Here is a 114336-nt window from a genome sequence, read left to right on the forward strand (position 1 = left end):
ACCGCCGCCGCCGCGAATGGCGGTCGCGCCGCCCCCGCCGCCGCGTCCGGCCGCACCGCCGCCACGACCGCCTGCACCGCCGCCAGCGGCGAAAAAGTGTCCGCCCAACCAGCCCAAGTGCTAGCGGACAGGGCGCAAATCCCGAAAAAGGCCTTTCGCGGGCGGTAAAAGCCCCGAAAGGCCCTTATTTCCTTGCTTCTGGCCGAAATGGCGCTATATAGCGCGCCATCTCACACGGAAGCATGGCTCGCAAGGCCGTCCGGTGGCAGCCGGGGCGACATCGCTCCGTTTTGCTCACACGCTTCCGGAGGAACCAACCGGAGAATTAGAACGATGGCACTACCCGATTTCACTATGCGTCAGCTGCTCGAAGCTGGCGTGCACTTTGGTCACCAGTCTCACCGCTGGAATCCGAAAATGGCTCCGTTCATTTTCGGCACCCGTAACAACATCCACATCGTCGACCTCGCCCAGACCGTGCCGTTGCTGCACACGGCCCTTCAGGCCGTCAGTGACACCGTCGCCAAGGGCGGCCGCATCCTGTTCGTCGGCACCAAGCGCCAGGCGCAGGATGGCGTTGCCGATGCGGCCAAGCGCTGCGCGCAGTATTTCGTCAATTCGCGCTGGCTCGGCGGCACGCTGACCAACTGGAAGACGATCTCGGCCTCGATCAAGCGCCTGCGTCACCTCGACGAAGTGCTGGCCAGCGGCGACGCCAGTTCCTACACCAAGAAGGAGCGCCTGACGCTCCAGCGCGAGCGCGACAAGCTCGACCGCTCGCTCGGTGGCATCAAGGACATGGGCGGTCTGCCCGACATGATCTTCGTGATCGACACCAACAAGGAAGACATCGCGATCCAGGAAGCCCAGCGGCTCAACATCCCGGTCGCCGCGATCGTCGATACCAATTCGGATCCGAAGGGCATCACCTATGTGGTGCCCGGCAATGACGACGCCGGTCGCGCGATCTCGCTCTATTGCGACCTGATCGCGCGTGCCGCAATCGACGGCATCGGACGCGCCCAGGGCGATTCCGGCATCGACGTCGGTGCTTCGGTTCGTCCGGTCGCCGAAGAGCTGCCCTCGACGGCTGGCTTCCAGGGCCTTGCCGGTCCGCGCGGCACCGCCGACGACCTCAAGAAGCTCCCGGGCGTGTCGGGCGCGATCGAGAAGAAGTTCAACGACCTCGGCATCTTCCACTTCTGGCAGCTGGCTGAGCTCGACCACGACACCGCACACACGATCGGCGAAGAAGTCGGTCTGCCGAGCCGCGCGGATGCATGGGTGGCCAAGGCCAAGGCGCTGACCGCGGAAGCGGAATAGTCAAAACGGCGATGGGTTGGCCGGACCGGATCCGGCCACCATTTCATTCAGTTGACGCGAATTCCTGAGATGGACCGCGGCGGGGCAATTGGAGCCACGCCGCGGCAAACCGGCAGGCAAGAAGGATTTTCAACGATGGCAACGATCACTGCTGCGATGGTCAAGGATCTGCGCGAGTCCACCGGCGCAGGCATGATGGACTGTAAGGCCGCGCTGACCGAGAACGACGGCAACATGGAAGCTGCGCAGGATTGGCTGCGCAAGAAGGGCCTGTCCAAGGCCGCCAAGAAGTCGGGCCGCGTCGCGGCCGAAGGCCTCATCGGCGCGCTCACCAAGGGCAACAAGGGCGTCGTGGTCGAGGTCAACTCTGAGACCGATTTCGTCGCGCGTAACGGCCAGTTCCAGGGCCTGGTCAAGATGGTCGCCCAGGTCGCTTTCGACGCCGGCGCCGATGTCGAGAAGATCAAGGCCGCCAAGGTCGGCGACCTCACGGTGGAAGCCGCGATCAACGACGCGATCGCGACCATCGGCGAGAACATGACGCTGCGCCGCGCGGCTTCGCTCGAAGTGAGCCAGGGCGTGGTGTCGAGCTACGTCCACGGTGCGGTCGTCGACGGTGCCGGCAAGATGGGCGTGATCGTGGCGCTGGAATCGCCCGGCAAGGCCGACGAGCTCGCAGCGCTCGGCCGCCAGATCGCGATGCATGTCGCCGCCGCCAACCCGCTTGCGCTGGACCCGTCCGGTCTCGATCCGGCCGTCGTCAAGCGCGAGAAGGACGTGCTCGCCGACAAATATCGCCAGCAGGGCAAGCCCGAGAACGTGATCGAGAAGATCGTCGAGTCCGGCCTGAAGACCTACTACAAGGAAGTGTGCCTGCTCGAGCAGGCCTTCATCCACGACACCGGCAAGTCAGTGGCGCAGGCGGTGAAGGAAGCCGAGGGCAAGGTCGGCGGCGCCGTGAAGATCGCGGGCTTCGTGCGCTATGCTCTCGGTGAGGGAATCGAGAAGCAGGAATCGGACTTCGCGGCTGAGGTCGCGGCGGCCAGCGGCAAGAAGTAAGCGCCGGAACGTTCCTTCCGGCGTGCCGCCGGAAGCGGCGCCCGGACGAGGAAAGTGCTCATGACTGATCCGGTCTATCGTCGCGTCGTGATCAAGCTATCCGGCGAATATCTCGCAGGACAGCAGGGGTTTGGCATCGATCAGCCGACCATGGACCGGGTTGCGGATGATCTGATCGCGGCCCGCCAGCTCGGATGCGAGGTGGCGGTCGTGATCGGCGGCGGCAATATTTTCCGCGGCGTCGAGGTCTCCTCGCGCGGCGTCTCCCGCACGACCGGCGACACCATGGGCATGCTTGCCACCATGATGAACTGCCTCGCGCTGGAAGCCACCATCGAGCGCAAGGGCGCGCCGGCGCGGACGCTGTCGGCGTTTGTCATGCCCGAGATTTCCGAGCTGTTCACGCGCACCGCGGCGCACAAATACCTCGCCGAGGGTCGAATCATCGTGCTCGGTGGTGGCACCGGCAATCCGTACTTCACCACGGACACGACGGCCGTGCTGCGCGCCGCAGAAATCGGCGCCGAGGCGGTGCTGAAGGCCACCAATGTCGACGGGGTTTACTCGGCCGACCCGAAGAAGGACCCGTCGGCCAAGCGGTTCGACCGGCTGACGCATTCGCAGGCTATCGAAGGCGGCTACAAGGTGATGGATGCGACCGCCTTCGCACTTGCCCGCGAGACGTCGCTGCCTATCATCGTATTTTCGATCGCGGAGCCCGGTTCGATCGGCGCGATTCTGCGCGGCATCGGCCACGGGACTGTTGTCGCCGGCTGACGGGCTCGTCTTGGTGCCCCGAAGGAGGGGTGCGGTGAGGTCGCCGGACTATTGAAGGAGAAGCGTGATGGCCACGGGTAATTTCGACCTCAACGAAGTGAAGCGCCGCATGCAGGGCGCGGTCGCATCCCTCAAGCACGAACTCGGTGGCCTGCGCACGGGCCGTGCATCGGCCTCGATGCTCGATCCGGTGCAGGTCGACGCCTATGGCAGTCACATGCCCCTCAATCAGCTCGCCACCGTCAGCGTGCCCGAGCCGCGCCTGATCTCGGTGCAGGTCTGGGACAAGTCGATGGTCAAGGCCGTCGAAAAGGCGATCGTCGATTCCAACCTCGGCCTGTCGCCGGCAACCGAAGGCCAGGTGCTGCGCCTGCGCATCCCTGAACTCAACGAGGAGCGCCGCAAGGAGCTCGTCAAGGTCGCGCACAAATATGCCGAGGCCGCCAAGGTCGCCGCGCGTCACGTCCGCCGCGACGGCCTCGATGTCCTCAAGAAGCTCGAGAAGAATCACGAGATGTCGGAGGACGACCAGAAGCGTCACGCCGACGAGGTGCAGAAGGCCACCGACGGCACCATCACCGAGATCGACCAGCTGCTGGCCGCCAAGGAAAAAGAAATCCTCACCGTTTAAGGCCTTTTTCGATGTCCAACGCCGCCGCGCCCGCAACGGACGGACCTGATCGGTCCGATGTGCCTGCGCATGTCGCCATCATCATGGATGGCAACGGGCGTTGGGCGGCCGCGCGCGGTCTGCCGCGGGCCGAGGGCCATCGCCGCGGCGTCGAAGCGCTGCGGCGTGTGGTGCGGGCCTCACACGAGCTCGGCATCCGCTATCTCACCATCTTCTCGTTCTCGTCCGAGAACTGGTCGCGCCCGGCAAGCGAGATCGGCGATCTCTTCGGTCTGCTCCGCCGCTTCATCCGCAACGATCTCGCCAGCCTGCATCGCGACGGCGTCAAGGTGCGCATCATCGGCGAGCGCGCCGGGCTCGAGGGCGACATCTGCGCGCTCCTCAACGAGGCCGAGGAGTTGACGCGCGACAACACGCGCCTCACGCTCGTTGTCGCCTTCAATTACGGCTCGCGGCAGGAGATCGCGAAGGCCGCGCAGAAACTCGCCCGCGAAGTCGCCGACGGCACGCGCGATCCCAAAACGATCGACGCCGACGCACTCGGCGCCCATCTCGATGCGCCCGACATTCCCGATCCAGATCTCATCATCCGCACCAGCGGCGAGCAGCGCCTCTCCAACTTCCTGATGTGGCAGGCCGCCTATAGCGAGCTCATCTTCGTGCCGGTCCATTGGCCGGATTTCGACAAGGCGGCGCTCGAAAGCGCGGTCGCCGAATTCGCCAGGCGCGAGCGCCGTTTCGGCGGCCTGGTCGCGAAATCAGCCTCGTGAGCGAACCCGAGGCCGCACCGGCGGGCACGACGCCGGCCCCGAGCAATCTGGTGATGCGAGTTCTCGCTGCGCTGGTGCTGGCGCCGATCACGCTCGCGCTCGCCTATGCCGGCGGCTGGCTGTGGGCGCTGCTCGTCACCCTGGTGTCGATCGGGCTGTTCACGGAATGGCTGACGGTGGTGGGCGCAGGCTCGACCGCGCTGACCGGGGCAGGGACCATCGTCATTGCCATGATGGGCTTGTGCGTTGCCGCCGGCGCGCTCAAGACAGCCGTCATTGTCGGCTTTATCGGCGGCGCGATCGTGACGCTGATCGCGCGCGGCAAGTTCGTCTGGGCCGCGAGCGGATTTGCCTATGCATCCGCGGCGCTGCTGGCCTCGATCCTGGTGCGGAAGGATCTCGTGCACGGCTTCGCCGCGCTGATGTTCGTGCTGCTCGTGGTATGGGCGACCGATATCGGCGGCTATTTTGCCGGCCGTGGTATCGGCGGGCCGAAGCTTTGGCCGCGCGTCAGCCCGAAGAAGACCTGGGCCGGCGCGTTCGGCGGCTTTGCGGCGAGCCTTGCCGTTGCGGGCGGCTTCGCGGCCTTCGGCATCGGAAAGGCGGTTCCACTGCTCGCCGTCAGTGCCGTCCTGTCGGTGGTCTCGCAGGCAGGCGACCTGTTTGAATCCGCTGTGAAAAGACGCTTCGGCGTCAAGGATTCCAGTCACTTAATTCCCGGCCATGGCGGGCTATTGGACCGTCTGGACGGCTTTGTCGCCGCCATCCTGGTGGCATGGATTATCGGCTTCCTCCGCCATGGTGTGCATAGCGCCGGAAGCGGTCTTATGGTTTGGTGAGGATATGAGCGCAGTCCCATTGCGTAATAACAAGCTTGCTGCGACCGACATCCGCAGCGTCACGGTCCTCGGCGCCACCGGCTCGATCGGCGACAGCACGATGGATCTGCTGCGCGCTTCGCCCGAGCGCTATCGCGTCGAGGCGCTGACGGCGAACAGCAATGTCGAAGCGCTTGCAAAACTCGCGAAGGAATTTTCCGCGCGCTTCGTCGCGATCGCGGACAGCACCAAGCTTGCCGACCTGAAGTCTGCTCTTGCGGGCACGAGCACGGAATGCGGCGCCGGCGAAAGCGCGGTGATCGAAGCAGGCGCGCGCCCGGCCGATTGGGTGATGGCCGCGGTGAGCGGCGCGGCGGGATTGAAGCCGGCGCTGGCTGCGGTCGATCGTGGCGCGCATGTCGCGCTCGCCAACAAGGAATGCCTGGTCTGCGCCGGTGATTTCTTCATGCAGCGCGCGGCGAAAGCCGGCGCATGCATTCTGCCTGCTGATTCCGAGCACAATGCGCTGTTTCAGGCGCTGGCATCGGGCAATCGCGACGAGCTGGTCCGCGTCATCATCACGGCATCGGGCGGCCCGTTCCGGACCTGGAAACCCGCCGACATCGAGAAGGCGACGCTCGAGCAGGCCCTGAAGCATCCGAACTGGAGCATGGGCCAGAAGATCACGATCGACTCCGCCTCGATGATGAACAAGGGCCTCGAGGTGATCGAGGCGTCCTATCTGTTCGCGCTTTCGCCCGACGAGATCGACGTGCTGGTGCATCCGCAGTCGATCATCCACGGCATGGTCGAGTTTTCGGACCGCTCGGTGATGGCCCAGCTCGGCTCGCCCGACATGCGCACGCCGATCGCCCACTGCCTTGGCTGGCCCGACCGGATCAAGGGACCGGCGGCCAAGCTCGATCTGGCCAAGATCGGCCAGTTGACCTTCGAGGCTCCCGACTTCGAGCGGTTCCCCGGGCTTCGCCTGGCTTTCGAGTCGCTCCGGACCGGGAAGGGGGCGACCACCGTCTACAACGCCGCCAACGAGGTCGCGGTCGCGGCCTTCATCGCCGGCAAGATCCGCTTTGGTGCCATCGCCCGCCTGGTCGAGGCGACGCTGGAGGACTGGATCCGGAGCGGGAACCAGGGCCCCATGACGTCAGCGGATGATGCAATAAACGTTGACCATGTTGCGCGAAATAAAGCTGCCGCCCTATTGCCTCAAATTGCCTTAAAGGCATCCTAGACAGTTCGGGGCCAGGGCCTTGCGGCGCTGGATGAGGGAATTCGATGATCGACTTTTTTACCCATAGTTTCAATACGTTGAGCCATGGGCTCCTCGGCTACGTCGTTCCCTTCCTCTTCGTCCTGACCATCGTCGTGTTCTTCCATGAGCTCGGCCATTTCCTGGTCGCGCGCTGGGCGGGCGTTCGGGTGCTAACCTTCTCGCTCGGGTTCGGACCTGAGCTGGTGGGTTTCAACGATCGCCACGGCACGCGCTGGAAGATCTCGGCAATCCCGCTTGGCGGCTACGTCAAGTTCTTCGGGGACGAGAGCGAGGCCTCGACGCCGTCGGCCGCGACGCTGGAGGCGATGACGGCGGAGGAGCGCGCCGGCAGCTTCCACCACAAGAAGGTCGGCCCGCGCGCCGCCATCGTCGCCGCCGGACCTATCGCCAATTTCATTCTCGGCGCCCTGATTTTCGCAGGCATGGCCCTGTATTACGGCAAGCCGAGCACGATCGCCCGCGTGGACGGCGTCGTCGCCGACGGTGCCGCGGCCGCCGCCGGCTTCAAGATCGGCGACGTCGTCGTGCAGATCGACGGCAAGCCGATCGAGAGCTTTGCCGATATGCAACGGATCGTGGCGACGAGCGCAGGTTCAGCCCTGGCTTTCGAGGTGAAGCGGGACGGCGGGCTGGTGTCCCTGACCGCGACCCCGGCGCTGCTCGAGCGCAAGGATCCGTTTGGCAACAGTCACAAGGTCGGCGTGCTCGGTGTCGAACACAAATCGCAGGCCGGTGAGGCCTCGACCTCGCCGGTCGGTGTCGGCGAGGCGCTCAAGATCGGGGTCGAGCAGGTCTGGTTCATCATCACCAGCACCTTCAAGTTCCTGGGCTCGCTGTTCATCGGGCAGGGCAATCCGAACGAGGTCAGCGGCGTCCTCGGCATCGCCAAGATGTCGGGACAGGCGGCCAGCGCCGGGTTCCAGTTCGTGATCAATCTGTGCGCGGTGCTGTCGGTTTCGATCGGCCTGCTGAACCTGTTCCCAATTCCGCTGCTCGATGGCGGTCACCTTCTGTTCTACTCGGCCGAGATCGTCCGCGGCCGTCCGCTGTCCGAGCGGACTCAGGAGATGGGGTTCCGAATCGGGCTCGGTCTGGTGCTGATGCTGATGGTGTTTGCCACCTACAACGACATCCTGCGGATGGCCGCTTCCTGATCGGGGCTTTTTTGTGGCGTTGCTGTTGAGCAACGTCTTGGAATGAAATTGAAATTACCCTGTCAGCTGCCGTTTGCGATGTCGGGGAAATTGGCTACAAGCGGCTAGAACTTGGGGAATCTCCCAGACCGGCTTTGGGGTTGGGTCTGGTAAGTTGATAAGGGCGCGTTGCGCATGAAGTTTGGACTGCGACTCCGGGGGGGCTTGCTCGCAACCCTGATCTTGTTCGGCGCGCCGGTGGTTGCCCCGGTTGGGGCTGTTTTGGTGTCTTCGTCTGCGCTCGCTCAGACCGTGCAGTCGATTTCCGTCGAAGGAAATCGCCGCGTCGAGGTGGAGACGATTCGCTCCTATTTCAAGCCGGGCCCCGGGGGGCGCCTCGATCAGGGCGCCATCGATGATGGCCTCAAGGCGCTGATCGAGACCGGCCTGTTCCAGGACGTGAAGATCAACCGTGGCGCTGGCGGCCAGCTCGTCGTCTCCGTTGTGGAAAACCCGGTGATCGGACGCATCGCGTTCGAGGGCAACAAGAAGATCAAGGACGAGCAGCTCACCGCCGAAGTGCAGTCCAAGGCCCGCGGTACCTTCTCCCGCGCCATGGTGCAGTCGGACACGCTGCGAATCGCCGAAATCTATCGCCGCTCCGGCCGCTATGACGTGACCGTCACGCCCGAGATCATCGAGCAACCGAACAACCGGGTCGATCTCGTCTTCACGATCAACGAAGGCGCCAAGACCGGCGTCAAGTCGATCGAATTCGTCGGCAACAACGCGTTCTCCTCCTACCGCCTGCGCGACGTCATCAAGACGCGCGAAACCAATCTGCTGAGCTTCCTCGGCAGCGGCGACGTGTACGACCCCGATCGCGTCGAGGCCGACCGCGACCTGATTCGCCGCTACTACCTGAAGAACGGCTTCGCCGACGTTCAGGTCGTCGCCGCGCTCACCGAATACGATCCGGAGAAGAAGGGCTTCAACGTCACCTTCAAGATCGAGGAAGGCCAGCAGTACCGCGTCGGCACCGTCGATTTCCGCTCCACCATCCCGAACTTCGACCCAACCACGTTGCGCTCTTTTTCGCGCGTCAATGTCGGTTCGCTCTACAATGTCGAATCGGTCGAGAAGTCGGTCGAGGAGATGCAGATCGAGGCCTCGCGCCGCGGCTACGCCTTCGCGGTGGTGCGTCCGGCCGGCGATCGCAATTTCGATGCGCACACCGTCGCCGTCGTGTTCAACATCGATGAAGGTCCGCGCACCTACATCGAGCGCATCAACATTCGGGGCAACACCCGTACTCGTGACTACGTGATCCGCCGCGAGTTCGACATCTCCGAGGGCGATGCCTACAACCGTGCGCTGGTCGACCGCGCCGAGCGCCGCCTGAAGAACCTCGACTACTTCAAGACCGTGAAGATCACGACCGAGCCGGGCTCGTCCAGCGACCGCGTGGTCCTGGTCGTCGATCTCGAAGAGAAGTCGACCGGCGACTTCTCGGTCTCGGGCGGTTACTCCACGACGGACGGTGCGCTGGCCGAAGTCTCGGTCTCCGAGCGCAACCTGCTCGGCCGCGGCCTGTTCGCCAAGGCGTCGGTCACCTACGGCCAGTATGCCCGCGGCTACTCGCTCTCGTTCGTCGAGCCCTATCTGCTCGACTATCGCGTCGCGCTGGGCCTCGACCTCTATCAGCGCCAGCAGCTGTCCAACAGCTACATCTCCTACGGCACCAAGACGCTCGGCTTCTCGCCGCGTCTCGGCTTCGCCTTGCGCGAGGATCTGTCGCTGCAGCTGCGCTACTCGATCTACCGGCAGGAAATCACGCTGCCGTCCTATCTGGCGAACTGTAACAACGTCCCGACCTCGGGCGCGTTCAACCCGAGCCCGGCCTATGCTGCCCTCAACGGCATTGATCTGAGCTCGACCAACGGCCTCGGTTGCTACAGCGACGGCGAGGCCTCGCTGCCGGTCCGCAAGGAGCTTGCGAACGGCAAGACGCTGACCTCGGCGCTCGGCTACACGCTGACCTACAACACGCTCGACAACAACAAGAACCCGACCGACGGTCTGCTGGTCGACTTCCGGCAGGACTTCGCCGGCGTCGGCGGCGACGTCTCCTATCTGAAGACCGCCCTCGACGCGAAGTACTACCAGTCGCTGGTGTCGGACCTGGTCGGCCTCGTCCATCTCCAGGGCGGTGTCCTGAACAAGATCGGCAGCAAAGATCTGCGCATGCTCGATCACTTCCAGATGGGTCCGAACCTCGTTCGCGGCTTTGCGCCGAACGGCATCGGCCCGCGCGACATCAACCCGTACGACACGCAGGACGCGCTCGGCGGCACCAAGTATTGGGGCGCCTCGCTCGAATTGCAGATGCCGTTCTGGTTCCTGCCGAAGGAAGTCGGTCTGAAGGGCGCGGTCTACGCCGATGCCGGCGGTCTGTACGACTACCAGGGCCCGACGACCTGGACGCTGACGGGCGAAACCACGACGACCAAGAACTCGAATTGTATCGCGTCGACGATCAATCCGAACACCGCCGGAACCTGTACTGGCCTCGTCTACGACGACAGCAAGGTTATCCGGTCGTCGGTTGGTGTCGGCTTGATCTGGGCCTCACCGTTCGGTCCGCTGCGCTTCGACTACGCAGTGCCGCTCACCAAGGGCAAGTACGACCGTACGCAGGAATTCCGGTTCGGCGGCGGCACCTCGTTCTAATTCGATCAGCAGGGCTTGAGCCGGCCGCTTGGGGAATTCCTCCAGGAATTCCTTGGGGCCGGCCGCCAAAAAGATCGTGCTCAATCCGTGAGATAAGGCATGATGCGGCCTGACCGCTTCATGCCGAAGCCGGACCGCGACGGGGTGGAATGGCGCAGCCGACCTTCTTCAAGAAACCGCCTGCTACGGCGCTGGCCGATATCGCCACGCTGACAAAGGCGCAACTGGTCGACCCGAGCAGGGGCGGTCATGTCATCACGGGTCTCGCTTCGCTGGACGAAGCCGGTCCGATGCATCTGGCGTTCTTCGACAACCTCAAATACGCCGATGAGCTCAAGGCGACCAAGGCTGGCGCCTGTCTGGTGAGCCCGCGATTCGAGGCGCAGGTGCCCGCGCATACGGCCGTGCTGCGGGTGGCGCAGCCGTTCCGGGCCTTCGTCAGGATCGCCCGGGAATGGCACGCGGACGCATTGCGCCCAAAGTCCTGGTTCGGCAACGACGGCATCGCGCCATCGGCCATCATCGACCCGTCGGCACGGCTGGAGGACGACGTCATCGTCGAGCCGCTGACCGTCATCGGTCCTGACGTGGAGATCGGCAGTGGCACTGTGATCGGGGCGGGCGTGGTCCTAGGTCCAGGCGTCAAGATCGGCCGGGATTGCAATGTGGGCGCACGTACGGCCATCCAGTGCGCGCTGATCGGCAACAACGTGCTGATCTACCCCGGCTGCTCGATCGGCCAGGACGGCTATGGCTTCATCTTCTTCGGCCCCGAGGGCCATTTGAAAGTGCCCCAGACCGGTCGTGTGCTGATCCAGAACAATGTGGAAGTCGGCGCCGGCACCACCATCGATCGCGGCTCCCTGCGCGACACCGTGATCGGGGAGGGCACGAAAATCGACAATCAGGTCCAGATCGGCCACAATGTGACCATCGGCCGGAATTGCCTCCTGGCGGCCCAGATCGGGCTCGCGGGCAGCTTGACCATCGGCGACAACGTGGCGCTGGGAGCGAAGGTTGGTATCAACAATCACCTCAAGATCGGCGATGGAGCCCAGGTGACCGCCATGAGCGCGGTCAAGGACGACATCCCCCCGGGGGGGCGTTGGGGCGGGCATTTCGCCAAGCCGACCAAACAATGGTTCAAGGAGATCATCGCGGTGGAGCGTCTGGTACGCGACAGCAAGACCGATCCGAAGGATGAGGGACGGGAATGACGGAGGAATCACCGATCAAGTTTGCGCTGGTGGATATCAATGCGATCCTCCAGACCCTGCCGCATCGGTTTCCGATGCTGCTGATCGACCGGGTGATCAACATCCGCGCCGATTACAGCGGCATCGGCATCAAGAACGTCACCTTCAACGAGCCGGCCTTCCAGGGGCATTTCCCGGAGCGTCCGGTCTATCCTGGTGTCATGATGATCGAGGCGATGGCGCAGACCGCAGGCGTGATCGGCATCAAGTCGGTCGAGGGCACCGAGAAGCCGCGCGCGGTGTATTTCCTCACCATCGACAAGTGCAAGTTTCGCAAGCCCGTGCTTCCAGGCGACACCATCGAGTATCACATGCGTTCGCTCGGCCGCCGCAAGGCGATGTGGTGGTTTCACGGTGACGCCAAGGTCAACGGCCAGGTCGTCGCCGAGGCCGACGTCGGAGCCATGTTGACCGATTGAGAACGGCGGGTCGCCCGTTCAAGTGTTGGATGAAGTGATTGATGCGAGCAGCGCGGCCTGTTCAGCCGGCGTCTGAAACATGCCGAGATCATACGTCACTGGACAGATCGGGCGCAGTCGCGCTAACCAGCGGAAAGCCGAGCAAGTTCAACACATAGTCAGACCTTGTTGATAAGTAAGATCGCTTGATGAGTAAGATCGACCCCACCGCGCGGGTGGAAGACGGCGCCGTGATCGGCGAGGGCACCGAGATCGGGCCCTTTTGCATCATCGGCCGCAACGCCCGGATCGGGACCAATTGCAAGCTGATCGGACAGGTCACCGTCATCGGCCACACCTCGATCGGCGACGGCTGCGTGATCTCGCCGTTCGCGGTGCTTGGCGGCGCGCCGCAGGACCTCAGCTACAAGGGCGAGCCGACCACGCTCGACATCGGTTCTGGCAACACCATCCGCGAAGGTGCGACGATGAACGTCGGCACCGTCAAGGGCGGCGGCAAGACGCGCGTCGGCAATGACGGCTACTTCATGAACAACAGCCATGTCGGCCATGACTGCGTGGTCGGCAACAACGCGATCTTCGCGACCTCAGCGACGCTCGGCGGCCATTGCGAGATCGGCGACGCCGTCTATATCGGCGGCCTGTCCGCGGTGCATCAGTTCACCCGTATCGGCAACTACGTGATGGTCGGCGGCCTCTCGGGCGTGCGCGACGATATCATCCCGTATGGGCTCGCCAACGGCCAATATGCGGTGCTGGAGAGCCTTAACCTGATCGGCATGAAGCGGCGCAAGTTCACCAAGCAGCGGCTTGTGACGGTGCGCGCGTTCTACCAGAAGCTCTTCCACGGCCCCGGCACGTTTGCCGAGCGGCTGGAGTCGGTGCTGCCGCTTGCAAGCGAAGATCCCGCGATCGCCGAGATCCTCGGCTTCATCGGCAAGGGCAAGCGCCCACTCTGTCTTCCGACCATCGAGAAGTGATTTTGGGATGGCCGCGGGCATGACATCGGCGGCTTCAGAGGTTTCATCGCCAGTCGGCGTGGTCGCAGGCGGAGGCGCCATGCCGTTCGCGGTCGCCGACTCGCTCGCTGCGCGCGGCATCACGCCGGTGCTGTTTCCTCTCCGGGGGGCCTGCGACCCGGTGCAGGTGGAGAAATTCCGCCATCGCTGGATCTCAGTCGGACAGCTTGGCCGCGCCATGCGGCTGTTCCGCGAGGAGGGGTGCCGCGACCTGATCTTCATCGGCACCTTGGTGCGGCCCTCGCTCACGGAGATCCGCTTCGACATCAAGACGCTGCGACTGCTCGGTAACGTCATCCGCGCCTTCCGTGGCGGCGACGATCATCTGCTGTCCGGCGTCGGGCGGATCCTGGAGCAGGACGGCTTTCGCATGGTCGGCATCAAGGACGTCGCGCCCGACCTCCTGATGCCAGAGGGCTGCATCAGCCGCGCCTGGCCGGCGGATAATGCCAAGAGCGACATAGAGCGCGGTCGCGCAGTGCTCACAGCGCTCGGGCCGTTCGATATCGGGCAGGCCGCGGTCGTGATCGACGGCCATGTCGTGGCGGTCGAGGACATCGAGGGCACCGATGCGCTGCTGGCGCGCGTGGCGCGCCTGCGCGAAGAGGGCCGCATCCGCGCGGCCACGGGGCGTGGCGTGCTGGTGAAGGCGCCGAAGAGCAACCAGGATCTGCGCTTCGACCTGCCGACGATCGGCCCGCGCACGATCGAGGGTGTCGCCAAGGCCGGCCTTGCCGGTGTCGCTGTGATCGCCGGCAACACCATCGCTGCCGAGCCGCAGGCGATGATCGCGCTTGCCGACGCCAAATATCTCTTCGTTGTTGGTCTGCCGGCGTGATGCAGGTTCGCGATCCCAAGCGGAAGATTTTTCTGATCGCGACGGAGGAGTCCGGCGACCGGCTCGGCTCGGCCCTGATGAAGGTGCTGCGCCAGCGGCTTGGCGATGGCGTGGAGTTCGAGGGCGTCGGCGGCCTCACCATGGCGCGTGAAGGGCTCGAGACGCTATTTCCCATCGAGGAACTGTCGATCGTCGGCCTTGCCGCCGTGGTGCAGCAGCTGCCAAAAATCCTGCGGCTGATCCGCGAGACCGCGGACGCCGTGACCGAGGCTGCGCCCGACGCGCTCGTCATCATCGACAGTCCTGATTTTACCCATCGGGTTGCCCGCCGTGTGCGCGCGAAGAATCCCTCAATCCCCGTGATCGACTATGTCTCGCCCTCGGTCTGGGCTTGGCGGCCGGGGCGGGCGCGCGCCATGCTCGGCTATGTCGATCATGTGCTCGGCCTGCTGCCGTTCGAGCCGGAGGAATATCGCAAGCTCGGTGGGCCGCCCTGCAGCTATGTCGGCCACCCCCTGACCGAGCAATTGGGCTCGCTGCGGCCGAACATGGAGGAGCAGAAGCGCCGCGCCGGCGAGCCGCCGGTGCTGCTGGTTCTGCCCGGCAGCCGCCGCAGCGAGATCCGGCATCATCTCGACGTGTTCGGCGCGGCCATCGGCCAATTGCAGTCCAGCGGCGTCGCATTCGAATTGATGCTGCCGACCATGCCGCATCTCGAAGCCACCATTCGCGCGGGCGTCGCGAATTGGCCCGTCAAGCCGCGGATCGCGGTCGGCGAAACCGAAAAGCGCGCCGCGTTCCGGATCGCGCGCGCGGCGTTGGCAAAATCCGGCACGGTGACGCTGGAGCTGGCACTGTCAGGCATCCCGATGGTGACGGCTTATCGCGTCGGTGCGATGGAAGCTTTCATCCTGCGCCGCGCGATCCAGGTATCTTCGGTGATCCTTGCCAATCTCGTGATCGGCAAGGATGTGATCCCCGAATTTCTGCAGGAAGACTGCACGCCTTCGAGGCTCGCCGGCGCACTGTCCGAAGTGCTGACCGACTCCCCGATGCGTCGGCAGCAGGTCGAAGCCTTTGCGCAGCTCGATACCATCATGTCGACCGGCGACAAATCGCCGAGTGTGCTCGCCGCCGATATCGTTCTCGCGACGATGCGGAAGGGGCGGTAGACAGCGGTCTTGTAGGGTGGGCAAAGCGAAAGCGTGGCCACGCACTGTTTGTGACCGAGAGAGATGGTGGGCACGGCGCAAGGGCGCCTTTGCCCACCCTACCAAACTACGGATACTTCCCGTGCCGTTAGGCTAAGCCACCATCGACCCGAAAACACTGGCAGCTGATGCGTTGGCTCGCATTTGAGGCGAGGAACAGCGCCATGTCAGCGATATCGTCGGGCGTCACCGCATCAGGGATGGCCTGGCGCGTGCGCATCTCGGTGATCTGCCGCTCGTCCGGATACCATAGCTTGCGCTGCCGCTCGGTGATGACCATCCCCGGTGCGATGGCGTTGACGCGGATACGGTCCGGACCGAACTTGCGGCCAAGCGAATTGGTGAAGCCGACGATCGCCGCCTTGGCTCCGGCGTAGACCGGCAGCCCTGGTGCGCCGCGCATCCAGGCGATCGAGGACATGTTGATGATCGAACCGCCGCCGCGCGCCTGCATCTGCGGCACCACGGCTTGCGCGGCAAAGAAGACGTGCTTGAAATTGACACCGATCATCCAGTCGAAGTCCGTCGGCGTCACGTCTGAGAGCACCTGGCGCTGGTCATTGGCGGCGTTGTTGACGAGAACCGCAGCATCGCCAAGCGATGCGTGGACCTTCGCCAGCGCGGCGCGCAGCGCGTCGATATCAAGGAGGTCGCAGGGCACGAACAGCGGCGCTGTGCCTGACTTCTTGGCCACCTCCTGCGCCAGCGCTTCGCCGGCCTGCGTGTCGATGTCGAGGAAAGCGACGCGGGAGCCCTGGGCAGCGAATGCGTGCACGAAAGCGGCGCCGATGCCGCTGGCGCCGCCGGTAATCACCACCACGCGATTGGCGAGGCCGGCATAGGTCGTCTGGGTCATGCGATCAGTCGCTCCGTCTCAGGGTCGAACAGGCAAATGCGCCTGATATCAAGGGCAAAGGAAGCGGTGGTACCCGGCGTCGGGCGGATGTCCGGCGAGATGCGCGCCTGGGCGGGCTCTCCGCCCAGCCGCAGCAGGACGATGGTCTCGGCGCCCGTGGGCTCGACGAGCTCGACCGGTGCGGTGACGATGACGGGCGGCCCCACGGCTCCGGAGAACACGCGGTCGCCCTCAGCGATGCATTCGGGCCTGATTCCGAGCACCACGTCGCGGCCGACATAGGAGGCCGCCGCGTCATAGCCCTGCAGGCGGAGACGGACCTCGTCCGGCCGGCCTGAACCGATCACCACGACAGGTCCGTTGCTATCTGCCTCGAGCCGGGCCGGCATCGTGTTCATCGGCGGCGAGCCCATGAAGCGGGCGACGAAGAGATTGGCGGGATAGCGGTAGACGGTGTCGGGGTCGGCGAATTGCTGCACCACGCCGCGATGCATCACGGCAATGCGGGTCGCCATTGTCATCGCCTCGATCTGGTCGTGGGTGACATAGACGATGGTGGCGCCGATGCGCTGGTGCAGCCGCTTGATCTCCATGCGCATCTCGACGCGCAGCTTGGCATCGAGATTGGAGAGCGGCTCGTCGAACAGGAAGAGCAGGGGATCGCGTACCAGCGCGCGTCCCATCGCCACGCGCTGGCGCTGGCCGCCTGACAATTGCGACGGCTTGCGACCGAGCAGCGGCTCGATCTGGAGCAGTCGGGCGACGTTCGCCAGCGCCTTCTCCTGCTCGGCTTTGGCGACGCCGCGGCATTCCATGCCGAAGGTGATGTTCTGACGCACCGTCATCGAGGGATAGAGCGCATAGGATTGGAACACCATGGCGATGTCGCGGTCCTTTGGCGGGACGTCATTGACGATCCGCCCTCCGATCTCGATGGTGCCGTCGCTGGCGCGATCGAGCCCGGCGACGATGTTGAGCAGCGTGGACTTGCCGCAGCCGGACGGCCCAACCAGCACGGTGAATTCGCCGCTCTCGATGTCGAGGTCGATGCCCTTGAGCACCTCGAGATTGGCGTAGCGCTTGGACAGGGCGCGAATGCTCAGTGCTGCCATGACATATCCATCATTTCACGGCCCCGGCAGTGAGGCCGCGTACAAAATACCTGCCGCCGAAGAGATAGATCAGCAGAGTGGGCAGGGCGGCGATGATCACCGCGGCGCTCTGCACACCTTGCTTGGGGATATCTGCGACAGGGGTAGACAGTGCGATGAGCGCGGCCGTCACGGGCTGCTGCTGGCCGGTCGTGAAGGTCACGCCGTAGAGGAATTCGTTCCAGATATGGGTGAACTGCCAGATCACGGTGACGATCAGGATGGGTGCCGAGAGCGGCAGGATGATACGCCAGAAGATGCGAAAGAAGCCGGCGCCATCGATGCGTGCGGCTCGGATCAGCTCGTGCGGAATGGCGACATAATAGTTTCGGCAGAACAGCACCGTGAAGGAGAGCCCCTGGATCGTGTGGATCAGCACGAGACCCGACAGCGTGTTGATGAGCCCGATGTCCCGCAACACGATGGTCCAGGGCAAGAGGCGCATCTGCTGGGGCAGGAAGAGGCCGAGGGTGACGATGCCGTAGATCCAGTTATCACCGCGAAAACGCCAGAGCGATACGGCGTAACCGGCGACAGCGCCGAGCAGGGTCGAGAAGATCGTCGCCGGGATCGTGATGAGTGCTGAGTTCAACATGTACGGCCGGATGCCGGCGCAGGTCTCGGCGACGCAGAAGCCGCTCCACGCCATGGCGTAATTGCCAAAGGCCCAGTTTTGCGGCCAGCCGATCATCGAGCTCTGCGCGATCTCCTCATTGGTCCGCAGCGAGTTCAGGACGACGACGACCAACGGCGCAAGGTAGCCGGCCGCGAACAAGGTCACGATCAGATAGATCAGAGCGCGGCTTGGGGTGAAGCTTCGGTCACGCATGTGCCGCCCGCCGTTGCCGGACATAGCGCCACGCCGCATAGGGCAGCAGCACTGCAAGAAGGATGAGCAACATCAGCACTGCCGCCGCCGCGCCCCGCCCGAGCTGGCTGCGCTGGAACATCAAATCGTAAACGACAAGGGCCGGCAGCTGGGTCGCGATTCCCGGCCCGCCATTGGTGAGTGCGCGGACGAGGTCGAATGCCGAGATCGCAAACTGCAACTGGACGACGATGACCGTGACGGTGATCGGCCAAAGCGTCGGCAGAATGACGCGCCAATAGGTTCGAACAGGCCCGGCACCGTCGATCTGTGCCGCCTTGATGATATCGGAATCGACGGAGCGGAGGCCGGCCAGGAAGAGGGCCATGGCAAAGCCGGACGACTGCCAGATCGCGGCGATGACAATGGTCCAGATCGCCATGTCGCGGTTGACCAGCCAGTCGAAGTGGAAGGAGGTCCAGCCGAGATCATGGGCAAGCTTCTCGATGCCGATGCCGGGATTGAGCAGCCAGCTCCACACCGTGCCGGTCACGACGAAGGACACGGCGAGGGGATACAAGAAGATGGTCCGCAGCACGTTCTCGCCGCGAATGCGCTGATCGAGCAGGATCGCAAGCAGGAGACCGGTCGTCAAACTGAGCAGCACGAAAGCGATGCCGAACAGCAGCAGATTGTCGAAGGCGATCTGCCAATTTCGCGACGCCAGGACCGAATTGTAGTTGCGCAAACCGACCCAGCCCGTCACGGGAATAAGGGTGGAGGGCGTGAACGAAATCCAGATGGTCCAGATCGAAAACGAGATGAGGTGCGCTGCTGATAACAGCAGCGGCACCCAGATCATCAGAAATTCGGGCAGCCGGCGCACCATCTCGGAGGTCGCCGACCGGCCCGGCCGTGTTGCTGTCGAGGCGATTTCGGTCAACGTGCGCCCTCGACGGCCTCGGCGAGGCGGCTGACGGCCTCGTCCGGCTTGATCGTCTTGTTCTTCACATATTCGGTGATGACGTCGATTATCGCGGCGGTCAGGCCGTTTTCCTGGGCCATGTTGTGGGCGAGGCTGAGGACGGCCTGATTGTTGCCCATGGCATTCTTCAGTGCGGCCGCGGTTGTCCGTTGACCGTCCGACCAGCCTGCGCCGGTCAAATCGACATCGGTGCGCACGGGGATCGATCCCGTGATCTGCGAATACATGGTCTGGATCGCCGGATCCATCACGAGCTGCGCCATCAACATCTGGCCGGCCTGGAGATCGGCCTCCTTGCGCTGCCAGAAGATGAAGGCATCGGCATTCAACAGGAAGACAGGCTTGCCGTTGTCACTGGGGCCGGGGGTGATGACGTAGTCGTCAAACTTGAAGCCGGCGTTTTTCAAGACGCCCTGCGCCCAGCCGCCCATGATCAGCATGCCCATGTCGCCGTCGACGAAGCGCTTCAAATTGGTGGCATAGGGTTGGACGCCGACATTGGGGTCACACCAGTCGGAGATCTTGCGCGTCTGCGCGAAGGCTGCCTTCATCTCGGGGCCCTCCAGCGCCTTCTTGTCGAGATTCATGCAGGCGGCGCGGTATGCCGTCGGGCTGATGCCGGCCAGGGAGGCCTCGAATTTCTGCCCGTCGTCGGCGCGGGTGCCGCCATTGGCGATGGGGTAGGCCATTCCGGCCGACTTCATTTTCTCGGCAAGGTCGTTGAAGTCAGCCCAGGTGACGGGGACCTTGTCAGCCTTGGCCTTGTCCATCCCGCGCTTGGAGAGAAACAGCATATTTGTGCTGTAGATCTGCAACGGCAGCGCGATCCACTTTCCGGCCGGCTTGTGCAATTTTGCAAGATCCGGCGCAACGACCTTCTCGTAGCCGGCCGCCGCGACCACGGCGTCGAGATCAACGGTCGGAGCAATCTTCGACCAGGCGGCAATCTCGGGGCCCTTGAGCTGCGAACAGGCCGGCGGATCGCCGGCGATGATCTGCGCACGCAGCTTGTTCATCATGTCCGTGGTGAAGCCGGGGACGGGTGAGTGCTGCCAGACGCCGCCTTTCTCCTCGAATTTCTTGCCGAGTGCGGTGATGGCGGCTCCATCGCTGCCGGCGGACCATTGCGAGATTGCGGTGAGGCGCGGCTTGACTGCGCCCTGTGCGCGGGCAAAGGCAGGCAGCGCGAGTGCGGCAGCAGATCCAGCGAGCAGACGGCGCCTTGTTGTTGTGATCGGCATGGCTAGTTCCTCCCGGGTGTGAAGTTTTTGCGCCGTTTTGGCGCGGTTGTTGGCGTGCGCGAGCCGCACGCGGCTTAGGTCATCTCAGGCGGCCTCCGTCGATGCGGCGGCCATGCCGCCGGATCTCGCCAGGCAGAACGCGGCGAAGGCGAGGGCGGCCTGCGGATCGTTGCCGGTCGAAGGCGGCACAAAGGCGAGCGACACCTGCGCCAGCTTCCGGCCGCCGAGCAGGCTGGAATCGATGCCGTCGCTCACGGCTTTTCGATCGTCTTCCGCAAGAAGCGATGGCCAGCCGCTGACGACAACGCCGCGGCATGGTTTGACGTTCAAGGTGTTGCCGATGGCGAGACCGAGCCGGAACAGCCGCTGGCGCAATTCCTGCCGCAGCCGCGTCGTGAGGGGGACCGTTGTCACCCAGTCAGAGCCAAGCTGGAGCAATTCTGCTTCGGTCATGCGCAGCAGTTCGGCCAGCGCCGGCAACGACGTGTAGGCTTCGACGCAGCCATGATGTCCGCAGCGACAACGCGGGCCGTCGGTTCCAAAAACCATGTGGCCGAGCTCGACCGGCTCGAGTGCGTCGTCCTCACTGGGATCACCGATCCAGGCGCCCGCGACACCCTGGCCGACGAAGACGAACAGATGCGCGTCGGCGAACGGATAGTTTTCGTTGCGGCAGCGATGAAAGGCGGCGTGCGCGACCACCGAATTAGTGAAAGTCACCGGCACGCCCGCAAACAGCTCGGCGAGCATGTCGCCGATCTGTTCGATGTCACAGGGAATGATGGGGTTGCCGAACTCGCTGAGGCGGCCGAGGCCCGGAACGGTCACGCCGACCTGTGCGAGCCTGATGCGGCGGCGGCGCGTCCAGTCGCGCAGCAGGTGCAGGGCTTCGCGGAACACCCGGCCCATGGTTTCGACGGTCGGCTTTCGCGGCAGCGGCACACGCTCGATGTAATGCAGCTCGCCCGACAAATTGCCAACGCCGACGCTGAGCCATTCTCCGGTGAGCTCGAGTGCAGCCAGCGCCACCGTGCGATCGAGCGAGACGAGACCGGTCGGGCCGCCGACGTAAGGAGCAGGGCGCCTGACTTCCTCGATCAGGCCTTCAGCCTTGAGGTCGAACAGGATGCGCGACAGGCTTGCTTCGGACAGCCGCACGGCTCTCGCCAGCGGCGGCCGGAACGAGCCGCCGGACTGGAGCAAATGAGTCAAAATGGCGGCGCGCGTCTGCCGCCGACTTCTCGGCTGCTCCGGCATTTCCATCCCTGTCGTCATTCTTACTTAGAGTAAGAATTTGCCTACGGAGCGTTTCAACTGTCAAGCGCTCGTCGGCGCGATGCGTCGACTTGTTGTTGTGCGGGGCAACACGTAGGGTGAGCACAAACAAAAACGGCGCCATCGCGAGATGGCGCCGCTTCGAAAGCCGTATCGACGAAGACTTACTTGCGATCCTTGATCGCGACGTAGTCGCGGCGGGTGACGCCGGTGTAGAGCTGGCGCGGACGGCCGATCTTCTGCTGCGGATCCTCGATCATCTCGCTCCACTGGCTGATCCAGCCGACGGTGCGGGCGACGGCGAACAGCACGGTGAACATGGAGACCGGGAAGCCCATCGCCTTCAGCGTGATGCCCGAATAGAAGTCGACGTTCGGGTACAGCTTGCGGTCGATGAAGTACTGATCGCTCAGCGCAATCTTCTCGAGCTCGAGCGCCACCTTCAGCATCGGATCGTCGCCATGGCCGGTCTCCTTGAGCACGGCGTGACACATCTTCTGCATGATCTTGGCGCGCGGATCGTAGTTCTTGTAGACGCGGTGACCGAAGCCCATCAGACGGACCTCGGAGTTCTTGTCCTTCACCTTGGCGATGAACTCGGGGATCTTGTCGACGCTGCCAATCTCGGCGAGCATCGCAAGCGCGGCTTCATTGGCGCCGCCATGCGCCGGACCCCAGAGGCAGGCGATGCCGGCGGCAATGCAGGCGAACGGGTTGGCGCCGGAAGAGCCGGCGATACGCACCGTCGAAGTCGAGGCGTTCTGCTCGTGGTCGGCGTGCAGGATGAAGATCTTGTCGAGCGCGTCAGCGAGCACCGGGTTGATCTTGTACTCCTCGCACGGCACCGCGAAGCACATGTGCAGGAAATTCTCGGCGAACTTCAGCGAGTTCTTCGGATACATGAAGGGCTGGCCGATGGTGTACTTGTAGGCCATCGCCGCCAGCGTCGGGATCTTCGCGATCATGCGCATGGAAGCGATCATGCGCTGCTTGGGATCGTTGATGTCGGTCGAGTCGTGGTAGAACGCGGCGAGCGCGCCGACCGAGGCCACCATGACTGCCATCGGATGGGCGTCGCGGCGGAAGCCCTGGAAGAAGCGGGCCATCTGCTCGTGCACCATCGTGTGATGGATCACGCGATCGTCGAAATCCTTCTTCTGCGCGGCGGTCGGCAGGTTTCCGTAGAGCAGCAGGTAACAGGTCTCGAGGAAATCGCCGTTCTCGGCGAGCTGCTCGATCGGATAGCCGCGGTATTCCAGCACGCCCGCATCACCGTCGATATAGGTGATCTTGGACTGGCAGCTCGCGGTCGAGGTGAAGCCGGGATCGTAGGTGAATAGGCCGGACTGGCCGTACAGCTTGCCGATATCGATGACATCAGGTCCGACGCTGCCGCTGTGAATCGGAAGATCGTAATTCTTGTTTCCGACCGTCAGCGTGGCGGTCTTTGGGCTTTCTTTGGCGTCCATCAGAGGTCCCCGATGTGTGGTGAAACGGGCCGGAGCCGGAGGCCCCCAAGGAGAAGATGGGGCAGGCCGGATGTTCCAGAATGTACGGGGAGATGGGTATATTATTGCTGTGTGCGCTGCAAGATCATGGCAGCCATGGCCTACTTACGTCGTAGATTGGTCCTTAAGCCGGTCCAGGCTTTCCTGGCGTCCCAGCACGTCCAAAACCTCAAATATTCCAGGCGACGTGGTGCGGCCGGTCAATGCTGCTCGCAGCGGCTGGGCGACCGCGCCGAGCTTGAGACTATTTTCCTCGGCGAAGGCGCGCAGCGCAGCTTCGGTGACAGCGCCGCTCCAGGTCTCGACTTTCTCCAGCGCGGAATGAAGCTGGCCGATCAGCTTGCGGTTCTCGGGCGTCAGCAGGGCTGCCGCCTTCGGGTCGAGCTGCAACGGCCGGTCGGCGAAGATGAAAGAGGCGCCGTCGATCAGCTCGATCAGCGTCTTGGCGCGCTCCTTCAGGGATGGCATGGCCTTGAGCAGCTGGGCGCGCGTGGCGTCGTTTAATTTGGCCTTAATCTCGTCGCGCGCGGGCACGACGTGGTCGAGCACGTCCTCGAACATCCTCACGAGCGATTGATCGTCGGCGTGGCGGATGTAATGGCCGTTGAGGTTCTCCAACTTGGCGAAGTCGAAGCGGGCGGCGGCGCGGCCGACATTGGCGAGGTCGAACGCCGCGATCATCTCCTCGGTCGAGAAGATCTCCTGATCGCCATGGCTCCAGCCGAGCCGGACGAGGTAATTCCGGAGCGCGGCCGGGAGGTATCCCATGGCGCGGTAGGCATCGACGCCGAGCGCGCCGTGGCGCTTGGAGAGTTTTGAGCCATCCGGTCCGTGGATCAGCGGGATGTGGGACATGTTCGGGAGCGCCCAGCCCATCGCATCGTAGATCTGCTTCTGGCGGGCGGCGTTGATGAGGTGGTCGTCGCCGCGGATGACATGGGTGACGCCCATGTCGTGGTCATCCACGACCACGGCGAGCATGTAGGTCGGGTTGCCATCGCCGCGCAGCAGGACGAGGTCGTCGAGGTTCTCGTTCTGCCAGACCACACGACCCTGGACCTGGTCCTCGATCACGGTCTCGCCGGTCTGCGGCGCGCGCAGGCGGATGGTCGGCTTGACGTCAGCAGGCGCGGTGGCCGGATCGCGGTCGCGCCACATGCCGTCATAGAGGCGGGTGCGTCCTTCCGCGCGCGCCTTCTCGCGCATGGCGGCGAGCTCCTCGGCGGTGGCGTAGCAGCGATAGGCCTTGCCGTCGGTGAGCAACTGCTCGGCGATCTCGCGGTGGCGGGCCGCGCGGCTGAACTGGTAGATCACGTCGCCATCCCAGCCGAGCTCCAGCCATTTCAGCCCGTCCAGGATCGCGCCGATCGCAGCCTCAGTGGAGCGCTCCCGGTCGGTGTCCTCGATCCGGAGCAGCATCTTGCCGCCGTGCTTCTTCGCAAAGAGCCAGTTGAACAGCGCCGTGCGGGCGCCTCCGATATGGAGGAAGCCGGTCGGGGAGGGAGCAAAGCGGGTAACGACGGAATCGGTCATTCTTGGCAGGGCCTATGCATTGGAGGCGGTGGTATATAACAGGACCAGAGCATAACTAAAGCCCGACAGCGGACGCCTTAAGGCCTTGGCTCAGCCAAGCGAATTTGGCAGAAGGACCGCTGATTTCCCTACAGGATTTTCGTAATGACAGAACCGGTGGCGACTGAGGTTGGGCGCGATTTCATTCGTGACATCATCCAGGCCGACCTCGATCAGGCCAAGTACAAGGAGATCGTGACCCGGTTCCCGCCGGAGCCGAACGGTTACCTGCATATCGGCCACGCCAAGTCGATCGCGCTGAATTTCGGCATCGCCCAGGAATTTCCGGGCCGCTGCCATCTGCGCTTCGACGACACCAATCCGGTCAAGGAAGAGCAGGAATATATCGATTCCATCCAGGCCGACGTGCACTGGCTCGGCTACGATTGGGGCAAGAACCTGTTCTATGCCTCTGATTATTTCGACCGCCTGTACGAATGGGCGGAGAAGCTGATCCGCGACGGGCTCGCTTATGTCGACGACCAGTCCCAGGAGGAGATTCGCCTCGCGCGCGGCACGCTGACCGAACCCGGCAAGAACTCGCCGTTCCGCGACCGCTCGGTGGACGAGAATCTCGACCTGTTCCGCCGCATGAAGGCCGGCGAATTCCCGAACGGCGCGCGCGTGCTGCGGGCGAAGATCGACATGTCCTCGGGCAACATCAATCTGCGCGACCCCGTGCTCTATCGCATCCTGCATGCGCATCATCCGCGGACTGGGACGAAGTGGAGTATCTATCCGAGCTACGACTACGCCCACGGCCAGTCGGACGCGATCGAAGGCATCACGCACTCGATCTGCACGCTGGAGTTCGAGGACCACCGGCCGCTCTACGATTGGTTCATCGAGAAGTTGCCGGTGCCGTCCACGCCGCACCAGTACGAAATGGCGCGGCTCAATCTGACCTACACGCTGCTGTCCAAGCGTGTCCTGACCCAGCTCGTCCGCGACGGCCATGTCGCCGGCTGGGACGATCCGCGCATGCCGACCATGGCGGGGATGCGCCGCCGCGGCGTGCCGCCGGCGGCCTTGCGCGAATTCATCAAGCGCATCGGCGTGGCCAAGGCCAACAGCGTGGTCGATGTCGGCATGCTCGAGTTCTGCATCCGTGAGGAGCTGAACCGCACGTCGCAGCGGCGCATGGCGGTGTTGAAGCCGCTCAAGGTCGTGATCGAGAACTATCCGGAAGGGCAGACCGAGGAGCTCGAGGCGATCAACCATCCGGATGATCCCTCGGCAGGCACGCGAAAAATCACGTTCGGCCGTGAGCTCTATATCGAGCAGGACGACTTCATGGAGAGCCCGCCGAAGAAGTTTTTCCGCCTGTCGCCCGGCAATGAGGTGCGGCTGCGCTACGCTTATTTCGTCAAGTGCACCGGCGTGATCAAGAACGACAAGGGCGAAGTGGTGGAGCTGCGCTGCACTTACGATCCCGCGACCAAGGGCGGCAACGCGCCTGACGGCCGCAAGGTCAAGGCGACCATGCACTGGCTGCCGGCGGCCAATTCTGTGCCCGCGGAGATCCGCATCTACAACCAGCTGTTCGCCAATCCGAGCCCGGACGCCTCGAACTTCGCGGCCGATCTCAATCCGAACTCGCTGGAGATCCTGTCCGACGCGCGGATCGAAGCCTCGGTTGCCGCGAGCAATTCGACCGAGCCGATGCAGTTCGAGCGCCAGGGCTATTTCGTGCGCGACAAGGACTCGACGCCCGGCAAGCCGGTGTTCTCGCGCACCATCGGCCTGCGCGATACCTTCGCGAAAGAAGTGGCCAAAGGCTGACGCAAAGGGCTGACGGGCACATGAGCAGCGAGGCCGACGCCATCGTTTCCGCCATCATCGCGAAATGGTGCGCCGGGTTCGCGACGCTCGATGCGGCTGCGCTGTCGGCGCTGTATTCGAAGAACGCATTCTTCTTCGGCTCCAACCCAAGGCTCTATCGGGGCAGGGATGGCGTCACCGATTATTTCAACGGCCTGCCGCGCTGGCGCAAGCCGGGCGCGGCATTTTCCGAGGTGCAGGCGGCGCAGGTCGGTCCCGATCTGATCAATATGGGCGCGACCATCACGTTCAACTTCGCAGGTGAGCGCCCGGATCTCGTCGTCAAGATGAGTTGGGTCATCATCCGCCAGGACGGTGACTGGAAGATCGTCAATCACCACGCCTCGGCCAAGGCGCCGCTGATCTGACAGGCGCGCCGTCACACGGTATCGTCATTCCGGGGAGAGCAACGAACGCGCTCCCTCTGCGTTGGGTGGGTCCAACGAGGATCCCACCATGCAGAACATCGCAGAGCATATGGAAGTCATCGGCGCAGACGGCGTCCATATCGGAACGGTCGACAAGGTCGAGGGCAACCGCATCAAGCTGACCAAGAAGGATAGTGGTGAGGGCAGTCACAAGGGGCACCACCATTTCATCGACAAGGGCCTTGTCGCCGGTGTCGAAGGCAACAAGGTCCGCCTGTCGGCCAAGGCGGACGTCGCGGTGACAATGGAAGAGGAAAAGTAGGGGCGCGGCCCCTTCGTTCCTGATCCGTACCGCTATTCGGCGACCTGCACGTTCCGGTAGCCTCTGCACCCGTCGCGTATCGCAGGGGTTGTCAAGGGAATGGCGGAGCCGGGCCGGCCGCAGCGTCTGTCGCAAGGCATTGCCGGGACTTGGCCGACAGGCCGGGCCGCGTCGGCCGGAGGCTTTGTGCCGGCAGGGTCGGGCGTCTGGCCCGGGGTTGTCGGGACGCTGCGCGAATGGGCCAAGGCCGAGGCTGGTGCGGGGCGGCTGTTTCCCTGGGTGCCCATCGCCTTCGGCTGCGGCATCGCGCTCTATTTTACCGCCGATCACGAGCCGGTGCTGTGGGTCACGGTTGCGACGGCGGCCGCGCTCACGCTCGGCGCGGCCCTGTTGCGGAGGAGCCGGTGGTTTGCGCCCGCGATCATGATCGCGGCGGTCGCGGCCGGTTTTGCGGCGGCGACGTGGAAGACGGCGCGCATCGCCCACACTGTGCTCGCAAAGCCGCTTTATTCCGTGTCGCTGTCGGGCTTCGTCGAGACCCGCGACATCCGCGAACGCACTGACCGCTTCGTGCTGCGCGTCACGGCGATGGAGGCGCAGCGCAGCGACGTGAAGCTGGAGCGCGTCCGCCTCTCCGTGCGCAAGGGAACCGCCCCCGACGTCGGCAGCTTCGTGCAGCTGAAAGCGCGGCTGATGCCACCGCTGTCGCCATTGCGGCCGGGCAGCTACGATTTCTCGCGCGACATGTTCTTCCAGGGCATCGGTGCGTCCGGCTTTGCGATGGGAGCAATCACGACTGTGACGCCGCCCGTGCCGGGCGGATTGCAGCTACGCTACGCCGCGGTCATGCAAGGCCTGCGCGATGCGATCGACGCGCGCATCCGCGCCACGCTCGACGGCGACAACCGCGCCATCGCGACCGCGCTGCTCACCGGCCGCCGCGATGCGATCACCACGCCCGTCAATGACGCGATGTTCATCTCGGGGCTCGGTCACGTCCTCTCGATTTCAGGCTATCACATGGCCGTCGTCGCGGGTGTCGTCTTCTTCGCGGTCCGCGCGCTGCTCGCGCTCGTCCCGGGACTGACCGTGGGGTTTCCCATCAAGAAATGGTCGGCCGCCGCTGCGCTGGCTGCGTCGGCGTTCTATCTGCTGCTCTCGGGCGCCGAAGTCGCGACACAAAGATCGTTCTTCATGACCGCGGTGGTGCTGATTGCTGTCATCGTCGATCGCCGCGCGATCACGTTCCGCACCCTGGCCGTGGCGGCGCTGATCGTGCTCGCAGTCGCGCCGGAAGCGCTGGTGCATCCAAGCTTTCAAATGTCGTTCGCCGCAACGCTCGGGCTCGTCGCGCTGGTGCAGGTCGGCATGCCGAGCCTGTTTGCCTCGCCCGATCATTCGGCGACCGCGCGCATCGCGCTGTGGGGCGGCCGCGAGATCGCGATGTTGTTCATGGCCTCGATGATCGCGGGGCTTGCGACGACGCCTTACGCCGCCTTCCATTTCCACCGTGTTACGCCTTACGGCGTGCTTGCCAATCTCGGCGCGATGCCGGTGGTCTCGGCGCTGGTGATGCCGGCAGGGCTATTGGGATTGCTCGCGGCTCCCTTCGGGCTGGACGGAGTGTTCTGGTGGTTGATGGGGATCGGCATCGACTGGATGATTTTGGTCACGCGCTGGGTCGCTGCGTTACCGGGCGCGGTCGGCCACGTCGCGGCCTTCGGCACGGCGCCGCTGATCGTTGCGAGCTTGGGCCTGGTCCTGATGGGTCTGCTGCGCACGCCGCTGCGATGGTCGGGAGCATTCGTGCTGGTGGCGGCGACCATCTGGGGTCTTTCCATCAGGCAACCCGACATTCTCATCGCCGGTGACGGTCAGAACGTCGCGGTGCGAGGCAGGGACGGGCAGCTGCATCTGATCAGGACGAAGAAGGACAATTTCCTGCTGAAGGAGTGGCTCGCGGCTGACGCTGATCCGCGCGATGCGGCGAGTGGCTCGCTCGGTGACGGCGTGTCGTGTGACGACGCCGGCTGCGTGACGCCGCTTGCTGACGGCCGCATGATCGCCCTGGCGCTGCGCATCGACGCGCTGGCCGATGATTGCAGCCGCGCGGCACTGGTGGTGACCGCAAGGCCCGCGCCGCCGGATTGTACCGCGATGGTGGTCGACCGGCCGCGTCTGGTGAGCCAGGGTGCGCTGGCGCTGACACCCCGCGGCGACGGTTTTGCGATTCAGTCGGTGAGGGCGAGGGGCGCAAACCGCCCCTGGTCGCCGGCGGCGGCCGGCGATGGCGATTTCGAACTGACCCTCGTGCCGCGGTCGGCAGCTCCGCGCTTCAAGGACGCAACACCGTCGGAGGCCGACCTTCAGGCCGAGGATTAGAACCGATGGTTCAACCGATCGGCAGGCGCGGAGGCGTCGGACTGATATCGGAAATCACTTGCGGCTTATGCTCGCGCTCACCGAACGGCTGGGTCACCGGCAGCTGCAGCACGGTTGCGCGCTGGCCTTCGACGAGTTGGGTCACCAGCACATATTTGCCATCGGGAAATTCGATCGCGTCGTGATGACGATCGGGAATGTGCGGATCGACCTTGCCGAACTTGCCGACGCGCGAATTGATGGTGCGCGTCCAGATCCACCTGTTGTCGTAACGGACGTTGTCGGCGAAGGCGAGCTCCGTTCCCGGCAGCAGGCAGACCGCGACCGACATGTCGGCTTCGGAGGCGAAGCCGCGCGTCGAGGTGCCGCGGAAGGTTGTCGTGACAATCGTCTCGCCGACTTCTGCGGGACGCGTCGCGACGGCATGCAGGCTATAGTCACACATCGGGTGCTCCTCATCAGCGATAGAGCACCGCGCCTCTTCTGAGGCGCAGGCCTCTATCAGAGTGGAAGCTTGCAATCATATGCGATGTTGGGGGCAAATCTGCGGCTCAGATCCGCGGCTTGCAATCACAATATCTTTCCCGCGCCGATGAGGAACAAAGCCTGCTCCTGTGCATTCGGGAGACTTCGCTCTCAGCGTCCTGATGGTGCCGACCAGCCCGAATACGGCCAGGCCGACTGCGCCTGCTGCTTGACGGCGTTGCGGGCATTGCGGAATTGCTCACTCGTCGTGGCCTGTGGCGCCTTGCGAACGCGATGCTGCGGCTGCGCAGCGATGGCCTGCGACCCTGATGCCGCGATCAGCGCCATCGCGACGGTGCTCAGAATGATTTTGCGCATGGCGGTCTCCTCGGTCTTCGTTGTGGCGTGCCGGGGATGTAGCGCCGAAGAGGGGGCCGGATAATCTGTGCAGAACCTGAAGGACTATCCAGCCGGAGCGGACAATCGTCCGCTCCAATCTTAAGGGCGTGCTCGCCAGGTGCGAGCGCGGGACGAGTTCAGTATTTCCGGTACAGCCCGATCAGCTTGCCCTGGATCTTGACCCGGTTGGGCGGCAGGATCCGGACCTCGTAAGCGGCGTTTGCCGGCTCGAGCGCGATTGAAGCGCCACGGCGGCGGAAGCGCTTGAGCGTCGCTTCCTCGTCGTCGATCAGGGCCACCACGATATCGCCGGTGTCGCAGCTCTCGTTGCGCTGGATCAGCGCCATGTCGCCATCGAGAATGCCGGCGTCGACCATGGAATCACCGCGCACTTCGAGCGCGTAGTGCTCGCCCGCGCCGAGCATGTCGGGCGGGACACTGATGGTGTGGCTGCGCGTCTGCAAGGCCTCTATCGGCGTACCGGCCGCGATCCGGCCCATTACAGGAACCGCGACAGGACGCTCGCCCTCGTCGGCGGGCGGGCTCGAGGTCGTGCGCACCTTGCCGAGATTGCCCTCGATGACGCTCGGCGTGAAGCCGCGGCGGCTTCCGGCGGCCGCCTGGAGCTCAGGCAGCTTGATCACCTCGATTGCGCGGGCGCGGTTGGGCAGGCGGCGGATGAAGCCGCGCTCCTCGAGCGCGGTGATCAGGCGATGGATGCCCGACTTCGAGCGCAGATCGAGCGCATCCTTCATCTCGTCGAAGGAGGGCGGCACGCCGCTCTCCTTCAATCGCTCGCTGATGAACCGCAGGAGCTCGTATTGTTTGCGCGTTAACATCTCGACCAAAATCCCCCTGACGATGTCGTTCGATTCCGAGACGCTGAATTCAGCAATAAGCCGCCACACGCTCGAAACAAATCATGAACGGACACTATATGTTCGATACATGTTCCGCAACTGCTTAATTTACCGTGAACGCGGCAAAGCTCGCGGAACGGTTGCGAACGACGCGCTCACGCGGGCAGTCGCAACACCTCGCAAGGCGTGCCGGCTTCGGCCTTCGGCGCGAACGGGGCGCGCACGAGAAGTGCCTGTGCCGCAGCGAGATTCGCAAGCAGTGAGGAATCCTGGTGATTGACGGGAAGAGCGACGAGCGTGCCGTCATCCCGCGTCTCCAGACGCGCACGCAAATAATCCTCGCGCTGGTCATTGGCGCTGACGTCGCGGCCGAGCACGGCGCGTTCGCGGCGATGATGAATCACTGAACGGCCCGACATCGCGCGAATCAGCGGCACCAGGAACAGGAAGCCGCAGACATAGGATGACACGGGATTGCCGGGCAGGCCGATCACGCGCATCGGCCCGAGCTGCCCGTTCATCATCGGCTTGCCCGGCCGCATCGCGATCTTCCAGAACGCCATCGAGATACCTTCGTTCGTCAGCGCCTGCTGCACCAGATCGTGGTCGCCGACAGACGCTCCGCCGGTCGTGATCAGGATGTCGGCACCGGATTCGCGCGCGCGGCGGATGCCCGATGTGGTGGCGGCAAGCGTGTCGGCGGCAACGCCGAGATCGATGGTGTCGGCCCCCTCGCTGCGGGCGAGGGCGTGCAGGGCGTAGCCGTTGGAATAGACGATCTGGCCGTGGCCGGGCGTCGAGCCCGGCATCACCAGCTCGTCGCCGGTCGCGAGAATCGCGACCTTCGGACGGCGGCGGACGGCAAGCTGCGGGTGGTTCATGCCGGCGGCGAGCGCAAGGTCGCGCTCGGTCAGGCGCGTACCCTTGTGCAGGAGCACCTCACCCTCGCGGAAGTCGATCCCGGCGGGGCGGATGTGCCGCCCGGTGACGGCGGCTTCCTTGATCGTGATGCGCTTGCCGTCCGCGATGGTGTCCTCCTGGATCACGACCGCATCCGCGCCGGCGGGAACGACGCCGCCGGTGAAGATCCGTACGGCATCGCCAGCGCCGACTGTTCCAGCAAACGGGCGGCCGGCTGCGACCTCGCCGATGACCGTGAGCTGTGCATCAACCTTCGCCGCATCGGCCGCGCGGACGGCATAGCCATCCATCGCCGACATGGCCTCGGGCGGCTGCGTCCGCCGCGCGGCAACGTCGCGCGCGAGCACGCGATGGAACGCCTGATCCAGTGCGATCATTTCCTCTGCCAAAGGCTCTGCACCGGCGAGCACGGCGGCAAGCGCATCGGAAACCGGCATCAGGGCCACGGCGTACTCCCGCAACAAGATCGAAGGACTCGGTCGGCGAGGTTTTAGCCGAGCGGAGAGGCCGAGGCAAAAGGGGGTATATTGCCGCGAAGCTTACGCTTCGGGCCGGGCTGGTGTCCGCGACGTGATCCGGAAGGCGCGGCAGACCGACACGAGGACAGGCAGCCTGCGCGCAGCGTTACGACCGCGTAATGGGATTTGCCCTTGCCGCGTTTCCGTCTTCAGCGACGTCGGGAGCCTTGGGGCCTTGATCCTTGTCGGGCATAGGATCGGCTTGGGCCTTCAAGTCGGCCGCCTTGCTCATCAGCTTGGCGGAAAGCTCGGAATCCGAGGTAGTCTTGGCGAATTTGACCAGCAGGGAGGCCTGCTTGGTGAGGTAGGTTTTGCCCAACACGATGATATTTCCGTCCGTAGAATTCCCAACGGACTCATGAGTCCGGAAGCGGGCATTCGTTCCCGGAACTCTGTACAAAATTGCACAAAGGGCTTTGGTTCCTCGCTTCCGGTCGAAATTGTTCCGGAATTTGCCGCCGGATCAGATCCCCAGCGCCTTCAGCGCAAGGCCGACGTCGTGGGGTGAGGTCACATGGACCGCGGTCAGGCCGCGGGCGCGCGCGCCTTCGATGTTCTCGGCAAGGTCATCGAAGAACACGATCCGGCTGGCCGGCACGCCCATCGCGGCGACGACATGGTCGAACGCTTCCGCATCCGGTTTGCGCAGGCCGATGCTGGACGAAAGGTACAGCTCGCGGAAATGGCGGAGCACGTCGGCATATTCCTTCGAGAAATAGTCCACGTGTGGCCGGTTGGTGTTGGAGAAGGCGTAGACCGGCATCTGCTTTGCCGCGCGCGGGAGCAGGTCCGCGATACCGGGCATCTCGCCGGCGAAAATCGCGTTCCACCCCTCGAGGAACTGGGCATCCGAAATGGAGATTCCGAGCGATGAGCGCAGCGAGGCGAAATAGTCCTCGTCGCTGATCCTGCCGACCTCGTGCAGGCGGTAGGCCTCGTCGCGCACATAGCGCCCGACGATGGCTTCGGGCTTGCAGCCGGCATGTCCCGCCCAGCAGGCGATCGCCTTGGAGAAATCGATGTCGAGCACGACGCGCCCGAGATCGAACAGAAGCGCATCCGCGCTGCCGGGACAGAGCGAGGTCATTGCAGCCTTTCGGGTCAGTATCGATAGGGTTCGTGGTCGAACAGCGGGAACGCGCTGAACACGCTCGGCGCGTTGGTTGCGGTGGCCGGGTGCAGGCAGGATTTGTTGACCTCGGCGAAGGAGGTGGCACCTAACAGACCGAGGCAGCGCAGCACCTCGTCCTCCAGCAGTTCCAGCATCCGCGTCACGCCGGCCTCGCCGGCTGCCGCCAGCGCCCAGCATTGCAGCCGGCCGATGCCGACGAGGTCGGCGCCCGCCGCGATCGCCTTGACGATATCGGTGCCGCGGCAAAAGCCGCCATCGACCATGATCTTGGCGCGGCCCTTCACGGCGTCGACGATCTCCGGCAGCACATGCATGGCACCGCGGCCGTGATCAAGCTGGCGGCCGCCATGGTTGGAGACATAGATCCACTCGACGCCGTGATCGACCGCGATCTGCGCGTCCTCGGCAGTTGCGATGCCCTTGATGATCAGCGGGATCTTGAACTTGTCCTTGATCATCTTCACGGTCCGCCACTCCAGACCCTTCTGGTAATCGCCGCCGGTGGCCCGCAGGCGGCTCTCGCGAACGTAGCGTTTGGCGATGTCGCGCTCACGACGGCTGTAATGGGCGGTGTCGACGGTCAGGCAGAAAGCGGCATAATTGGCTTTTTGCGCACGGCTGACGATTTCGGCGACGAATGCGTCATCGCCACGGACGTAGAGCTGGAACATGCGCAGCGCATCGGGCGCGGCTTCGGCAGTCTTTTCCAGGCCGGGCTCGGAGACGGAGCTGAGCATGTGCGATGCGCCAAAAGTACCGGCGGCGCGCGCGACGCTGGCTGCGCCAAAGGGATCGAAGATCTCCAGCGCGCCGACCGGGGCGAGCACGACAGGCAGCCGCATCTTGCGGCCGAACTGCTCGACCGAGCCGCTGACCTGGCGGACGTCGCGCAGCACACGCGGGCGGAACGCGATCTCGTCGAGCGCCATGCGGTTGCGGCGCATCGTGGTCTCGGTCTCGGCGGCGCCGACGATGTAGTCCCAGGCGTTCTGGTTGAGGTTGGAACGCGCCTTCCGGATGAATTCGTGCAGGTTCTGGAACGGCTCGTCGCTGGCGCCGAGTTCGACGTTCCGTTCCGGCCGGAGTGCTTCGTTCATTGTTATCCTCCCGAGAATTTGAAGCCTTATTCAATCGCCTATCCCGTCCGGCTCTCCAAAACCATCCTAAAATCGCATAGCTGCGAGGCGCCGTCCGGCCGACTGATTCCCGCCGGGAGCGGGGGCGGTCTTGCCAACGTTGCCAAATGTTTAGGTTCAGGCGAAGGGATTTTTGCCGCGTACCCGCCGGCGTGGCAGGCCGGCCTTGAAGAAACCAGAATGATATTGTGAGAACCGGGCTGGATCGCCACTTGCATGGCGGCTGCCAAGCCTCAAAAGAACCGCTAAGCGAAAAGGCCACCCATTCCATGCGGAAAACCCTGCTCTTCCCACTGGGCGCGCTCACCGGAGCATGCCTGACCCTCCTCGTATCAGGTCCGCAGGGCGGACTATGGGCGGCACGGGCGGCGGCAGGCGCGGATGGTGCGTACTCCCAGCTCAATCTGTTCGGGGAAGTTTTCGAGCGGGTGAAGGCGAGCTATGTCGAGAAGCCCGACAATGCCAAGCTGATCGAAGGTGCGATCACGGGCATGGTGACCTCGCTCGATCCGCATTCGCGCTACATGAACGACAAGGCCTGGACCGAGATGCAGGAGACCACCTCCGGCGAGTTCGGCGGCCTCGGCATCGAGGTCACGATGGAAGAGGGCCTGGTCAAGGTCGTCTCGCCGATCGACGACACGCCGGCGTCCAAGGCCGGCATCATGTCCGGCGACCTCGTCAGCAAGATTGACGGTGAGAACGTGCAGGGCATGACGCTCGAGCAGGCCGTCAACAAGATGAAGGGCCCGGTCGACACCAAGACCAAGCTCACCATCATCCGCAAGGGCGCCGATGCTCCGATGGATGTCGCGATCACGCGCGAGATCATCCATGTCCGCCCGGTCCGCTTCCACGTCGAGAACGGCGACGTCGGCTACATCCGCGTCACCTCGTTCAACGAGCAGACCACCGACGGCCTGAAGAAGGCAATCGCCTCGATCTCCAAGGACATCCCGCAAGACAAGCTCGTTGGCTATGTGATGGATCTGCGCAACAATCCGGGTGGTCTGCTCGACCAGGCCGTGTCGGTGTCGAGCGCGTTCCTGCAACGCGGCGAGGTCGTCTCGACCCGCGGCCGCAATCCGGAAGAGACCCAGCGCTTCACCGCGCATGGCGGCGACCTCACAAAGGGCAAGCCGCTTGTGGTGCTGGTCAATGGTGGCTCGGCTTCGGCGTCGGAAATCGTGGCCGGCGCGCTGCATGACCACAAGCGCGCGACGATCATCGGCACCCGCTCGTTCGGCAAGGGCTCGGTGCAGACCATCATCCCGCTTGGTGCCGGCAACGGCGCGCTGGCGCTGACCACCGCGCGCTACTACACGCCGTCGGGTCGCTCGATCCAGGCCCAGGGTATCGCGCCCGACATCGAGATCCTCCAGGACGTTCCGGCCGAGCTGAAAGGCCGCGTCGACACCATCGCGGAATCGCAGATGCGCGGTCATCTGCAGGCCGCCGACGGTACCGAGCAGACCGGATCGCAATCCTACGTCCCGCCGGAAGAGAAGGACGACAAGGCCCTGCATGCGGCCTACGACTTCCTGCACGGCGTCACGGTGAATGCGGCGGCCGCCAAGCCCGCTCCGAAAGCGACAGTGCCGAACTAACCGCTGCGACTTCAGGACATCCAGACATCGCCCGGGAGTGGATCGCCACTGCCGGGCGAATTCGTTTTGGACGTCGTCTCAGCTCGGATTCATTGCGGCAAAGGCCGTATTGTCGCGGCTTTGCGTGCGACCAAGCGCCGGGTGCGATTGCGGCGTCCGCTGTGGGGATACTAGCCAGCCTCGCGGCGGCGGCCTTCCCGACCTTCGCGCTGGGCGAGCCGGCTGCGATGGAGCGCGAACAGCTCCAACATCTTGTCGGCCGGCTTTGCGGCGCTGAACAGATAACCCTGCATCTCGGTACAGCCGAGCGTGCGCAGCAACCGCTGCTGTTCCTCGGTCTCGACGCCTTCGGCCGTGGTCGCCATGCGGCGGGCGCTGGCGAGATTGACCACGGCCTGCACGATGCTGGCGGAGCCGTCGGGACCTGCGATGTCGTTGACGAAGCAGCGGTCGATCTTGATCTTGTCGAACGGGAAGCGATGCAGATAACTCAGCGAGGAGTAGCCGGTGCCGAAATCGTCGAGCGCAATGCGGACGCCGATGGCACGGAGCTGGTGCAGGATCGCAAGCGCGGTGTCGTCGTCGCGGATCAACACGGCCTCGGTGATTTCGAGCTCGAGCCGGCTCGCCGGCAGATTGGAGGCGGCGAGCGCCGCCATGATCTTCAGCGCCAGCGTGCCGCTCTTGAACTGAACCGGCGAGACGTTGACCGCAAGGCGAATGTCGTCGGGCCAGGTGGCCGCGTCGCGGCAGGCGGTCGACAGCACCCATTCGCCGATCTCGTTGATCAGCCCGGTATCCTCGGCAATCGGGATGAATTCTGCCGGCGAGACCATGCCGCGCTCGGGGTGGCGCCAACGCACCAGCGCTTCGCAGCCGGTGATCCGGTCGTCCTTCAGGCTGAGGCAGGGTTGATAATAGACCTCGAGGCCGCCGTCGCGCCTGCCCTGGGCGATGGCGTGGCGCAGGTCGATTTCGAGCTGGCGCCGCTCGCGTACCTTGGCGTCCATCTCGGGCTCGAAGAAGCGATAGGTGCGGCGCCCGGCGGATTTGGCCGCGTACATCGCCATGTCAGCGTTCTTCAGAATCTGATCGAGCGCGTTGCCGTGTCCGGGCGCCAGTGCAATGCCGATGCTGGCATCGGTGGTGAGGTGATGGCCCATGCAATCGAACGGTGCGCGGATCGCGGCGAAGACCCGGGCAACGAGCTCGCTGACCTGGTCCTGCCTGGTCACCGCGCTCTGCACGATGGCGAATTCGTCGCCGCCGAGACGAGCGACGAAATCGGTCGGGCCGGCGCAGCGGCGCAGGCTCTCCGCCACCGACTTCAACAGCTCGTCGCCGACGAGATGGCCGAGCGCGTCATTGACGCCCTTGAACTCGTCGATGTCGATGTAATGCACGGCAAGCTCTTCACCGTGAGCCATGCTGGCTAGCTCCTCGCGCAAATGTTCGTGGAACTTGGCGCGGTTGGGCAGGTCGGTCAGCGCGTCGTAGTGGGCGAGGTGGGTGATACGCGCCTCGGTGCGGCGCCGCTCGGTGATGTCCTCATGGGTCGCGACCCAGCCGCCATCGTCGAGAGGCTCGTTGACGATCTGGATCGATCGGCCGTCGCTGGTGTCGACCACCATGGAGTTGCGCACGTGGATGTCGCGCAGCACGCGCGCGACATACTGGTCCACGTCACCCGTGAACGAGCCCGTCGCCTTGCGGTGCGCGATGATGTCGCGGAAGCTGTAGCCGGGTCTGACGATGTCGGCCGACAGGCCGTACATCTCGATGTAGCGCTGGTTGCAGATCACGAGCCGCCGCTCGGCATCGAACAGCAGCAGACCCTGGGTCATGTTGTTGACGGCGCGATCGAGGCGCTGCTTCTCCAGCGTCAACCGCTCCCGGGACAGGCGGTGCTGCTCCAGGAGCTTGCGCACGATCGCGGTCAGCACGCCCGCAATCGCAAGCACGGACGCGCCGGCGACCGAAATCAGGATTCCGATTTGCTCGCGCCAGTCGGCGAGCGCCGCCGCGCGCGTTGTCGTCGCCATCATCAGAATCGGGAAATGGGGCAAAGCACGCGCCGAGGCCAGCCGGTCCTCGCCGTCGATCGGGCTCACGATACGCCCGGCGAAGTGGTCGAGCGTGAAGATCTTCTGCTGCTCGAACGACCCGTTCCTGAAATTGCGTCCCATCATGTCGCTGGAATCGGGATAGCGGGCCAGCAGCGTGCCGTCCCGATGCAGCATCGAGATCGTCGCGCCTTCGCCGAGCATGACGGTCTCGAAGAACTTCTCGAAATTGGCCGGCTCGATGCCGCGCCCGACGGCACCCATGAATTCGCCGTGCGGTCCCATGATCCTGCGCACGATCAGGATGGTCCAAGCGCCGGAGATGCGGCTGTGAACCGGTTCGATCAGTACGTCGGGCGCCTGCGGATCGTATCGGAAGGTGCGGAAGTAGGCGCGGTCGGCGACGTTGACCTTCGGAGCGGGCCATGTCGTCGAGGAATTGATCACATTGCCGTCGGCGTCGATGATGTTGACGCCGCCCATGTACGGAAGCGCCTCGATCTTCGAGCGCAGCATCCGGTGCACGTCCTCGCCGGAGAGGCGCTTGCGGAAGTCCGCTGCGGTCGTGATTCCGTTCACGCGCACGTGGTCGACGAAATCCTTCTGAATGACCGCGAAATCCTGCAGTTGCTGATCGAAATGATGGGCGAGCAGCAGCACGGTGTTTTCCAGCTCGCGGCTGGAGTTGCGCAGCGCGCGCTCGCGGAAATTCTGCGCCATCAATACCGCGCCGACGGCGATTGCCGCGATCAGCAATGTGCCGCCGACCACGAGCCAGCGGATCGGTCCGCTGCGCACGAAAGCCTGGTCGAAGAGGCGGCTGCCGTATTTTGTCATCATGTTGTTCGTCGCCGTCCACACGTCAGGGTCAATTCTTGATCCCGTGACATCCGTCGGTTTACGGGATCGATGTGGAGGCGACGTTAGGAAGCGCGGTTAACGCGACATGAACCGTAATGCGCAAATGCAATCGATGCGCATGACGAGAACCATGCAGCTTTTGCCGGCCATGGTCGGGATGAGGGTCAGTTCTTGCCGATCGCGGTGAAATCAACCAACGCTTAACCATCTAACCTGCTGACGATCCTCGATGCCACATTGGCACGCGAATTGCGAACTCAGCTCCGCAACGATGCGAGGGAGAACACGATCATGAAAAAGACTTTGAAGAACTTCTGGATCGACGAATCCGGTGCGACCGCGATCGAATATGGCCTGATTGCGGCCGGTATCGCGCTGGCCATCATCACCGTCGTGAACGGCCTGGGTAGCAAGCTCAACACCAAGTTCGGATCGATCAGCACGGCGCTGAAATAACCACCGATCAGGCGCGGTAATGGCCCGACTTGCCGCCCAGCTTTTCGACGAGATGGATGCCCTCGATGCGCACGCCGCGCTCGACCGCCTTGATCATGTCGTAGATGGTGAGGCAGGCCACCGTAACGGCCGTGAGGGCTTCCATCTCGACGCCGGTTGGGCCGGTCACCTTGACGCTGGCACGGACCACGCAGCCCGGCAGCTTCGCGTCAGGCTCAATGTCGACCGTGACCTTCGACAGCGCCAGCGGATGACAGAGCGGGATCAGCTCCGAGGTCCGTTTCGCTGCCATGATTCCGGCGATGCGCGCGGTGCCGAGCACATCGCCCTTCTTGGCGTTGCCTGACACGATCAGGTCGAGCGTTGCCTTCTCCATGACGACACGGCCTTCGGCGACGGCAAGCCGCTCGGTGGCAGCCTTGTCCGAGACATCGACCATCCGCGCCTCGCCGGAGGCGCCGATATGGGTGAGGGCAGGGCTGGCCTTCGCCTTTGCGGGCTTCGCCTTGGATGGCTTGCGCACCATGTCAGCGCGTGTCCGTGGCGCGGGCCTTGGTCTCGCGCGTGAGCAGCGTACGCGTGGCAGCCGCGACGTCGGCCTGGCGCATCAGGCTCTCGCCGACCAGGAAGGTCGACATGCCGACGCGCTCGAGCCGCGACAGGTCTGCGGGCGTGAAGATGCCGCTCTCGCCGACCATCAGCCGCCCCCGCGGGATCAGAGGCGCCAGCATCTCGCTGGTCGCCAGCGTCGTCTCGAAGGTGCGCAGATTCCGGTTATTGACCCCGATCATCGGTGAACGCAGCTTCAGCGCCCGATCGAGCTCGGCACGGTCGTGGATCTCGATCAGCACATCCATGCCGTAGGCGATCGCGGCGTCTTCGAGATCCTTGGCGGTCGCATCATCGAGCGCCGCCATGATGATGAGGATGCAGTCGGCGCCGTGCGCGCGCGCCTCGACCACCTGATAGGTGTCGAACAGAAAATCCTTGCGCAGCACAGGCAACGAGGTCGCCGCGCGTGCCGCAACCATGAAGTCGAGATGGCCCTGGAACGAGGGCGTGTCGGTCAGCACGGACAGGCAGGCCGCGCCGCCCGCCTCATAGGCCTTGGCAAGCAGGGGCGGATCGAAATCGGGGCGGATCAGACCCTTGGAGGGCGAGGCCTTCTTCACCTCGGCGATCAGCGCATAATCGCCATTGGCGTGCTTGGCCCTGATCGCGCGCACGAAGCCGCGCGGCGCGTCCTGCGCGCTGGCTTGTGCCTCGACCGCCGAGAGCGGCTGCGCGCGCTTGGCCGCCGCGATCTCCTCGCGCTTGTAGGCCTCGATCTTGGTCAGGATATCGGACATGACAGGCTCAGCTGTTCGAGACCGCGATCAGATGTTTCAGTCGCGCGTTCGCAGCGCCGCTATCGAGCGATTTTGCGCCGATCGCGACGCCTTCCCTCAGGTCCTTGGCGCGGCCGGCGACGACGAGCGCCGCGGCGGCGTTGATCAGCGCGACGTCGCGATAGGGGCTCGGCTTGCCGTCGAGCACGCTTTGCAGCGCCATCGCATTGGCGTCGGCATCACCGCCCTTGAGTGCGCCGGGATCGCATCGCGGCAGGCCGACGTCCTCGGGCGTTACCTCGAAATTCCGGATCTCGCCATTGTGGAGCGCCGAGACGAAGGTCGGGCCGGTGAGGGTGATCTCGTCAAGGCCATCGGAGCCGTGCACCACCCAGGCGGATTCGGAGCCGAGATTCTTCAGCACCTGCGCCAGCGGCTGCACCCATTGCCTGGAGAATACGCCTACCATCTGCCGCTTCACGCCGGCCGGGTTGGACAGGGGCCCAAGCAGATTGAAGATCGTGCGGGTGGCGAGCTCGACCCGGGTCGGGCCGACGTTCTTCATGGCCGGATGATGGGCCGGTGCGAACATGAAGCCGATGCCGCATTCGCGCACGCAGCGGCCGACCTGCTCGGGCTTGAGATCGATCTTCACGCCGAGCGAGGCCAGCACGTCTGCAGCGCCCGAGCGCGACGAGAGCGCGCGGTTGCCGTGCTTGGCGACGGGCAGACCGGTGCCGGAGACGATGAACGAGGCACAGGTCGAGACATTGACCGAGCCGGAGCCGTCGCCGCCGGTGCCGACGATATCGACGGCGTCCGCGGGCGCATCGACCGTGAGCATCTTCGAGCGCATCGCCGTGACCGCGCCGGTGATTTCCTCCACCGTCTCGCCGCGCACACGCAGCGCCATCAAGAGGCCGCCCATCTGCGAGGGGGTGGCCTCGCCGGACATCACGGCATCGAAGGCGGATGCGGCTTCCTCACGCGACAGGCTGGCACCGGTCGCAACTTTTCCAATGATCGATTTCAGGTCGTCCATCGCGTGCTTTCAACTCACTGGTTCGCGCCGGTCACTTGCGCGAAGGCGGCCTGATTAATGGTGGTCCCGATGTCGGTTTCAAGCTTGTTGACGTAGGAGGCGACCTGCTCGTCGGTCAGCGACTTGTCGACGCTCTCCTTCAGCTTCTTGACGGCGTCGGAGGCGGTGTCGACCGCGGGATCGACGATGTCGGTGACGCGGAAGACGATGACTTCGGTGCCGCCGGTCACCGGCGCCTGGCCGACACCGTCCTTGGCGGCGCGGAAGGCGGCCGCAACGATGTTGGCGGGCACGCCGGCCGGGGAGTCGTCGCGCTTGAAGCCGCTGGCGGTCTCGACCTTGGCATTGATCGCAGCGGCCTCGTCAGCGAGCTTGCCGCCCTGTTCGAGCTTTTGCACCAGTTCGGTCGCCTTCGCCTTCAGCTTGGTGGCGATCTGCTCCTGGCGCCAGCGCGCCTCGACCTGGTCGCGGACCTCATCGAGATTGCGGTCGCGCGACGGCGTGATGGCGAGCACGTCGTACCAGACATAGCCGCCCTTGAACGAGATTGGGTCGTTGTCGACGCCGACATCGCTGTTGAAGGCCTGCGACACCACGTCGAGACCCTGCGGAATGTTGGTAACGGTCTGCCCGTTCGGCGCGCGGCCGGAGCGGTCGACGGCATCGATGGTCACGGCCGTGAGCCCGAGCTTCTGTGCGGCATCGGCGACGCTGGTGCCGGCACCGCGTTCGTCCTCCATCTTGTCACGGAGCTCGCCGACCTTGGTGCGCGCGCGCTCGGTCGCGATCGATCGCTTCACGTCGGCGGCAAACTTGGCGTAGTCGGCCTCGGCGCCGGGCTCGATCTTGTCGACCTTGACGATCGAAACGCCAATCGGGCCCTGGATCGGCTGGCTGATTTCGCCAACGGGAAGCGCGAAGGCGGCATTGCCGACGGCGGGTTCGAGCGAGGATTTCGTCACCAGCCCGAGATCGACGTCGGAGGCAGTCAAACCGCGCTCTTTGCCGAGATCTTCAAAGGACAGCCCGCCGACCAGACGCTCGCGCGCGGCCTGCGCCTCGGCGGCGTTCGGAAACACAATCTGCTTGATCTGGCGCTTCTCCGGTGTGGAGAGTTGGTTCTTGCGCTGATCGAACAGTTTCTTCGCGTCGTCGTCGGAGACGTCGCTCCACTTGGCGATGTCCTCCGGCGAGATCACGGCGAAGACGATCTTGCGGAATTCGGGTGCGCGGAACTGGACCTTGTGATCCTCGAAATAGGCGGCGAGCGCCTCGGGCGAGGGGGGATCTATGGTGCCGGCCTGCGCCGTATCGAGCCTGACGAACTCGATCGAGCGCTGCTCGTTCTGGAAGCGCGTCGCCACGTCGAGCATGGTCTTCGGCGGTTCGAGGCCGGCGCCGATCGTGCCGGTGATCTGCCGGCGCAGCGCCACCTTGCGCTGCTCGGCCACGTAGCGCTGCTCAGTGTAGCCGAAATTGCGGATCAGCCCCTGGAAGCGGTTCGCATCGAACTTACCGTCGACGCCTTTGAAGTTCGGGTCGTTCATGATGATCTGGCGGATCTGCTCGTCGGACTGGCCGAGCCCGAGCTGACGCGCGTTCTCGTCGAGGGCAGCTTCGGCAATCGTCTGCTGGAGCACCTGGCGGTCAAGGCCGAACGCGCGCGCCTGGTCCGGCGTGAGGGGCCGGCCAAACTGGCGGCCGATCTGCTGGAGGCGGTCGGTGTAGATCTGGCGGAACTCGTTCAGCGAAATCTCGGTGTGGCCGACCTTGGCCAGCGTGGACTGCCCGAAGCCCCGGAAGATGTCGGCGATGCCCCAAATGCCGAAGCTGATGATCAACACGCCCATCACGACGGCCATGATGGTCTTGCCGACCCAGTTTGATGAGGCCTTGCGCATTCCTCGAAGCATTTGGTCCAACTTGTTTGATAAGGAGGGGAACGGGAGCGCGTCTTAATGCAGATTCCGCAAAAGCGCGTCACCAAATTGATATGCCATCATAAAGTGGTGGCTTTCGCCCCGCAACCTCAGGTCAGACCGCTTCGCGAAGCTGCGGTCAAGGGGCCGAAAGCGTTTTCCAGCGAAGCGGTCCCCCGGTTCGCGTCGAGAAAACGCGTCAAAACAAGAATCTGGAACTGCCGCGATAGCTCTGCTAGCGCATGGACAAGACCTCATTCTGCTGGAAAATGACATGACCATCCGCCCCCTGATCGCCGGCAACTGGAAAATGAATGGCCTGAAAGCCCAGGCCGCCGAATTCGACGCCATGCTCAATGGCGCGGCAGAGGTATCAGGCAAGGCCGATCTGCTGGTCTGCCCGCCGGCGACCCTGATCGCGGGCTTTGCCGAGAAAGCGCGTGGCAAGACCGTCGCCGTCGGGGCCCAGGACTGCCATCCCAAGGCCTCCGGCGCCCATACCGGCGATATTGCGGCTGAAATGCTGACTGACGCAGGCGCAAGCGCCATCATCGTTGGCCATTCCGAGCGTCGCGCCGACCATGGCGAGGGCGATGCCCTTGTCAGGCAGAAGGCGGAAGCCGCCTGGCGAGCCGGGGCGGTCGCGATCGTCTGCATTGGCGAGACGCAGGCCCAGCGCGACGCTGGCCAGACCCTGGATATCGTCCGTGGCCAGCTCGACGGCTCGCTGCCGGATGGCTCCACGGCCGCCAATCTGGTCGTGGCCTATGAGCCGGTCTGGGCGATCGGCACGGGCCTCACCCCCACGGCCAAGGATGTCGAGCAAATTCATGGCTTTATCCGGGAATTCCTGACCTCCAGGTTCAAGGACGAGGGGGCGAAGATGCGGATCCTCTACGGCGGCTCGGTCAAGCCGTCGAACGCAGCCGAGCTGATGGCGGTCAAAAACGTCAATGGCGCGCTGGTTGGCGGCGCCAGCCTGAAAGCGGCCGATTTCCTTGCGATCGCGAAAGGCTGCCCCTAGCTAAGCCAAAGCTTTGATCCGGGGGCGATCGGGGGTGGCAATGCCCCTTCCGATCGTGTAACACCGCGCAACTTCAGGAAAACCCGCGAAGCGCGATCGGCCGCCGTCAGGCGCCGCCCGCTTGTGACGGAAGGATAGCATGCAGACCGTTGTCATCGTCATCCACCTCATGATCGTCGCCGTCATGATCGGCGCCGTGCTGCTCCAGAAGTCGGAAGGCGGCGGCCTCGGCATGGGCGGCGGCGCGGGCTTCATGTCGAGCCGCGGCACCGCGAATCTACTGTCGCGAACCACCGCGGTCCTCGCGGCGGGCTTCTTCCTCACCAGCCTGTTCCTGTCCTGGTATGCCGGTTACAACCGCGCGCCGACCTCGATCATCGGCCAGCCCGCGTCGCAGACCCAGCCGGGCGGCGCCAACCCGATCACCGCGCCGACCTCGGGCGGTATTCTGGACACGCTGAAGAAGGCGGACGAGCAGCAGCAGGCTCCGGCGGCACCGAGCGGCCCGCAGGTGCCTCGCTCACAATAAAGCAGGGGGGCCATGCAGGACGATGGCTACCGTCCTGCTTCAAAGATCCCCATCAAGGCTCTGTCACCATTCTTAGTTTTGGCTCACCCACAGGCCCGCAGATTCTTTGGGGCTGAATACGAATCGCTTTGGCGAATCGGATTCGAGGGATTAGAGGTTAGGTCCCATGGCGCGGTACATATTCATCACCGGCGGCGTGGTTTCTTCGCTCGGCAAGGGTCTGGCTTCAGCGGCACTCGGTGCCCTGCTGCAGGCCCGGGGCTACAAGGTCCGCCTCCGCAAGCTCGACCCCTATCTCAACCTCGATCCCGGAACGATGTCGCCGTATCAGCACGGCGAAGTGTTCGTGACCGATGACGGCGCGGAGACCGATCTCGATCTCGGTCACTACGAGCGCTTCACCGGACGGCCTGCGACCAAGCAAGACAACATCACGACGGGGCGCATCTACCAGGACATCATCTCGAAGGAACGCCGCGGCGATTACCTCGGCGCGACCATTCAGGTGGTGCCGCACGTCACGAACGCCATCAAGGAGTTCGTGCTGTCGGGCAATGACGATTACGACTTCGTGCTGGTCGAGATCGGCGGCACTGTCGGCGACATCGAGGGGCTGCCGTTCTTCGAAGCGATCCGCCAGCTCAAGAACGAGCTGCCGCGCGATCACGCCGTCTACATCCATCTGACGCTGCTGCCCTACATCCCGAGCGCCGGCGAATTGAAGACCAAGCCGACGCAGCATTCGGTGAAGGAGCTGCGCTCGATCGGCATCCAGCCGGACATCCTGCTGTGCCGTACCGATCGCGAGATCCCGAAGGAGGAGCGGCGCAAGCTCGGCCTGTTCTGCAACGTGCGCGAAAGCGCCGTGATCGAGGCGCGCGACGTCGACAACATCTACGCCGTCCCTGAGGCCTACCACAACGCCGGCCTCGACGACGAAGTCTTGGCCGCCTTTGGCATCGGCTCGCGGATTCCGCCGGTGCTGCAGAGCTGGCAGAAGATCAACGAGCGCGTCCGCAACCCCGAAGGCAATGTCACAATCGCCATCGTCGGCAAGTACACCGGCATGAAGGATGCGTACAAGTCGCTGATCGAGGCGCTCTCGCATGGCGGCATCGCCAACAAGGTGAAGGTCAATCTTGACTGGATCGAGAGCGAGATCTTCGAGAAGGAAGATCCGGCGCCGTTCCTCGAGCACGTCAACGGCATTCTGGTGCCCGGCGGCTTCGGCCAGCGCGGTGCCGAAGGCAAGATCAAGGCGGCGCAGTTCGCGCGCGAGCGTGACGTGCCGTATTTCGGCATCTGCTTCGGCATGCAGATGGCCGTCATCGAGGCGGCGCGAAATCTCGTCGGCATCGAGGACGCCAACTCCACCGAGTTCGGTCCGACCAAGGAACCCTTGGTCGGCCTGATGACGGAATGGCTGCGCGGCAACGAACTCGAGAAGCGCTCGCAGGCCGGCGATCTCGGCGGCACGATGCGCCTGGGCGCCTATCCCGCCGCGTTGAGCCGCGGCAGCCGCGTCTCGCAGGTCTATGGCGGCGCGACCGAGATTTCCGAGCGCCACCGCCATCGCTACGAGGTCAACACCGCCTACAAGGACCGCCTCGAGCAGCATGGCTTGAAATTCTCCGGCCTCTCGCCCGACGGCGTGCTGCCTGAGATCGTCGAGTACGAGGATCACCCCTGGTTCATCGGCGTCCAGTTCCACCCCGAGCTGAAGTCGCGGCCGTTCGAGCCGCACCCGCTGTTCGCTTCGTTCATCGAGGCGGCCGCGAAGCAGAGCCGGTTGGTGTAACCGGCTCGTTACGCGGCGGTGCGGACGCGCTCTCAAAGCGTCTGTTCGAGTGCGAGACGTGCGGATTGCTCCGGCGCCGGCGATCCCGCAATCAGCGTCATCTGCGGCCGGCGCGTCAGCTTGTAGACGGCGGCCGGCGGCATGTTGAGGAAGGCCCGGTCCACCAGCGTTGCGCGCAGGCCGAGGCGGTCGAGCACCGGCCGCGGGATCGGGCAGCTCATGCCATAGGTGAACTGGTAGAACGCGCCGCCGGGGCGGACATAGCTGAATGCGCCGCTCACGATCGAGATGACCTTGCGCGTCGACATGTTGAGCAGCGGCAGCCCGCTCACGACCGCGCCGACGGGTGCGCCGTCATAGAGGCGCTCCGTCGCCAGCCGCGCCGCATCCATCCACAGCACGCGCGCGCCGGGAAAGCGCATCTGCAGGAGCTTCATGAAATCCGAGCCGTATTCGATCAGCGTGAGATCCTGCTGCCTGACGCCGCGCTTCAGGAGCTTGTAGGTGAATGCGCCGGTGCCGGGCCCGAGTTCGAGGATCGGGCCGGTCTTCTCGGTGATCTCACGCGTGATGAGATCGGCGAGCGCCGCGCCCGATGGCGCGATGGCGCCGACCTGGCGCGGCGAGGACATCCAGGACAGGAAGAAGGAGAGGAAATCGTTGGGCATGCGCACTCCGGCATTTCGTTGGCGCCTCGAAGTTCAGAGGTGAGGCGGAGACACTGTCGGCGGAGTGCATTGCGACAGCATTGCGCTGTGAGCAGCGAAAGCGGATTGGTTCAACTTTGCCGATGTGGTGGCAGCGTCATTCTGAAGCAGGTGCCGCCATCCGCGCCGTCAGTGACCGCGACCTGGCCGCCATGCAGCAGCACGATCTCGCGCACCATGTTGAGGCCAAGGCCAGCGCCGCGATCGAGCGGCGTGAGCCGATAGAACGGCTCGAAGATCTGCTCGCGTTGGTCTTGTGGAATGCCGGCGCCTTCGTCGGTGACCTCGATGCAGGCAGGCCTGCTCACGTGAATGCCGATCGTGCCGCGGCGCGGGCCGTGCTGGATCGCATTCTGTACGAGATTGGTCAGCGCCCGCTCCAGCGCGGCTGCGTCACCGATCGTCTCGACCGGGGTCGCGGGCGCATCGAGCGCAAGCTCGTAGCCGGCGGCAATGGCCAGCGGTGCGAGGTCGGCGGCCGCGCTTTGCGCAATCGCAACGAGGTCGACGCGTGTGAACGGATGGCCGCAGCGGTCGAGCCGCTGGATGTCGAGCAATTGCTCGGCGAGCGTCGCCAGCCGCGCCGCATCCTCCAGCAGCCGGGTCTTGTCTGGACCGGAGGGCAACGATTCCAGCCGCGTGTTCAGGATCGCGATCGGCGTGCGCAGCTCGTGCGCGGCATCTGCGACGAAACGCTTGTGCCTGATATAGCCCTGGTCGAGCCGCGCCAGCGCGTCGTTGACCGCGGTGACCAGCGGCACGACTTCCAGTGGAATCCGCTCCACTGACAGGCGCGCCCCCCGCTGATGAATGTCGATGCGACGCGCCTGGTCCGCGGTCGCATCTAACGCCCGGAAGGCGCGCTGCACGATCATCGGTGTCGCGATGAAGGTCGCCGTACCCATCACCAGCAGGCCGGGCAGGGCGATGCCGAGAAACGCCAGCGAGGTCATCAACAGCGCCTTGGCACCGGTCAACCGTCCTTGCGTCGCCGTGATGATCTGCACATTGCCGGCATCGGTGTTAACGCGCTTGAGCCGCGCTGCCGGCTTGCGCGGATCGTCCTCGAACATCTGCCAGCCGAGGCGCGCCTGGCTGATCTGGTCGAGCCCGTTGCCGATGGCCGCGAATTCCGCCGGCACAGCGCCTTCGGTCAGCGAATGTCCTTGCCGGTCGCGGACCAGGAACCAGAGGTCCGGTGTCTCGGCGCGCAACTGTGTCAGATCGCGCGTCGACCGCAGGGTCATGCCGCCGCCTGCGTCGCGTGCAAGCGCGCGCTGCACGACATCGATGACACGGTCTTCGTCGCGCTCCGCCAGCACGAAGCCTGAGGCGCACAGTGCACCGACGACCACGCCGACCAGTGCCAGCAGCAGGGCTGCCTGAAGCGCGAGCAGGCGCCAGCTCAATCGCGAGCGCAGGCAATAGGGATCGTCGTGCTTGCTCATGTCAGCTTCTTCAGGAGATAGCCGACGCCGCGAATACCGTGGATCTCGACGCCAGCATCGGCTTCGGCAAGCTTGCGGCGCAGCCGCGAGACATGCGTGTCCAGCGCGTTGGATTGAATCTCGTCGTCGAAAGTGTAGACGGCCTCCTCGAGTGCCGAGCGCAGCACCGTGCGGCCGATCCGGCGGATCAGGGCTTCGAGCACCAGCAGCTCGCGACGCGGCAGCTCGAACGGCTGGCCGTCGATGCTGGCCTCGCGATGACCGGTGTCGAAAACGATACGGCCGGCGCGGATGACGTCCGGCGACAGGCCCGCGGGCCGCCGCAGCACCGCGCGCAAGCGCGCCAGCAGTTCCTCGACCGCGAACGGCTTGGCGAGATAGTCGTCGGCGCCGCTGTCGAGCCCGGCGATGCGGTCGGCGAGCTCGCCGCGAGCGGTCAGGACGATGATCGGCACGCCGTCGGCACGCGCCCGCAGCTTCGGAATCAGCGTGAGGCCGTCGCCGTCGGGAAGCTGGCGGTCGAGCAGGACGGCGGCATGAACCTCGGCGGAGATTGCTTCTTCCGCGTCCGCAAGCGTGGGGGCGTGATCCACCACCATGTCGTAGCGCTTCAGCGCCGACGAAAGGGCGCCAGCCATCTCGACTTCATCCTCGACAAGCAAGATCCGCATGTAACAGGCCCCAACTGAGACTGAGCCATTCTAGCGGCCCGATCATTGCGGCAGCATTGCGGGAACAGGGCGCGGCGCGTTGCCGGGTCCTGTCCAGCCATGCGCGAAACGCCGCGGAGGGTGGCCGGGCAGGGCTCAAGACAGCTTCGTGGCCGATCGCTATAACCGCTCGACCTGTTCAGGGAGGAGACGAGAATGATCTACGAAATGCGCCAGTATCGCTGCGTGCCGGGCCGCCTGCCGGCGCTGCTGAAGCGCTTTGACACGATCACGCTGAAGATCTGGGAGAAGCATGGCATCCGCCAGGCCGGGTTCTTCACCACGCTGATCGGCGAGTCCAACCAGGAGCTGACCTATTTCCTGGCCTGGGAGTCGCTCGCCGAACGCGAGAAGAAATGGGGTGCGTTTGCGGCCGATCCGGAATGGCTGGAAGCGCGCGCCAAGACGGAGGCAGACGGCCAGATCGTTGCCAACATCGTCAGCCAGATTCTGGCTCCAACGGCGTTCTCGTCGGTCAAGTAGCTGTCGTTCCGGACAGGAGGCTGCGGCGCAACCCTGATATTCGAAGGTTAGGACCGAATGGGGTTGATCCCACCCATTCGGCCGCTATGGTCGCGCCGAAACAGGGATTTTGTGTCTTGAGCACCAGTCAATCTGCAGCGCCGGTCGTCACCGTCGGGTCGGTCAAGTTCGGCAATGATCTGCCGATCTCGATCATTGCCGGGCCGTGCCAGCTCGAAAGCCGTGAGCACGCGCTGGAGGTGGCCTCCGCGCTGAAGGAGATCGCCACGCGGCTCAAGATCGGCCTCGTCTACAAGACCTCCTTCGACAAGGCCAACCGCACCAGCGCGTCTGCCGCGCGCGGCCTTGGCCTGGCGCAATCGCTGCCGATCTTCGCCGAGATCCGTTCCTCGCTCGGCTTGCCGGTGCTGACCGACGTGCACGATGCCGCGCAATGCGCCGAGGTGGCGCAGGCCGTCGACGTCCTGCAGATCCCGGCCTTCCTGTGCCGGCAGACCGATCTGCTGCTGGCCGCAGCCGCAACCGGCAAGGTCGTCAACGTCAAGAAGGGGCAGTTCCTAGCGCCCTGGGACATGGCGAATGTCGTTGCCAAGATTACCAGCGCCGGCAATCCCAACGTGCTCGTCACCGAACGTGGCGCCTCCTTCGGTTACAACACGCTGGTCTCGGACATGCGTTCGCTGCCGATCATGGCGCGCACCACCGGCGCGCCCGTGATCTTCGACGCCACCCATTCGGTGCAGCAGCCGGGCGGGAAGGGAGCTTCCTCCGGCGGCGAGCGCGAGTTCGTTCCGGTGCTGGCGCGCGCGGCCGTCGCGGTCGGCGTCGCCGGTCTGTTTATCGAGACGCATCCCGATCCGGATCGCGCGCCCTCGGACGGGCCCAACATGGTGCCACTGCATCAGTTCGAAGGGCTTCTTCGTACCCTGATGGCATTCGACGCGGTGGCCAAGAGTCACGCGCATTGATGCACGAGCCACTCGCCAGGCCGTCGTCCGACCTGAAGTTTCCGCCTGCGATCAACATTATCGCGCTCGCCAGCTTCTCTGCCGCGTTGTCGACACGGGCACTTGATCCGGTGCTGCCGCATATTGCGGAAGAATTTTCGATCAGCATCACGACGGCGGCGAGCATCGCGGCCGGCTATGCGCTGATCTACGCGCTGATCCAGCCGATCGTCGGTGCGGCAGCCGATCTGTTCGGCAAGGCACGGCTGATGACGTTGTGCCTGGCGATGCTGGGCGCAGCCTGCATTCTGGGCGCGCTCTCGACCTCATTCGCGGGCCTGTTCGCAAGCCGCATGCTCGCCGGCATCGCCTCGGGTGGCGTATTCCCGGTCGCGCTTGGCCTGACCGCTGACCTGGTCGCGCCGACGAAGCGGCAGGTGGCGATCGGACGCACGCTGGCGGGTTCGATGACGGGCAACCTGTTAGGTGCGACCGCCTCGGGCATCATCGGCGATCTCGTCGGCTGGCGTGGCGTGCTGGTGATCATCGGTGCGCTCGGGCTGATCGCGGCTGTTGCGGTCGCGGCGGGCTTTCGCGGCGCCGCCCTGACGGCACCGCCGAAGAGCGATCTGAAGACGTTGCGGCAGGGCTATCGCACCATCCTCGCCAATCCGAACGCGCGCTATTGCTATTCTGCCGTGTTCGTCGAGGGCTGCTGCGTTTTCGGCCTGTTTCCCTTCATCGCCGCGCTGCTGTTCGATCTCGGCGAGACCTCGCTGTCGATTGCGGGCATCGTCATCGCGGGCTTCGCCGTCGGCGGGCTGTTCTACACATTCACGGTCTCGCGCTTCCTGCCGCGACTGGGCGTCAAGGGGATGATGATCGCAGGCGCGAGCCTCGTCGCGCTCCAGCTCGCAGCGCTCGCCCTTGGCCCTGGCTGGAAGGTCCAGTTCGCCATCATGCTGCTGATGGGCTGGGGCTTTTACATGATCCATGGCTGCCTGCAGGTGTTCGCCAGCGAGCTGTCGGTCGAGGCGCGGGCGACAGCGATGTCGCTGCATTCGTTCTTTTTCTTCATGGGCCAGACCGTGGGTCCGCTGGCCTACGGGTTCGGGCTGGCGCATACCGGCAAGGCGCCAACCCTGGCCGCGAGCGCCGTGCTCATGGTGCTGCTGGGCCTCGCCTGCGCCGCACTCCTAAGGCCCCGGGCACCGTCCGACGCGCGAGCCTGAGGACAGTATGTCGCGACCAATCTCCGTATTTTCCCGGAAGCGGACGGTGGCTCAATCCTTTCAATCTTAAACCAAATCTCACTCTTCGCTCCATAGACTGCCGCCCAAACCGCCAGCCGGCGGCAACATCTGTTGGATCAGTCGATGCAAAAACAGCGTTCGGTCGCCCGCATTCTCGGGGCGGTGGTTGGATCTCTCGGTCTCATCCTTGTCGTCATCTGCGCCTACGCCCTGAAGCTCGCGGTGACACGCTATGTCGACAGCAACCGCATCGTCTCGCTGACGATTGCCAGCCGCGACCTGACCAACACGCTGGTGATCTTTCGCTTGGAGCGCGGCGATACGCTGAGCTATCTGTCCTCGGCCGCTTCAGCGCCCGACAGCGTCATGAGCAGCCTCGCCGAGCAGCGCGCCACGGTGCAGAAGAATTACGCGCAGGCCTTGCAGAGCCTCGCCGCCGTCGATGCGCCCGGTCTTACCGAGAGGCTCGACAAGCTCCGCACCATCTGGACCCAGCTCGAAGAGCTGCGCCCGCGCGCGATCACGGCATTGAAGCAGGAGAAGGGCGCACGTGAAGCCAGCCTGACGCCGGCCTGGGCCAAGATCAGCGACGCCTTCATGGATGCGATCGGCGACGTCACCGCCCATGTCGACAATGCAATGGCGCTGATCGATCCCGTGGTCGATCGCCTGCTGATCGCCAAGCAGGCCTCCTGGCAGGCCCGCGCCAATGTCGGCCAGACCATCCTCGTGCAGTTCTCCTCGATCCTCGCCAACAAGACGTGGACTGCGGCCGACGGCGTTGCCTTCGCCGATCTGCGCGGCCGCATCCAGCAGTCCTGGCTGGTGGTGCGTGACCTCGGTCTGAACGTGGCTTCGCCCGAGTTGTTGCAGGCGATCCGGACCGCCGAGCCGGAAATCTCCGGCGCGCTCAGCGACGAGCGCAATGCCATTGCGACCAGGCTGCTCGCGGGTGAGCCCGCCGGCGTCGTCGGCATCGACTTCCGCGATCGCCAGCTTGTCGGCGCCAACAATGTCGTCATCGTCACGCAGACCGCGCTCGCCAACATGATCGCGCGGGCCGAGGAGGGCGCCTCGCGCGCCCGCTTCAGCCTGATCCTGTTCGGCCTTCTGATGCCGGCCTCGCTGGCGCTGATGATCGGCGGGCTGCTGCTGATGCGCAACCGCGTCACCCGGCCGCTGACGGCGATCACCGGCGTGATGACGCGTTTTGCCGATCATGATTTCGCCAGCGACGTCCCGGGCCTCGACCGCAACGACGAGATCGGCCGTATGGCGGCAGCGCTGCAGGTGTTCAAGGACGCCATGATCAAGGCGGAGCGTCTCTCCGGCGATCAGGCCGCGGAGCGGGCCGAGAAGGAGAAGCGCGCGAGCGAGCTCACGGGGCTCGTGCGGCAGTTCGAAAGCCGGATCGGCCAGATGGTGCAGACGCTGTCGAACGCCTCAGGCGAGCTGGAGACCACGGCGCGCTCGATGTCGGGTACGGCGGCGGAAGCCCAGGCCCAGGCCGGTTCGGCCTCGACGCTGGCCGACCAGGTTGGCGGCGGCGTGCAGACCGTCGCGGCCGCGGCCGAGGAGCTCAATGCCTCGATCCGCGAGATCAATCGCCAGGTCGAGCAGGCGAGCCGTGCCACCGAGCATGCAGTCGTCACCGTCAGGGAGACCGACAGCACCATGCGTGCGCTGGCTGATGGCGCCGACCGGATCGGTGAGGTCATCGGCCTCATCACCTCGATTGCCGGCCAGACCAATCTCCTGGCCCTTAACGCAACCATCGAAGCCGCGCGCGCCGGCGAATCCGGTCGCGGCTTTGCTGTCGTCGCAAGCGAGGTGAAGAACCTGGCCTCGCAGACGGCGAAGGCGACCGAGGAGATCAGCGCGCAGATCACCGAGATTCAGGGCGCGACGCAGAAGGCGGTCTCCGCCATCGACGGCATCGTCAAGACCATCGAGGAAGTCTCGAGCATCAACCGCGTCATCGCCGCGGCGATCGAAGAGCAGAACAAGGCCACCGCCGAGATCGCCAACACCGTACAGCACACCGCCGAAGCGACCTCGACCGTGACCCGCAACATCGCAACCGTCTCGTCGGCGGCTGACGAGACCGGTCGCGCCGCCACCGGCGTGCTGAAGGCCGCCGCCGATCTGTCGAGCCAGTCGACCTCGCTCACGGGCGAGGTGGACAGCTTCATCACCAGGGTGCGTGAAGTGGCTTAGGCCGCCGTCGAGATCAAGACAAAAGCGATTAGACCGGAGGCGAAGATCGGATCATAGTCGCGGGGCATCATTTGCGATGGGCATGCGGGGGCAAGCAACAAGGAGCCACCGAATGTACGCCAATCTTCTCTTGAGCACCGATGGTTCGGACGTCGCAACAAAAGGCGTCGAGCATGGAATGGCCCTGGCAAAAGCCTTGAAGGCCAAAGCGACGATCGTCACCGTGACTGAACCGCTGCCAATCGATTATGGCGGCGGACACGACTCGGGATGGATTCCGTCGCAAGGCGAGATTGATCGATTTGACGCGGCCTGCAGGGAGCGAGCTGGCCAGGTGCTCGATCAAGCGCGAGCCATGGCAGAGCGGGGCGGGGTCTCGGTCGAGCTCTTGCACGTTCCGAATTCGCACCCGGCCACGGCGATTGTCGAAACGGCAAAATCCAGAGGCTGCGATTTGATCGTCATGGCCTCTCATGGACGTCGGGGCATCAGGAAGCTGTTTCTGGGAAGTCAAACGTCCGAGGTCCTCGTGAACGGAAGCATTCCGGTGTTGGTCGTGCCGTAGCCGCTCCGACGTGACTCTTTCGCGCCGGATGCCATCGTCATGGACCTCCGACTAGCCGCGGCCGCGATACGGCGCGACGCCTTGCTCGGGCACCCAAAGGCCTTTCGGCACGCGTCCGGTCTGCCAGAACACGTCGATCGGAATGCCGCCGCGCGGATACCAATAACCGCCAATGCGCAGCCATTTCGGCCTGATCTCGCTGGCGATGCGCTTGCCGATCATCACGGTGCAATCCTCGTGGAAGGCGCCGTGATTGCGGAAGCTCGCGATGTAGAGTTTCAGCGATTTCGACTCCAGCAGCCACTGGCCGGGCGCGTAGTCGATCATCAGGTGGGCGAAATCGGGCTGTCCCGTGACCGGGCAGAGCGAGGTGAATTCCGGTACGGTGAAACGGACCAGATAATCGGTCCCGGCTTGCGGATTGGGGACGCGGTCGAGCTTGGCCTTCTCGGGCGCATCAGGCCATTCCACGGCACGGCCGAGCTGCAGGCTGGGTGAGGTTTTCGATTTGCTGGGCTTTTTCGACATGGGGCCCTCATAGCCAATCATTCGGTGGCCGTCACCCGGCCTTTTCCGCTTCGATGCATTGCGGTAGAAGCAGCCGCGAACTGCCCCCTTTGTTCCCCGAAAAGAGGCCCTCATGACCGCCATCATCGACATCATCGGACGCGAAATCCTCGATAGCCGCGGCAATCCCACCGTCGAGGTCGACGTCGTGCTGGAGGATGGCGCGCTCGGCCGCGCTGCCGTGCCGTCGGGCGCCTCCACCGGCGCCCATGAGGCGGTCGAGCTGCGTGACGGCGACAAGGCCCGCTATCTCGGCAAGGGCGTCACCAAGGCGGTCGGCGCCGTCAACGGCGAGATCTTTGAGGCCCTGAGCGGTCTCGATGTCGAGCAGCAGGCCCAGATCGACCAGATCATGATCGACCTCGACGGCACGCCGAACAAGAGCCGGCTTGGCGCCAACGCCATCCTCGGCGTGTCACTCGCCTGCGCCAAGGCGGCCGCGAACTCGCTCGACATGCCGCTCTACCGTTATGTCGGCGGCACCTCGGCGCGGCTCCTGCCGGTGCCGATGATGAACATCATCAATGGCGGCGTGCATGCCGACAACCCGATCGACTTCCAGGAGTTCATGATCCTGCCCGTCGGCGCGTCTTCCTTCGCCGAGGGCCTGCGCTACGGCGCGGAGGTGTTCCACACGCTGAAGTCCGAGCTGAAGAAGGCTGGCCACAACACCAATGTCGGCGACGAGGGCGGCTTTGCGCCGAACCTGCCGTCCGCGGACGCAGCGCTGGAGTTCGTCATGAACGCGATCGGCAAGGCCGGTTTCAAGGCGGGCGGCGACATCGTGCTCGGCCTCGATTGCGCCTCGACCGAGTTCTTCAAGAACGGCAAATACGTCTATGAAGGCGAGGGCAAGACCCGTTCGGTCTCCGAGCAGGCCAAGTATCTCGCCGACCTCGTCGGCCGCTACCCGATCGTCACCATCGAGGACGGCATGTCGGAAGACGACATGGACGGCTGGAAGGAGCTCACCGACCTCGTCGGCAAGAAGTGCCAGCTCGTCGGCGACGATCTCTTCGTCACCAACGTCAAGCGCCTCGCCGAAGGCATCAAGGCCGGCCGTGCCAACTCGATCCTGATCAAGGTCAACCAGATCGGCACGCTGACCGAGACGCTCGCCGCCGTCGAGATGGCCCACAAGGCCGGCTATACTTCGGTCATGTCGCACCGCTCCGGCGAGACCGAGGATTCCACCATCGCCGACCTCGCGGTCGCCACCAATTGCGGTCAGATCAAGACCGGCTCCCTTGCACGTTCCGATCGCACCGCCAAATACAACCAGCTCCTTCGCATCGAGCAGCAACTCGGCAAGCAGGCGCTGTACGGCGGCAAGGCGGCACTGAAGGCGCTGGCATAAGCCAGCGTCACCGCGCGAAGGCGCGAACAACGAGGACAGGGGAGGATCGACATGACCGACGGCAAGACCGGACTGCAACTGCGTTCGCTGATCAAGAACAGCGGTGAGCTGGAAATCTCGCTTCTGGACGTGCCGACCCCCGAGCCTGCGGATGACGAGGTCGTCGTCCGCATCGAGGCGGCGCCGATCAACCCGTCCGATCTCGGTCTGCTCGTCGGCGCTGCCGACATGAGCACGGCCAAGGCCTCCGGTACGAAGGATGCGCCTGTCATCACCGCGAAGGTACCTGATGGTGCGATGCGCGCGATGGGCGCGCGGATCGACCAGTCGCTGCCTGTCGGCAATGAGGGCGCAGGCGTCGTCATCAAGACCGGCTCGTCGGACGCCGCGAAAGCGCTGATGGGCAAGACGGTCGCGATGATTGGCGGAGCCATGTACGCGCAGTATCGCACCTTGAAGGCGCGGGACTGCCAGCCGCTGCCCGAGGGCACGACGGCAGCGGAAGGCGCTTCCTGGTTCGTCAACCCGCTCACCGCGCTCGGCATGACCGAGACGATGCGGCGCGAAGGTCACAAGGCGCTGGTGCACACCGCGGCCGCCTCCAATCTCGGCCAGATGCTGAACAAGATCTGCATCAAGGACGGCATCGGGCTCGTCAACATCGTGCGCAGCAAGGAGCAGGCGGAGATCCTGCACAAGATCGGCGCGAAATACGTGGTCGATTCCAGCGTGCCAAGCTTCCTCGACGATCTCACCAATGCGCTGGTGGAGACCGGCGCCACCATAGCCTTCGACGCCATCGGCGGCGGCAAGCTTGCCGGCGACATCCTCAACTGCATGGAGATCGCGATCAACAAGACCGCGAAGGAATACAGCCGCTACGGCTCCAGCGTGCACAAGCAGGTCTATGTCTACGGCGCACTCGACATTCGTCCGATCGAACTGCCGCGTGGCTTCGGCATGGCCTGGGGCGTCGGCGGCTGGCTGCTCACGCCGTTCCTGCAGAAGATCGGACCTGCCGACATCGGGCGGCTGCGTCAGCGTGTCGTGAGTGAATTGAAGACGACCTTCGCCAGCCACTACACCAAGGTGGTGTCGCTGCAGGAGACGCTCGATCCCGCCAATATCGCGGTGTACGCCAAACGCGCCACCGGCGAAAAATTCCTCATCAACCCAAATAAATAATCGTGATCGGCGGCCGCCGGTCACCTAAAAGACGTCTTGCCTTCTGAGCCAAGCGGGATTTTTATTCCGCCGCGTTGAAAGCGGAAAAACCGCCACGCGCGCTCAGAAGGGGACATCTTCATGATCGATTTCAATCGCCGTCATCTGCTCGCAGGCGCGGCCGCCATCGGCGCGGCTGCCGCGACTGGCCTCCGGCCGTCCACCGCAAATGCCGCAGTGCCGCAAGCCGGCGCTCAGGCGCCGGGCTTCTACCGCTACAAGGTCGGTAGCTTCGAATGCACCTCGATCAATGACGGTGCGCGCAGCTTCCCGATGCCCGACAAGTTCGTCACGAACATCCCGAAGGACGAGGCGCTCGCCGCTTCGGATGCCGCCTACATGCCGAAGGGCATGGTCACCGTCCCATTCAACCCGCAACTCATCAACACCGGCTCCAAGCTCGTGCTGATCGACACCGGCAACGGCGTCGCCAATCTGGAGCCCAGCAAGGGCGCGGTCGGCCGCACCCTGCAAAACCTGCAGGCTGCCGGCGTCGACCCCAAGAGCATCGACATCGTGCTGCTGTCGCATCTGCATCCCGACCACACCAACGGCATCCGTCTGGCCGACGGCGGCCTTGCCTTCCCGAACGCCGAGATCATGGTGCCGGTGAAGGATTGGGAGTTTTGGGAGAGCGACGAGAACGCGGCCAAGGCTCCGAACGAGATGACGAAGAACTACTTCGCCAACGTGAAGAAGACCTTTGCGGGGCTGGAGTCCAAGGTGACGAAGTATGAGTGGGGCAAGGAGGTCGTATCAGGCATCACCTCGATCGCAACCCCGGGCCACACGCCCGGCCACACTTCGTTCGCGGTCGCCTCGGGCGACAAGAAGGTGCTGATCCAGTCCGACGTCACCAACATTCCGGAGTTCTTCCTGCGCAATCCCGACTGGCATGTGGCGTTCGACAACGATCCTGCGATGGCGCAGGAAACGCGTCACAAGTTCTTGGACATGGCGGCAGCCGAGAAGGCGACCGTCGTCGGCTTCCACTTCACGTTCCCGTCGGTCGGCCATGTCGAGAAGGACGGCGCGAAATATCGCCTGATCCCGTCGGCGTGGAATCCCACGATCTGATCAATTGCAGATTTGCACGAAAGATTGGGCCGCCGTTTGGCGGCCCGACTGTTTTGGGCGACCGTCTGCTTCCAGGAAACTTAGCGTTTCCAAATCAGATCGGTTCATGCACTTGCATCTTTTGGCGCGGATCGCTTAAGTGCCGCCGGCACTTCCCCCCTCAAGGTTTCAAAGACAAACCAAGGATAATCTGATGGCCTACAACATCGTCGTGATCGCCGGCAGCCTGCGCAAGGACAGCTTCTCGCTGAAGATCGCCAACGCGCTCGCCAAGCTCGCGCCTGGCTCGCTCAAGCTCGAGGTCGTCGCCCTCGGGGGCATCTCGTTCTTCAACCAGGACCTCGAGGGCGCACCGCCCGCCGACTGGCTGGCCTTCCGCGAGAAGCTGCAGAAGTCCGACGGCGTCATCTTCGTCACGCCGGAATACAATCGCGCCATCCCGGGCGTGCTGAAAAACGCCATCGACGTCGCCTCGCGCCCCTATGGGAAGAGCACGTTCAACGGCAAGCCGGTCGGCATCATCTCCAACTCGCCGGGCCCGCTCGGTGGTGTCAGCGCCGCCAAGACGCTCCAGAACATCCTGCCGGGCATTGCCGGCCCGATCATGCAGCAGCCCGAGACCTACCTGAACGCAGTGGGCGATGCCTTTGATGCCGAGGGCAATCTGGTCAAGGAGTCGCTCAAGCCCGTGCTCCAGGCCTACATCGACGCCTTCGCCGCGCACGTCGCAAAGCACCACGGCTGAGCCGGCTCGTGCCTCCGTCATGCCCGGGACCAGCTTGGCATGACGGAGACAGGTGGCCCAGGGGAGATTAGCACTCCCTTAACCAAGCTGGCCCATCTTGCCAAAATGGTCTCCCGCGCCCGCCTCAAATCTGTCCTGACCGGCCTCGCTCTCTATGCGATGGCGGTCGCCATCGTCGGCTATTTCGGGGTCAACGCCTATACCGGCAAATACGGCCTCAATGCCCGCCAGGAGCTCGACCAGGAGATCGTTGCGCTGACCAGCGAGCTGGCCCAGCTCAAGCGCGAGCGTGCCCGCAGCGAGCAGCGCGTGTCGCTGCTGCGCACCGAGAAGATCGACCCCGACATGCTGGACGAGCGGGCCCGGTTCCAGCTCGACTATGTCAATCCGCACGATCTGGTTCGGACGATCTCGCAGAACTAGCGCTTCCGCAGCATTCGAAACAAGCGCGCGCAAGCCGTTCCCTCCATCGTTCCGGAAGTCGTACTCCGAACCGCCACCTTGACGTCGGCGCGGCCGGCGTGCCTTGTCCCGGCGCGGTGCCGCCAAAGGTTGACGAAGATCAATCGGGTTGCGCGAGGCGCCCCTAGACTGCTTCCCGGAGGAAACGGTGATGGATGGGTCAATGCCCCGGCATCACGCGGCTCGTGTCGAAGCCGCCATTGCATCAGGCCAGGCGGCTCGGTCCGCGCTCGTGGCTTCGTGGCGCCGTTCCTCCCGATTGCATCATCTCGACCCTTCCGGCCACAACGCACCGCTGCGGCTGAGCGATTTCGAGCTGCGACAGGCGCGCGAGCGCATCGCGCCGCTGCTCGCCGCCGCACAAGGCGCCATGGACCGGCTCTATCAGGCGGTCGGTGCGGCCGGCTGCTGCGTGCTGCTCGCCGATGGCGACGGTGTGCCGGTCGACCGCCGTGGCACGCCGGCGGATGATGCAACATTTCAATCCTGGGGCCTTTGGACCGGCGCGCTCTGGAGCGAGGAGCATGAGGGAACCAATGGCATCGGCACCTGCGTCGTCGAGCAGCGGCCGCTGACGATCGATCGCGACCAGCACTTCTTCACGCGCAACACGCTGCTCAGCTGCACCGCCGTTCCGATCTACGACCACGAGGCGGCCTTTGCCGGCGTGCTCGATGTCTCCTCCTGCCGCGCCGACCGCACCGATGCGTTCTCCAGCCTGATCGCGCTGGCCGCGGGAGAGGCGGCGAGGCGCATCGAGGCTGATCTGTTTCGCCGGGCCTTCGCCCATGCCCGCATCGTGCTGACGCAAGGACCGGACGGCCAGTCCATCGGTCTCGTCGCGGTCGATGCGGATGATCTCGTGATCGGTGCGACCCGCGCCGCCCGGGTGGGACTCGGGATCGCGCCGGGCAGGGAGCTGCAGCCGGTTCCCGCGGCAGATCTGCTCGGCGGCGAACCCGCACAGGACCATCTCGCCGGCGGTCAGCGTGCGGTGCTGCAACGGGCGCTGCTCCGCGCCGGCGGCAATGTGTCGGCCGCCGCCAAGGCCCTCGGCGTCAGCCGCGCCACGTTGCATCGGAAGCTGAAGCGGTTCGAGCTGAAGCACTGACCTGTCGCAGTTCTGCGACAGGTCCACTCCGCCATCGCATCCCCCCGGGCTGACAGAAAACACGTCCCGCGAGATCGTTAGCGCAAGTCGTGAACACACGACGATTAGCGCAAACATCAACATCGGGAGTGATCAATGAACAAGGTGGAATTCCTCGGCGTGACCCAAAGTCCGTTCGCCGAACGCTACGACAATTTCATCGGCGGCAAGTTCGTCGCGCCGATCTCGGGCAAATATTTCGACAACGCCTCGCCGGTGACCGGCAAGGTCGTCTGCAAGATCGCGCGCTCCGAAGCGCAGGACGTCGAAGCGGCGCTCGACGCGGCCCATGCCGCCAAGGCCGCGTGGGGACGCACCAGCGTCGCCGAGCGCGCTGCGATCCTCAATCGCATCGCCGATCGCATGGAGGAGAATCTCGAGCGCCTCGCGGTCGCCGAGACCTGGGACAACGGCAAGCCGATCCGTGAGACCCGGGCCGCCGACCTGCCGCTCGCCATCGATCATTTCCGCTATTTCGCGGGCGTCGTCCGCGCCCAGGAAGGCTCGATCGGCGAGATCGACCACGACACCATCGCCTATCATTTCCACGAGCCGCTCGGCGTCGTCGGCCAGATCATTCCCTGGAACTTCCCGCTGCTGATGGCGTGCTGGAAGCTCGCGCCGGCGCTCGCTGCGGGCAATTGCGTGGTGTTGAAGCCCGCCGAGCAGACGCCGGCCTCAATCATGGTCTGGGCCGAGATCATCGGCGATCTCCTGCCGCCTGGTGTGCTCAACATCGTCAACGGCTTTGGCCTGGAGGCCGGCAAGCCGCTCGCCTCCAGCCCTCGCATTTCCAAGATCGCCTTCACCGGCGAGACCACGACGGGCCGGCTGATCATGCAATATGCCAGCCAGAACCTGATCCCCGTGACGCTCGAGCTCGGCGGCAAATCGCCGAACATCTTCTTCAAGGACGTCACCGCCGAGGACGACGACTTCTTCGACAAGGCGATCGAAGGCTTTGTCATGTTCGCGCTGAACCAGGGTGAGGTCTGCACCTGTCCGAGCCGGGCGCTCGTGCATGCGGACATCTACGATCGCTTCATGGACCGGGCGCTCAAGCGGGTGGCCGCCATCAAGCAGGGCGATCCGCGTGCAGCCGACACCATGATCGGTGCGCAGGCTTCCGGCGAGCAGCTCGCAAAAATCCTGTCCTATATCGACATCGGCAAGCAGGAGGGTGCCAAGGTCCTGGCCGGCGGCGGACGGGCCGAGCTCGGCGGCGACCTCTCGGGTGGCTTCTACGTCCAGCCGACGGTGTTCGAAGGCAACAACAAGATGCGGATCTTCCAGGAGGAGATCTTCGGACCCGTCGTCTCGGTCACGACCTTCAAGACCGATGACGAAGCGCTCGCGATTGCCAACGACACGCTCTATGGCCTCGGGGCCGGCGTCTGGAGCCGCGATGCCAACCGCTGCTACCGCTTCGGCCGCGCGATCCAGGCGGGCCGGGTCTGGACCAACTGCTACCACGCCTATCCCGCCCATGCCGCGTTCGGCGGCTACAAGCAGTCAGGCGTCGGTCGCGAGACCCACAAGATGATGCTCGATCACTACCAGCAGACCAAGAACCTCCTGGTCAGCTACAGCCCGAAGAAGCTCGGCTTCTTCTGATCGAGCAGGCACAGGCGGCGTCATGTCGGCGCCGCCTGTGCAGATCGGCGATCGCCGCCCCACCGTCATCCGTCTGTCAGATTGTTGAGACAAGACGACAGCCCGATCGCGACGACGCGATGCCAGGCACAGACGGAGGCGCGGCCATGACGACCAATCCCTTGCAGCGGAAGATACATGTCGGAGCGATGCTGCTCGGCGTGGCGGCCCTGGCGTCGCTTGCGCCGTCCCTGGCCTGCGCGCAGACCGCTCCGGCCAGCGCAAAACCCTTCCTGACCGTCGACGGAAAGGCGCCGCTGATTCTCGGACATCGCGGCGTGCCGGGCCTGGTGCCCGAAGAGACCGAGGCCTCGTACGATCTCGCTGCCGCGCTCGGAACCGACGCGCTCGAAGAGGATCTGCACCTCACCAAGGATTGCGTCCTGGTCGCGCGCCACAACCCCTGGCTGGCCGACAACACCAATGTCGCCGAAGTCGCGAAGACCAACCCTGTCGTCGCGGCACGCAAGCGCACGGTATCAGGTATGCGCGTCAAGGCTCCGGCCGCCGCCGGGACGCCCGTTGACTATCTCACGGATCTCACCAATCCCGCCGATCCCAAATCGGTGCTGAAGTCATTGATCGTCGACGGTGAGGATCACACCAACGACTGGTCGATCACCGATTTCACGATGGCCGAGCTGAAGCAATGGATCGGCGGGACCACCTATGACGCCGCCAACGAGCGGCCGAAGATCTTCAACGGCAAATTCCCCGTCATCAGCTTCCAGGACATCCTCGACATCGCCAAGGCCAAGAGCAAGGAGACCGGGCGTCCCATCCTGGTCTATCCGGAAACCAAGAACCCGACCTGGAACAATGCTCAGGCGATCGCAAACGGCTGCGGCGCGCCGGGCAGCCATCCGCTCGAGGATGCCCTGATCAAGATCATCAGCGACAACGGCCTCAACACCAAGGACGCGCCCATCTTCGTTCAGAGCTTCGAGCCCGGCAGCCTGAAATACATGCGCAGCCACGGCCTTCAGACCCGGCAGGTCCAGCTCATCGACGGCAATGGCATCGACTTCAAATCCGGCAAGGTGCTGCTCGACAACATCACCAATTCACGTCCGTTCGACTGGACGGTTGCAGGCGATGCGCGCCTGTACGATGCGATGCTGACGCCTGAGGGCCTGGCTGACATCAAGACCTATGCAGACGGCATCGGCCCGTGGAAAGCTTATATCGTTCCGCTGAAGGTCGCCTCGTGGAAGGACACCAAAGCCGACGGCACGCCCTACAAGGGATCGACACCGGAGGCTTCGACGCAGGAGGCGACCAGCCTGATTGCCGACGCGCACAAGCTCGGCCTGTTCGTCCACGTCTTCACGTTCCGTAACGAGAAGAAATATCTCGCGGCCGACTATCACGCCGATCCGGCCCAGGAATATCTCAAGTTCTTCCGTCTCGGTGTCGACGGCGTTTTCACCGACTTCACGCACACAGGCGTTGCCGCCCGTGCTGCGTATTTGCGCGAGTTGGGCTGGTAGCCCGACCGCTCGAATCGGACACGCATCGGGACGTCAGCGCCCGAGATATGCGTGTCCGATGTCGTTGCCTCATCTGCGTGCAGAGCTCTCGCAGGCGAGGAGCGAATGTTGCCTGATCAGCGCCAAAGGTTTTGCAAAATTTCGGCCACGTTGCAGTGCGGCATAATGAAAGTCGCGCCATGCCGCTGCGGTGCTTTCACACGCGATTGAGTTGGGTTAGAGAGGACCTAGATTTCTCTGACCCGGAATTCCAATGGCCGCACCCAAGAAAGCCGCCGCAAGCGCTGAGCAAGACAAAACCAACGGCGGTTCGCCCCCGGAGTTCACCAGGGAGCAGGAGCTGAAGGCGCTCCGCGACATGCTCCTGATCCGGCGGTTCGAGGAAAAGGCCGGCCAGCTCTATGGCATGGGTGCGATCGGCGGTTTCTGCCATCTCTATATCGGCCAGGAGGCCGTGGTAGTTGGTATGCAGATGGCCCTGAAGCAGGGCGATCAGGTCATCACCGGCTATCGCGACCACGGTCATATGCTTGCGACCGGCATGGACGCCAACGGCGTAATGGCCGAGCTCACGGGACGCCGCGGCGGCTATTCCAAGGGCAAGGGCGGCTCCATGCACATGTTTAGCAAGGAGAAGCACTTCTACGGCGGCCACGGCATCGTCGGTGCGCAGGTCTCGCTTGGCACTGGTCTCGCATTCGCTAACAATTATCGCAGCAACGGCAATGTCAGCGTAACCTATTTCGGCGACGGCGCAGCCAACCAGGGCCAGGTCTATGAGAGCTTCAACATGGCGGAGCTCTGGAAGCTGCCGGTGATCTACGTCATCGAGAACAACCGCTACGCCATGGGCACTTCGGTCTCGCGCGCGTCGGCGCAGCAGGATTTCTCCAAGCGCGGCGTGTCCTTCAACATCCCCGGCAAGCAGGTCGACGGCATGGACGTCCGCGCCGTCAAGGCCGCGGGCGAAGAGGCGGCGGCCTGGTGCCGCGCCGGCAAGGGCCCCTTCATCCTGGAGATGCAGACCTACAGATATCGCGGCCATTCGATGTCCGACCCTGCAAAATACCGTACGCGCGAGGAGGTCGAGAAGGTCCGCCACGATCAGGATCCGATCGAGCAGGTACGCAACCGCCTGCTTGCGGCGAAGGTGAGCGAGGCTGACCTCAAGGCGATCGATGCCGAGGTGCGCGACATCGTCAACGCATCCGCCGACTTTGCCCAGCATGATCCCGAGCCGGATGCCGCCGAGCTCTGGACCGACGTTTACCGCTAAGACGCGCGCAAGCTTTCTTTGGAGTCGATATGCCAATTCAAGTGCTGATGCCCGCGTTGTCGCCCACGATGGAAAAGGGCAACCTCGCCAAATGGCTGAAAAAAGAGGGTGAGACGATCAAATCCGGCGACGTCATCGCCGAGATCGAGACCGACAAGGCCACCATGGAGGTCGAGGCGACCGATGAGGGCACGCTCGGCAAGATCCTGATCCCGGAAGGCACCGCCGACGTTGCCGTGAACACGCCGATCGCGACCATTTTGGCGGATGGCGAGAGCGCCGCCGATCTTGCAAAGGCGCCTGCACCGGCGGCGAAGGCCGCAGAGTCTGCACCGCCAGCCGCTGCCAAGGCCGAAGCGCCTGCGCCCAAGGCTGCACCTGCGCCACAGGCCGTCGCCGAGCCCGATCCCGAAGTGCCCGCCGGCACCGAGATGATCACCCAGACCATCCGCGAAGCGCTGCGCGACGCCATGGCCGAAGAAATGCGCCGCGACCCTGATGTGTTCGTGATGGGCGAAGAGGTCGCCGAATATCAGGGCGCCTACAAGGTGACGCAAGGCCTGCTGCAGGAGTTCGGCGCCAGACGCGTGATCGATACCCCGATCACCGAGCACGGCTTTGCCGGCGTCGGCGTCGGCGCTGCCATGACCGGGCTCAAGCCGGTCGTCGAGTTCATGACCTTCAACTTCGCCATGCAGGCGATCGACCAGATCATCAACTCCGCCGCCAAGACGCTCTACATGTCCGGCGGCCAGATGGGCTGCTCGATCGTGTTCCGCGGTCCGAACGGCGCAGCCGCGCGCGTTGCCGCCCAGCACAGCCAGGACTATTCGGCCTGGTATTCGAACGTCCCGGGTCTCAAGGTCGTCGCGCCGTTCTCGGCCGCGGACTACAAGGGCCTGCTCAAGGCCGCGATCCGCGATCCCAATCCGGTGATCTTCCTCGAGAACGAGGTGCTCTACGGTCACACCGGCGAGGTGCCGAAGCTCGACGATTTCATCGTTCCGATCGGCAAGGCGCGCATCGTGCGCGCGGGCAGCCATGTCTCGATCATCTCCTGGTCGAACGGCATGACCTATGCCCTGAAGGCCGCCGACGAGCTCGCCAAGGAAGGCATCGAGGCCGAGGTGATCGACCTGCGCACGCTGCGGCCGATGGACACCGAGACGATCATCAACTCCGTCAAGAAGACCGGCCGCGCCGTCACGGTGGAAGAGGGCTGGGCCCAGAGCGGCGTCGGCGCCGAGATCGCCGCGCGCATCATGGAGAACGCCTTCGATTATCTCGACGCGCCGGTTGCGCGCGTTGCCGGCAAGGACGTGCCGATGCCTTATGCCGCGAACCTGGAGAAGCTCGCGCTGCCCTCGGCGGCTGAGGTCGTCGAGGCCGCCAAAGCCGTCTGCTACAGGTAGACCATGGCGGGCCCGAAGGAGCAGCCACTGCCGCCCGACGTCATAACCCGCGACGATGCGGTCGAGATCCTGCGCGTTTTCGTGCTGGATGGCGGGCTGTCGATGGCATTCCAGCGCGCCTTCGAGGAGCCCGACATGTGGGGCCTGCTGCTGGTCGATCTCGCCCGCCACGCCGCGCGCGCCTATGCGCGCGAGAGCGAATACACCGAGGAGGACGCGCTGAACCGGATCCTCGACATGTTCCAGGCCGAGATCGAGCGTCCGACCGACACCGGCACCACGACGCCGCGCGGGAAGGGACACTGACCGTGGCGATTGAAGCGCACCATTACGATTTCATGCTGGAGGCGATCCGCGAGGCAGAGGCCTCGATCGCGCAAGGCGGTCTGCCGATCGGCGCCGTGCTGACGCGCGGCGACAGGATCATCGCCCGTGGCCACAACAACCGCGTGCAGGAGAACAATCCGATCCTGCACGGCGAGATGAGCTGCCTGCGTGAGGCCGGCGCGATCTCGTTCCACGACACCGTCATGTACACCACGCTGTCGCCATGTTCGATGTGTGCCGGCGCGCTCGCTCTGTTCAAGGTCAAGCTCGTGGTGATCGGCGAATCCGTCACCTTTGAGGGATCCAAGGACATTCTCGACAAGTTCGGGATTCCCTGGATCGACCTTGCCGACGATCGCTCCATCACCATGATGAAGAATTGGCGCTCCATCCCTGCCAATGAGCGCCTCTGGCAAGGCGACATCGGCAACTAAACCTGGTCTGTTCGTCTTCACTTTCGGGGACGACGTTTTGAGAAGTTCTTCGTGAGGTCAGCATGCCCATCAACATCCTGATGCCAGCTCTTTCGCCGACGATGGAGAAGGGCAACCTCGCCAAGTGGCTGAAGAAGGAAGGCGACAAGGTCAAGTCAGGCGACGTCATCGCCGAGATCGAGACCGACAAGGCCACCATGGAGGTCGAGGCCATCGACGAGGGCACGATCGCCAAGATCCTGGTGCCCGAGGGCACGCAGGACGTCCCGGTCAACGACGTGATCGCGGTGCTCGCCGGCGAAGGCGAGGACGTGAAGGCCGCGGGTAGCGCCAAGCCCAGCGCCTCCGCCGCGCCGCCCAAGGCGGCCGAGGCTCCCGCTGCTGCACCGGCGCCTGCGCCTGCTGCACCCAAGGCTGCTCCGGCACCTGCCGCCGCTCCGGCACCGCAAGCTGCCGCACCGGCCGCGCAGAGCAACGGCCATGCCGGCCGCATGTTCTCATCGCCGCTGGCGCGGCGTCTCGCCAAGGAAGCCGGCATCGACGTCGGGATGGTCACCGGCACCGGTCCTCACGGCCGCGTGGTTGCGCGCGACGTCGAACAGGCCAAGTCGGGCAAGGGCCTCAAGGCGCCTGCCGCCGCGCCGTCCGCCGGTGCACCCACGATCGCGCCGACCATGTCGGACAAGCAGATCCTGTCGCTGTTCGAGCCGGGCTCCTACGACGTCGTTCCGCATGACGGCATGCGCCGCACCATCGCGCAGCGCCTGACCGCGTCGATCCAGAACGTCCCGCACTTCTATCTCACCATCGACTGCGACATCGGCAAGCTGCTCGCCGCGCGCGAGGAGATCAATGCGGCAGCTCCGAAGGACAAGGAGAAGAAGCCGCTCTACAAGATCTCGGTCAATGACTTCGTCATCAAGGCGATGGCGGTGGCGCTGCAGAAGATCCCGAACTGCAATGTCAGCTGGACCGAGTCAGGCATGGTCAAGCACCATCACTCCGACGTCGGTGTCGCCGTGGCGATGCCGGGCGGCCTGATCACGCCGATCATCCGCAAGGCCGAGACCAAGACGCTCTCGACCATCTCCAACGAGATGAAGGACTTTGCCGCGCGCGCCCGCTCGCGCAAGCTGAAGCCGGAAGAGTACCAGGGCGGCACCACCGCCGTCTCCAACCTCGGCATGTTCGGCATCAGCCACTTCACCGCTGTGATCAACCCGCCGCACGCCACGATCCTCGCGGTCGGCACCAGCGAGGAGCGTCCGGTCGTGCGCGGCGGCAAGATCGAGATCGCGAGCATGATGAGCGTGACGCTGTCCTGCGATCACCGCGCCATCGACGGCGCGCTCGGCGCCGAGCTGATCGGCGCCTTCAAGCAGCTGATCGAAAACCCCGTCATGATGATGGTGTGAGCCGCGAACGTTGCATACGTAGGGTGGGCAAAGGCGCAAAGCGCCGTGCCCACCTTATTTCATAGTGTTGGAAGGCGGTGGGCACGCTTCGCTTTGCCCACCCTACGAAGTTCAGTTGAATGGGAGCCGCAATGGCCGACACATCCTTCGACGTCATCATCATCGGCTCCGGCCCCGGCGGCTACGTCACCGCGATCCGCGCCGCTCAGCTCGGCTTCAAGACCGCGATCGTCGAGAAGTCCTATCTCGGAGGTATCTGCCTGAACTGGGGCTGCATCCCGACGAAAGCGCTGCTGCGCTCGGCCGAGATCTACCACTACATGCAGCACGCCAAGGACTATGGCCTGTCGGCAGAGAAGGTCTCGTTCGATCCGAAGGCCGTGGTGCAGCGTTCGCGCGGCGTCTCCAAGCGGTTGAACGACGGCGTCGGCTTCCTGATGAAGAAGAATAAGGTCAGCGTGATCTGGGGCGCGGCTTCGATCGACGCGCCCGGCAAGATCACCGTGAAGAAGTCCGACGTCGAGGGCCCGAAGGGCTCGCTGGGCGAGGGGGCCTATCAGGCCAAGCACATCATCGTCGCCACCGGCGCGCGGCCGCGCGTGCTGCCGGGGCTCGAGCCCGACAAGAAGCTGATCTGGACCTACTTTGAAGCGATGGTGCCCGAGCGGATGCCGAAGTCGTTGCTGGTGGTCGGCTCCGGCGCGATCGGCATCGAGTTTGCCTCGTTCTTCCATACCATGGGCTCTGACGTCACCGTGGTCGAGGTGCTGCCGCAGATCCTGCCCGTCGAAGACGCCGAGATCGCCGGCCTCGCGCGCAAACGCCTGGAGAAGCTGGGCATCAAGATCATGTCCTCGACCAAGGTGACCAAGCTGGAGAAGAAAGCCGACAGCGTCGTTGCCACCATCGACGACGGCAAGGGCAAGCCCGTGACCACCGAATTCGAGCGTGTGATCTCGGCCGTCGGCGTCGTCGGCAACATCGAGAATCTCGGCCTCGAAAAACTGGGTGTGAAGACCGACCGCGGCTGCATCGTCATCGACGGCTACGGCAAGACCAACATCCCCGGCATCTACGCCATCGGCGACGTCGCTGGTCCCCCGATGCTCGCCCACAAGGCCGAGCATGAGGGCGTGATCTGCATCGAGGCGATCAAGGGCCTGCATCCGCATCCCATGGACAAGCTGATGATCCCGGGCTGCACCTACTGTCATCCGCAGGTCGCCTCGGTCGGCCTGACCGAAGCCAAGGCCAAGGAGAACGGCCGCGAGATCCGCGTCGGCCGCTTCCCCTTCGTCGGCAACGGCAAGGCGATTGCGCTGGGCGAGGACCAGGGCCTGGTCAAGGTCATCTTCGACAAGAAGACCGGCCAGCTGCTCGGCGCCCACATGGTCGGCGCTGAAGTCACCGAGCTGATCCAGGGCTATGTCGTCGCCATGAACCTGGAGACGACGGAAGAAGAGCTGATGCACACCGTGTTCCCGCATCCGACCCTGTCGGAAATGATGAAGGAAGCGGTGCTGGATGCGTACGGGCGGGTGTTGAATATTTAGCCACCGCCGTCATTGCGAGCGAAGCGAAGCAATCCAGACTGCCTCTGTGAAAAGACCCTGGATTGCTTCGCTGCGCTCGCAATGACGAGCAGAGAAAGCCGATTGCAAAACAAGAAGAGGAAATCACCCCATGCACGACAACGACAACCTCACCATCGAACGCCCGACCTTCGTCACGCATCTCGAATGCGCCATGGAGGGCGATCATTACGCCGCCGACCAGGTCCACAACCTCTCCAAAGCGGGCAAGCCTCTGCTCGTTCGCTACGACCTCGCCGGCGTGAAGAAGGCGCTCACCAGGGACGCGCTCGCTCAGCGTCCCGGCGACATGTGGCGCTATCGCGAGCTCTTGCCGGTGCGCAAATGCAGGGACATCGTCTCGCTCGGTGAGGTCACGACGCCGCTGATCCGGCTGCCCAAGCTCGGCAAGAAGCTCGGCGGCGGCGAGATCATCGTCAAGGACGAGGGTCGTTTGCCGACCGGCTCGTTCAAGGCGCGCGGCCTCGTGATGGCGGTGTCGATGGGTAAGGCGCTCGGCATCAAGCACATGGCGATGCCGACCAACGGCAATGCCGGCGCCGCGCTGGCGGCCTACGCGACATCCTGCGGCATCAAGACCACGATCTTCTGCCCGGCCGATACGCCGGAGGTGAATGTCAGCGAGATCGAGCTCCAGGGCGCGACCGTCTACCGCGTCAACGGCTATATCGACGATTGCGGCAAGATCGTCGGCGAGGGCAAGGCAAAGGTCGGCTGGTTCGACACCTCCACGCTGAAGGAGCCGTACCGGATCGAAGGCAAGAAGACGATGGGCCTCGAGCTCGCCGAGCAACTCGGCTGGGACGTGCCCGACGTGATCTTCTATCCGACCGGCGGCGGCACCGGCCTGATCGGCATGTGGAAGGCGTTCGACGAACTGGAAAAGATCGGCTTCATCGGCTCCAAGCGCCCGCGCATGGTCGCGGTACAGGCCTCCGGCTGCGCGCCGATGGTGCGGGCCTATGAGGCCGGCACCGAGCACGCCACGCGCTGGGAGGACGCCCACACCATTGCTTCAGGCATCCGTGTGCCGCAAGCGATCGGCGATTTCCTGATCCTGCGCGCCGTGCGCGAGAGCAAGGGGTTTGCGATTGCTGTCGATGACGACAAGATCTCGTCGGCGCTGAACGAGGTCGCGCGCGAGGAGGGGCTCTTGCTGTGCCCCGAGGGCGCCGCGACCTATGCTGCCTACAAGGAAAGCCTCGCCGACGGCCGCGTCTCGAAGACTGACCGCGTCATGCTGTTCAACTGCGCCACGGGCTTGAAATATCCGCTGCCGCCGGTCACCCGCACGCTCGACCGCCACAAGCCGATCGATTACGCGCAGTTCTGACGCGTCATTTCGTCTCTTCACGAACGATCGCTCTTCCCGTACGCGGGAAGAGACAAGAACAAGAATGATATCGTCGGGAGACCACAATGAAGAAGGCTGTCTGGGCCGGGCTGATCGGCATTCTCGCTCTCACCAGTGTCGCGCGCGCCGACGATTATCCGTCGCATCCCATCACCATCATCGTTCCCTTCGCGGCCGGCGGCCCGTCCGATGCAATGGCGCGCGTGCTGGCCGAGCGGATGCGCCAGTCGCTCGGCCAGGCGCTGGTGATCGAGAACGTCACCGGCGCCGGCGGCTCGATCGGGGTGGGGCGCGCCGTCCATTCGCCGCCTGATGGCTACACCATCTCGTTCGGCCATCTCGGCACCCATGTCGCCAACGGCGCCGTCTACAAGCTCAACTACGATCTCGTCACCGATCTCGAGCCGGTGGTGCTCTTGCCGAGCAATCCGATGATCGTGGTCAGCAAGAATGCGGTGCCGGCGAAATCGCTGAAGGAGCTGCTGGAGTGGCTGAAGTCGCGGCCGACGCCGCCGACGGCGGGAACGGCCGGCGCAGGATCCGGCAGCCACATCGCCGGCGTCTATTTCGAAAGCGTCTCCGGCATCAAGCTGCAATACGTGCCGTATCGCGGCACGGCGCCGGCGTTGAACGACCTCATCGCCGGCCAGATCGACATCATCGTCGACCAGACCTCCAACTCCATCAACCAGGTCCGCGCCGGCACCATTCGCGCCTACGCCATCACCGACGACAAGCGCCTCGCCTCGGCGCCCGACATCCCGACCGCGGATGAAGCGGGCCTGAAGGGCTTCAACATGACGCTGTGGTCGGGCCTGTGGGTGCCGAAGGGCACGCCGAAGGAGATCGTCGCCAAGCTCAACGCCGCCGCCGTGGAAGCGCTGAACGATCCCGCCGTGAGGAAGCAGCTCGAAAGCCAGGGCCTGGAGATGACGCCGAAAGATCAGCTCACCCCGGAGGCGCTCGGCGTCAGGCAGAAGGCCGAGATCGCGAAGTGGTGGCCGATCATCAAGGCGGCGAACATCAACGTGGAGTGAGGAGGGTCCGCTTCTACTCCGGCCCCACAAACCCCACCGGCACCGCCTTGGCGCTGGCATCCTGCGTCACCACGCGCTGGTCGGTCTTGCCGGCCACCGCGCCGCTACCCTCGAACCGCGCGCGATAGACCAGCACGTTCTCCATCACGCGCTGGACGTAGTTGCGCGTTTCCGAGAGCGGGATGCGCTCGACCCAGTCGACCGGATCGATCTTGGGATCTCTGGGATCGCCGTGCGCCTGCACCCATTCGCGCACGCGGCCGCGGCCGGCATTGTAGCCGGCGAAGGTCATGATCTGGTTGCCGCGATATTCCGACAGCAGCGCGCTAAGCTCGGCCGCGCCCATCTGCGTGTTGTAGACGGGGTCGGAGACCATCTTGTCCCAGTCGTAGGTCACGCCGAAGCGTTTTGCCGTGTCGCGGCCGGCTTCCGGCGTCACCTGCATCAGGCCAACGGCATTGGCCGATGATTTGTCGCGCTGGTTGAACGAGCTCTCGGTGCGCGCCACCGAATAGATCACGCTGGTCTCGATCGCGGGTGCGACCTGCTTGTGCTCAGGGATGCCGATGGTCGGGAAAGCGTAGTGGTCGAGCGCGAGGCCGTGGGCCAGCGCCGACTTGCCAACCTCCAGCATCACGCGCGCGTCGTTGCGTTGGCCGGCGAGCTCGCCAAGCGCCCCGAGCGCGGCGACGTCGGTGCTCTCCTTGGCAAAATCCTCGGCGTAGTAGAACACCGTGTCACGTTCCCCGATGGCATAGAGCATATCGGCGGCGCGTACGCGCTCATCCACGGCCGGCGTGTCGGCGGCGGCCAGCACGGGCGAGGGGGCGCGCAGCTCTAGCCCCTCGAGGCCGAGCCGGGCACGGGCGAGCTGGCCGTAATAGGCGGTCGGATAGCGCGCGGCAGCCTTGTAGCTCTGCTGCGCGTCGGCGGCTGCTCCCATGGCTTCAGCCGCGCGGCCGCGCCAGTAATACCCCCGTGACAGCGCGATCGGATTGGCCGAGCCTTCGTCGATCGCCGCGAAATGCGTCATCGCGGCTTTGGGATCGTCGAGATAGCGCAGCGCAATCCAGCCGCACATGAAGTGATAGTCGACGCGATAGACCTCCATCGCCGGCACGGCGGCCGCGCGCACCACGTCGTAGGCGGTCTGGAATTTGCCCTGGTCAAGCAGCTTTCGCGCGAGCAGACGCCGCTCGCGCCACCATGCATCGGTGTCCTGCACGGCCATCGTGTCGGGCGCAGCAGCCAGGATCACTTCGGCCGCATCGTCGATGTGGTCCTTCTGCAGGTGCCATTGCGCCCGGCACAGCACATAGCCGAGGTCGCGGCGCGCGTCTTGAGGCACGTCCTCGAGATAATCCTTGGCCTTGTTCTCCTTGCCGTTGACGGCGGCGCAGGCCTTGACGATCGCAAGTGAATCCTCGCCAAGACGTTTTGCGGCGCGCCTTGCGCCGGCATAGTCCTTGGCGCCGAGGCGCTTGTCCATGCGGGCCCGATGATCCTCGGGCCGCAACAAATCGTGGAACGCGTCGTAGGAATCCTCTTCGCTGCGCTCGGACAATTCCTCCGAGCGCCACGCCTCGCGCACGAGGCGCGTCGCCCTGTCGCTGTCGCCCTCGGCGATCAGCACGCGTGCCAGCGCAAAATTGCCCTTGGCGCTGATTGGCCGGTCCATCGTGAAGGCGTGCACGGTGGCCGCGTCGCTCTTCTCCTGCCACAGGCGCGCCTCGGCGCGTTTGCGCAGCAGCACGGCGCTCGGCCAATCCGGATTGGCGGCGAGGAAGGCGGCGTAGCGCTTGAAAGGTGCGGTGCTCTCGGAATGGCGCAGCATGAACCAGTCGGCGAGCTTTTGTCCGGCCGGATCGGCAATGCGGTCGCGCGCCGCGGTCGCATCGTCGGTCTTGCCCTTGCGCGCGAGGTCGATCGCGTCCTTCAGCGCGGCGAGGTCGCCCGTCAGCGCCGGCGGCGCGGGCTTGTCCGCAGGCTCCTCGTCCTGCTTCTTCGACTTGCGCTTGGCCTCGGCATGTTTGCCGTGCTTGCCCGATGCAGCATGCCGCTGCTTGCCAGCGGACTTGCTGCCGGTTTTTGCCTCGTGCGTTTTCTTTGACGCAGATGATTTGTGACTGCTCTTCGCTGCCAGCTCGGTGGGAACAAGGGCCAAAGCGGCCACGGCAACGACACACGCGAGCGAGCGTAGGCACTGGTTCATTCGATGGTCCCCCTGCGAAACCACTACAAACCAAGGTCCGCGACGACATGCGGCTTGAGAATCAAGAACGACACCAAAACGATGCCATGACATCGTTTCGCATTCCTCAGGCTCGTTCAACAATGCGGCAAAATACGGATTGGAACTCGCGGAACTTCCGAAATGGCGGAAGTGGCAGTTTCTTTAACCTTTATTAACGAGCAGGGCCTCGCGCGACGGTTGCGGACCGCTCCCGGCGCCAAAACAGCCCGATTGCGCGTGTTCCCCGGCGAAAATCCGGTGTATTGAGTTCCATCCGTCCTCCTTTCAGCCCTTGCCCGAACCTCATGCCGCTTTTCAACCAGTCGATCCGGCGCAAGATCGTCGGCATCGCCCTCGGATTGATCGTCCTGATGCTCGTCACCTCGGTCCTGTCGATGGTGATGTCGAGCCAGGTTGGCATTCTCCTGGACGAGCTGACCAATCGCTACATCCCGGCCTATAGCCATCTGGCCCGCGCCAACATCCGCTCGCTGGAGCGGGCGCTGGCGCTGCGGCAAATGGTCATGAGCAGGATGGGATCGCCGTCGGACGAGGAGGCCTACGCGGCGCGGCTTCGCGACTTCCAGGCATTGGACCGCAAGTTCGAGGAGGAGGCCGAGACCGCTCGCAAGCTGATCAACGCGATCATCGACGATCCAAGGACATATTCCGACAATGCCGCCCTGGCACGGCTCGACGTCCGCATCGAGACTGCCGTCGCTGAGTTGCGACGCAATCTGGACGAGGGTAACGCGAAACTGCTCAAGCAGGTCGACGCCAACGAGATGGCCGGTGCCCGCGGCACGCTGGAACAGCTCGATGTGCTGCGCGATCAATTCAACCGGCAGGTCGATGCAATCCGCGCCGACATGCTGACGCAGGTCTTCTTCTCGACCTCGCAGGTGATCCGTCGCCAGCATCAGGCGATCGTCATTTCGGGCGTCGTGACGCTGCTCGCAGCCGTCGTCGGATTTGCCTTTGCGTTGCTCGTCTCCGGCGGCATCACGCGCCCGGTGCGGCTGCTGCTCGCCGGTGCCCGCGAGGTCGAGGCCGGCCGCTTCGACAAGAGCATCACCGTCTCGACCCAGGACGAGATCGGCGAACTCGCGGCTGCCTTCAATCGCATGATCGAGCAACTGCGTCACAACGAGCGCATCCGCGAGACCTTTGGCCGCTACATCGATCCCAAGGTGGTGCAGGGCCTGATCGACCGGCCGGAGGTCGCCATCGATGGCCAGCGCCGGGTGATGACCATCATGTTCTCTGACATGAGCGGCTTCACCTCGATGAGCGAAGGCATGACCCCGCGGGGCCTCGTCAAGGTGATGAACCACTATTTCACGGTGATGTCCGCCCCGATCCGGAACAACCGCGGCGTGATCGACAAATATATCGGCGACGCCATCATGTCCTATTGGGGCCCGCCCTTCGTCGAGGAGGACGAGCAGGCACTGCTTGCCGGCCAGTCCGCCATCGACATGGCTGACCAGGTGCCCGCTCTCCAGAAGCAGCTGCCGGACCTGCTTGGCATCCGCGCCATGCCGGTGCCGTGCGACCTGCGCATCGGGATTGCCACCGGCGAGGTTCTGACCGGCAGCATCGGCTCCGAGCTGATGATGAGCTTTACGGTGATGGGCGATGCCGTGAACCTCGCCTCGCGCCTTGAGGCCGCGAACAAGGTCTACGGTACCCGAATCCTGATCTCGCAGGCGACCGCCGAGGCGATTGGATCCGGGCTCGAATTGCGCGAGGTCGACCGCCTTGCGGTGGTCGGCCAGAGTGTGCCGCAGCCGGTGTTCGAGGTGATGGGCAGGGCAGGTGCGCTCACCGCGTCACAGGAGGGGCTGCGCGCGCACTACGCCCAAGCGCTTGCCGCCTATCGCGCATGCCGCTTCACTGAGGCCCGCACCGCGTTCAATGCGGCGCTGGAGAGCGTCCCCGGCGACGGCCCGTCGCAGGCCATGCTTGCGCGCATCGCGCAGTTCGAGACCGCGCCGCCGGCGGCCGATTGGGACGGCGCCTGGCGCATGGACAGCAAATAGCTGTCCGCGCCGGGAATAATTGATTCTACTTCATAACGATGTTCGCCGTGACCCATTTTCCGGGCTTAGGTTTGGTGTCCCTGAGGCGTCTGATGGGGACACGCCGATGACAGAACTTGAGGACAGGCTGGAGCGCTTCGAGACGCTCACCGCCGAATGCGAGCTGATTGCCAAGCTTGCGACCGACAGCAACAAGCGCGAATTCTACCTGAAGCTTTCGGAGCAGTACCGTCAGCTGGCGGTGGACATGCGCCAGGCGATCGCGATCAGGGCCGCCGCCTGACGCCGGCCGGAGGCGCGGCCAAGAGGCGGCCAAGAGGCGGCCAAGAAGCGGCCAAGAAGCGGCCAAGAACGAGGCACGATGTTCCGCATCCGTGTCTGTGCGAGAGGTCGTGCAATCGCAATCCGTTCTTAACACTTGAGACGCATCCTCAATGGGGTCAGGGGATTCGCGCGTTGCGGTTCCCGGCGATGGGAATGCCTGGGGCAAGGTTGCCGTGTAACGTTGCCCGCGAACGTCACTCGTCCGATGGTTGGACATCCCATGCGTCTGCTTGCGGTCGCCTTGTTTGCGCTTTTGACGGCAGCCTGCAACCAGGAGCAGGACGTCACCGGCTCGACCCCGCTCTGCCCGATGCGCAGCTACACCTCCTACAATCCCCGCGACATGAACCAGTGTGTTGCCGCCTGCAAGGCGTGCGACCACGGCAATACCGTGACCTGCACGACCGCCTGCACGCTCCACGGCGCGCGGTGAGGAAAGGCGCTGCGTCGTCTCAGCCGCGCGCTGTCTCGCGCCGCAGTTCCGGGAAAATGGCCTCGTCCTGAAGGATGACGTCGGCCGTTCGCTGATAGTGCGCGGTCAACCGCTTCACCGCCAGGTCGGCATTGCCGCTCAGCACGGCCTCCATGATTGCCGCATGCTCGTCGCCGACGTGGCGTGAGGGGAAGGCTTTGCTGATCGACAGCCGACGGTAACGATAGAGCTGGTCGGCAAGCTGGCCGCAGAACGCGATCAATGATTGCGAGCCGCATTGGCCGATCAGGGTGCGATGGTAGATGCGGTGCAGCTTTTCCCATTCGGGATTGTCCTCAAACTCGGTGGCACTCAGCGAGCGCGGCACGCGGCTCAGCCGATGTTGGGCGAGGACAAGCTGTTCCTCCCAGGCTGGCGTGGACGCTGCCATGGACTCGCGCAGCGCCAGCGCCTCGACCCAGCAGCGCGTCTTGGTCAGTTCGGCGAGCTCCGCGCGGCTGACGTCCTTGACGTAGAAGCCGCGCTGCTCGCGGACCTCGACCAGTCCGTCGGCGGTCAGCCGGTTGAGCGCCTCGCGCAGCGGCGTTTGGCCGGTCTGATAGGTCTCCATCAGAAACCGCATTTGCAGCTTGCGCGATGGGGCGAGGCGTCCGGACAACAAATCCTCGCGCAGCCGGTCATAGACATGGCTCGCCTGCGTCGATGGCGCGGGCAAGGGGGCCGCCGTAGTCAATTCCACCGCTCCAGCCTCCGTTGTTCGCTCAGCTCACGGTTCGTCATCATATACATCTGCTGATGATTCCAAAAAATGTATAAATTTCTATTGCAGAGATGATTTTGTGTAATAAAAGGAAGTTGTCGGTTCGTGAAGGTGCGACCGCGATCAAGAAAACCACGCCCGGCTGGCCCGGACAGTGGCCTGATGGAGGAGTGCATTCATGCCCCGGTTTCCGGTGACAGCGCTGCGCAGCGTCGATCTCGGCACGCCGGACCTGGACCGCTCCATGGGGTTCTATTGCGACGTCTGGGGCCTTTCGCTGGTCACCCGAGCGGCCGGCGTCGTTTATCTCCGCGCGACCGGCAGCGACCATCACGTCCTGGCCCTCTATCAGAGCGAGTTGCCGGAGCTTGGCGCCGTGACGTTTCGCGTGGCGAGCGTCGATGATCTTGCATCCGTAGCTGCCAACGCGGTCGCCGAAGGCGCCCAGCTGATCCGCGAACCCGCGCCCAACGACGCGCCCGATGGCGGCGTGGCGATGGCCATTCGCGCGCCGGAAGGCGGCATCCTGCGTTTCGTTCACGGCGACATCAGTCATGCGCCGGAGCAACTGCAAAGTGACCGGCCCGAGCGGCTGGCCCACGTCAATCTCAACAGCACGGATGTCGATCGCTCCGCCGCCTTCTACGAGCGGGCGCTCGGTTTTCGGCTCACGGATCGCTCAAAGGCGATGGCGTTCGTCCGCTGCAACAGCGACCACCATGCGGTCGTGATTGCCGACGCCAAAGTCAACGGACTCAATCACGTCGCCTTCCTGATGCCGAGCCTCGAGACGGTGATGCGCGGCTCCGGGCGCATGATCGACGCCGGCTTCCCGATTGCGTGGGGCGTCGGACGCCACGGTCCGGGCGACAACGTGTTCTCCTACTTCATTGATCCGGTAGGCACCGTGATCGAATACACCGCCGAGGTGCTGCAGGTGGACGACAGCTATGTCGTACGCGGTCCGGATCATTGGGTCTGGCCGCCGGGCCGTACCGATCAATGGGGCATCGCGCCGCCCAAGGCTGACCACGTCAAGGCCGCGCAACTAGCCGTTCGCTACGCCGCGCCGTGAGCGCGACGATCCATCACCACGTAAACGAGGTATCGAGGTCAGTGTCGGGTTCGATCAGCGCGAACGAGTACCAGGTTGCTATCGTCGGCTTCGGCCCGTCAGGCGCTGTCGCCGCCAGCCTGCTGGGCGCGCAAGGCATCCGGACACTGGCTGTCGATCGCGACCGCTTGGTCTACGACAAGCCGCGCGCGATTGCGCTCGATCACGAGATCCTGCGCCTGTTCGACAATCTCGGCATTGCCGGCCAGCTCGCTCCGCACATCGGACCGTTTCCGGCGTCGGAACATTTCGGCGCGCACGGCCAGTTGATCCGGCGGATAGACATGGTGAGCGAGCCTTATCCGCTCGGCTACACCCCGACCATGGTGTTTACCCAGCCGCCTGTCGAGGAGATCTTGCGCGCGCATGCGCGATCCTATCCCTCGGTGGTCGTCGAGCTCGGCACCGAGCTCCGGCGGCTCGATCAGACGCCTGATGGCGTGACGCTCGAGCTGTGCGGCGAGCACGGCACGCGCAACGTCTCGGCGGACTATGTCATCGCCTGCGACGGCGCATCGAGCCTGGTCCGCCGCCAGCTCGGCATCGGCTTTGACGATCTGGTGTTTGACGAGCCCTGGCTCGTGGTCGACCTCCGGGTCAACGCTTCAGGGATCGCAAAGCTGCCGCGCACGGCGGCGCAGTTCTGCGATCCGTCGCGGCCGACCACCTATATCGTCGGACCCGGTTCGCATCGGCGCTTCGAGATCATGCTGCTGCCGGATGAGGATCCGCGCGCAATGGAGCAGCCCGAGCAGGTCTGGCGGCTGCTCGCACGCTGGCTCACGCCTGACGATGCGACGCTCTGGCGGGCGGCGAGCTATCGCTTTCACGCCCTTGTCGCAAGCAAATGGCGTGAAGGGCGCGTGTTTCTTGCCGGAGATGCCGCCCACCAGCAGCCACCGTTCATTGGCCAGGGCATGTGCCAGGGCGTTCGCGATGTCGCCAATCTGGTCTGGAAGCTTGCGCGCGTGTTGGACGGAGAGTCAGGCGCGGCGCTGCTCGATACCTATCAGGAGGAGCGCAGCGCTCACGTCCGTGAGCTGACGACGCGCATCAAGGCGATCGGCCACGTCATCTGCGAGCGCGATCCGGAAGCGGCCGCTGCCCGTGATGTCCGCATCCTCGCCGAAGGCGGCGGCATGCCGCGCACCATCACCCGTCAGGAGATCGTGCCGCCGCTCAGCTGCGGTCTGCGCGCCGACGTGCCGCATGCCGCCAGTGGCACGCTGTTTCCCCAGCCATGGCTCGTGACATCAAGGGGCCGACAATTGCTCGACGCGACATGCGGCGTTGGATGGCGGCTCGTGCTGAGGGGCGACAGCGCCTTGGCGCGATCACGCGCGATCGCGGCACGCGCGGCGGAGATGGGCTTGCGCCTGATCGCCATCGCTGACGCGGATCAGGATCAGGGGCCGGATGTCATGCGGGAGGAGAGTGGCGTGGTGACGGATTGGTTCACGCGGCATGCCTGCGCGGCCGCCATCGTGCGCCCCGATCATTACGTCTACGGCGTCGCGGCCGACGAAGCCGGACTCGCGGCGATGCTGTCCGATCTCGCGGCAAAGCTGCGATGAACAAAACAACGACAAAATGCAACAGGGGGAAATGATGCCATCATCGGAGAGCTTGACGACGGGGCCCACGGTGCCTGCACGCGCTTACGCGGTTCTCATCATGCTGTTTCTGTTTCAGACGATCAATTTCTTCGACAAGCTGGTCTTCGGCCTCTCGGCGGTACCGATGATGAAGGAGCTATCGCTCAGCCCGAAGGAATTCGGCCTCATCGGCAGCAGCTTCTTTCTACTATTCTCGCTCTCGGGGATGGCCGTCGGACTGTTCGTCGTCGGCCGCTTCCCCGTGAAATGGATCCTGATGTTGCTCGCTGCCATCTGGTCGGCGACGCAGCTTCCGGTGTTCTTCTCGAGCTCTGTCATGGTGCTGGTCGTCTGCCGCATTCTGCTCGGCGCGGGCGAGGGGCCCGGCCTGCCGACGGCCTTGCATGCCTGCTACAATTGGTTTCCCGCCGACAAGCGCAGTGTCCCGAGCGCCGTGGTCTTGCAGGGGATCAGCGTGGGCCTTTTGGCCGGCGGCCCCTTGTTGACCTATGTGATCCTTAGTCATGGCTGGCGCACGGGCTTTCTGGTTTGCGGCCTGCTCGGCATCGCCTGGATGGTGGCCTGGAGCGTCATCGGCGGGGAGGGGCCCTACGCCGCCGCGAGTGCGGGCCACGATGCACCTGCGGCCTCGCCGAACGTGCCGGCGCGGCTGTTGTGGTGTGATCCGACGGTGATCGGCGTCATCATCATGTCGACCATGTCGTACTGGATCGTCGGTATCTCCGCGACGTGGCTGCCGCCGTTCCTCCAGCTTGGGCTCGGCTACAAGCCGACCGATGTCGGCTGGATCATTTCGGCTATCTACATGTTCCAGTCGCCGCTGCTGCTCAGCGGTTCCTGGGTCACGCAGGTCCTTCAGCGTCGCGGCTGGAGCTTGCGCGCGTGTCTCGGCAACGCCTCGGGATTGGCGCTGTTGGTCGCAGGCTGTGCGCTGCTGCTCAGCATCGTAACCTCGGGCGCCCTTCAGCTCGCCTGCGTGGCCATCGCCTTCGCCGCGCCAAGCCTGACCACGATCTTCGGCCCGGTGGCACTCGGCGCCGTGGCGCCGGCGGCCCAGCGCGGCCGGCTGATCGTCGTGATCTATTCGGGCAATGCGGCATCGGCCCTATTCTCGAACGCGCTGACCGGATGGATCGTCGGCGAGGCGGGCAGCAACAGCGCGCTCGGCTATGCTCACGCCATGACATTCACTGCCGGCATTCTCATCGTCGGTGCGGTTGCCGCGTTTGCACTCATCTTCCCGGAGCGGACCATCGCGCGTTTTGCCAAGGCCTCTTCGCGATCACCTTCGGCTACCATTCTTCCCGCCACGTCGACCTGATCGACCGCTTCAAACGTCAAGGACACCACATGAAATTCGCAAGCTTTCAAATCGACAACACCGCCTCGTGGGGCCTGGTGGAGGGCGATAGCGTGGCCGATCTTGGGAATCGCTATCCCGATCTGAAATCGGCGATTGCGGCCGGCGCGCTTGCCGAGGCGGCCAAATCAGCGATTGGCGCGAAGCGCCATCCGCTGGCGAAGATCAAATTCCTGCCGGTGATTCCGAACCCCGACAAGATCCTCTGCATCGGTCTGAACTACGAGAACCATCGCAAGGAGACGGGCCGCACCGAGGTTGAGAATCCCACCGTGTTCGGGCGCTTCGCCAACAGCCAGACCGGACATCTCACCAACATCATCCGCCCGAAGGTCTCGACCCATCTCGACTTCGAGGGCGAGCTCGCGATCATCATCGGCAAGCCCGGCCGCTACATTCAGAAGAGCGAGGCTTGGGGCCACATCGCCGGCTATGCCTGCTACAACGAGGGCAGCGTGCGCGACTATCAACGCCACACCCACCAGTTTACGCCGGGTAAGAATTTTCCGTCGACTGGCGGCTTCGGTCCCTATCTGGTGACACCTGATGAGGTCGGCGATGTCGGTCCGCTGCGCTTGCAGACCCGGCTCAACGGCGAGGTGGTGCAGGACACCACCATCGACCAGATGATCTTCGATATCCCGCGCCAGATCGAATATTGCTCGCAGTTCACCCGGCTCGAGCCCGGCGACGTCATCGCGACAGGCACGCCGGGTGGCGTCGGCTCGCGGCGTACGCCGCCGCTGTGGATGAAAGCCGGCGACGTTGTCGAGGTCGAGATCGACAAGGTCGGCCTGCTCCGCAACGGGATTGCCGACGAAGCCTGATGTTTCCCGGACCTGACGACGGCCTATGCGCCGCTGCTGCGCAGGATTCACTGGGCAACGGCGGCGCAATCGCTCGGCATGACGCGGCTGTTATAGAACGCCGGCGCGGAACCGTTGGACGGCGACGGTGCGTCCGCACCGGAACGATTCACATGGGTCAATCATTACAGAAGGGCGGCAGGACGCGGAGTCCTTAGGAATGGGTATGCTCGATCCCGGTCGGTTTCTGGTGTCATGCTCGCATTGCGAAGCATGGCCGATGGCGGCCAATGTCAAACGTTCGAGCTGGTCGGCGCAGCCGCACGAAGTCAGCTTCGTGTGTCCACGCTGTCGCCGCGAGGAAACCGCCATCATCTCCGCCTCCGGTGAACTCACTCCGATCAAGCGGATCGACGCTCCGCCGCGCGACGTCACCACGGCCTGGGCTCAGGCCCAGCGCCCGAGAGGGCGCGCGTAGCGCGCCTGTCTCGCCCCGTGGGGGCGGTTGGCGGACTTGTCCGACAATGTGGTAGGATCGCCGCCAGGAGATTGTTCATGCCCCTCACGATCCTGCCGCCGCAGTCCGACCACGCCAGGCTTCACCCGGTCGAGCCGCGTTATGCCGCGCTGTTCTGCTTTGCGCTGCTGACTGTGTCCTGCGCGCTGGCAAGCTTTGCGCTTGCCTGTGCGACGCCGTTTGCGGCGTTCGCTGTCGTGGCTGCGGCCGCGCTGCCGCTGCGTCAAGCGCTGCTGGTTGTCACCGGCGCGTGGCTGGTGAACCAATGCATCGGCTTCGCCGCGCTCCACTATCCCATTGATGCCAGCACCATCGCCTGGGGCCTTGCGATCGGCGCCGCGACGCTTGTCGCGACGGCCGCGGCATCGATCATGCTTCGCACCCTGCCGCAAGGCCGCACGCCGCTGATGCTGGCGATTGCCCTTGTCGCCGCCTATGCGGCCTATGAGCTGGCGCTGTTCGCCGCGACGCCGTTCCTTGGCGGGCAGGGCGCTTTCACGGCGGCCATCGTCTCGCGGATCGGGCTGACCTGCGCGGTGTGGCTCGCGGGCCTCGTCGCCGTCTGCGAGATCGCCCGCCTGATCGGCTCCCTCGGGCGGGGACGCGCAACCGCTTGAGCAGCGAAGCCCGTTGGCGCGACGATATCGCCTCATTGGTCTTTCCCGTGGCCGGACATGGCGCGATCTGCGCCGTGCACCGGGGCGCTTTCCGGACGTTGCTCGGTGCGGAGCCCACGCCGGAGGCCTGCCTCGGCTATTTCCAGCGGCTTGAGGCCGTCTTTCGCGCTGCCGCGGACGCCAAGATCGCCCGCAGGGACATTTTGCCCGGGACGAGCCTGCATCTTACCAGTCGCGACATCGCCCGGAAGCTGCTAGAAGACGCGCAAATCGCCAATGGAGAATAGACCATGAGCCAGTCCCAGCTCGCCAACGCCCAGACCTCGGCCCAGATCACGCTTCCGGTCGCCGCAGGGCAGGTGGGACGGCTGTCGCAGGCCGTGATGGCCATGGTGCTCGGCGTGTTCGTCGTCGGCATGGTCGGCTTCTCCCATATCGACGTCGTCCACAACGCCGCCCACGACGTGCGCCACTCGAACGCGTTCCCCTGCCACTAATCTCGAAGGCATGAGCACGTTTCGCGCGATCGTCTTCGCATCGGTCATTTCAGGTTTCGTCGTCGGCCTCCTCGTCACCGCCGTCCAGCAGTTCGGCACCGTCCCCCTGATCCTGAAGGCGGAGGTCTTCGAGAAGGCGGCGGACGCGCACCAGCATGACGCGCCAGCCACGGCGCAGCCGGCAGCGGCCGGGCATGACCACGCAGACCATGACCATGCAGCCCACGATCACGGCGACCATGATCGTGGCGCCGGCGACCACGATCATGGCGGCGCCTGGGAGCCGCGCGACGGATTTGAGCGCAACGCCTACACCGCCGCCGCCAATGTCCTGACCGCGATCGGATTCGCGCTGCTTCTTGCCGGCTTCTTCGCCGTGCGCAGCGGGGCGACGGGGGCGAGCGTCTCCTGGCATGAAGGCCTGTTGTGGGGCCTGGCGGGCTTCGCCGTCTTTACGCTTGCGCCGGGCCTTGGCCTGCCGCCGGAGCTGCCCGGCGTGCCCTCGGCGCCGCTGCTGTCGCGGCAGATCTGGTGGCTCGCCGCCGTGCTGGCGACGGCGGGCGGGCTCGCCTTGATCGTCTTCCGCCGGACGGTGCCGGCGGCGATATCAGGGGTGATCCTGCTGACCCTGCCGCACCTGATCGGCGCGCCTGATCTCGCCAATGTCGAGACCAACGTGCCGTCGTCGCTGACGCACCAGTTCGTCACCGCGGTGACGGTGACGAGCCTGGTGTTCTGGACCATGCTCGGCGGCCTGACGAGCGCGGTGTTCGCGCGTTTCGATCGCGGCGCGACCCTCTAGCGCTTCGCTCCTACCAGTCGTTCGCTGACCGTCCGGGCAATCGCCGCCGGCGCCTGATCGGGGATTGCGAAGCACGAGCTCGCGTTGATCTCGCAGAGAACGTAGGTGTCGGCTCCGTCCGCATTGCGCGGCCCGAACAGGAAGTCGGCGTCCCAGATCACCGGCAGGGACGCCTCGTTGATGGAGAGCAGCTCCATCATTTGCGGCGTCCATTCCTCCTCCATCGATCGCCTCAGCGCCTGGAATTGCGGGGCATCGGGGCCGTGCATGACGCGAGGCCCCGGTTGCGCCTCAGGCGCATCAGGCCCCTCGGCCGGCGGCGGGATCAGGGCCTTGATCAATTGATGGCCGAAGCCTGCGACTTTGGCGCCGCTCATGTAGCAGCGGATCATGCCGTCGGGCAGGCGCGGTTGAAACGGCTGATCGATGATGCAGCCGCCCCAGCCGAAATACGGCTCGCACCGCGCGAGGAAGGCCTCGAGCGGCACGTCCTCGGGAAGGCTGCCGCGCAGCGCATGGAGCACGCGAACCGTCGGGACTGCGTTCGCGAGCGCCTCGACCTTCCAGACGCCCTGGCCGCCATTGCCGCGGTTCTGCTTGAGCACGCGCGGTCCAGCGGCTTGCAGCCGCGGCGGAAACTCCGCCCGAAACGCGGCCGCGCTGTCGTAGCGATGGGTGTCCGCGCCCCATCCGAGATGCCGCGTCCGGTACAGCACCTCCTTGACGCCCATCTTCAGGATGACATCAGGGTGCGCGCTGACCCACGGGCCGCGCGCCGCGACGTCACGCAGCAGGGCGTCGAGCTCGGCGCGCGTCTTGCCCTGGTGGATCGGATCGACCCAGACCAGCACGCCGTCGACTCCAAGCAATTGCTCGCGGACGGCTTCAGCGAAGCTTTCATCGTAGATCGCCGGTTGCGCGTCGATGCCGGCGGCGGCGAGCGCCTCGAAGACGCGAACGAAACGGCTGTTCTGCGGGGTGGTGTTCCGGCGGGCGTCGGCGTCGCCGCGCGAAACAATGGCCAGGGAATATCGGTGAGGGGATTTGGTGTCCATGCGCAAGCTCCACGAATTGCGTGCTGCGCAGACTTGGACCGAAGTCTCACGGGGAGTCTGCTTCGTCCCCACCGGGCCATTCTAGGCGGGATCGTCCGGAAAGCGCAAGACGCGACGATGCGGCATTCAAGCGAGAGACCCACGAACGATTTCGTTCCATCGGGTCTCCGAAATCTTTTCGAAGCGCACCTGAATCCGCGCGTTGACAGCCTGGACCCCCGGGCTTCTAGTTCGGGCATCGGGGATATGCGGTCTCCCCGCGAGGCGACATGCCCAAGCATCGCGTCCTGATCACCAAGGGCGCAGCATGTCCACTTCATCCATCTCGATTGATCTGACAGATCGGCTCGTCCGTCTCGCGCGGCATGCGTCGGCGCGTGCCGTCGATGCCTGAGCCGAACACGGCTTCAACCCTGGGGCAGGGACACCAGGAGAACGATCATGCGACGACGCACACTCTGTCACGCAGCCATCATGTTGGCCGCCGCCTTGGGAGTCGTCCTGGGCGCCGCGCAATTCATCGCGCCGGCCCGCGCGGACGACATCAATTGGCCGGCGATCGATCAAACGCTCGGACGCAAGGCCGCCGTCTCGGATGATGTCCACCGCTACGGATTTCCGCGCAGCGATCTCTCCGTGACCCTGGACGGGGTCGCGATCAAGCCGGCGCTGGCGCTCGGCGGCTGGGTGGCGTTCAAGCCGGCGCATGGCGGCGCCATGGTCATGGGCGACCTCGTGCTGCTCGAGACCGAGATCAATCCGGTGATGGCGAAGATGATCGCGAGTGGTCTGGAGATCACCGCCGTGCACAATCATCTGCTGCGGGCGAGCCCGGCTACGTTCTACATGCATGTCGCCGGACATGGCGACCCCGCCAAGCTCGCCGCCGCGATCCATGATGCACTCGCCGCAAGCAAGACACCGCTCACCGCTGCCGCACCGGCGAGCCCGCCGCCCGCCGTCGATCTCGATACAGCCAAGCTCGACCAGATCATCGGCACCAAGGGACAGGCCAATGGCGGTGTCTATCAGTTCACCGTCAAGCGTCGTGATCCGGTCACGCAGGCGGGCATGCCGCTCGCGCCCGTAGGCGCAATGGGCGTCGCGATCGGCATCAACTTCCAGCCGACAGGGGGAGGCAAGGCGGCCATCACCGGCGACTTCGTTCTGTCAGATAACGAGGTGAACCCGGTGATTGCCGCGCTGCTGGAGAACGGCATCGAAGTGACGGCGCTGCACAGCCATATGCTGGACGAGCAGCCGCGGCTGCTCTTCATGCACTTCTGGGCCAACGACGACGCGATCAAGCTTGCCAAGGGCCTTCGCGCCGCGCTCGACAAGACGGCAAGTGCGAAAGGCTGACCGGCAAGCCAGTCACGTCATCAGTTCGTGCAAGCCTATCCAGCCGGTGTACAGGCCGACAAAGACGATCAAGGCCGCCGAGACATAGGGCGCGCGGTGGGCGTAGCGGCTGAAGCCGCTCCAGTGGCGTTCGACGTGGCGCAGGCTGAGCGCGGCGAGAACGCCTGCCGATACCATCGTGATCGCGAGCCCGATACCGAAGGACAGCACCAGGACGAAGCCGAGGCTGAACTGCTTCAACTGAATGCAGAGCAGCAGCACCGTGATCGCGGCGGGGCAGGGGATCAGGCCGCCGCTGAGGCCGAACAAGACGATCTGCGCCGTGGTGACTGTTCGTCCGGCAAAGCGCTTGCGGATGTCGGCGGCGTGAGCGCGCGCATGCGCGTCATCCTCGTCGCCGAGGTCGATGTGGTCGTGGTCGTGCTCCTCGAACAGCAGTTCGGTCGCGTCGCCGGCGAGGGTGACGCGCGCCTTGAACGCATGCGGCTCGGGAATCTCATCGACGCTTTCGAGGTATCCGTCCCGCGCGGCGAACGCGAAGGCCTGCTCCGCGCCGTCCTCGCGGATCGTGGTCACCCTGATGTCGCCGGCAGCGGGAAGTGCGTCCTTTTCGCTTCGGATCCGCCAGCGCGGCGGTACGTCGTCTTCGAACACCTCCAGCAGCAGCGCGAAGCCGGCGAGCGAGATCGATTGCGGCTCGTCGTGGTGGTGATGATGATCATGATGATCGTGTTCGTGGTTCTGGTCCCGCCAGGTGCGCCAGACCATCCAGCCGGCGATGCCGATGATGATCGCGGCGGAGACCAGTTGCAGCCAGGCCTCGCTGCGTTCGCCTGACAGTTCCTGGCCGAAATACAGGCCCGCAAGCGCGACCGCCCAGACAACTGCGGTATGGGAGATGGTCGCCGACAGGCCGAGCAGCACGGCCTGGAACACGGTGCCTCGGACCGCGATGATGAACGCGGCCATCATCGTCTTCGAATGCCCGGGCTCGAGACCATGCAGCACGCCGAGCAGGATGGCGCTGGGCACGAACAGCCATGCGTGTGCGCTGCTCTGTTGGAGCAGATGAGACAGGTCGGTCATCTCGTTCACTTCAAATAGGTTCGGACGACGTCGATGAGGTCGGCGGCGCCCTTGGCCTTCTCCGGATCCTTCTCGTGCGCGGGATCCACCACATGATGGCGGATGTGGTCTTCCAGGAGCTCGGTGGTGAGACCGCTGATTGCGCCCTTCACCGACGCCACCAGCATCAGCACATCGGCGCAGCCGATCTCCGACTCCAGCGCACGCTCGACGGCTTCAAGTTGACCCTTGATGCGCCGGACGCGGCCGATCAGCTTCGACTTGTGCTTGATGGTGTGCGACATCAGGGTAACATAGGGGGGTACCCTATATGAGTCAATGCGCGCATGCCGTCGCTTTGCGGCGAAGGCCGACTCAGTTGCGATCCACGCACCGTCGCCACAACAGCGGTCGCACTTTCCGCATCATGAAATCAGAGATTGCGAGATGTCATCTTCGCGCGGGTATCACGGTAAGCGAACCCGTGTCTTCCCGGTAACGATTGTGCTGCCTGAGCAACACCTTCTGTGGATTTAACCCTCATCACTGGTCGTTCGCATCGGCGCCGCTTTTTGGCCACACCCGAACATGAATAAAATCACTCGAATGTTTCAGGGGCTGGGCTGGTCCCTTGCAGGCGGCAGGAAATTCCAAGGTCGATTCAAATCTTGGTTCTGATCTTCCTGAACTGACAAGGGTTAGCCAGGAAACTGGACCTGAGGAAACTGGTCGCGATGGACGCCAAGGCCAACATCAAGCAGAGGCTGCCGAGCCGTCATGTGACGGAAGGTCCTGCGCGCGCGCCCCATCGCTCCTACTTCTACGCCATGGGTCTGACCACCGAGCAGATCCACCAGCCCTTCGTCGGCGTTGCCTCGTGCTGGAATGAAGCGGCTCCGTGCAACATCTCCCTGATGCGCCAGGCGCAGGCGGTGAAGAAGGGTGTCGCATCCGCCGGCGGCACGCCGCGCGAATTCTGCACCATCACCGTCACCGACGGCATCGCCATGGGCCATGACGGCATGCGCTCCTCGCTGCCGTCGCGCGAATGCATCGCCGACTCCGTCGAGCTGACCGTGCGCGGCCACGCCTACGACGCCTTGGTCGGGCTCGCCGGCTGCGACAAGTCGCTGCCGGGCATGATGATGGCGATGCTGCGCCTCAACGTTCCCTCGATTTTCATTTACGGCGGCTCGATCCTCCCCGGCAATTTCCGCGGGCAGCAGGTCACCGTGCAGGACATGTTCGAGGCCGTCGGCAAGCACTCGGTCGGCGCCATGTCGGACGAGGACCTCGACGAGATCGAGCGCGTGGCGTGCCCCTCTGCGGGCGCCTGCGGCGCGCAGTTCACCGCCAACACCATGGCGACCGTATCCGAGGCCATCGGCCTCGCGCTGCCTTACTCGGCCGGTGCTCCGGCACCGTATGAAATCCGCGACGCCTTCTGCATGACCGCGGGCGAGAAGGTGATGGACCTGATCGCGTCCAATCTTCGGCCGCGCGACATCGTCACCCGCAAGGCGCTGGAGAATGCCGCCGCCGTCGTCGCCGCCTCCGGCGGCTCGACCAATGCTGCGCTGCACCTGCCGGCGATCGCGCATGAGGCCGGGATCAAGTTTGACTTATTCGACGTCGCCGAAATCTTCAAAAAGACACCTTATGTCGCGGATTTGAAGCCGGGTGGCCGTTATGTCGCCAAAGACATGTTTGAAGTTGGCGGCATACCGCTTCTGATGAAGACGCTGCTCGACAACGGATTTCTCCACGGTGACTGCATTACGGTCACTGGTCGAACGATCGCCGAAAACCTCAAGAGCGTGAAATGGAATCCGCACCAAGACGTGGTGCACCCGGCAGACAAGCCCATCACCGTCACGGGGGGTGTGGTCGGTCTGAAGGGCAATTTGGCGCCAGAAGGTGCGATCGTGAAAGTCGCGGGCATGTCCAACCTCAAGTTTACCGGTCCGGCCAGGTGCTTCGACCGGGAGGAGGATGCGTTCGAGGCGGTCCAGAAGCGCACCTATCGGGAAGGCGAAGTCATCGTGATCCGCTACGAGGGCCCCAAGGGCGGCCCCGGCATGCGGGAGATGCTCCAGACCACCGCGGCGCTGACCGGCCAGGGCATGGGCGGCAAGATCGCGCTCATCACCGATGGTCGCTTCTCCGGCGCCACGCGCGGCTTCTGCATCGGCCATGTCGGCCCGGAGGCGGCGATCGGGGGCCCGATCGGGCTGCTCGAGGATGGCGACATCATCGAGATCGATGCGGACGCCGGTACCCTTAACGTAAAATTGAGCGACGCTGAACTGGCTCAGCGCAAGACCAAATGGAGCGCTCGCGCGACTAACCATACGTCGGGTGCGCTCTGGAAATATGCCCAACAGGTTGGACCAGCGGTCGGGGGGGCAGTGACCCATCCGGGCGGCGCGCACGAGAAACAGTGCTATGCGGACATCTAGGCGTGCCATCGTTGCGTTTGTGTTGGGGGCTACCGCGCTGGCCGCGCCGGCGCTCGCCTTTGACGGCGCGCCTGTCAATCCGAAGGACGCGACCATCCCCGTCGTGACCAGCTTGCCCGGTTCCGCGGGCGCGGTGCGCAAGTCGGTGCCGCCGGTCGCGACCCAGGAAATCTCGCTCAGTGCCCTGCAATATGCCGCCGAGGGCGGTCATCCCATTGCGCAGTGGAAGCTCGGCCGCATGTATGCGAGCGGTGACGGCGTCGTCCAGGACGACGTGCGCGCGTTCGAATATTTCAACCGGATCGCCAATGCGCATGCCGAGGACAGCCCGTCGGCGCCGCAGGCGCAGATCGTCGCCAATGCCTTCGTCGCGCTCGGCCGCTATTATCTGAGCGGCATTCCGAACTCGAAGGTCAAGGCCGATCCCGACAGGGCGCGGGAGATGTTCTCCTATGCCGCCTCCTATTTCGGTAACGCGGACGCACAGTACGATCTCGCCCGGCTCTATCTGAAGACGCCGGACGCCTCGCGTGAGGATTTCCGCTACGGCGCGCGCTGGCTCGGCCTTGCCGCCCAGAAGGGGCAGCACGAGGCCCAGGCGCTGCTCGGGCAGATGCTGTTCAACGGCGACCGCCTGCCGCGGCAGGCCGCGCGCGGCCTGATGTGGCTGACGCTGGCGCGTGACAGTGCCGGCACTGATGAGACCTGGATCAAGGAAAACTACAACCGCGCCTTCGCCAAGGCCTCCGACGACGACCGCGCCATGTGCCTGCAAATGCTGGAACAGTGGGTGCAGGGCCGCCGCGAGTAGGTTCGGCAACGTCGGTGCCGTAGGGTGGGCAAAGGCGCAAAGCGCCGTGCCCACGATCTCTCTCCGAAGCCGGCAGAACGTGGGCACGGCGCGCGAAGGGCGCGCCTTTGCCCACCCTACAGCAGTTGCGACTGCCGCTCGCTCCGGCCAACTCGGCCTAAAGCCTACGCCGCCTCCAGATCCAGATCCGCCCACACAGGCACGTGATCCGACGGCTTCTCCCAGGCCCGCACATAGCTGTCGATGCCGACATTGGCGAGCCGGTCGCTCGCCTGGGGCGAGAGCAGCAGATGGTCGATGCGCAGTCCCTGGTTCTTCTGCCAGGCCCCGGCCTGGTAATCCCAGAACGTGTAGAGACCAGGTTCGTCGGTGACGGCCCTTAAGGCGTCGGTCAGGCCGAGGCCGAGCAGGGACTGAAAGCTCTCCCGCGTCTCGGTCTTGAACAGGGCGTCCTCGGTCCAGGCGGCCGGATTGTGGACGTCGTGGGCATGCGGGATGACGTTGAAATCGCCAGCGAGGATCAGCGGCTCCTCGGTCTTAAGACGCTCCTTCGAATACTCAAGAAGCCGCGACATCCATTTGAGCTTGTAGGGATATTTCTCGGTGCCGACGGGATTGCCGTTGGGCAGATAGAGACAGGCGATGCGCAGCACGCCCTGCTTGAGTGTCACCACGCCCTCGAGGAAACGGGCATGCGTGTCCTCGTCGTCGCCGGCAAGTCCTGACTTGGTCTCATCGAATTTCAGTTTGGAGAGCAGGGCAACGCCGTTGAACGTCTTCTGCCCGTGGGTCACCACGTTGTAGCCGAGCGCTTCGATCTCCAGTCGCGGGAAGGCCTCGTCGACACATTTGATCTCCTGCAGGCAGACGATATCGGGCTGGCACTCCTTCAGCCAGGTCAGCAGGAGATCGATCCGCTGCCGGACCGAATTGACGTTCCAGGTGGCAACTCTGATGGGCATGGGGGGCGGCTCCGGGCAGGGGCCATGGTTAGAACAAACCGCTAACGCCTCCGTCAAGGACGCCGCAAAATCTCCCACAAAATTAACCCGGTTGAAGCCGGCCGTAGGCCATTGATACGGAAAAGGTTCCTTGGAATGGGATGGCCGTACAAATCTGCACAACCAACTGAGCAGCGCGACGGTCTCGTCGGCGCGTTCCTGTACTGGCTCGGCGGCTTCGAGATCGAGGACGGCCTGACCGCCGATCTCAGCGAGCGCGAGCTGCGCCGCATCCGCGCCAAGCAGATCGACGCGGTGACGCGGCTGATCCCGGTGACCATGGCCGTCACCATGCTCAACGTCGCCATCGTGCTGATCCTGTTCTGGGGCCGGGGCTGGAACGACTTCCTCGCGATCTGGGGCGCAACCCTCACCGCCGTCGCAGCGCTCGCGGTGCGCGCATGGCAGCGCTCGCACCGCAATCCACCGCAGGAAGCTTCGCCGCGCGCGGCGCGGCAGATGATGCGGCAGGCGTTCTTCCTTGCCACGATCTGGGGCACGCTGCCGCTGGCGCTGTTCAGCCAGGTCGGGCCGACCAGCCAGCTGATCCTGGCCTGCCTGATGGTCGGCATGATGTCCGGCGGCGCCTTCACGCTGTCGACATTCCCGCGTGCCGGCCTCGTCTACCTCGCCACCATGGCCGTCGCCTGCGCCGGTGCGCTGCTGCTGTGCGGCACGGGGCCATATCTGGTGACCGCTGTGTTCCTGATGCTGTTCGCGTTCTTCATGGCGCGCAACATCGTCTCGCAGGGCAATCTGTTCCTCGGCAATCTCAAGGCCCAGCTCGAGCTCGAGCGGCAGACCGAGATCATCTCGCTGCTGCTGAAGGATTTTCAGGAGAACGCCAGCGACTGGCTGTGGCAGACCGACGCCGAAGGCCACCTCGTCGACGTGCCGCAACGCTTCGCCGACGTCGCGCAATTGCCGCTTCCGCTTCTGAAGGGATCGCAATTCGCCGACGTGCTCGACATGCTGTGTCCCGAGGACAAGGCGGCCGCTTACAACGTCGTCGGCCTGATGGAGCACGCCGAGCCGCTCCACGAGATGAATTTGAAGGTCGTCGCCGGCGGCGAAGCGCGGCTGTGGTCGCTGACCGCAAAGCCGGCCTATGACCGCGACGGTCAGTTCCTGGGCTATCGCGGCTTCGGCCGCGACGTCACCGAGCGCTGGCGCGCGGAGAAGGCCGAGGCCGAGAGCCGCGCCAAGTCGGATTTCCTCGCCGTCATGAGCCACGAGATCCGCACGCCCATGAACGGCGTGCTCGGGCTTGCCAGCATGCTGCTGGAAACAAATCTGGATGCGGAGCAGCGCGAGGCCGTCACCACGATCCGCGAATCCGGCGACAACCTCCAGCGCATCCTCAACGACATCCTCGATCTCTCCAAGCTGGAGGCGGGACGCTTCCAGTTCGAGGCGATCGACTTCGCGCCGCAGACGCTGGTTGAGACGGTCGCGACCGTGGTGCGCGCGAGTGCCAAAAGCAAGGGACTCGCCGTCAAGGTCGAGCTCGATCCGAACCTGCCGCCGACGCTGCGCGGCGACGTCGCCCGCATCCGGCAGGTGCTGCTCAATCTCGCCTCCAACGCCGTGAAGTTCACCGACCAGGGTGAGGTGACGATCAAGGCGGTGTGCCAGGCGCGCCGCGATCTCCTCGCGACCGTCGAATGGACCGTGACCGACAGTGGCATCGGCATTGCGCCCGAAAAACTCGGGCAGCTCTTCTCCGACTTCGCCCAGGCCGATGCCTCGATCAGCCGCCGCTTCGGCGGCACCGGTCTCGGCCTTGCGATCTCCAGGCGCATCATCGAGCAGATGGGCGGCACCATCGGCGTCACCTCGACGCCGGGCGAGGGCTCGACCTTCCGCTTCACGCTGGTGCTGCCGTGGAGCCAGGCGCAGACATCCGATCAGGACGCTGGCCGTGAGGAAGCCGACGATCTCAAGGCCCGCATTGCCGACCTCGACCGGCCGCTGAAGGTGCTGGTCGCCGAGGACGACGCCGTCAACCGTATGGTCGTGAGCAAGATGCTCAGTGCCTTCGACGTCGAATTGCGCGTCGTCACCGACGGTGTCGAGGCCGTCACGGCCGTGTCCGAGGGCGATTACGACATCGTGCTGATGGATGTGCGCATGCCCGAAATGGACGGGCTCGCCGCGACGCGGGCGATCCGTGCAGAGGGCGGACGCTTCGAAGCGCTGCCGATCATCGCGCTGACCGCCAACGCCTTCCCCGAGGACGTCAAGATCTGCCGCGAGGCTGGCATGTCCGACTTTCTGGCCAAACCGCTACGCAAGCCGGCGCTGGTCGCAGCCCTGCTGCGCGCGCTCGACGGCCACGTGCTGACGGAGGGCGCGCCGCTTCAGCCGGCGCTGATGCCCGATGAGGTGGAGTGGACGGACGAGGAAAGGCAGATGACGGGCGCGTAGGCGTTAACTCCGTGCACGAATATGCGTTTCCGCACCCGTTGTCCGGACGCTGGCAATTCGGATCGTCGTGTTACGTTGCGCCGCCATGCGCCTCCTTGTCATGCTTCTCATCTTGTTCACGGCCTCCGCCCGCGCCGGCGACGGTCCGCTAATGAGCACGCACATGATGTTGCCTGTCGTGATCTCCGGCAACAAAGTGTCGCTGGAAAGCTTCGTCATTCGTCCTGATCGCCCCGGCAAATTTCCTCTCGTCGTGATCACTCACGGAATGCCTAGCCTCTCCGGCGAGGAATTCTTCACTGAAATCCTCAACCGCTCTCCGGTCGGCTACAGCAAGGCGGCCGTCGCCTTCGCGCAGCGAGGATATGCAGTGGTCTCGATCATGCGTCGTGGCTATGGCCGATCTGGGGGAGGGTTCTCCGAGTCTTTGCGGCAGGTCTGCGACTATCTTCCGGCCGTGCGCGCTGCCGGCGACGATGTCATTGCGGCGGTCGCTTCACTGCGTAATGAGCCCTGGGTCGACGCCGAGCATGTCGTCTTGCTCGGTCATTCCGTTGGGGGGCTCACGGTGATGGCCGTCGCCGCAGAGAACATACCGGGGGTCGTTGGCGCCGTGAATTTTGATGGTGGTCGGCACACCTTCTCCGCACCCAACCAACCCTGCTCGCCTGATAACTTGGTCGATACAGTCGCCGCATTGGGTCGCACGGCCCGTGTCCCGGTGCTTTGGCTCTATGCTGAGAACGATCAATTCTACGGTCCCGACTTGGCACGACGCATGTTCGCGGCCTACAGCGCTGGCGGTGCGCCTGCGCAGTTGCATCTGCTGCCTCCGTTCGAATCGAACGGCCACAATACCGTCGTGCTCGCGCCGGCAGATACCTGGTTTCCGTCCGTCGACCCCTTTCTTGAAAGGTTAGGTCTTCCGACGAAGACTGTCATAGAGGCGCCGTTGTTCGCTGAGCTGCCAATCCCGCCGGGGGCTGTCGCCGCTTGTCAGGGGGCGTTCGCGGACTACCTCGCCAATCCCGATGATGCCAAGGCCTTCGCGGTGAGAACGCACGGCCACTGCGGAACTGGATTTGGCCGCACAGCTCCCGAGGCACGCGAGCCTGCCTTGATGAAATGCAAGATCAATTCGCGCGGCGAAGATTGCAAGCTTTACGCGGTCGGACAAAAGCTTGCGGGGATTGAAACACGGTCCACGCGATGCAGTGGAACGCCGCGCGGTCACAATTTGCCATAGACCCGCGCGGCGACCGCCTTCAGGTGCTCGACCGAGCCTGACTCCGGATGCGGCTTGACCGGCGCGAACAGGATCGACGCCTGCCTGCCGTTCTTCCAGACAAAGATGTTGACGGCATTGTCGTTGCCCTTGGTGCAGGAATGCTCGCCGAAGGCTTCGCTGCCGAGCTCGGGGATCGCTACGTGCTGGCACGGGCCCGCGCGCTTCATCATGCTGATGACGGTGTCGCGCGACATCGTGATCACCGCAACCGCCATGGTATTGGCCTCGCGATCGAACATCATGCAGCTGCCGGCGCCGGTGCGCTGGACCTGCAGCGTACTCTTGTCGAGGAAGCCGTCGGCATCCGCGGCCGCGAGCCATTCGCAGCCGCCGAACCGCTCGCTGGTCTTGGTCACATTGCCAATGGCAACGCGCGCGGCTTGGGTGATCGGGCCGAGCAGGGCGTCGTCGGCGCGCCGGCCGATCGGATAGACGCTGAGCTGCAGGATGTAATCGCCTGATAAGGCGAGGACCGAGGCCTCCTGGCGCTCCGCGCCGGCGGCGGTCGTTCCGCCCTGGCCTTCCTCGCCGATGTCAGCGACTGCATTCAGCGGCATGCGCTCACCGAGCGTCTTGACGAAGGTCGCGTACATCTCCTTGGCGCGGTCCCTGTCGGGATTGCGGAACACGGACAGCATCATCGTGTCGCCGCGCCCGCCCTGGTAGATGCAGCCGCGACCATCCTGATTTGAAATCAGCGACCATTTCAGCGCCGGCATCGCGCCGGCGAGTTCCTGGGCGCTGATGAACGGGCAGGTTTGGACCGCACGCGCCGGAGGCACGGGGAGGGTTGCAATTGCAAGGAGTAGGGCGAGGCAACAGAGCAGACGATTGATCATGCGCATGGGATGAATTGATACCTGTCAGCTCGCTGAAGGAGGCTTTCGAGCTTGAATGATGTGGACTGTCCCTTGCATTTGGTCGAGTTGGGTACACAACGGGTTCATGGTTGATCCCGAGCAGTGGGCGGACGGTAGGACCATCAAATTTTCTGAGGCCGTTTTCCTCTAGGCAGCTAAGGAGCGGTTGCGGGGAAGCGGGTTCTGCAGGTCCGGTTTGTAGGGTTACTGTCGAAATCACTGGAGTCGAGCTTGCTTTCGCATATTGCTCTCCCGACGGCGGTCGTTGCGATCATTGCGTGGACCTTTTTTCCATTGCTCCGGAGATCGCGGCGTCGCCCGGTTCGGTTCGATCCTGATCGGCCTTATCAGGTCTATACCCGAGAATTCGACGCGGAGATCAAGGCCGACGATCTGGACGCTTTCCTGGCCGAGCTCCCCGACCGGCGCTGGGCCGAGCGATTTCCCGAGGTCGATCCAGCGCAACTGTACGACCTCGAAAACGACCTTGCTGCACGGCGTGCGGGCATGGAGACCACCCAGCCTCAGGCCGCCGATACGATCGTGTCATTGCTCATCGATCATTCCGGCTCGATGCGCGGACAGCCGATGCTGTTCGCGGCCAGGGCTGCGCTGGTCGCCTCCGACCTGCTCGACGGCTTAGGGGCAAAGCAGGAAGTGCTCGGCTTCACGACCTCGCGCTGGAAGGGCGGTCGGAGCCGGGAAAAATGGTTCAGCAGCGGCCAGCCTTCCTATCCCGGGCGACTGAACGACCTGTTGCACATCGTCTACTGCAGCGCCGGCGAGAAGCTGAGCGCGCGACACTGCGCCAGCATGCTGCGGCGGGACCTCGTCAAGGAGAATATCGATGGCGAAGCCCTCGAATGGGCTGCGTCGCGTTTGCGCCGAAGCGGCGAAAGGCAGAAATATCTGATCGTGCTGTCCGATGGTGCGCCGGTCGACGATCCCACATTGCTCGCGAATGGCGATCGGTATCTGAGCCACCATTTGAGCCGTGTCACCGACGAGATCGAGCAGGCCGGCGACATCAGGCTTGCGGCGATCGGCATCGGCCATCCGGTCGAGCAGTACTACGAGCAAGGCATTACCATCAACGCTCCAGAAGAGTTGGAGGACACGCTGGTTCAGCTCATCAATCGACTATTGCGCCCGTCGCCTTGACGTGTCCGTCAGTGCGGGAACGAAGGCGGCAGTCAAGATCTGGGAATTGGACGAGGGCAGGGGCCGCGTCGGCGTTGGGCTGTATCGAAGCTGCCGCGCGTGTGCCTGGTCGAGCACCCCGCACTTGGGATTTCGCGATGATGACATCCTACCCCTGTTTTGCCCGACGGGTCAAATGATTTTCGCAAACGCCGAAACGCGCCATGCGGGCGTCCCGACTACTGTGCATGGGGTTGTTTTCGAGATTTTGTGCCGGGCTAGATCGAGAAGCTGGTGCCGCAGCCGCAGGACGCCGTCGCGTTGGGATTGTTGACGCGGAAGGAGGCGCCGATCAGGTCGTCGACGAAATCGACCTGCGAGCCTGCCAGGAACGGCTGCGAGGCGGAATCGACCAGCACCACCGCGTTCTCCTGCTCGATGACGAGATCGTCGTCGGTGCGGTCGCGGTCGATGTCGAACTTGTACTGGAAGCCGGAGCAGCCGCCGCCCTCGACCGAGATGCGCAGCATCGCGCCGGTGCCTTCGCCCTTGAGGATCTCCCCGATCCGGCGGGCGGCGCGGTCGCTGATGGTCACGGCAGTCGTCATTGTCGGTCTCCGATCGGCCCGCGGTCATGCCAAGTTCACTTGGTATCCCGCGTCCGGCATAGTTAAGTGCAAGGATACGCAGAATCAAATGGATAGGGACTAAATTCGTCGTGTCCGTCGGAATGGCAGCCCCCCGCGCGCCCTATGCCTGCGACCCCGAGCGCAGCCGCGGCCGGCTGGTCGCCGAGCCGCCGAGCCGGACCCGCAGCCCGTTCCGGCGGGATTGCGACCGGGTGATCCATTCGACCGCGTTCCGCCGCCTCAAATACAAGACCCAGGTCTTCGTGTTCCACGAGGGCGACCACTACCGGACCCGGCTCACCCATTCGCTGGAGGTGGCCCAGATCGCCCGCGCGCTGGCCCGTCAGCTCGGCCTGGACGAGGACCTCACCGAAACCCTGGCGCTGGCCCATGATCTCGGGCACCCGCCATTCGGCCATGCCGGCGAGCGGGCGCTGGATGCCTGCCTGAAGGATTTTGGCGGCTTCGACCACAACGCCCAGGCGCTCCGCGTCGTCGGCTCGCTGGAGCACCGCTACCCTGAATTCGACGGGCTCAACCTGACCTGGGAATCGCTCGAGGGCATCGTCAAGCACAACGGTCCGCTGACCGACCGCAGCGGCGCGCCCGTTGGCCGCTATCGCGAGCATGGCATTCCCGTCGGGATCGCCGACTACGTCAAGACCTACGATCTGGAGCTCTGGAGCTTCGCTTCGCTGGAGGCGCAGGTCGCCGCGATCGCCGACGACATCGCCTATGACGCCCACGACATCGACGACGGCCTGCGCGCCGGCCTGTTCCATCTCGACGACCTCAAGGTCATGCCGCTCACGGCCGAGATCATCGCCGAGACCTCGGCGCATTATCCCGACCTCGAGGACGTCCGGCGCGGGGCCGAGCTGGTACGTGAGTTGATCTCCCATCTGATCGGCGCGGTGTTCGCGGAGGCGCAGAAGAACATCGCTGCCGTCGGGCCGCAATCGGCCCAGGACGTCCGCCAGCAGAGCCGGGCGCTGATCGCATTCCCGCCCGAAGTCGCCGAGGAGGAGGCCGCCATCAAGCGCTTCCTCTATGGGCACATGTACCGCCACAAGCGGGTGATGCGGGTGATGGGCGAGGCGGAACAGATCCTGTTCGACCTGTTCGCGAAGTACACCTCATCGCCGGCCGACCTGCCGCCGGAATGGCTGGTGGGGGCGGAAGCGGACGACGAGGGCGACCGGGCCCGCCGGATCGGCAATTTCATTGCCGGAATGACCGACCGTTTCGCCCTGACCGAGCACCAGCGGCTCTTTGACTCGACCCCGGATTTGCGTTAGGCGGCGGCCATGCCCGACACATCCTCAAGCCCGCATCTGTTCGCCGACGTGCTCGCACGCGTGCACGCCGCCTGCCGCGCGCTCGCGGCCGAAGCCAATTGGCCCGAGGGCATCGATTTTGCGCGCGTGGTGGTCGAGCCGCCGCGCGACGCCTCCCATGGCGACATGGCGACCAACGCCGCGATGGTGCTTGCGAAAGAGGCAAAGGCAAAGCCGCGCGACCTCGCCGAGCAGATCGCCGAGAAGCTCCGCGCCGATGCGCTGATCGCCAAGGTCGACGTCGCCGGTCCCGGCTTCATCAATCTGACGCTGCAGCCCGCCGCCTGGGCCGAGGCGCTGCGCACGGTGCTGCGCGAGGGCGCTGACTACGGTCGCGTCCGCGGCGGCTCCAAGGTCAATGTCGAATATGTCTCGGCCAATCCGACCGGGCCGATGCATGTCGGCCATTGCCGCGGCGCCGTGTTCGGCGATGCGCTTGCGAGCCTGCTGCAGTTCGGCGGCCACGATGTCACCCGCGAATATTATATCAACGATGCCGGAGCCCAGGTCGACGTGCTCGCACGCTCCGCGTTCTTGCGGTATCGCGAGGCGCTCGGCCAGGATATCGGCGCGATCCCGGAAGGCCTCTATCCCGGCGACTATCTGAAGCCGGTCGGCGCGGCGCTGGCCAAGGAGCACGGCGACAAGCTGCTCGCGATGAGCGAGGCGCAATGGCTGCCGACGGTACGCGCCAAGGCGATCGCGATGATGATGGACGAGATCAAGGACGATCTCGCCGCCCTCAACATCCGCCACGACGTGTTCTTCTCGGAACGCTCGCTGATCGAGACCGGCAACAACAAGGTCGCCGAGACCATCGATTTCCTGAAGGCCAAGGGCGATATCTACGAGGGCCGCCTGCCGCCGCCGAAGGGCGCGCCGGTCGAGGACTGGGAAGACCGCGAGCAGCTGCTGTTCAAGGCGACCGCTTATGGCGACGACGTCGATCGCCCGCTGATCAAGTCGGACAATTCCTACACCTATTTCGCCTCCGACATCGCCTACCACAAGAACAAGTTCGACCGTGGTTTTGCGGAGATGATCGACGTCTGGGGCGCCGATCATGGCGGCTACATCAAGCGCATGCAGGCGGCGGTGAAGGCGACGACCTCGGGCAAGGGCTCGCTCGACGTCAAGATCGTCCAGCTCGTGAAGCTGCTGCGCAACGGCGAGCCCGTGAAAATGTCCAAGCGGAGCGGGGACTTCGTAACCTTGCGTGAGGTGGTGGATGAAGTCGGCCAGGACGCCGTCCGCTTCATGATGCTCTACCGCAAGAACGACGCGGTGCTCGACTTCGACCTCGCCAAGGTCATGGAACAGTCGCGCGACAACCCGGTGTTCTACGTCCAGTACGGCCACGCCCGCGGCCACTCGATCTTCCGCAACGCCCGGGCCGAGGTGTTCCCGGAGCTGCCGGAGGATACCGACAAACGCATTGCCTGGCTCAGTGAGTCGGCCGTGGAACGGCTGTCGGACCCCGTCGAACTCGATCTTCTTAAGCGCCTCGCAATTTATCCGAGGATGCTGGAGGCCGCCGCCGCGGCCCATGAGCCGCACCGTATTGCCTTTTATCTCTATGACTTAGCGAGCGAATTTCACGCACTTTGGACGAAGGGGCGCGATTTGCCCTATTTACGCTTCATTATCAATAATGATGCAGATCTTACAAAGGCGCGACTGGCCATGGTCCAGGGCGTCGTCTCAGTCCTGGCATCGGGCCTCGCCATCCTCGGCGTCCATGCCCCGGACGAGATGCGGTAGTTTGGGGCGAACTACTTAAGGGGAATATTTTGGGGGTACCGGCAGAAGCCGGATCGCTTAGACTTGGTTGAAAGCCTTGTGGGTCGAAAGCTGCGCCTTGGTCGAGGGGCGCGCAGCTTTCCCGAAGGGACGCATCATCACGATGGCCGATCGATATCACGACAGACCGTTTCCTTCCGATGACTATGGTCGCGGCGCAGATCAGCATGGGAAGGCGGACAGCGATCCCTTGGCCGAACTCGCGCGCCTGATCGGGCAGACCGATCCGTTCGCAGCGCAGGGCCGCCCGGGTGCGCGGCCGGCAGCGGCGCCTGCGCCGACGCAAAGCTATCAGGACGACGATTACCAGCGGGACGACCATCAGCAGGACTATGCCGAGCCCGCACCGCCGGCTCAGCCTGGGCCGCCTTCATGGATGCGCCGCGCCAACGTGCAGCCGCAGCCGGCGCCCGAACCTGACTATCCCGTTGCCGTGAATCCGATTCATCCGCTGCATCGCTATTCGGCTCAACCGGCCGCGCCCGAGCCGCAGTATCAGCAGCCGCAGCAGGCCTATCAGGATCAGGCTTACCAAGAGCAAGCCTACCATCAGGAGCCGGCCCAGCATCAAGCCTATGAAGCGCCTTACGAGCAACCTGATCCCGCGCGCTACGATGATGCGCTCTACGGGCGGCTCGAGTCGGGCGAGCAGGATTTTCAGCGTGAGCCGGCCTATCCGGACGATCCTTACGCATTCCAGAGCGACTATCCCGAGGCCGATCTCGATGAGCCCAGGAAATCGCGCGGCGGCATGATGACGGTCGCGGCGATCCTCGCGCTCGCCGTGGTCGGCACTGGCGCGGCTTTCGCCTACAAGACCTATATCGGCTCGCCCCGCAGCGGCGAGCCGCCGATCATCAAGGCCGACAACACGCCGACCAAGGTCGTGCCGGCTCCGTCGGACTCCTCGGCCAAGGTGCCGGACCGTATGGCAAGCGGCGACGGCAGTGAGAAGATCGTGCCGCGTGAGGAAGCGCCCGTCGACGTCAATGCCAAGGCGGCCGGTCCCCGGGTGGTGTTTCCGGCGCTGAACCAGAATGCCAACCCGCCTTCGGTCGCCAGCGTGTCGCCTTCGACCGCTCCGCCGCCGAGTGCTGGAGCGATCCCGAGCAACGGGACGATGCCGAACAGCGCGCCGCGCTCGATCAAGACGGTGGCTGTGAAGGGCGACCAGACAGATAGCGTCGTGCCGCAAGGCGCCGCAGCGCCGGCAGCGAAGCCGGCCGTGCCGGCGAAGCCGGTCGCGACACCGGCTGCGCCCCGCAATCCGCCAACCTCAGCCAATGCCAGCGCCAATCAGCCGCTCTCGCTGGCGCCGCAAGCCGCCCCGGCCGAGCCGCCGCAGCGCATGGCTGCGACCAATCCGACACAGATCGCGCCTGCGCCCAGCGGGGGCGGCTATGTCGTGCAGGTATCTTCGCAACAGAGCGAGGATAGCGCCGCCGCGTCCTACCGGGTGCTCCAGAGCAAATATGGTAGCGTGCTGGGCTCCCGCTCACCGGTGATCAAACGGGTCGACCTCACCGACAAGGGCAAGGGCATCGTCTACCGTGCCTTCGCCGGACCGTATGGCTCGGCTGATGAGGCGGTGCAGGCCTGCAACAATCTGAAATCGGCTGGCCTGCCGTCCTGCTTCGTCCAGAGGAATTAGCGGCCGTTTCCTTGACCCCCTCCGGGGGCAGGGTTAATCGGCCCTATGAGCACGCGGGCCTTCATTACCGGCGTATCCGGAACGGAACTGACCGCCGCTGGGCGGGCATTTGTCCGTGCCGAACGCCCATGGGACCTCATTCCCTTCAGGTTTGGCTTTGAGGTTTCGGCCCAAGTCGCGGTCAATGTTAGGGAATTGAACGCGCGGCAGTTGCTTGCGACGGATCAAGCCGGTTGCAGCATTCCCGTGGATGGCGCCGCCAAGCCGGTCCATCCGATGCCGACTTCTGCGACAATGATTGCTCAGGTGATTCGCAGCGCAATCGGGTTCCAGGGTTTGTTAATGAGTAATGACGTGCCGATGAAGACGCTGGCGGGACGCATTGGTGAGGCAAATAGCGCCATGCCGGCGGCCGGCGCGCCGCGTCACAGCAACGACAATGCGCAACTGGACGCATTGATCGCAAACACGGCATCCGCATGACCGCAGAGATTCTATCGTTTGAGACCGGCCGGCCCGCAGAGCTCGCCGAGGGCGAGCCGGCGTTGGTGGTGGACGTTGAGGGCTATGAAGGCCCGCTCGATCTGCTGCTCGCGCTGGCGCGGCAACAGAAGGTCGACCTCGCCAAGATCTCGATCCTGGCGCTGGCGGACCAGTACCTCCACTTCATCGAGGCCGCGCGAAAGATCCGCCTCGAGCTCGCCGCCGATTATCTCGTGATGGCGGCCTGGCTCGCCTTCCTGAAGTCGCGGCTGCTGCTGCCGGAGCCGCCGAGCGCGGAAGGTCCGAGCGCCGAGCAGATGGCGACTGCGCTCGCGAACCGCCTGCGCCGTCTCGAAGCCATTCGCGAAGCCGCCAACCGGCTGATGAACCGGGCGCAATTGCTGCGCGAGGTTTTCCCGCGCGGCGAGCCCGAGCAGATCGCCGAGATCAAGCATCCGAAATACACCGCGACGCTGTACGATTTGCTCACGGCTTACGCCTCGCAGCGCCAGTCGCGCGTGCTGGCGAGCGTACATCTGGCCAAGCGCACGGTGTGGTCGCTTGCCGAGGCGCGCGCCACGCTGGAGCGGCTGGTCGGCAGCATTACCGAGCAGGACGACTGGGGCGTGCTCGACGATTTCCTGATCCGTCACGTCGCAGATCCGACGCAGCGCGCGACGGTGTTCGCCTCGAGCTTCGCCGCCGCGCTTGAACTCGTGCGTGAAGGTCAGCTCGAGCTCAACCAGAAAGAGGCGTTTGCGCCCATCTATTTCCGCAAGGGGCGCGGGAAGCCGATCGTGGACGCAGTATCTTCGCCCGATGCCCCGGTCGGTTAAGTGCAAGAAGGAGAAGCTGCCATGGCAAGCCTGGCTGAAGTGCGGGTAGAAGAGGCCGAGCCGATGGAGAATGAAACCCAGGCACGTCCCGAAGAATTGCGGCTGCTGGAAGCGCTGCTTTTCGCCTCGAGCGAACCACTGGATACCGCGACGCTGGCCAAGCGTATGCCCGAGGGCGTCGACGTGAAGGCTGCACTTGAGCAGCTCCAGGCCGACTATGCCTTGCGCGGCGTCAACCTCGTGCGCGTCGCCAACAAATGGACGTTCCGCACCGCCGGCGATCTCGCCTGGCTGATGACGCGCGAGAGCACAGAGACCAAGCGCCTGTCGCGCGCGGCGATCGAGGTGCTCGCGATCATCGCCTATCACCAGCCGGTGACGCGTGCCGAGATCGAAGAGATCCGTGGCGTCGTCACCTCCAAGGGCACGCTCGACGTGCTGCTGGAGACCGGCTGGATCAAGCCGCGCGGCCGCCGCAAGACGCCCGGCCGTCCCTTGACCTTCGGAACCACCGAGGACTTCCTGTCGCAGTTCACCCTGGAACAGCTCGGCGACCTGCCGGGTCTGGAGGAGCTGAAGGGCACAGGCCTCCTGGATTCGCGCCTGCCGACCGGGTTCAGCGTACCGACGCCGTCGGATGATCCGGCGCTGCGTGAGGACGAGGATCCCTTGGAACCGGGCGACGAGCTCGATCTGGCGCTGGCGCCTGCCGTCGAGCCGGAGACGCCGCCGGAAGGTGGCAATGAGGGCGGTGAGGGTGGCGGCGAGGCGTGATCCTCCGGCCTTCTACGGGCCCCCTGCGACCGGTTAACACTAGCAAGATTACGTAGCGCCAACAGCGAATTGGCGCTGCCTTGGTCCTTGTTTTTGGGCCTTGCGAAGCCTACGTTCCGGTCAAGATCGGCCGGGTCCCGGCCATGCGCGTTTGGAGGGTTGCAGGATGGGTTCACTTAGCATTTGGCACTGGATCTTGGTGATCGCAGTGGTCCTGCTGCTGTTTGGCCGTGGCAAGATTTCGGATCTGATGGGCGACGTGGCGCAGGGCATCAAGGCCTTCAAGAAGGGCATGCAGGACGACGACAAGCCGGCTGAGAAGCAGGAGCCCTCGAAGGCCATCGAGCACAACGCCGCGCCGACCGCTGCGCGATCCGACGTCGGCAGCAAGGCCGTCTGAGCCAGGAGCACGCGAGACGCGGGAAACGGACCCGATCCTGCGCGTGAGGGATTGGGCCGATCGTGATTTCGCGTGAACGGAAGACGTCATGTTCGACATCGGCTGGAGTGAGCTGGTTCTGATCGGGGTCGTGGCCCTGGTCGCCATTGGCCCGAAAGAGCTGCCGGGCGTTTTGCGCATGGTCGGCCAGTGGATGGGCAAGGCGCGCAAGATGGCTGCCGAATTCCAGGGCCAGTTCCAGGAAGCCATGCGCGAGGCCGAGATGGCCGACCTCAAGAAGAGCTTTGACGAGGTCAAGGAAGCTGCTTCCGGCTTCACCGGCGGCGGTCTGATGACCTCGCTGCAGAAGGACGTCAGCGACGCGCTGCGCGTCGATGCGCTCGACAAGCCGGCTGAGACCACTCCGACCGCTGCCATCGAGCCACCCGCGACTTCAAGTGACGCGCCGACGACGCCAACGACACCGGAGGCTCCAACGCCGGAGACCTTCGTAGAAGCAGAGGCACATGCGGCGGTGAATGAGCCTCTCGCCATCACGCGAGAGGTCGAACCGGCTCCGGTCACCCAAGAGACCTTAAAAGAGACCGTCCAGCAGGACACCGCGCCATCCGAGGCGATCAAGGACGCCAAAGCGTCATGAGCGACGCCGAGATCGAGGCCAGCAAAGCCCCGCTGATGGACCACCTGATCGAGCTGCGGTCGCGGCTGATCAAGGCGCTGCTCGGCTTCGGCGTGGCCTTCATCTTCTGCTTCTTCTTCGCCAAGCAGATTTACAACGTGCTGGTCTGGCCGTTCGTGTGGGTCGCGGGCGCCGAGAACTCGAAATTCATCTACACCGCGCTGCTGGAATATTTCATCACCCAGCTCAAGCTCGCGCTGTTCGGTGCCGGCTTCATCTCGTTCCCGATCGTGGCGACGCAGATCTACAAGTTCGTCGCGCCCGGACTCTACAAGCACGAGAAGCAGGCCTTCCTGCCATATCTGGTCGCGACCCCGTTCTTCTTCGTGCTGGGCGCGATGCTGGTCTATTTCGTCGTGTTGCCGATGCTGGTGCGCTTCTCGCTCGGCATGCAGCAGATGGGAGGCGACGAGACCGCCCAGATCCAGCTGTTGCCCAAGGTCGGCGAATATCTCTCGCTGATGATGTCGCTGATCTTCGCCTTCGGCATCGCCTTCCAGCTCCCAGTGATCCTGACTCTGCTTGGGCGGGTCGGTATCATCACGTCAAAGATGCTGCGCGAGAAGCGCCGCTATTTCATTGTGCTGGCTTTCATCATCGCAGCCGTGCTGACGCCGCCTGATATCCTCAGCCAGTGCTCGCTGGCGATTCCGCTGCTCGCGCTCTACGAGGGCTCGATCATCTCGGTGTCGATGGTGGAGAAGAAGGCAGCTGCCTCGCAGGCGTCATCGGGCACTAACGCGTCGTCGGACGCGAATCCGGCGGAGTAGGGGCCGCACCCTCAGCGGTCATGCCCGGTCTAGTTGCGCAATTGCGCACGGGGGCGGGGCATCCAGTACGCCGCGGCCTATCGAGGAATCCTCGCCGTCTCTGGAATACTGGATCACCCGCTTTCGCGGGTGATGAGGCCTGTGCTAGGAGACGCGCCAGTGCGAACATACAACGTCGAACGTTGACTGTTTGCACGTTGATCCAGGACCACAGCCATGCACGACATCAAATCGATCCGCGATAATCCGCAAGCCTTCGACGCCGGCCTCGCCCGGCGAGGCCTGAAGCCGTTGTCGGCATCGCTGCTCGCGATCGACGAGCGACGGCGGGCCTCGATCCTCGCCTCCGAGCAGGCGCAGGCGCGGCGCAATGCTGCGTCCAAGGAAATCGGCGACGCCAAGAAAGCCAAGGACGAGGCGCGAGCTGCCAAACTGATGGCCGAGGTCGCCGAGCTCAAGACCACGATGCCTGAGCTCGAGGCCGCCGCAAAGGCTGCCGACGAAGAGCTGACCAAAGAGCTGTCTGCGATTCCGAACATTCCGTTCGATGAAGTGCCCGACGGCGTCGACGAGCACGGCAACATCCAGCACCACGTGTTCGGTGCCAAGCGCAGCTACGGCTTTGCGCCGAAGCTGCATGACGATCTCGGCACCGCGCTCGGCTACATGGATTTCGAGGCGGCAGCAAAACTCTCCGGCGCGCGCTTTGTCGTGCTGAAGAAGGGGCTCGCGCGGCTCGAGCGCGCGATCGGCCAGTTCATGCTCGACCTGCACACCACCGAGCACGGGTACACCGAGATCAATCCGCCTCTGCTCGTGCGCAACGAGGTGATGTTTGGCACCGGGCAGTTGCCGAAATTCGAAGACGATCAGTTCTGGGCGATCAAAGGCGAGCTGCTCGCTGCGCCCGATCATGAGCGGCTGAAGACCGAGCGCCTCGGCCTGATCCCGACGGCGGAAGTCTCGCTCACCAATCTCGCACGCGAGTCCATCCTCGACGAGAAGCAGTTGCCGATGCGTCTCACCGCGCTAACGCCGTGCTTCCGCGCCGAGGCGGGCGCGGCGGGGCGCGATACCCGCGGCATGATCCGCCAGCATCAGTTCACGAAGGTCGAGCTGGTCTCGATCACCACGCCCGAGACCAGCAAGGACGAGCTGGAGCGGATGCTGTCCTGCGCCGAGCAGGTGTTGCAGAAGCTCGACCTGCATTATCGCGTGATGACGCTCTGCGCAGGGGATATGGGTTTTTCGTCGCAAAAAACCTATGACATCGAGGTCTGGATGCCCGGGCAGGGCGACGGCGGCATGTTCCGCGAAATCTCGAGCTGCTCGGTCTGCGGCGACTTCCAGGCGCGGCGCATGGATGCGCGCTCGCGTGGTCCTGACGGCAAGCCGCGCTTCGTGCACACGCTGAACGGCTCCGGCACCGCTGTTGGCCGCGCGCTGATTGCTGTGATGGAGACCTATCAGCAGGAGGACGGCTCGATCGCGGTCCCCAGCGTGCTCCAGCCCTATATGGGCGGCCTGAAAGTGGTCGCGCGCGAATAGGTGCGATTGCTCGATGGCAATGGCAGAAACGTTTGGTTGCGAAGTTCGGGGCGCCGGCTATCCTGCCGGTGACCACCGAGCCCGAAACCGCCGTTCATGGCCTTGCACCGCGACATCTTCTGGATCGGCCGACAATGGGCGGTGACCGGTGCCGGCATCCAGGCCGTCGACCAGCGCTTGCGTGGTGTACTGGACATCGACATCGCACGGCTATGGGACGACGCGCTCATTCAGGGCCGCAGAGCAAAGGCCGGCGTCAATGTCGAGGATTTTGACAAGGCGGTGACGCTGGCACGGGGCCGCTATCCCCAGATGCCGGTGGCTGAGCCGCTCATCGCGCAACTCAAGACGCTCGGTGTGATTGAAACAACGCCCGTCGCGAGCCCGGTCGTGCCGGCAATGCAACTGCGTGCAGAGGGCAGGCTGGCGCGCTTCCTGCCGCAATGGCGGGTCCGCCGCTAGAGCGAACGGGGCAATTGCTGCGCTGCGGCAATGAGCGGGAATCACGGGTCAGGACTGCGCCGAAGGCGGTTTGCCTGATGTGTGATAGCCGGATAAGACGGCCTGACCCCAGCCCAGGAATCGACCACCGGCATGCGCATTCTCTGCACCAATGACGACGGCATCCATGCTCCCGGCCTCAAGGTCGTAGAGGAGATCGCACGCGCGCTGTCCGACGACGTTTGGGTGGTGGCGCCCGAGCTCGATCAGTCCGGCGTGTCGCATTCGCTGTCGCTGAACGATCCCTTGCGTCTGCGCGAGGTCGGTGAGCGGCGCTTTGCCGTGCGCGGCACGCCGACCGACTGCGTCATCATGGGCGCGCGTCATATCCTCGGTGCCAAGCTGCCCGACGTCGTGCTCTCCGGGGTCAACAAGGGGCGCAACGTTGCCGAGGACGTGGTCTATTCCGGCACCATCGCCGGTGCGCTCGAAGGCACCATTCTGGGTATCCCGTCATTCGCGCTGTCGCAGGAATTCAGCGTCGAGACGCGGGAGCGGCCGCCTTGGGACACCGCACGCAAATTCGGTCCTGATATCCTGCGCAAGGTGATCAAGGCCGGAATCCCCAGGGATACCGTCATTAACGTCAATTTCCCGTCCTGCGCGCCGGAGGACGTGCTCGGCATTCGCGTGACGCGGCAGGGCAAGCGCAATCTCGGCTTCCTCAGGATCGACGAGCGCAGGGACGGCCGCAACAATCCTTATTTCTGGATCGGCTTCGAGCGCGCGGCGATGATGGACACGCCGGCCGAAGGCACTGACCTCGCGGCGCTGCGCGAACGCTACGTCTCGGTCACCCCGCTGCGGCTCGACCGCACCAATGAAGCGTTTTCGGAAGAGCTAAGTGCGACGCTGAAGTAACAGCTAGCCGCCGCGAAGGGCGGCTTCGATGGTCTTGCCGAGCGCGTCGAGCTGAAACGGCTTTTGAAGCGCGGGCCGGTCGCGATATTGCTCCGGCAAGCCCGATGAGCCATAGCCGGTCGCGAAGATGAAGGGGCAGCCCTTGGCCTTTATGACGTCGGCGACCGGCGAGATCACCTTGCCGTTGACGTTGACGTCGAGGATGGCGATGTCGAAATCGGTCGCCTGGGCGAGCCGCATGGCCTCGGTGATGTCTCCCGCTTCGGCTGCGACCTTGTAGCCGAGCTCCTCCAGCATATCCGCGACCATCATTCGGATCATGACCTCGTCCTCGACGAGGAATACAGAGCGGCCCGAAAGCCCTGTCGCGGTCATTGTCGTTGAGTCCTTGCCCATTCCCGAAAACGTTCGCAGATAACGCGAATCGACGCAATGCGCGTTTCGGCCAACCGGCACTTGAAAATGGCCGTGGAGGCGCTTCGGCTGCGAGCCAATTTATGGTCAAACCCTAAGCCCAAAGGGCTATCATCGGTTCCTGAGCAGGAACAAGATTCTGGCCCTGGACATTGGCGCAGAAACCATCGATCCGGACCGGATGAGACGACATAAGCAGCGATGATCTCCAATCAGCCCCCGCCGGAAAAAATGATGTTTCAGCTCACGCTGAGACGTCGCGGCATCAGCGATCAGACCGTGTTGCGGACCATGGAGGAGGTGCCTCGCGAGCTCTTCGTCGAGGCCTCCGATCGTGACGGCGCCTATCGTGACAGCGCGCTGCCGATTGCCTGCGGGCAGACCATCAGCCAGCCCTTTGTCGTCGCCTACATGACCGAGCAGCTTCAGCTTCAGAAGAGCCACCGCGTGCTCGAGATCGGCGCCGGCTCCGGCTACCAGGCCGCCGTGCTGTCGAAGTTGTCGCGCGAGGTCCTGACCGTTGAGCGCTATCGCAAGCTC

108 protein-coding genes (1 of these 108 only partly in view) are annotated in these 114336 nt (G+C 64.4%); 75 read left to right on the forward strand and 33 right to left on the reverse strand.

Features of this window, described 5'->3' with window-relative positions:
* Positions 1-333 precede the first annotated feature (333 nt).
* The 14 genes from XI06_RS23850 (at position 334) to lpxB (ending at position 15236) form a co-directional block, all read left to right on the forward strand.
* On the forward strand, positions 334-1323 hold the full coding sequence (locus XI06_RS23850; RefSeq protein WP_237861987.1) for a 30S ribosomal protein S2: 990 nt from the start codon (positions 334-336) through the stop codon (positions 1321-1323).
* 135 nt (positions 1324-1458) lie between these two features.
* A complete protein-coding gene (gene tsf, locus XI06_RS23855) occupies positions 1459-2382 on the forward strand; it encodes a translation elongation factor Ts (RefSeq protein ID WP_271606647.1) in 924 nt (307 codons plus the stop codon).
* Between the two features lie 60 nt (positions 2383-2442).
* On the forward strand, positions 2443-3159 hold the full coding sequence (gene pyrH / locus XI06_RS23860) for a UMP kinase (protein ID WP_237861991.1): 717 nt from the start codon (positions 2443-2445) through the stop codon (positions 3157-3159).
* Positions 3160-3226: 67 nt separating this feature from the next.
* Positions 3227-3790: a ribosome recycling factor gene (frr, locus tag XI06_RS23865; RefSeq protein WP_128951567.1), complete on the forward strand. Its 564-nt coding sequence runs from the start codon at positions 3227-3229 to the stop codon at positions 3788-3790.
* A gap of 11 nt (positions 3791-3801) precedes the next feature.
* Positions 3802-4560, forward strand: a complete 759-nt coding sequence (locus tag XI06_RS23870; RefSeq protein WP_271606648.1) for an isoprenyl transferase — start codon at positions 3802-3804, stop codon at positions 4558-4560.
* Positions 4557-5399, forward strand: a complete 843-nt coding sequence (locus tag XI06_RS23875; protein WP_271606649.1) for a phosphatidate cytidylyltransferase — start codon at positions 4557-4559, stop codon at positions 5397-5399. The genes XI06_RS23870 and XI06_RS23875 overlap by 4 nt, the downstream gene beginning before the upstream one ends.
* A 4-nt stretch (positions 5400-5403) precedes the next feature.
* Positions 5404-6627 carry a 1-deoxy-D-xylulose-5-phosphate reductoisomerase gene (gene dxr, locus XI06_RS23880; RefSeq protein WP_237861997.1) on the forward strand — a complete coding sequence of 408 codons (1224 nt, stop codon included), beginning with the start codon at positions 5404-5406 and terminating at the stop codon, positions 6625-6627.
* 44 nt (positions 6628-6671) lie between these two features.
* Positions 6672-7823: an RIP metalloprotease RseP gene (gene rseP / locus XI06_RS23885; RefSeq protein ID WP_271606650.1), complete on the forward strand. Its 1152-nt coding sequence runs from the start codon at positions 6672-6674 to the stop codon at positions 7821-7823.
* A 174-nt stretch (positions 7824-7997) separates the two neighbouring features.
* Positions 7998-10532 carry an outer membrane protein assembly factor BamA gene (gene bamA / locus XI06_RS23890; RefSeq protein ID WP_271606651.1) on the forward strand — a complete coding sequence of 845 codons (2535 nt, stop codon included), beginning with the start codon at positions 7998-8000 and terminating at the stop codon, positions 10530-10532.
* A gap of 149 nt (positions 10533-10681) precedes the next feature.
* The gene (lpxD, locus tag XI06_RS23895; RefSeq protein ID WP_271606652.1) at positions 10682-11749 is read left to right on the forward strand and encodes a UDP-3-O-(3-hydroxymyristoyl)glucosamine N-acyltransferase; all 1068 of its coding nucleotides are present in this window, start codon (positions 10682-10684) and stop codon (positions 11747-11749) included.
* Positions 11746-12207, forward strand: a complete 462-nt coding sequence (fabZ, locus tag XI06_RS23900; RefSeq protein ID WP_057756061.1) for a 3-hydroxyacyl-ACP dehydratase FabZ — start codon at positions 11746-11748, stop codon at positions 12205-12207. The genes lpxD and fabZ overlap by 4 nt, the downstream gene beginning before the upstream one ends.
* A 188-nt stretch (positions 12208-12395) precedes the next feature.
* The gene (gene lpxA / locus XI06_RS23905; protein WP_237862007.1) at positions 12396-13187 is read left to right on the forward strand and encodes an acyl-ACP--UDP-N-acetylglucosamine O-acyltransferase; all 792 of its coding nucleotides are present in this window, start codon (positions 12396-12398) and stop codon (positions 13185-13187) included.
* A gap of 19 nt (positions 13188-13206) precedes the next feature.
* The gene (locus XI06_RS23910) at positions 13207-14064 is read left to right on the forward strand and encodes an LpxI family protein (protein ID WP_271606653.1); all 858 of its coding nucleotides are present in this window, start codon (positions 13207-13209) and stop codon (positions 14062-14064) included.
* Complete coding sequence (lpxB, locus tag XI06_RS23915) at positions 14061-15236, forward strand: lipid-A-disaccharide synthase (RefSeq protein ID WP_271606654.1); 1176 nt, start codon at positions 14061-14063, stop codon at positions 15234-15236. The genes XI06_RS23910 and lpxB overlap by 4 nt, the downstream gene beginning before the upstream one ends.
* A 127-nt stretch (positions 15237-15363) precedes the next feature.
* Here lpxB and XI06_RS23920 read toward each other — a convergent pair whose 3' ends face one another.
* From XI06_RS23920 to gltX, 8 genes are all read right to left on the reverse strand, one after another.
* A complete protein-coding gene (locus XI06_RS23920; protein WP_271606655.1) occupies positions 15364-16131 on the reverse strand; it encodes an SDR family NAD(P)-dependent oxidoreductase in 768 nt (255 codons plus the stop codon).
* Positions 16128-17243: an ABC transporter ATP-binding protein gene (locus XI06_RS23925; RefSeq protein ID WP_271606656.1), complete on the reverse strand. Its 1116-nt coding sequence runs from the start codon at positions 17241-17243 to the stop codon at positions 16128-16130. The genes XI06_RS23920 and XI06_RS23925 overlap by 4 nt, the downstream gene beginning before the upstream one ends.
* 10 nt (positions 17244-17253) lie before the next feature.
* Positions 17254-18111 carry a carbohydrate ABC transporter permease gene (locus XI06_RS23930; protein ID WP_271606657.1) on the reverse strand — a complete coding sequence of 286 codons (858 nt, stop codon included), beginning with the start codon at positions 18109-18111 and terminating at the stop codon, positions 17254-17256.
* On the reverse strand, positions 18104-18979 hold the full coding sequence (locus XI06_RS23935) for a carbohydrate ABC transporter permease (protein WP_271606679.1): 876 nt from the start codon (positions 18977-18979) through the stop codon (positions 18104-18106). The genes XI06_RS23930 and XI06_RS23935 overlap by 8 nt, the downstream gene beginning before the upstream one ends.
* A 50-nt stretch (positions 18980-19029) precedes the next feature.
* The gene (locus XI06_RS23940) at positions 19030-20316 is read right to left on the reverse strand and encodes an ABC transporter substrate-binding protein (RefSeq protein WP_237862019.1); all 1287 of its coding nucleotides are present in this window, start codon (positions 20314-20316) and stop codon (positions 19030-19032) included.
* A gap of 84 nt (positions 20317-20400) precedes the next feature.
* Complete coding sequence (locus XI06_RS23945) at positions 20401-21579, reverse strand: ROK family transcriptional regulator (RefSeq protein WP_271606680.1); 1179 nt, start codon at positions 21577-21579, stop codon at positions 20401-20403.
* A 176-nt stretch (positions 21580-21755) separates the two neighbouring features.
* Entirely contained in the window at positions 21756-23060 is a 1305-nt protein-coding gene (gene gltA, locus XI06_RS23950; protein ID WP_237862023.1) for a citrate synthase, read from the reverse strand.
* Between the two features lie 144 nt (positions 23061-23204).
* Positions 23205-24632: a glutamate--tRNA ligase gene (gene gltX / locus XI06_RS23955; RefSeq protein ID WP_271606658.1), complete on the reverse strand. Its 1428-nt coding sequence runs from the start codon at positions 24630-24632 to the stop codon at positions 23205-23207.
* A 144-nt stretch (positions 24633-24776) separates the two neighbouring features.
* On the opposite strand from gltX, the gene XI06_RS23960 reads away from it, so the two are divergent.
* The 4 genes from XI06_RS23960 to XI06_RS23975 all read left to right on the forward strand — a co-directional run bounded on the left by XI06_RS23960 (position 24777) and on the right by XI06_RS23975 (position 29564).
* Positions 24777-26453, forward strand: a complete 1677-nt coding sequence (locus XI06_RS23960; RefSeq protein ID WP_271606659.1) for a glutamine--tRNA ligase/YqeY domain fusion protein — start codon at positions 24777-24779, stop codon at positions 26451-26453.
* Positions 26454-26473: 20 nt separating this feature from the next.
* Positions 26474-26860 carry a nuclear transport factor 2 family protein gene (locus tag XI06_RS23965; protein ID WP_271606660.1) on the forward strand — a complete coding sequence of 129 codons (387 nt, stop codon included), beginning with the start codon at positions 26474-26476 and terminating at the stop codon, positions 26858-26860.
* Positions 26861-26948: 88 nt separating this feature from the next.
* Complete coding sequence (locus XI06_RS23970; protein ID WP_063194708.1) at positions 26949-27182, forward strand: DUF2171 domain-containing protein; 234 nt, start codon at positions 26949-26951, stop codon at positions 27180-27182.
* 99 nt (positions 27183-27281) lie between these two features.
* Positions 27282-29564, forward strand: coding sequence for a ComEC/Rec2 family competence protein (locus XI06_RS23975; RefSeq protein ID WP_271606661.1), 2283 nt, complete (start codon positions 27282-27284; stop codon positions 29562-29564).
* Positions 29565-29574: 10 nt separating this feature from the next.
* On the opposite strand, the gene XI06_RS23980 is transcribed toward XI06_RS23975, so the two are convergent.
* From XI06_RS23980 to XI06_RS24010, 7 genes are all read right to left on the reverse strand, one after another.
* Positions 29575-30009 carry a hypothetical protein gene (locus XI06_RS23980; protein WP_237862031.1) on the reverse strand — a complete coding sequence of 145 codons (435 nt, stop codon included), beginning with the start codon at positions 30007-30009 and terminating at the stop codon, positions 29575-29577.
* Between the two features lie 191 nt (positions 30010-30200).
* Entirely contained in the window at positions 30201-30407 is a 207-nt protein-coding gene (locus XI06_RS23985; RefSeq protein WP_237862033.1) for a hypothetical protein, read from the reverse strand.
* A gap of 158 nt (positions 30408-30565) precedes the next feature.
* Positions 30566-31267 carry a transcriptional repressor LexA gene (lexA, locus tag XI06_RS23990; RefSeq protein ID WP_128951590.1) on the reverse strand — a complete coding sequence of 234 codons (702 nt, stop codon included), beginning with the start codon at positions 31265-31267 and terminating at the stop codon, positions 30566-30568.
* A 176-nt stretch (positions 31268-31443) separates the two neighbouring features.
* Entirely contained in the window at positions 31444-32655 is a 1212-nt protein-coding gene (locus XI06_RS23995) for a molybdopterin molybdotransferase MoeA (RefSeq protein ID WP_237862035.1), read from the reverse strand.
* Positions 32656-32833: 178 nt separating this feature from the next.
* Positions 32834-33049, reverse strand: a complete 216-nt coding sequence (locus tag XI06_RS24000; RefSeq protein ID WP_237862037.1) for a hypothetical protein — start codon at positions 33047-33049, stop codon at positions 32834-32836.
* 141 nt (positions 33050-33190) lie between these two features.
* Complete coding sequence (locus XI06_RS24005; protein WP_237862040.1) at positions 33191-33814, reverse strand: HAD-IA family hydrolase; 624 nt, start codon at positions 33812-33814, stop codon at positions 33191-33193.
* Positions 33815-33828: 14 nt separating this feature from the next.
* Complete coding sequence (locus XI06_RS24010; RefSeq protein ID WP_237862042.1) at positions 33829-34956, reverse strand: alpha-hydroxy acid oxidase; 1128 nt, start codon at positions 34954-34956, stop codon at positions 33829-33831.
* 308 nt (positions 34957-35264) lie between these two features.
* On the opposite strand from XI06_RS24010, the gene XI06_RS24015 reads away from it, so the two are divergent.
* Positions 35265-36602 (forward strand): S41 family peptidase, encoded by a 1338-nt coding sequence (locus tag XI06_RS24015; protein ID WP_237862044.1) that lies wholly within the window; start codon positions 35265-35267, stop codon positions 36600-36602.
* 170 nt (positions 36603-36772) lie between these two features.
* Here XI06_RS24015 and XI06_RS24020 read toward each other — a convergent pair whose 3' ends face one another.
* Entirely contained in the window at positions 36773-39505 is a 2733-nt protein-coding gene (locus tag XI06_RS24020; protein WP_271606662.1) for a bifunctional diguanylate cyclase/phosphodiesterase, read from the reverse strand.
* Positions 39506-39817: 312 nt separating this feature from the next.
* Between XI06_RS24020 and XI06_RS24025 the strand changes: the two genes are divergently transcribed.
* Entirely contained in the window at positions 39818-39982 is a 165-nt protein-coding gene (locus tag XI06_RS24025; RefSeq protein WP_237862048.1) for a Flp family type IVb pilin, read from the forward strand.
* Positions 39983-39989: 7 nt separating this feature from the next.
* On the opposite strand, the gene moaC is transcribed toward XI06_RS24025, so the two are convergent.
* Genes moaC through XI06_RS24045 form a run of 4 tightly spaced genes read right to left on the reverse strand, consistent with a single transcriptional unit; the run spans position 39990 to position 44265 of the window.
* On the reverse strand, positions 39990-40508 hold the full coding sequence (gene moaC, locus XI06_RS24030; RefSeq protein WP_271606663.1) for a cyclic pyranopterin monophosphate synthase MoaC: 519 nt from the start codon (positions 40506-40508) through the stop codon (positions 39990-39992).
* A 1-nt stretch (position 40509) separates the two neighbouring features.
* On the reverse strand, positions 40510-41331 hold the full coding sequence (gene trpC / locus XI06_RS24035; RefSeq protein WP_271606664.1) for an indole-3-glycerol phosphate synthase TrpC: 822 nt from the start codon (positions 41329-41331) through the stop codon (positions 40510-40512).
* A 7-nt stretch (positions 41332-41338) separates the two neighbouring features.
* Complete coding sequence (trpD, locus tag XI06_RS24040) at positions 41339-42352, reverse strand: anthranilate phosphoribosyltransferase (RefSeq protein WP_237862054.1); 1014 nt, start codon at positions 42350-42352, stop codon at positions 41339-41341.
* A 14-nt stretch (positions 42353-42366) separates the two neighbouring features.
* Complete coding sequence (locus tag XI06_RS24045) at positions 42367-44265, reverse strand: SurA N-terminal domain-containing protein (RefSeq protein WP_271606665.1); 1899 nt, start codon at positions 44263-44265, stop codon at positions 42367-42369.
* Positions 44266-44545: 280 nt separating this feature from the next.
* Here XI06_RS24045 and tpiA point away from each other — a divergent pair, with 280 nt between their 5' ends.
* The 3 genes from tpiA (at position 44546) to XI06_RS24060 (ending at position 47622) form a co-directional block, all read left to right on the forward strand.
* Complete coding sequence (gene tpiA / locus XI06_RS24050) at positions 44546-45295, forward strand: triose-phosphate isomerase (protein WP_237862058.1); 750 nt, start codon at positions 44546-44548, stop codon at positions 45293-45295.
* 139 nt (positions 45296-45434) lie between these two features.
* Positions 45435-45824 carry a preprotein translocase subunit SecG gene (gene secG, locus XI06_RS24055; RefSeq protein WP_237862060.1) on the forward strand — a complete coding sequence of 130 codons (390 nt, stop codon included), beginning with the start codon at positions 45435-45437 and terminating at the stop codon, positions 45822-45824.
* A 166-nt stretch (positions 45825-45990) separates the two neighbouring features.
* On the forward strand, positions 45991-47622 hold the full coding sequence (locus XI06_RS24060; protein ID WP_237862062.1) for a CTP synthase: 1632 nt from the start codon (positions 45991-45993) through the stop codon (positions 47620-47622).
* Positions 47623-47654: 32 nt separating this feature from the next.
* On the opposite strand, the gene XI06_RS24065 is transcribed toward XI06_RS24060, so the two are convergent.
* From XI06_RS24065 to XI06_RS24075, 3 genes are all read right to left on the reverse strand, one after another.
* On the reverse strand, positions 47655-48290 hold the full coding sequence (locus XI06_RS24065) for a class I SAM-dependent methyltransferase (RefSeq protein WP_271606666.1): 636 nt from the start codon (positions 48288-48290) through the stop codon (positions 47655-47657).
* 110 nt (positions 48291-48400) lie between these two features.
* Positions 48401-49777: a sensor histidine kinase gene (locus XI06_RS24070; protein ID WP_271606667.1), complete on the reverse strand. Its 1377-nt coding sequence runs from the start codon at positions 49775-49777 to the stop codon at positions 48401-48403.
* Positions 49774-50448, reverse strand: a complete 675-nt coding sequence (locus XI06_RS24075) for a response regulator transcription factor (protein ID WP_271606668.1) — start codon at positions 50446-50448, stop codon at positions 49774-49776. Before XI06_RS24075 ends, XI06_RS24070 begins: the two co-directional genes overlap by 4 nt.
* Positions 50449-50643: 195 nt before the next feature.
* Between XI06_RS24075 and XI06_RS24080 the strand changes: the two genes are divergently transcribed.
* The 5 genes from XI06_RS24080 to XI06_RS24100 all read left to right on the forward strand — a co-directional run bounded on the left by XI06_RS24080 (position 50644) and on the right by XI06_RS24100 (position 55952).
* Positions 50644-50970 carry an NIPSNAP family protein gene (locus XI06_RS24080; RefSeq protein WP_237862070.1) on the forward strand — a complete coding sequence of 109 codons (327 nt, stop codon included), beginning with the start codon at positions 50644-50646 and terminating at the stop codon, positions 50968-50970.
* Positions 50971-51086: 116 nt separating this feature from the next.
* Positions 51087-51938 carry a 3-deoxy-8-phosphooctulonate synthase gene (gene kdsA / locus XI06_RS24085; protein WP_237862071.1) on the forward strand — a complete coding sequence of 284 codons (852 nt, stop codon included), beginning with the start codon at positions 51087-51089 and terminating at the stop codon, positions 51936-51938.
* Entirely contained in the window at positions 51938-53149 is a 1212-nt protein-coding gene (locus XI06_RS24090) for an MFS transporter (RefSeq protein WP_237862073.1), read from the forward strand. Before kdsA ends, XI06_RS24090 begins: the two co-directional genes overlap by 1 nt.
* Positions 53150-53293: 144 nt before the next feature.
* The gene (locus XI06_RS24095; protein WP_237862074.1) at positions 53294-55387 is read left to right on the forward strand and encodes a methyl-accepting chemotaxis protein; all 2094 of its coding nucleotides are present in this window, start codon (positions 53294-53296) and stop codon (positions 55385-55387) included.
* A gap of 112 nt (positions 55388-55499) precedes the next feature.
* Positions 55500-55952, forward strand: coding sequence for a universal stress protein (locus XI06_RS24100; protein ID WP_271606669.1), 453 nt, complete (start codon positions 55500-55502; stop codon positions 55950-55952).
* 51 nt (positions 55953-56003) lie between these two features.
* Here the strand turns inward: XI06_RS24100 and queF are convergent, their stop codons facing one another.
* The gene (gene queF / locus XI06_RS24105; RefSeq protein WP_237862076.1) at positions 56004-56480 is read right to left on the reverse strand and encodes a preQ(1) synthase; all 477 of its coding nucleotides are present in this window, start codon (positions 56478-56480) and stop codon (positions 56004-56006) included.
* Positions 56481-56592: 112 nt separating this feature from the next.
* On the opposite strand from queF, the gene eno reads away from it, so the two are divergent.
* The 16 genes from eno to XI06_RS24185 all read left to right on the forward strand — a co-directional run bounded on the left by eno (position 56593) and on the right by XI06_RS24185 (position 74524).
* The gene (eno, locus tag XI06_RS24110) at positions 56593-57876 is read left to right on the forward strand and encodes a phosphopyruvate hydratase (RefSeq protein ID WP_237862077.1); all 1284 of its coding nucleotides are present in this window, start codon (positions 56593-56595) and stop codon (positions 57874-57876) included.
* A 51-nt stretch (positions 57877-57927) separates the two neighbouring features.
* Complete coding sequence (locus XI06_RS24115) at positions 57928-59061, forward strand: zinc-binding dehydrogenase (protein WP_271606670.1); 1134 nt, start codon at positions 57928-57930, stop codon at positions 59059-59061.
* A gap of 120 nt (positions 59062-59181) precedes the next feature.
* Positions 59182-60177 carry an MBL fold metallo-hydrolase gene (locus tag XI06_RS24120; protein WP_271606671.1) on the forward strand — a complete coding sequence of 332 codons (996 nt, stop codon included), beginning with the start codon at positions 59182-59184 and terminating at the stop codon, positions 60175-60177.
* 193 nt (positions 60178-60370) lie between these two features.
* The gene (locus tag XI06_RS24125) at positions 60371-60922 is read left to right on the forward strand and encodes an NADPH-dependent FMN reductase (RefSeq protein WP_271606672.1); all 552 of its coding nucleotides are present in this window, start codon (positions 60371-60373) and stop codon (positions 60920-60922) included.
* 105 nt (positions 60923-61027) lie between these two features.
* On the forward strand, positions 61028-61345 hold the full coding sequence (locus tag XI06_RS24130) for an FtsB family cell division protein (protein ID WP_271606673.1): 318 nt from the start codon (positions 61028-61030) through the stop codon (positions 61343-61345).
* Between the two features lie 190 nt (positions 61346-61535).
* Positions 61536-62495: a helix-turn-helix domain-containing protein gene (locus tag XI06_RS24135; protein WP_271606674.1), complete on the forward strand. Its 960-nt coding sequence runs from the start codon at positions 61536-61538 to the stop codon at positions 62493-62495.
* A 135-nt stretch (positions 62496-62630) separates the two neighbouring features.
* On the forward strand, positions 62631-64148 hold the full coding sequence (gene adh / locus XI06_RS24140) for an aldehyde dehydrogenase (RefSeq protein ID WP_237862088.1): 1518 nt from the start codon (positions 62631-62633) through the stop codon (positions 64146-64148).
* Between the two features lie 146 nt (positions 64149-64294).
* Entirely contained in the window at positions 64295-65677 is a 1383-nt protein-coding gene (locus XI06_RS24145) for a glycerophosphodiester phosphodiesterase family protein (RefSeq protein WP_237862090.1), read from the forward strand.
* Positions 65678-65930: 253 nt separating this feature from the next.
* Complete coding sequence (gene pdhA / locus XI06_RS24150; RefSeq protein ID WP_237868793.1) at positions 65931-66953, forward strand: pyruvate dehydrogenase (acetyl-transferring) E1 component subunit alpha; 1023 nt, start codon at positions 65931-65933, stop codon at positions 66951-66953.
* Positions 66954-66982: 29 nt separating this feature from the next.
* Complete coding sequence (locus XI06_RS24155; protein WP_237862093.1) at positions 66983-68365, forward strand: pyruvate dehydrogenase complex E1 component subunit beta; 1383 nt, start codon at positions 66983-66985, stop codon at positions 68363-68365.
* Positions 68366-68368: 3 nt separating this feature from the next.
* A complete protein-coding gene (locus tag XI06_RS24160) occupies positions 68369-68671 on the forward strand; it encodes a DUF5076 domain-containing protein (protein ID WP_237862095.1) in 303 nt (100 codons plus the stop codon).
* 2 nt (positions 68672-68673) lie between these two features.
* Positions 68674-69126 (forward strand): nucleoside deaminase, encoded by a 453-nt coding sequence (locus XI06_RS24165; protein ID WP_237862097.1) that lies wholly within the window; start codon positions 68674-68676, stop codon positions 69124-69126.
* A 62-nt stretch (positions 69127-69188) separates the two neighbouring features.
* Positions 69189-70541: a pyruvate dehydrogenase complex dihydrolipoamide acetyltransferase gene (locus XI06_RS24170; protein WP_237862099.1), complete on the forward strand. Its 1353-nt coding sequence runs from the start codon at positions 69189-69191 to the stop codon at positions 70539-70541.
* Positions 70542-70672: 131 nt separating this feature from the next.
* A complete protein-coding gene (gene lpdA, locus XI06_RS24175; RefSeq protein WP_237862101.1) occupies positions 70673-72094 on the forward strand; it encodes a dihydrolipoyl dehydrogenase in 1422 nt (473 codons plus the stop codon).
* 130 nt (positions 72095-72224) lie between these two features.
* Entirely contained in the window at positions 72225-73466 is a 1242-nt protein-coding gene (locus XI06_RS24180; protein ID WP_237862103.1) for a threonine synthase, read from the forward strand.
* Positions 73467-73552: 86 nt separating this feature from the next.
* Positions 73553-74524, forward strand: coding sequence for a tripartite tricarboxylate transporter substrate binding protein BugD (locus XI06_RS24185; protein WP_237862105.1), 972 nt, complete (start codon positions 73553-73555; stop codon positions 74522-74524).
* A 13-nt stretch (positions 74525-74537) separates the two neighbouring features.
* Here XI06_RS24185 and XI06_RS24190 read toward each other — a convergent pair whose 3' ends face one another.
* Complete coding sequence (locus tag XI06_RS24190) at positions 74538-76736, reverse strand: lytic transglycosylase domain-containing protein (RefSeq protein WP_237862107.1); 2199 nt, start codon at positions 76734-76736, stop codon at positions 74538-74540.
* 326 nt (positions 76737-77062) lie between these two features.
* On the opposite strand from XI06_RS24190, the gene XI06_RS24195 reads away from it, so the two are divergent.
* From XI06_RS24195 to XI06_RS24205, 3 genes are all read left to right on the forward strand, one after another.
* Positions 77063-78799 (forward strand): adenylate/guanylate cyclase domain-containing protein, encoded by a 1737-nt coding sequence (locus XI06_RS24195; protein WP_237862109.1) that lies wholly within the window; start codon positions 77063-77065, stop codon positions 78797-78799.
* Positions 78800-78905: 106 nt separating this feature from the next.
* Positions 78906-79082 carry a hypothetical protein gene (locus XI06_RS24200; RefSeq protein WP_237862111.1) on the forward strand — a complete coding sequence of 59 codons (177 nt, stop codon included), beginning with the start codon at positions 78906-78908 and terminating at the stop codon, positions 79080-79082.
* A gap of 261 nt (positions 79083-79343) precedes the next feature.
* Entirely contained in the window at positions 79344-79556 is a 213-nt protein-coding gene (locus XI06_RS24205; RefSeq protein WP_237862113.1) for a hypothetical protein, read from the forward strand.
* A gap of 19 nt (positions 79557-79575) precedes the next feature.
* Here XI06_RS24205 and XI06_RS24210 read toward each other — a convergent pair whose 3' ends face one another.
* A complete protein-coding gene (locus XI06_RS24210; protein WP_237868797.1) occupies positions 79576-80289 on the reverse strand; it encodes a GntR family transcriptional regulator in 714 nt (237 codons plus the stop codon).
* 205 nt (positions 80290-80494) lie between these two features.
* Between XI06_RS24210 and XI06_RS24215 the strand changes: the two genes are divergently transcribed.
* The 9 genes from XI06_RS24215 (at position 80495) to XI06_RS24255 (ending at position 87645) form a co-directional block, all read left to right on the forward strand.
* Complete coding sequence (locus XI06_RS24215) at positions 80495-81391, forward strand: VOC family protein (protein ID WP_237862117.1); 897 nt, start codon at positions 80495-80497, stop codon at positions 81389-81391.
* A gap of 41 nt (positions 81392-81432) precedes the next feature.
* Positions 81433-83004, forward strand: coding sequence for a bifunctional 3-(3-hydroxy-phenyl)propionate/3-hydroxycinnamic acid hydroxylase (locus tag XI06_RS24220; RefSeq protein ID WP_237862119.1), 1572 nt, complete (start codon positions 81433-81435; stop codon positions 83002-83004).
* A 34-nt stretch (positions 83005-83038) separates the two neighbouring features.
* Positions 83039-84367 carry an MFS transporter gene (locus XI06_RS24225; protein ID WP_377802677.1) on the forward strand — a complete coding sequence of 443 codons (1329 nt, stop codon included), beginning with the start codon at positions 83039-83041 and terminating at the stop codon, positions 84365-84367.
* Between the two features lie 29 nt (positions 84368-84396).
* Complete coding sequence (locus tag XI06_RS24230) at positions 84397-85233, forward strand: fumarylacetoacetate hydrolase family protein (RefSeq protein WP_237862123.1); 837 nt, start codon at positions 84397-84399, stop codon at positions 85231-85233.
* 199 nt (positions 85234-85432) lie between these two features.
* Positions 85433-85690: a hypothetical protein gene (locus XI06_RS24235; RefSeq protein ID WP_057755853.1), complete on the forward strand. Its 258-nt coding sequence runs from the start codon at positions 85433-85435 to the stop codon at positions 85688-85690.
* Positions 85691-85767: 77 nt separating this feature from the next.
* Positions 85768-86346: a hypothetical protein gene (locus XI06_RS24240; RefSeq protein WP_237862125.1), complete on the forward strand. Its 579-nt coding sequence runs from the start codon at positions 85768-85770 to the stop codon at positions 86344-86346.
* The gene (locus tag XI06_RS24245; RefSeq protein ID WP_237862127.1) at positions 86343-86633 is read left to right on the forward strand and encodes a hypothetical protein; all 291 of its coding nucleotides are present in this window, start codon (positions 86343-86345) and stop codon (positions 86631-86633) included. Before XI06_RS24240 ends, XI06_RS24245 begins: the two co-directional genes overlap by 4 nt.
* A 3-nt stretch (positions 86634-86636) precedes the next feature.
* Positions 86637-86843: a CbtB domain-containing protein gene (locus XI06_RS24250; RefSeq protein ID WP_237862129.1), complete on the forward strand. Its 207-nt coding sequence runs from the start codon at positions 86637-86639 to the stop codon at positions 86841-86843.
* 10 nt (positions 86844-86853) lie between these two features.
* Positions 86854-87645 (forward strand): CbtA family protein, encoded by a 792-nt coding sequence (locus tag XI06_RS24255; RefSeq protein WP_237862131.1) that lies wholly within the window; start codon positions 86854-86856, stop codon positions 87643-87645.
* Here the strand turns inward: XI06_RS24255 and XI06_RS24260 are convergent.
* On the reverse strand, positions 87642-88700 hold the full coding sequence (locus tag XI06_RS24260) for a Cj0069 family protein (RefSeq protein ID WP_237862133.1): 1059 nt from the start codon (positions 88698-88700) through the stop codon (positions 87642-87644). The two genes, XI06_RS24255 and XI06_RS24260, sit on opposite strands and share 4 nt — an antisense overlap.
* A gap of 474 nt (positions 88701-89174) precedes the next feature.
* Here XI06_RS24260 and XI06_RS24265 point away from each other — a divergent pair, with 474 nt between their 5' ends.
* Positions 89175-90062, forward strand: coding sequence for a DUF1259 domain-containing protein (locus XI06_RS24265; protein WP_377802678.1), 888 nt, complete (start codon positions 89175-89177; stop codon positions 90060-90062).
* A 12-nt stretch (positions 90063-90074) separates the two neighbouring features.
* On the opposite strand, the gene XI06_RS24270 is transcribed toward XI06_RS24265, so the two are convergent.
* Both XI06_RS24270 and XI06_RS24275 read right to left on the reverse strand, forming a co-directional pair.
* Positions 90075-91148, reverse strand: coding sequence for a nickel/cobalt efflux transporter (locus tag XI06_RS24270; protein ID WP_237862137.1), 1074 nt, complete (start codon positions 91146-91148; stop codon positions 90075-90077).
* Positions 91149-91153: 5 nt separating this feature from the next.
* On the reverse strand, positions 91154-91432 hold the full coding sequence (locus XI06_RS24275) for a metal/formaldehyde-sensitive transcriptional repressor (RefSeq protein ID WP_063706516.1): 279 nt from the start codon (positions 91430-91432) through the stop codon (positions 91154-91156).
* Positions 91433-91861: 429 nt separating this feature from the next.
* Here XI06_RS24275 and ilvD point away from each other — a divergent pair, with 429 nt between their 5' ends.
* Together ilvD and XI06_RS24285 are read left to right on the forward strand one after the other, a co-directional pair.
* Positions 91862-93586, forward strand: coding sequence for a dihydroxy-acid dehydratase (gene ilvD, locus XI06_RS24280; RefSeq protein WP_237862139.1), 1725 nt, complete (start codon positions 91862-91864; stop codon positions 93584-93586).
* Positions 93573-94397, forward strand: coding sequence for a tetratricopeptide repeat protein (locus XI06_RS24285; RefSeq protein WP_271606676.1), 825 nt, complete (start codon positions 93573-93575; stop codon positions 94395-94397). The genes ilvD and XI06_RS24285 overlap by 14 nt, the downstream gene beginning before the upstream one ends.
* 164 nt (positions 94398-94561) lie before the next feature.
* On the opposite strand, the gene xth is transcribed toward XI06_RS24285, so the two are convergent.
* Positions 94562-95359, reverse strand: a complete 798-nt coding sequence (gene xth / locus XI06_RS24290) for an exodeoxyribonuclease III (protein WP_237862143.1) — start codon at positions 95357-95359, stop codon at positions 94562-94564.
* A gap of 135 nt (positions 95360-95494) precedes the next feature.
* Between xth and XI06_RS24295 the strand changes: the two genes are divergently transcribed.
* Both XI06_RS24295 and XI06_RS24300 read left to right on the forward strand, forming a co-directional pair.
* Positions 95495-97825: an ATP-binding protein gene (locus XI06_RS24295; RefSeq protein WP_237868799.1), complete on the forward strand. Its 2331-nt coding sequence runs from the start codon at positions 95495-95497 to the stop codon at positions 97823-97825.
* A gap of 163 nt (positions 97826-97988) precedes the next feature.
* Positions 97989-99071 (forward strand): dienelactone hydrolase family protein, encoded by a 1083-nt coding sequence (locus tag XI06_RS24300; RefSeq protein WP_271606677.1) that lies wholly within the window; start codon positions 97989-97991, stop codon positions 99069-99071.
* Here the strand turns inward: XI06_RS24300 and XI06_RS24305 are convergent.
* The gene (locus tag XI06_RS24305; RefSeq protein WP_249798163.1) at positions 99056-99958 is read right to left on the reverse strand and encodes a hypothetical protein; all 903 of its coding nucleotides are present in this window, start codon (positions 99956-99958) and stop codon (positions 99056-99058) included. The two genes, XI06_RS24300 and XI06_RS24305, sit on opposite strands and share 16 nt — an antisense overlap.
* A gap of 309 nt (positions 99959-100267) precedes the next feature.
* On the opposite strand from XI06_RS24305, the gene XI06_RS24310 reads away from it, so the two are divergent.
* Positions 100268-101134, forward strand: coding sequence for a cobaltochelatase CobT-related protein (locus XI06_RS24310; protein ID WP_237862150.1), 867 nt, complete (start codon positions 100268-100270; stop codon positions 101132-101134).
* 257 nt (positions 101135-101391) lie between these two features.
* On the opposite strand, the gene erpA is transcribed toward XI06_RS24310, so the two are convergent.
* Positions 101392-101721, reverse strand: coding sequence for an iron-sulfur cluster insertion protein ErpA (gene erpA, locus XI06_RS24315; protein ID WP_027529739.1), 330 nt, complete (start codon positions 101719-101721; stop codon positions 101392-101394).
* 110 nt (positions 101722-101831) lie between these two features.
* Between erpA and XI06_RS24320 the strand changes: the two genes are divergently transcribed.
* From XI06_RS24320 to surE, 12 genes are all read left to right on the forward strand, one after another.
* Entirely contained in the window at positions 101832-103040 is a 1209-nt protein-coding gene (locus XI06_RS24320; protein ID WP_237862152.1) for a deoxyguanosinetriphosphate triphosphohydrolase, read from the forward strand.
* Positions 103041-103049: 9 nt separating this feature from the next.
* The gene (gene argS, locus XI06_RS24325; RefSeq protein WP_237862154.1) at positions 103050-104840 is read left to right on the forward strand and encodes an arginine--tRNA ligase; all 1791 of its coding nucleotides are present in this window, start codon (positions 103050-103052) and stop codon (positions 104838-104840) included.
* Between the two features lie 142 nt (positions 104841-104982).
* The gene (locus tag XI06_RS24330) at positions 104983-106530 is read left to right on the forward strand and encodes an SPOR domain-containing protein (protein ID WP_237862156.1); all 1548 of its coding nucleotides are present in this window, start codon (positions 104983-104985) and stop codon (positions 106528-106530) included.
* Between the two features lie 45 nt (positions 106531-106575).
* Positions 106576-107013 carry a hypothetical protein gene (locus XI06_RS24335; RefSeq protein ID WP_237862158.1) on the forward strand — a complete coding sequence of 146 codons (438 nt, stop codon included), beginning with the start codon at positions 106576-106578 and terminating at the stop codon, positions 107011-107013.
* On the forward strand, positions 107010-107849 hold the full coding sequence (locus XI06_RS24340) for a segregation and condensation protein A (protein ID WP_237862159.1): 840 nt from the start codon (positions 107010-107012) through the stop codon (positions 107847-107849). The genes XI06_RS24335 and XI06_RS24340 overlap by 4 nt, the downstream gene beginning before the upstream one ends.
* 21 nt (positions 107850-107870) lie before the next feature.
* Entirely contained in the window at positions 107871-108623 is a 753-nt protein-coding gene (gene scpB / locus XI06_RS24345) for an SMC-Scp complex subunit ScpB (protein ID WP_237862161.1), read from the forward strand.
* Positions 108624-108789: 166 nt separating this feature from the next.
* Positions 108790-109023, forward strand: coding sequence for a twin-arginine translocase TatA/TatE family subunit (locus XI06_RS24350; protein WP_237862163.1), 234 nt, complete (start codon positions 108790-108792; stop codon positions 109021-109023).
* 88 nt (positions 109024-109111) lie between these two features.
* Positions 109112-109663: a Sec-independent protein translocase protein TatB gene (tatB, locus tag XI06_RS24355; protein ID WP_237862165.1), complete on the forward strand. Its 552-nt coding sequence runs from the start codon at positions 109112-109114 to the stop codon at positions 109661-109663.
* On the forward strand, positions 109660-110472 hold the full coding sequence (gene tatC, locus XI06_RS24360; RefSeq protein ID WP_237862167.1) for a twin-arginine translocase subunit TatC: 813 nt from the start codon (positions 109660-109662) through the stop codon (positions 110470-110472). The genes tatB and tatC overlap by 4 nt, the downstream gene beginning before the upstream one ends.
* Before the next feature lie 216 nt (positions 110473-110688).
* Entirely contained in the window at positions 110689-112020 is a 1332-nt protein-coding gene (serS, locus tag XI06_RS24365) for a serine--tRNA ligase (RefSeq protein WP_237862169.1), read from the forward strand.
* Between the two features lie 96 nt (positions 112021-112116).
* Positions 112117-112482, forward strand: coding sequence for a hypothetical protein (locus XI06_RS24370; RefSeq protein ID WP_237862171.1), 366 nt, complete (start codon positions 112117-112119; stop codon positions 112480-112482).
* A gap of 132 nt (positions 112483-112614) precedes the next feature.
* Positions 112615-113382 (forward strand): 5'/3'-nucleotidase SurE, encoded by a 768-nt coding sequence (gene surE / locus XI06_RS24375; protein WP_237862173.1) that lies wholly within the window; start codon positions 112615-112617, stop codon positions 113380-113382.
* A gap of 3 nt (positions 113383-113385) precedes the next feature.
* On the opposite strand, the gene XI06_RS24380 is transcribed toward surE, so the two are convergent.
* On the reverse strand, positions 113386-113757 hold the full coding sequence (locus tag XI06_RS24380) for a response regulator (protein ID WP_237862175.1): 372 nt from the start codon (positions 113755-113757) through the stop codon (positions 113386-113388).
* A 240-nt stretch (positions 113758-113997) separates the two neighbouring features.
* Between XI06_RS24380 and XI06_RS24385 the strand changes: the two genes are divergently transcribed.
* On the forward strand, positions 113998-114336 hold the 5' portion of the coding sequence (locus XI06_RS24385) for a protein-L-isoaspartate(D-aspartate) O-methyltransferase (RefSeq protein WP_237862177.1). The gene runs 312 nt beyond the window's last position; only the first 339 of its 651 coding nucleotides appear in the window; the start codon lies at positions 113998-114000; the stop codon falls past the right edge of the window.

It is taken from the genome of Bradyrhizobium sp. CCBAU 11434, assembly GCF_028128895.1.
GTDB classification, from domain to species: domain Bacteria; phylum Pseudomonadota; class Alphaproteobacteria; order Rhizobiales; family Xanthobacteraceae; genus Bradyrhizobium; species Bradyrhizobium zhengyangense.

Coding starts and splice junctions, on each gene's coding strand:
- XI06_RS24070 (WP_271606667.1), bottom strand. CDS start 49,777: ATGAGCAAGCACGACGATCCCTATTGCCTGCGCTCGCGATTGAGCTGG.
- XI06_RS24015 (WP_237862044.1), top strand. CDS start 35,265: ATGCGGAAAACCCTGCTCTTCCCACTGGGCGCGCTCACCGGAGCATGC.
- XI06_RS24075 (WP_271606668.1), bottom strand. CDS start 50,448: ATGCGGATCTTGCTTGTCGAGGATGAAGTCGAGATGGCTGGCGCCCTT.
- XI06_RS23960 (WP_271606659.1), top strand. CDS start 24,777: ATGACAGAACCGGTGGCGACTGAGGTTGGGCGCGATTTCATTCGTGAC.
- XI06_RS24265 (WP_377802678.1), top strand. CDS start 89,175: ATGTTGGCCGCCGCCTTGGGAGTCGTCCTGGGCGCCGCGCAATTCATC.
- XI06_RS24330 (WP_237862156.1), top strand. CDS start 104,983: ATGGCCGATCGATATCACGACAGACCGTTTCCTTCCGATGACTATGGT.
- XI06_RS23975 (WP_271606661.1), top strand. CDS start 27,282: ATGGCGGAGCCGGGCCGGCCGCAGCGTCTGTCGCAAGGCATTGCCGGG.
- lpxD (WP_271606652.1), top strand. CDS start 10,682: ATGGCGCAGCCGACCTTCTTCAAGAAACCGCCTGCTACGGCGCTGGCC.
- ilvD (WP_237862139.1), top strand. CDS start 91,862: ATGGACGCCAAGGCCAACATCAAGCAGAGGCTGCCGAGCCGTCATGTG.
- XI06_RS24170 (WP_237862099.1), top strand. CDS start 69,189: ATGCCCATCAACATCCTGATGCCAGCTCTTTCGCCGACGATGGAGAAG.
- XI06_RS24180 (WP_237862103.1), top strand. CDS start 72,225: ATGCACGACAACGACAACCTCACCATCGAACGCCCGACCTTCGTCACG.
- XI06_RS24285 (WP_271606676.1), top strand. CDS start 93,573: ATGCGGACATCTAGGCGTGCCATCGTTGCGTTTGTGTTGGGGGCTACC.
- moaC (WP_271606663.1), bottom strand. CDS start 40,508: ATGGTGCGCAAGCCATCCAAGGCGAAGCCCGCAAAGGCGAAGGCCAGC.
- XI06_RS24060 (WP_237862062.1), top strand. CDS start 45,991: ATGGCGCGGTACATATTCATCACCGGCGGCGTGGTTTCTTCGCTCGGC.
- scpB (WP_237862161.1), top strand. CDS start 107,871: ATGGCAAGCCTGGCTGAAGTGCGGGTAGAAGAGGCCGAGCCGATGGAG.
- lexA (WP_128951590.1), bottom strand. CDS start 31,267: ATGTTAACGCGCAAACAATACGAGCTCCTGCGGTTCATCAGCGAGCGA.
- tatC (WP_237862167.1), top strand. CDS start 109,660: ATGAGCGACGCCGAGATCGAGGCCAGCAAAGCCCCGCTGATGGACCAC.
- tatB (WP_237862165.1), top strand. CDS start 109,112: ATGTTCGACATCGGCTGGAGTGAGCTGGTTCTGATCGGGGTCGTGGCC.
- XI06_RS24240 (WP_237862125.1), top strand. CDS start 85,768: ATGCCCCTCACGATCCTGCCGCCGCAGTCCGACCACGCCAGGCTTCAC.
- XI06_RS24380 (WP_237862175.1), bottom strand. CDS start 113,757: ATGACCGCGACAGGGCTTTCGGGCCGCTCTGTATTCCTCGTCGAGGAC.
- XI06_RS23980 (WP_237862031.1), bottom strand. CDS start 30,009: ATGTGTGACTATAGCCTGCATGCCGTCGCGACGCGTCCCGCAGAAGTC.
- XI06_RS23940 (WP_237862019.1), bottom strand. CDS start 20,316: ATGCCGATCACAACAACAAGGCGCCGTCTGCTCGCTGGATCTGCTGCC.
- XI06_RS24120 (WP_271606671.1), top strand. CDS start 59,182: ATGATCGATTTCAATCGCCGTCATCTGCTCGCAGGCGCGGCCGCCATC.
- erpA (WP_027529739.1), bottom strand. CDS start 101,721: ATGACGACTGCCGTGACCATCAGCGACCGCGCCGCCCGCCGGATCGGG.
- XI06_RS24230 (WP_237862123.1), top strand. CDS start 84,397: ATGAAATTCGCAAGCTTTCAAATCGACAACACCGCCTCGTGGGGCCTG.
- XI06_RS24010 (WP_237862042.1), bottom strand. CDS start 34,956: ATGAACGAAGCACTCCGGCCGGAACGGAACGTCGAACTCGGCGCCAGC.
- XI06_RS23945 (WP_271606680.1), bottom strand. CDS start 21,579: ATGGAAATGCCGGAGCAGCCGAGAAGTCGGCGGCAGACGCGCGCCGCC.
- XI06_RS24100 (WP_271606669.1), top strand. CDS start 55,500: ATGTACGCCAATCTTCTCTTGAGCACCGATGGTTCGGACGTCGCAACA.
- XI06_RS23930 (WP_271606657.1), bottom strand. CDS start 18,111: ATGCGTGACCGAAGCTTCACCCCAAGCCGCGCTCTGATCTATCTGATC.
- XI06_RS23970 (WP_063194708.1), top strand. CDS start 26,949: ATGCAGAACATCGCAGAGCATATGGAAGTCATCGGCGCAGACGGCGTC.
- dxr (WP_237861997.1), top strand. CDS start 5,404: ATGAGCGCAGTCCCATTGCGTAATAACAAGCTTGCTGCGACCGACATC.
- XI06_RS24115 (WP_271606670.1), top strand. CDS start 57,928: ATGACCGACGGCAAGACCGGACTGCAACTGCGTTCGCTGATCAAGAAC.
- XI06_RS24125 (WP_271606672.1), top strand. CDS start 60,371: ATGGCCTACAACATCGTCGTGATCGCCGGCAGCCTGCGCAAGGACAGC.
- XI06_RS24065 (WP_271606666.1), bottom strand. CDS start 48,290: ATGCCCAACGATTTCCTCTCCTTCTTCCTGTCCTGGATGTCCTCGCCG.
- XI06_RS24095 (WP_237862074.1), top strand. CDS start 53,294: ATGCAAAAACAGCGTTCGGTCGCCCGCATTCTCGGGGCGGTGGTTGGA.
- queF (WP_237862076.1), bottom strand. CDS start 56,480: ATGTCGAAAAAGCCCAGCAAATCGAAAACCTCACCCAGCCTGCAGCTC.
- tpiA (WP_237862058.1), top strand. CDS start 44,546: ATGACCATCCGCCCCCTGATCGCCGGCAACTGGAAAATGAATGGCCTG.
- XI06_RS24135 (WP_271606674.1), top strand. CDS start 61,536: ATGGATGGGTCAATGCCCCGGCATCACGCGGCTCGTGTCGAAGCCGCC.
- XI06_RS24250 (WP_237862129.1), top strand. CDS start 86,637: ATGAGCCAGTCCCAGCTCGCCAACGCCCAGACCTCGGCCCAGATCACG.
- XI06_RS24200 (WP_237862111.1), top strand. CDS start 78,906: ATGACAGAACTTGAGGACAGGCTGGAGCGCTTCGAGACGCTCACCGCC.
- xth (WP_237862143.1), bottom strand. CDS start 95,359: ATGCCCATCAGAGTTGCCACCTGGAACGTCAATTCGGTCCGGCAGCGG.
- bamA (WP_271606651.1), top strand. CDS start 7,998: ATGAAGTTTGGACTGCGACTCCGGGGGGGCTTGCTCGCAACCCTGATC.
- eno (WP_237862077.1), top strand. CDS start 56,593: ATGACCGCCATCATCGACATCATCGGACGCGAAATCCTCGATAGCCGC.
- argS (WP_237862154.1), top strand. CDS start 103,050: ATGCCCGACACATCCTCAAGCCCGCATCTGTTCGCCGACGTGCTCGCA.
- lpdA (WP_237862101.1), top strand. CDS start 70,673: ATGGCCGACACATCCTTCGACGTCATCATCATCGGCTCCGGCCCCGGC.
- XI06_RS24020 (WP_271606662.1), bottom strand. CDS start 39,505: ATGATGACAAAATACGGCAGCCGCCTCTTCGACCAGGCTTTCGTGCGC.
- XI06_RS23985 (WP_237862033.1), bottom strand. CDS start 30,407: ATGCGCAAAATCATTCTGAGCACCGTCGCGATGGCGCTGATCGCGGCA.
- XI06_RS23870 (WP_271606648.1), top strand. CDS start 3,802: ATGTCCAACGCCGCCGCGCCCGCAACGGACGGACCTGATCGGTCCGAT.
- pdhA (WP_237868793.1), top strand. CDS start 65,931: ATGGCCGCACCCAAGAAAGCCGCCGCAAGCGCTGAGCAAGACAAAACC.
- XI06_RS24275 (WP_063706516.1), bottom strand. CDS start 91,432: ATGTCGCACACCATCAAGCACAAGTCGAAGCTGATCGGCCGCGTCCGG.
- lpxA (WP_237862007.1), top strand. CDS start 12,396: ATGAGTAAGATCGACCCCACCGCGCGGGTGGAAGACGGCGCCGTGATC.
- XI06_RS24045 (WP_271606665.1), bottom strand. CDS start 44,265: ATGCTTCGAGGAATGCGCAAGGCCTCATCAAACTGGGTCGGCAAGACC.
- trpC (WP_271606664.1), bottom strand. CDS start 41,331: ATGTCCGATATCCTGACCAAGATCGAGGCCTACAAGCGCGAGGAGATC.
- XI06_RS24155 (WP_237862093.1), top strand. CDS start 66,983: ATGCCAATTCAAGTGCTGATGCCCGCGTTGTCGCCCACGATGGAAAAG.
- pyrH (WP_237861991.1), top strand. CDS start 2,443: ATGACTGATCCGGTCTATCGTCGCGTCGTGATCAAGCTATCCGGCGAA.
- XI06_RS24260 (WP_237862133.1), bottom strand. CDS start 88,700: ATGGACACCAAATCCCCTCACCGATATTCCCTGGCCATTGTTTCGCGC.
- XI06_RS24080 (WP_237862070.1), top strand. CDS start 50,644: ATGATCTACGAAATGCGCCAGTATCGCTGCGTGCCGGGCCGCCTGCCG.
- tsf (WP_271606647.1), top strand. CDS start 1,459: ATGGCAACGATCACTGCTGCGATGGTCAAGGATCTGCGCGAGTCCACC.
- gltX (WP_271606658.1), bottom strand. CDS start 24,632: ATGACCGATTCCGTCGTTACCCGCTTTGCTCCCTCCCCGACCGGCTTC.
- XI06_RS24305 (WP_249798163.1), bottom strand. CDS start 99,958: ATGCGCATGATCAATCGTCTGCTCTGTTGCCTCGCCCTACTCCTTGCA.
- XI06_RS24300 (WP_271606677.1), top strand. CDS start 97,989: ATGATGTTGCCTGTCGTGATCTCCGGCAACAAAGTGTCGCTGGAAAGC.
- XI06_RS24255 (WP_237862131.1), top strand. CDS start 86,854: ATGAGCACGTTTCGCGCGATCGTCTTCGCATCGGTCATTTCAGGTTTC.
- XI06_RS24205 (WP_237862113.1), top strand. CDS start 79,344: ATGCGTCTGCTTGCGGTCGCCTTGTTTGCGCTTTTGACGGCAGCCTGC.
- XI06_RS24185 (WP_237862105.1), top strand. CDS start 73,553: ATGAAGAAGGCTGTCTGGGCCGGGCTGATCGGCATTCTCGCTCTCACC.
- frr (WP_128951567.1), top strand. CDS start 3,227: ATGGCCACGGGTAATTTCGACCTCAACGAAGTGAAGCGCCGCATGCAG.
- surE (WP_237862173.1), top strand. CDS start 112,615: ATGCGCATTCTCTGCACCAATGACGACGGCATCCATGCTCCCGGCCTC.
- XI06_RS24295 (WP_237868799.1), top strand. CDS start 95,495: ATGGGATGGCCGTACAAATCTGCACAACCAACTGAGCAGCGCGACGGT.
- fabZ (WP_057756061.1), top strand. CDS start 11,746: ATGACGGAGGAATCACCGATCAAGTTTGCGCTGGTGGATATCAATGCG.
- trpD (WP_237862054.1), bottom strand. CDS start 42,352: ATGGACGACCTGAAATCGATCATTGGAAAAGTTGCGACCGGTGCCAGC.
- XI06_RS23850 (WP_237861987.1), top strand. CDS start 334: ATGGCACTACCCGATTTCACTATGCGTCAGCTGCTCGAAGCTGGCGTG.
- serS (WP_237862169.1), top strand. CDS start 110,689: ATGCACGACATCAAATCGATCCGCGATAATCCGCAAGCCTTCGACGCC.
- adh (WP_237862088.1), top strand. CDS start 62,631: ATGAACAAGGTGGAATTCCTCGGCGTGACCCAAAGTCCGTTCGCCGAA.
- XI06_RS24025 (WP_237862048.1), top strand. CDS start 39,818: ATGAAAAAGACTTTGAAGAACTTCTGGATCGACGAATCCGGTGCGACC.
- XI06_RS24340 (WP_237862159.1), top strand. CDS start 107,010: ATGACCGCAGAGATTCTATCGTTTGAGACCGGCCGGCCCGCAGAGCTC.
- XI06_RS24195 (WP_237862109.1), top strand. CDS start 77,063: ATGCCGCTTTTCAACCAGTCGATCCGGCGCAAGATCGTCGGCATCGCC.
- XI06_RS24235 (WP_057755853.1), top strand. CDS start 85,433: ATGGGTATGCTCGATCCCGGTCGGTTTCTGGTGTCATGCTCGCATTGC.
- XI06_RS23920 (WP_271606655.1), bottom strand. CDS start 16,131: ATGACCCAGACGACCTATGCCGGCCTCGCCAATCGCGTGGTGGTGATT.
- gltA (WP_237862023.1), bottom strand. CDS start 23,060: ATGGACGCCAAAGAAAGCCCAAAGACCGCCACGCTGACGGTCGGAAAC.
- XI06_RS24160 (WP_237862095.1), top strand. CDS start 68,369: ATGGCGGGCCCGAAGGAGCAGCCACTGCCGCCCGACGTCATAACCCGC.
- XI06_RS24370 (WP_237862171.1), top strand. CDS start 112,117: ATGGCCTTGCACCGCGACATCTTCTGGATCGGCCGACAATGGGCGGTG.
- XI06_RS23965 (WP_271606660.1), top strand. CDS start 26,474: ATGAGCAGCGAGGCCGACGCCATCGTTTCCGCCATCATCGCGAAATGG.
- XI06_RS23925 (WP_271606656.1), bottom strand. CDS start 17,243: ATGGCAGCACTGAGCATTCGCGCCCTGTCCAAGCGCTACGCCAATCTC.
- XI06_RS24225 (WP_377802677.1), top strand. CDS start 83,039: ATGCCATCATCGGAGAGCTTGACGACGGGGCCCACGGTGCCTGCACGC.
- XI06_RS24005 (WP_237862040.1), bottom strand. CDS start 33,814: ATGACCTCGCTCTGTCCCGGCAGCGCGGATGCGCTTCTGTTCGATCTC.
- XI06_RS24350 (WP_237862163.1), top strand. CDS start 108,790: ATGGGTTCACTTAGCATTTGGCACTGGATCTTGGTGATCGCAGTGGTC.
- XI06_RS23910 (WP_271606653.1), top strand. CDS start 13,207: ATGACATCGGCGGCTTCAGAGGTTTCATCGCCAGTCGGCGTGGTCGCA.
- XI06_RS24270 (WP_237862137.1), bottom strand. CDS start 91,148: ATGACCGACCTGTCTCATCTGCTCCAACAGAGCAGCGCACACGCATGG.
- XI06_RS24335 (WP_237862158.1), top strand. CDS start 106,576: ATGAGCACGCGGGCCTTCATTACCGGCGTATCCGGAACGGAACTGACC.
- secG (WP_237862060.1), top strand. CDS start 45,435: ATGCAGACCGTTGTCATCGTCATCCACCTCATGATCGTCGCCGTCATG.
- XI06_RS24215 (WP_237862117.1), top strand. CDS start 80,495: ATGCCCCGGTTTCCGGTGACAGCGCTGCGCAGCGTCGATCTCGGCACG.
- XI06_RS24190 (WP_237862107.1), bottom strand. CDS start 76,736: ATGAACCAGTGCCTACGCTCGCTCGCGTGTGTCGTTGCCGTGGCCGCT.
- XI06_RS24130 (WP_271606673.1), top strand. CDS start 61,028: ATGGTCTCCCGCGCCCGCCTCAAATCTGTCCTGACCGGCCTCGCTCTC.
- XI06_RS24145 (WP_237862090.1), top strand. CDS start 64,295: ATGACGACCAATCCCTTGCAGCGGAAGATACATGTCGGAGCGATGCTG.
- XI06_RS23935 (WP_271606679.1), bottom strand. CDS start 18,979: ATGGTGCGCCGGCTGCCCGAATTTCTGATGATCTGGGTGCCGCTGCTG.
- XI06_RS24090 (WP_237862073.1), top strand. CDS start 51,938: ATGCACGAGCCACTCGCCAGGCCGTCGTCCGACCTGAAGTTTCCGCCT.
- rseP (WP_271606650.1), top strand. CDS start 6,672: ATGATCGACTTTTTTACCCATAGTTTCAATACGTTGAGCCATGGGCTC.